Source organism: Massilia rubra (assembly GCF_011682065.1).
Classification (GTDB): domain Bacteria; phylum Pseudomonadota; class Gammaproteobacteria; order Burkholderiales; family Burkholderiaceae_D; genus Telluria_A; species Telluria_A rubra.
Genome location: NZ_VUYU01000001.1, coordinates 343,903 through 459,245, shown reverse-complemented (window position 1 = coordinate 459,245; position 115,343 = coordinate 343,903). Strand labels below are relative to the sequence as shown.

General features: G+C 64.0%; 96 protein-coding genes, 1 other RNA gene and 2 pseudogenes (2 of these 99 only partly in view). 48 read left to right on the top strand and 51 right to left on the bottom strand.

Annotated elements, in window-relative coordinates; all coding sequences use genetic code 11:
- Together F0185_RS01950 and F0185_RS01945 are read right to left on the bottom strand one after the other, a co-directional pair.
- A protein-coding gene (locus F0185_RS01950; RefSeq protein ID WP_370663961.1) for an alanine/glycine:cation symporter family protein crosses the window boundary here: on the bottom strand, nucleotides 1-318 show its 5' end (the start). It extends 1,089 nt beyond the left edge of the window; 318 of the gene's 1,407 nt are visible here — the first part of the coding sequence; its start codon is at nucleotides 316-318; its stop codon lies beyond the left edge, outside the window.
- A gap of 379 nt (nucleotides 319-697) precedes the next feature.
- On the bottom strand, nucleotides 698-1,642 hold the full coding sequence (locus tag F0185_RS01945) for an MBL fold metallo-hydrolase (RefSeq protein WP_502572706.1): 945 nt from the start codon (nucleotides 1,640-1,642) through the stop codon (nucleotides 698-700).
- Between the two features lie 22 nt (nucleotides 1,643-1,664).
- On the opposite strand from F0185_RS01945, the gene F0185_RS01940 reads away from it, so the two are divergent.
- On the top strand, nucleotides 1,665-2,552 hold the full coding sequence (locus tag F0185_RS01940) for a LysR family transcriptional regulator (protein WP_167221069.1): 888 nt from the start codon (nucleotides 1,665-1,667) through the stop codon (nucleotides 2,550-2,552).
- 118 nt (nucleotides 2,553-2,670) lie between these two features.
- Here the strand turns inward: F0185_RS01940 and F0185_RS01935 are convergent, their stop codons facing one another.
- Nucleotides 2,671-2,985: a hypothetical protein gene (locus tag F0185_RS01935; protein WP_167221067.1), complete on the bottom strand. Its 315-nt coding sequence runs from the start codon at nucleotides 2,983-2,985 to the stop codon at nucleotides 2,671-2,673.
- 203 nt (nucleotides 2,986-3,188) lie between these two features.
- Here F0185_RS01935 and F0185_RS01930 point away from each other — a divergent pair, with 203 nt between their 5' ends.
- The gene (locus F0185_RS01930) at nucleotides 3,189-5,504 is read left to right on the top strand and encodes a DUF1631 family protein (RefSeq protein ID WP_167221065.1); all 2,316 of its coding nucleotides are present in this window, start codon (nucleotides 3,189-3,191) and stop codon (nucleotides 5,502-5,504) included.
- A gap of 6 nt (nucleotides 5,505-5,510) precedes the next feature.
- Here F0185_RS01930 and ypfJ read toward each other — a convergent pair whose 3' ends face one another.
- Complete coding sequence (gene ypfJ / locus F0185_RS01925; protein ID WP_167221063.1) at nucleotides 5,511-6,401, bottom strand: KPN_02809 family neutral zinc metallopeptidase; 891 nt, start codon at nucleotides 6,399-6,401, stop codon at nucleotides 5,511-5,513.
- A gap of 72 nt (nucleotides 6,402-6,473) precedes the next feature.
- Between ypfJ and F0185_RS01920 the strand changes: the two genes are divergently transcribed.
- Both F0185_RS01920 and F0185_RS01915 read left to right on the top strand, forming a co-directional pair.
- Nucleotides 6,474-6,953, top strand: a complete 480-nt coding sequence (locus F0185_RS01920; protein WP_370663959.1) for a hypothetical protein — start codon at nucleotides 6,474-6,476, stop codon at nucleotides 6,951-6,953.
- Between the two features lie 40 nt (nucleotides 6,954-6,993).
- Complete coding sequence (locus F0185_RS01915; protein ID WP_167221061.1) at nucleotides 6,994-7,743, top strand: YdcF family protein; 750 nt, start codon at nucleotides 6,994-6,996, stop codon at nucleotides 7,741-7,743.
- A 76-nt stretch (nucleotides 7,744-7,819) separates the two neighbouring features.
- Here F0185_RS01915 and F0185_RS01910 read toward each other — a convergent pair.
- From F0185_RS01910 to F0185_RS01870, 9 genes and pseudogenes are all read right to left on the bottom strand, one after another.
- Nucleotides 7,820-8,164: pseudogene (locus F0185_RS01910) on the bottom strand (SPFH domain-containing protein); the annotation flags it as partial.
- Nucleotides 8,165-8,323: 159 nt separating this feature from the next.
- Nucleotides 8,324-8,890 (bottom strand): Clp protease/crotonase-like domain-containing protein, encoded by a 567-nt coding sequence (locus F0185_RS01905; RefSeq protein WP_370663958.1) that lies wholly within the window; start codon nucleotides 8,888-8,890, stop codon nucleotides 8,324-8,326.
- A gap of 102 nt (nucleotides 8,891-8,992) precedes the next feature.
- On the bottom strand, nucleotides 8,993-9,832 hold the full coding sequence (locus tag F0185_RS01900; protein WP_167221059.1) for an HDOD domain-containing protein: 840 nt from the start codon (nucleotides 9,830-9,832) through the stop codon (nucleotides 8,993-8,995).
- Between the two features lie 161 nt (nucleotides 9,833-9,993).
- Entirely contained in the window at nucleotides 9,994-10,992 is a 999-nt protein-coding gene (locus F0185_RS34600; protein ID WP_229476661.1) for a BON domain-containing protein, read from the bottom strand.
- A gap of 96 nt (nucleotides 10,993-11,088) precedes the next feature.
- Nucleotides 11,089-11,736 carry a hypothetical protein gene (locus F0185_RS01890; protein ID WP_167221057.1) on the bottom strand — a complete coding sequence of 216 codons (648 nt, stop codon included), beginning with the start codon at nucleotides 11,734-11,736 and terminating at the stop codon, nucleotides 11,089-11,091.
- Nucleotides 11,729-12,430, bottom strand: a complete 702-nt coding sequence (locus tag F0185_RS01885) for a hypothetical protein (RefSeq protein ID WP_167221055.1) — start codon at nucleotides 12,428-12,430, stop codon at nucleotides 11,729-11,731. Before F0185_RS01885 ends, F0185_RS01890 begins: the two co-directional genes overlap by 8 nt.
- 132 nt (nucleotides 12,431-12,562) lie before the next feature.
- Nucleotides 12,563-14,299, bottom strand: a complete 1,737-nt coding sequence (locus F0185_RS01880; protein ID WP_167221053.1) for a methyl-accepting chemotaxis protein — start codon at nucleotides 14,297-14,299, stop codon at nucleotides 12,563-12,565.
- Nucleotides 14,300-14,518: 219 nt separating this feature from the next.
- On the bottom strand, nucleotides 14,519-15,187 hold the full coding sequence (locus F0185_RS01875) for a hypothetical protein (RefSeq protein ID WP_167221051.1): 669 nt from the start codon (nucleotides 15,185-15,187) through the stop codon (nucleotides 14,519-14,521).
- A gap of 3 nt (nucleotides 15,188-15,190) precedes the next feature.
- Complete coding sequence (locus tag F0185_RS01870) at nucleotides 15,191-16,894, bottom strand: DUF8614 domain-containing protein (RefSeq protein WP_167221049.1); 1,704 nt, start codon at nucleotides 16,892-16,894, stop codon at nucleotides 15,191-15,193.
- Between the two features lie 277 nt (nucleotides 16,895-17,171).
- Between F0185_RS01870 and F0185_RS01865 the strand changes: the two genes are divergently transcribed.
- The 10 genes from F0185_RS01865 (at nucleotide 17,172) to F0185_RS01820 (ending at nucleotide 27,201) form a co-directional block, all read left to right on the top strand.
- Complete coding sequence (locus F0185_RS01865; protein WP_167221047.1) at nucleotides 17,172-17,414, top strand: DUF1427 family protein; 243 nt, start codon at nucleotides 17,172-17,174, stop codon at nucleotides 17,412-17,414.
- Nucleotides 17,411-19,258, top strand: coding sequence for an amidohydrolase (locus F0185_RS01860; protein WP_167221045.1), 1,848 nt, complete (start codon nucleotides 17,411-17,413; stop codon nucleotides 19,256-19,258). Before F0185_RS01865 ends, F0185_RS01860 begins: the two co-directional genes overlap by 4 nt.
- A 34-nt stretch (nucleotides 19,259-19,292) precedes the next feature.
- On the top strand, nucleotides 19,293-19,976 hold the full coding sequence (locus F0185_RS01855; RefSeq protein WP_167221043.1) for a hydrolase: 684 nt from the start codon (nucleotides 19,293-19,295) through the stop codon (nucleotides 19,974-19,976).
- A 140-nt stretch (nucleotides 19,977-20,116) separates the two neighbouring features.
- Nucleotides 20,117-21,079 (top strand): alpha/beta fold hydrolase, encoded by a 963-nt coding sequence (locus tag F0185_RS01850; protein WP_167221041.1) that lies wholly within the window; start codon nucleotides 20,117-20,119, stop codon nucleotides 21,077-21,079.
- The gene (locus F0185_RS01845; protein ID WP_167221039.1) at nucleotides 21,076-21,762 is read left to right on the top strand and encodes a YoaK family protein; all 687 of its coding nucleotides are present in this window, start codon (nucleotides 21,076-21,078) and stop codon (nucleotides 21,760-21,762) included. Before F0185_RS01850 ends, F0185_RS01845 begins: the two co-directional genes overlap by 4 nt.
- On the top strand, nucleotides 21,759-22,316 hold the full coding sequence (locus F0185_RS01840) for a TMEM175 family protein (protein ID WP_167221037.1): 558 nt from the start codon (nucleotides 21,759-21,761) through the stop codon (nucleotides 22,314-22,316). The genes F0185_RS01845 and F0185_RS01840 overlap by 4 nt, the downstream gene beginning before the upstream one ends.
- 85 nt (nucleotides 22,317-22,401) lie before the next feature.
- Nucleotides 22,402-25,494 (top strand): sensor histidine kinase, encoded by a 3,093-nt coding sequence (locus tag F0185_RS01835; protein ID WP_167221035.1) that lies wholly within the window; start codon nucleotides 22,402-22,404, stop codon nucleotides 25,492-25,494.
- Nucleotides 25,491-26,123 carry a response regulator gene (locus tag F0185_RS01830; protein ID WP_167221033.1) on the top strand — a complete coding sequence of 211 codons (633 nt, stop codon included), beginning with the start codon at nucleotides 25,491-25,493 and terminating at the stop codon, nucleotides 26,121-26,123. Before F0185_RS01835 ends, F0185_RS01830 begins: the two co-directional genes overlap by 4 nt.
- 130 nt (nucleotides 26,124-26,253) lie before the next feature.
- A complete protein-coding gene (locus F0185_RS01825) occupies nucleotides 26,254-26,649 on the top strand; it encodes a hypothetical protein (protein WP_167221031.1) in 396 nt (131 codons plus the stop codon).
- A gap of 117 nt (nucleotides 26,650-26,766) precedes the next feature.
- Nucleotides 26,767-27,201, top strand: coding sequence for a helix-turn-helix domain-containing protein (locus tag F0185_RS01820; RefSeq protein WP_167221028.1), 435 nt, complete (start codon nucleotides 26,767-26,769; stop codon nucleotides 27,199-27,201).
- A 6-nt stretch (nucleotides 27,202-27,207) separates the two neighbouring features.
- Here the strand turns inward: F0185_RS01820 and F0185_RS01815 are convergent, their stop codons facing one another.
- On the bottom strand, nucleotides 27,208-27,993 hold the full coding sequence (locus tag F0185_RS01815; protein WP_167221027.1) for an AraC family transcriptional regulator: 786 nt from the start codon (nucleotides 27,991-27,993) through the stop codon (nucleotides 27,208-27,210).
- 299 nt (nucleotides 27,994-28,292) lie between these two features.
- Between F0185_RS01815 and F0185_RS01810 the strand changes: the two genes are divergently transcribed.
- The 4 genes from F0185_RS01810 (at nucleotide 28,293) to F0185_RS01795 (ending at nucleotide 32,367) form a co-directional block, all read left to right on the top strand.
- Nucleotides 28,293-28,940 carry an MSMEG_1061 family FMN-dependent PPOX-type flavoprotein gene (locus F0185_RS01810; RefSeq protein WP_370663960.1) on the top strand — a complete coding sequence of 216 codons (648 nt, stop codon included), beginning with the start codon at nucleotides 28,293-28,295 and terminating at the stop codon, nucleotides 28,938-28,940.
- Nucleotides 28,941-29,191: 251 nt separating this feature from the next.
- Nucleotides 29,192-29,974: a CPBP family intramembrane glutamic endopeptidase gene (locus F0185_RS01805; protein ID WP_167221025.1), complete on the top strand. Its 783-nt coding sequence runs from the start codon at nucleotides 29,192-29,194 to the stop codon at nucleotides 29,972-29,974.
- A gap of 269 nt (nucleotides 29,975-30,243) precedes the next feature.
- The gene (locus F0185_RS01800; protein WP_167221023.1) at nucleotides 30,244-31,557 is read left to right on the top strand and encodes a carbohydrate-binding protein; all 1,314 of its coding nucleotides are present in this window, start codon (nucleotides 30,244-30,246) and stop codon (nucleotides 31,555-31,557) included.
- A 357-nt stretch (nucleotides 31,558-31,914) separates the two neighbouring features.
- Entirely contained in the window at nucleotides 31,915-32,367 is a 453-nt protein-coding gene (locus F0185_RS01795; RefSeq protein WP_167221021.1) for a hypothetical protein, read from the top strand.
- A gap of 21 nt (nucleotides 32,368-32,388) precedes the next feature.
- Here F0185_RS01795 and F0185_RS01790 read toward each other — a convergent pair whose 3' ends face one another.
- Together F0185_RS01790 and F0185_RS01785 are read right to left on the bottom strand one after the other, a co-directional pair.
- Nucleotides 32,389-33,063 (bottom strand): hypothetical protein, encoded by a 675-nt coding sequence (locus F0185_RS01790; RefSeq protein WP_167221019.1) that lies wholly within the window; start codon nucleotides 33,061-33,063, stop codon nucleotides 32,389-32,391.
- A 6-nt stretch (nucleotides 33,064-33,069) separates the two neighbouring features.
- Nucleotides 33,070-33,669 (bottom strand): short chain dehydrogenase, encoded by a 600-nt coding sequence (locus tag F0185_RS01785; RefSeq protein ID WP_167221017.1) that lies wholly within the window; start codon nucleotides 33,667-33,669, stop codon nucleotides 33,070-33,072.
- 103 nt (nucleotides 33,670-33,772) lie between these two features.
- Here F0185_RS01785 and F0185_RS01780 point away from each other — a divergent pair, with 103 nt between their 5' ends.
- On the top strand, nucleotides 33,773-34,657 hold the full coding sequence (locus F0185_RS01780; protein WP_167221015.1) for a LysR family transcriptional regulator: 885 nt from the start codon (nucleotides 33,773-33,775) through the stop codon (nucleotides 34,655-34,657).
- Nucleotides 34,658-34,860: 203 nt separating this feature from the next.
- Here F0185_RS01780 and F0185_RS01775 read toward each other — a convergent pair whose 3' ends face one another.
- Genes F0185_RS01775 through F0185_RS01765 form a run of 3 tightly spaced genes read right to left on the bottom strand, consistent with a single transcriptional unit; the run spans nucleotide 34,861 to nucleotide 39,095 of the window.
- Entirely contained in the window at nucleotides 34,861-36,300 is a 1,440-nt protein-coding gene (locus tag F0185_RS01775; RefSeq protein WP_187362410.1) for an efflux transporter outer membrane subunit, read from the bottom strand.
- Between the two features lie 17 nt (nucleotides 36,301-36,317).
- Nucleotides 36,318-37,925, bottom strand: a complete 1,608-nt coding sequence (locus F0185_RS01770) for a DHA2 family efflux MFS transporter permease subunit (RefSeq protein ID WP_167221013.1) — start codon at nucleotides 37,923-37,925, stop codon at nucleotides 36,318-36,320.
- Nucleotides 37,926-37,934: 9 nt separating this feature from the next.
- Nucleotides 37,935-39,095 (bottom strand): HlyD family secretion protein, encoded by a 1,161-nt coding sequence (locus F0185_RS01765; RefSeq protein WP_167221011.1) that lies wholly within the window; start codon nucleotides 39,093-39,095, stop codon nucleotides 37,935-37,937.
- 109 nt (nucleotides 39,096-39,204) lie between these two features.
- Here F0185_RS01765 and F0185_RS01760 point away from each other — a divergent pair, with 109 nt between their 5' ends.
- Nucleotides 39,205-39,876 carry a TetR/AcrR family transcriptional regulator gene (locus F0185_RS01760; RefSeq protein WP_167221009.1) on the top strand — a complete coding sequence of 224 codons (672 nt, stop codon included), beginning with the start codon at nucleotides 39,205-39,207 and terminating at the stop codon, nucleotides 39,874-39,876.
- 95 nt (nucleotides 39,877-39,971) lie between these two features.
- Complete coding sequence (locus tag F0185_RS01755) at nucleotides 39,972-40,157, top strand: hypothetical protein (protein WP_099875462.1); 186 nt, start codon at nucleotides 39,972-39,974, stop codon at nucleotides 40,155-40,157.
- A 221-nt stretch (nucleotides 40,158-40,378) separates the two neighbouring features.
- Here F0185_RS01755 and lpdA read toward each other — a convergent pair whose 3' ends face one another.
- The 3 genes from lpdA to aceE all read right to left on the bottom strand — a co-directional run bounded on the left by lpdA (nucleotide 40,379) and on the right by aceE (nucleotide 46,415).
- Nucleotides 40,379-42,199: a dihydrolipoyl dehydrogenase gene (lpdA, locus tag F0185_RS01750; RefSeq protein ID WP_167221007.1), complete on the bottom strand. Its 1,821-nt coding sequence runs from the start codon at nucleotides 42,197-42,199 to the stop codon at nucleotides 40,379-40,381.
- Between the two features lie 13 nt (nucleotides 42,200-42,212).
- Nucleotides 42,213-43,568: a dihydrolipoyllysine-residue acetyltransferase gene (gene aceF, locus F0185_RS01745; RefSeq protein ID WP_167221005.1), complete on the bottom strand. Its 1,356-nt coding sequence runs from the start codon at nucleotides 43,566-43,568 to the stop codon at nucleotides 42,213-42,215.
- 150 nt (nucleotides 43,569-43,718) lie between these two features.
- Nucleotides 43,719-46,415: a pyruvate dehydrogenase (acetyl-transferring), homodimeric type gene (gene aceE / locus F0185_RS01740; RefSeq protein WP_167221003.1), complete on the bottom strand. Its 2,697-nt coding sequence runs from the start codon at nucleotides 46,413-46,415 to the stop codon at nucleotides 43,719-43,721.
- 298 nt (nucleotides 46,416-46,713) lie between these two features.
- Here aceE and folD point away from each other — a divergent pair, with 298 nt between their 5' ends.
- The 6 genes from folD to F0185_RS01710 all read left to right on the top strand — a co-directional run bounded on the left by folD (nucleotide 46,714) and on the right by F0185_RS01710 (nucleotide 52,552).
- Nucleotides 46,714-47,559, top strand: a complete 846-nt coding sequence (gene folD, locus F0185_RS01735; protein ID WP_167221001.1) for a bifunctional methylenetetrahydrofolate dehydrogenase/methenyltetrahydrofolate cyclohydrolase FolD — start codon at nucleotides 46,714-46,716, stop codon at nucleotides 47,557-47,559.
- Between the two features lie 52 nt (nucleotides 47,560-47,611).
- Nucleotides 47,612-49,696 (top strand): M3 family metallopeptidase, encoded by a 2,085-nt coding sequence (locus tag F0185_RS01730; protein ID WP_167220999.1) that lies wholly within the window; start codon nucleotides 47,612-47,614, stop codon nucleotides 49,694-49,696.
- A gap of 26 nt (nucleotides 49,697-49,722) precedes the next feature.
- Nucleotides 49,723-50,355 (top strand): glutaredoxin family protein, encoded by a 633-nt coding sequence (locus F0185_RS01725; protein ID WP_167220997.1) that lies wholly within the window; start codon nucleotides 49,723-49,725, stop codon nucleotides 50,353-50,355.
- Between the two features lie 8 nt (nucleotides 50,356-50,363).
- The gene (locus F0185_RS01720; protein WP_167220996.1) at nucleotides 50,364-50,789 is read left to right on the top strand and encodes a DNA polymerase III subunit chi; all 426 of its coding nucleotides are present in this window, start codon (nucleotides 50,364-50,366) and stop codon (nucleotides 50,787-50,789) included.
- The gene (locus tag F0185_RS01715; RefSeq protein ID WP_167220994.1) at nucleotides 50,786-51,160 is read left to right on the top strand and encodes a DUF2486 family protein; all 375 of its coding nucleotides are present in this window, start codon (nucleotides 50,786-50,788) and stop codon (nucleotides 51,158-51,160) included. The genes F0185_RS01720 and F0185_RS01715 overlap by 4 nt, the downstream gene beginning before the upstream one ends.
- A gap of 246 nt (nucleotides 51,161-51,406) precedes the next feature.
- Nucleotides 51,407-52,552, top strand: a complete 1,146-nt coding sequence (locus F0185_RS01710; RefSeq protein ID WP_167220992.1) for a branched-chain amino acid ABC transporter substrate-binding protein — start codon at nucleotides 51,407-51,409, stop codon at nucleotides 52,550-52,552.
- Between the two features lie 82 nt (nucleotides 52,553-52,634).
- Here the strand turns inward: F0185_RS01710 and F0185_RS01705 are convergent, their stop codons facing one another.
- The gene (locus F0185_RS01705) at nucleotides 52,635-52,943 is read right to left on the bottom strand and encodes a c-type cytochrome (RefSeq protein ID WP_167220990.1); all 309 of its coding nucleotides are present in this window, start codon (nucleotides 52,941-52,943) and stop codon (nucleotides 52,635-52,637) included.
- 185 nt (nucleotides 52,944-53,128) lie between these two features.
- Here F0185_RS01705 and F0185_RS01700 point away from each other — a divergent pair, with 185 nt between their 5' ends.
- A complete protein-coding gene (locus tag F0185_RS01700; protein ID WP_167220988.1) occupies nucleotides 53,129-53,359 on the top strand; it encodes a TIGR04438 family Trp-rich protein in 231 nt (76 codons plus the stop codon).
- Between the two features lie 280 nt (nucleotides 53,360-53,639).
- On the opposite strand, the gene ilvD is transcribed toward F0185_RS01700, so the two are convergent.
- Nucleotides 53,640-55,325 carry a dihydroxy-acid dehydratase gene (ilvD, locus tag F0185_RS01695; RefSeq protein WP_167220986.1) on the bottom strand — a complete coding sequence of 562 codons (1,686 nt, stop codon included), beginning with the start codon at nucleotides 55,323-55,325 and terminating at the stop codon, nucleotides 53,640-53,642.
- 128 nt (nucleotides 55,326-55,453) lie between these two features.
- Between ilvD and F0185_RS01690 the strand changes: the two genes are divergently transcribed.
- Both F0185_RS01690 and lgt read left to right on the top strand, forming a co-directional pair.
- Nucleotides 55,454-56,371: a LysR substrate-binding domain-containing protein gene (locus tag F0185_RS01690; RefSeq protein WP_167220984.1), complete on the top strand. Its 918-nt coding sequence runs from the start codon at nucleotides 55,454-55,456 to the stop codon at nucleotides 56,369-56,371.
- On the top strand, nucleotides 56,349-57,188 hold the full coding sequence (gene lgt / locus F0185_RS01685; RefSeq protein WP_167220982.1) for a prolipoprotein diacylglyceryl transferase: 840 nt from the start codon (nucleotides 56,349-56,351) through the stop codon (nucleotides 57,186-57,188). The genes F0185_RS01690 and lgt overlap by 23 nt, the downstream gene beginning before the upstream one ends.
- On the opposite strand, the gene F0185_RS01680 is transcribed toward lgt, so the two are convergent.
- The 14 genes and pseudogenes from F0185_RS01680 to F0185_RS01610 form a co-directional block, all read right to left on the bottom strand.
- A complete protein-coding gene (locus F0185_RS01680) occupies nucleotides 57,139-57,942 on the bottom strand; it encodes a sulfite exporter TauE/SafE family protein (RefSeq protein WP_167220980.1) in 804 nt (267 codons plus the stop codon). The genes lgt and F0185_RS01680 overlap by 50 nt on opposite strands.
- A gap of 95 nt (nucleotides 57,943-58,037) precedes the next feature.
- On the bottom strand, nucleotides 58,038-59,264 hold the full coding sequence (locus F0185_RS01675) for an EAL domain-containing response regulator (protein ID WP_167220978.1): 1,227 nt from the start codon (nucleotides 59,262-59,264) through the stop codon (nucleotides 58,038-58,040).
- On the bottom strand, nucleotides 59,261-59,881 hold the full coding sequence (locus F0185_RS01670) for a hypothetical protein (protein WP_167220976.1): 621 nt from the start codon (nucleotides 59,879-59,881) through the stop codon (nucleotides 59,261-59,263). The genes F0185_RS01675 and F0185_RS01670 overlap by 4 nt, the downstream gene beginning before the upstream one ends.
- Nucleotides 59,881-60,096: a hypothetical protein gene (locus tag F0185_RS01665; protein WP_167220974.1), complete on the bottom strand. Its 216-nt coding sequence runs from the start codon at nucleotides 60,094-60,096 to the stop codon at nucleotides 59,881-59,883. Before F0185_RS01665 ends, F0185_RS01670 begins: the two co-directional genes overlap by 1 nt.
- A 550-nt stretch (nucleotides 60,097-60,646) precedes the next feature.
- Nucleotides 60,647-61,221, bottom strand: a pseudogene (locus F0185_RS34345) (methyl-accepting chemotaxis protein); the annotation flags it as partial.
- Between the two features lie 224 nt (nucleotides 61,222-61,445).
- Complete coding sequence (locus F0185_RS01650; RefSeq protein WP_167220970.1) at nucleotides 61,446-63,149, bottom strand: methyl-accepting chemotaxis protein; 1,704 nt, start codon at nucleotides 63,147-63,149, stop codon at nucleotides 61,446-61,448.
- Nucleotides 63,150-63,185: 36 nt separating this feature from the next.
- Nucleotides 63,186-63,680, bottom strand: a complete 495-nt coding sequence (locus F0185_RS01645; RefSeq protein WP_167220968.1) for a chemotaxis protein CheW — start codon at nucleotides 63,678-63,680, stop codon at nucleotides 63,186-63,188.
- A gap of 308 nt (nucleotides 63,681-63,988) precedes the next feature.
- On the bottom strand, nucleotides 63,989-64,630 hold the full coding sequence (locus F0185_RS01640; protein ID WP_167220967.1) for an ANTAR domain-containing response regulator: 642 nt from the start codon (nucleotides 64,628-64,630) through the stop codon (nucleotides 63,989-63,991).
- Nucleotides 64,627-65,052 carry a response regulator gene (locus F0185_RS01635; RefSeq protein ID WP_167220965.1) on the bottom strand — a complete coding sequence of 142 codons (426 nt, stop codon included), beginning with the start codon at nucleotides 65,050-65,052 and terminating at the stop codon, nucleotides 64,627-64,629. Before F0185_RS01635 ends, F0185_RS01640 begins: the two co-directional genes overlap by 4 nt.
- Nucleotides 65,049-67,586 carry an ATP-binding protein gene (locus F0185_RS01630; RefSeq protein WP_167220963.1) on the bottom strand — a complete coding sequence of 846 codons (2,538 nt, stop codon included), beginning with the start codon at nucleotides 67,584-67,586 and terminating at the stop codon, nucleotides 65,049-65,051. The genes F0185_RS01635 and F0185_RS01630 overlap by 4 nt, the downstream gene beginning before the upstream one ends.
- A gap of 57 nt (nucleotides 67,587-67,643) precedes the next feature.
- Nucleotides 67,644-68,120 carry an EVE domain-containing protein gene (locus F0185_RS01625; protein WP_167220961.1) on the bottom strand — a complete coding sequence of 159 codons (477 nt, stop codon included), beginning with the start codon at nucleotides 68,118-68,120 and terminating at the stop codon, nucleotides 67,644-67,646.
- A gap of 90 nt (nucleotides 68,121-68,210) precedes the next feature.
- Nucleotides 68,211-68,391: non-coding RNA, 6S RNA (gene ssrS / locus F0185_RS01620), on the bottom strand.
- A gap of 44 nt (nucleotides 68,392-68,435) precedes the next feature.
- Nucleotides 68,436-68,747, bottom strand: coding sequence for a cell division protein ZapA (locus F0185_RS01615; RefSeq protein WP_166882511.1), 312 nt, complete (start codon nucleotides 68,745-68,747; stop codon nucleotides 68,436-68,438).
- Nucleotides 68,744-69,010, bottom strand: coding sequence for a hypothetical protein (locus F0185_RS01610; protein ID WP_167220959.1), 267 nt, complete (start codon nucleotides 69,008-69,010; stop codon nucleotides 68,744-68,746). Before F0185_RS01610 ends, F0185_RS01615 begins: the two co-directional genes overlap by 4 nt.
- Nucleotides 69,011-69,445: 435 nt before the next feature.
- Here F0185_RS01610 and groES point away from each other — a divergent pair, with 435 nt between their 5' ends.
- Nucleotides 69,446-69,736 (top strand): co-chaperone GroES, encoded by a 291-nt coding sequence (groES, locus tag F0185_RS01605; protein ID WP_099916332.1) that lies wholly within the window; start codon nucleotides 69,446-69,448, stop codon nucleotides 69,734-69,736.
- Between the two features lie 94 nt (nucleotides 69,737-69,830).
- A complete protein-coding gene (groL, locus tag F0185_RS01600; RefSeq protein ID WP_166893810.1) occupies nucleotides 69,831-71,477 on the top strand; it encodes a chaperonin GroEL in 1,647 nt (548 codons plus the stop codon).
- Nucleotides 71,478-71,580: 103 nt separating this feature from the next.
- Here groL and F0185_RS01595 read toward each other — a convergent pair whose 3' ends face one another.
- Both F0185_RS01595 and F0185_RS01590 read right to left on the bottom strand, forming a co-directional pair.
- On the bottom strand, nucleotides 71,581-72,018 hold the full coding sequence (locus F0185_RS01595) for an OmpA family protein (protein ID WP_167220957.1): 438 nt from the start codon (nucleotides 72,016-72,018) through the stop codon (nucleotides 71,581-71,583).
- Between the two features lie 172 nt (nucleotides 72,019-72,190).
- On the bottom strand, nucleotides 72,191-74,011 hold the full coding sequence (locus tag F0185_RS01590) for a hypothetical protein (protein ID WP_167220955.1): 1,821 nt from the start codon (nucleotides 74,009-74,011) through the stop codon (nucleotides 72,191-72,193).
- A gap of 413 nt (nucleotides 74,012-74,424) precedes the next feature.
- Here F0185_RS01590 and F0185_RS01585 point away from each other — a divergent pair, with 413 nt between their 5' ends.
- Complete coding sequence (locus tag F0185_RS01585; protein ID WP_167220953.1) at nucleotides 74,425-75,054, top strand: 2-hydroxychromene-2-carboxylate isomerase; 630 nt, start codon at nucleotides 74,425-74,427, stop codon at nucleotides 75,052-75,054.
- Nucleotides 75,055-75,131: 77 nt separating this feature from the next.
- Nucleotides 75,132-75,602, top strand: a complete 471-nt coding sequence (locus F0185_RS01580) for a hypothetical protein (protein ID WP_229476684.1) — start codon at nucleotides 75,132-75,134, stop codon at nucleotides 75,600-75,602.
- Nucleotides 75,603-75,619: 17 nt separating this feature from the next.
- Here the strand turns inward: F0185_RS01580 and F0185_RS01575 are convergent, their stop codons facing one another.
- Nucleotides 75,620-77,464: a glucokinase gene (locus F0185_RS01575; RefSeq protein WP_167220951.1), complete on the bottom strand. Its 1,845-nt coding sequence runs from the start codon at nucleotides 77,462-77,464 to the stop codon at nucleotides 75,620-75,622.
- A complete protein-coding gene (locus F0185_RS01570; protein ID WP_167220949.1) occupies nucleotides 77,464-79,104 on the bottom strand; it encodes an alpha-amylase family glycosyl hydrolase in 1,641 nt (546 codons plus the stop codon). The genes F0185_RS01575 and F0185_RS01570 overlap by 1 nt, the downstream gene beginning before the upstream one ends.
- Nucleotides 79,105-79,450: 346 nt before the next feature.
- Between F0185_RS01570 and F0185_RS01565 the strand changes: the two genes are divergently transcribed.
- The 8 genes from F0185_RS01565 (at nucleotide 79,451) to F0185_RS01530 (ending at nucleotide 90,499) form a co-directional block, all read left to right on the top strand.
- Complete coding sequence (locus tag F0185_RS01565; RefSeq protein ID WP_167220947.1) at nucleotides 79,451-81,013, top strand: POT-type proton-dependent oligopeptide transporter; 1,563 nt, start codon at nucleotides 79,451-79,453, stop codon at nucleotides 81,011-81,013.
- Nucleotides 81,014-81,080: 67 nt separating this feature from the next.
- A complete protein-coding gene (locus F0185_RS01560) occupies nucleotides 81,081-81,545 on the top strand; it encodes a cache domain-containing protein (protein ID WP_167220945.1) in 465 nt (154 codons plus the stop codon).
- Between the two features lie 195 nt (nucleotides 81,546-81,740).
- On the top strand, nucleotides 81,741-82,709 hold the full coding sequence (locus tag F0185_RS01555) for an ABC transporter substrate-binding protein (RefSeq protein WP_167220943.1): 969 nt from the start codon (nucleotides 81,741-81,743) through the stop codon (nucleotides 82,707-82,709).
- Nucleotides 82,710-82,721: 12 nt separating this feature from the next.
- Entirely contained in the window at nucleotides 82,722-83,543 is an 822-nt protein-coding gene (locus tag F0185_RS01550) for an ABC transporter permease (RefSeq protein ID WP_167220941.1), read from the top strand.
- A 1-nt stretch (nucleotide 83,544) separates the two neighbouring features.
- Nucleotides 83,545-84,342 (top strand): ABC transporter ATP-binding protein, encoded by a 798-nt coding sequence (locus F0185_RS01545; RefSeq protein ID WP_167220939.1) that lies wholly within the window; start codon nucleotides 83,545-83,547, stop codon nucleotides 84,340-84,342.
- Nucleotides 84,343-84,561: 219 nt separating this feature from the next.
- A complete protein-coding gene (locus F0185_RS01540; RefSeq protein ID WP_167220937.1) occupies nucleotides 84,562-86,331 on the top strand; it encodes a sensor histidine kinase in 1,770 nt (589 codons plus the stop codon).
- Nucleotides 86,328-87,668: a sigma-54-dependent transcriptional regulator gene (locus F0185_RS01535; protein WP_370663957.1), complete on the top strand. Its 1,341-nt coding sequence runs from the start codon at nucleotides 86,328-86,330 to the stop codon at nucleotides 87,666-87,668. Before F0185_RS01540 ends, F0185_RS01535 begins: the two co-directional genes overlap by 4 nt.
- 113 nt (nucleotides 87,669-87,781) lie before the next feature.
- Entirely contained in the window at nucleotides 87,782-90,499 is a 2,718-nt protein-coding gene (locus F0185_RS01530) for an alpha-1,6-glucosidase domain-containing protein (protein ID WP_167220935.1), read from the top strand.
- Nucleotides 90,500-90,501: 2 nt separating this feature from the next.
- On the opposite strand, the gene F0185_RS01525 is transcribed toward F0185_RS01530, so the two are convergent.
- The 4 genes from F0185_RS01525 to F0185_RS01510 all read right to left on the bottom strand — a co-directional run bounded on the left by F0185_RS01525 (nucleotide 90,502) and on the right by F0185_RS01510 (nucleotide 97,242).
- Nucleotides 90,502-92,355 (bottom strand): glucokinase, encoded by a 1,854-nt coding sequence (locus F0185_RS01525; RefSeq protein WP_167220933.1) that lies wholly within the window; start codon nucleotides 92,353-92,355, stop codon nucleotides 90,502-90,504.
- 189 nt (nucleotides 92,356-92,544) lie between these two features.
- Nucleotides 92,545-94,197 carry an alpha-amylase family glycosyl hydrolase gene (locus F0185_RS01520; RefSeq protein ID WP_167220931.1) on the bottom strand — a complete coding sequence of 551 codons (1,653 nt, stop codon included), beginning with the start codon at nucleotides 94,195-94,197 and terminating at the stop codon, nucleotides 92,545-92,547.
- Between the two features lie 24 nt (nucleotides 94,198-94,221).
- On the bottom strand, nucleotides 94,222-95,853 hold the full coding sequence (locus F0185_RS01515; RefSeq protein WP_167220929.1) for an alpha-D-glucose phosphate-specific phosphoglucomutase: 1,632 nt from the start codon (nucleotides 95,851-95,853) through the stop codon (nucleotides 94,222-94,224).
- Between the two features lie 57 nt (nucleotides 95,854-95,910).
- Nucleotides 95,911-97,242, bottom strand: a complete 1,332-nt coding sequence (locus F0185_RS01510; RefSeq protein WP_208296716.1) for an MFS transporter — start codon at nucleotides 97,240-97,242, stop codon at nucleotides 95,911-95,913.
- 190 nt (nucleotides 97,243-97,432) lie between these two features.
- On the opposite strand from F0185_RS01510, the gene F0185_RS01505 reads away from it, so the two are divergent.
- Genes F0185_RS01505 through F0185_RS01495 form a run of 3 tightly spaced genes read left to right on the top strand, consistent with a single transcriptional unit; the run spans nucleotide 97,433 to nucleotide 99,891 of the window.
- The gene (locus tag F0185_RS01505; protein ID WP_229476660.1) at nucleotides 97,433-98,686 is read left to right on the top strand and encodes an MFS transporter; all 1,254 of its coding nucleotides are present in this window, start codon (nucleotides 97,433-97,435) and stop codon (nucleotides 98,684-98,686) included.
- Nucleotides 98,687-98,741: 55 nt separating this feature from the next.
- Entirely contained in the window at nucleotides 98,742-99,290 is a 549-nt protein-coding gene (locus F0185_RS01500; RefSeq protein WP_167220927.1) for a hypothetical protein, read from the top strand.
- On the top strand, nucleotides 99,241-99,891 hold the full coding sequence (locus F0185_RS01495; protein WP_167220925.1) for a hypothetical protein: 651 nt from the start codon (nucleotides 99,241-99,243) through the stop codon (nucleotides 99,889-99,891). The genes F0185_RS01500 and F0185_RS01495 overlap by 50 nt, the downstream gene beginning before the upstream one ends.
- Nucleotides 99,892-100,027: 136 nt before the next feature.
- On the opposite strand, the gene F0185_RS01490 is transcribed toward F0185_RS01495, so the two are convergent.
- A complete protein-coding gene (locus tag F0185_RS01490; RefSeq protein WP_167220923.1) occupies nucleotides 100,028-101,884 on the bottom strand; it encodes a DEAD/DEAH box helicase in 1,857 nt (618 codons plus the stop codon).
- A gap of 239 nt (nucleotides 101,885-102,123) precedes the next feature.
- Nucleotides 102,124-104,859 (bottom strand): TonB-dependent receptor, encoded by a 2,736-nt coding sequence (locus tag F0185_RS01485; protein WP_167220921.1) that lies wholly within the window; start codon nucleotides 104,857-104,859, stop codon nucleotides 102,124-102,126.
- 612 nt (nucleotides 104,860-105,471) lie between these two features.
- Here F0185_RS01485 and F0185_RS01480 point away from each other — a divergent pair.
- The 3 genes from F0185_RS01480 to F0185_RS01470 are packed head-to-tail and all read left to right on the top strand — an operon-like array spanning nucleotide 105,472 to nucleotide 111,696.
- Nucleotides 105,472-107,778: an amylo-alpha-1,6-glucosidase gene (locus tag F0185_RS01480; RefSeq protein ID WP_167220919.1), complete on the top strand. Its 2,307-nt coding sequence runs from the start codon at nucleotides 105,472-105,474 to the stop codon at nucleotides 107,776-107,778.
- On the top strand, nucleotides 107,778-110,624 hold the full coding sequence (locus tag F0185_RS01475) for an esterase (RefSeq protein ID WP_167220917.1): 2,847 nt from the start codon (nucleotides 107,778-107,780) through the stop codon (nucleotides 110,622-110,624). The genes F0185_RS01480 and F0185_RS01475 overlap by 1 nt, the downstream gene beginning before the upstream one ends.
- 13 nt (nucleotides 110,625-110,637) lie before the next feature.
- Nucleotides 110,638-111,696: an alpha/beta hydrolase gene (locus F0185_RS01470; protein ID WP_167220916.1), complete on the top strand. Its 1,059-nt coding sequence runs from the start codon at nucleotides 110,638-110,640 to the stop codon at nucleotides 111,694-111,696.
- A 5-nt stretch (nucleotides 111,697-111,701) separates the two neighbouring features.
- On the opposite strand, the gene F0185_RS01465 is transcribed toward F0185_RS01470, so the two are convergent.
- The 3 genes in view from F0185_RS01465 to F0185_RS01455 are tightly spaced (at most 8 nt apart) and all read right to left on the bottom strand, a layout consistent with a single transcriptional unit that may run on beyond the window.
- Nucleotides 111,702-113,219: an ATP-binding response regulator gene (locus F0185_RS01465; RefSeq protein ID WP_167220914.1), complete on the bottom strand. Its 1,518-nt coding sequence runs from the start codon at nucleotides 113,217-113,219 to the stop codon at nucleotides 111,702-111,704.
- An 8-nt stretch (nucleotides 113,220-113,227) separates the two neighbouring features.
- Nucleotides 113,228-114,619 (bottom strand): ATP-binding protein, encoded by a 1,392-nt coding sequence (locus tag F0185_RS01460; protein WP_167220912.1) that lies wholly within the window; start codon nucleotides 114,617-114,619, stop codon nucleotides 113,228-113,230.
- On the bottom strand, nucleotides 114,619-115,343 hold the 3' portion of the coding sequence (locus tag F0185_RS01455; protein ID WP_308622604.1) for an ATP-binding protein. Its footprint extends 292 nt past the window's final position; only the last 725 of its 1,017 coding nucleotides appear in the window; the start codon falls outside the window, past its right edge; its stop codon occupies nucleotides 114,619-114,621. The genes F0185_RS01460 and F0185_RS01455 overlap by 1 nt, the downstream gene beginning before the upstream one ends.

The window sequence follows — 115,343 nt, the reverse complement described above, 5'->3', positions numbered from 1 at the left end:
CAGGCAACGTTCGAAGAAATAGGCCGAGCCGCCGCGATACTGGCCGTCCTCTTCCACTTTATAGAGTTGGCCCAGGGTCGACTCGGCATAGGCCGTGCTGGCGCCCAGGAAGGCCACGACCCACATCCAGAACACCGCACCGGGGCCGCCGAAACCGATGGCCGCGGCGACACCGGCGATATTGCCCACGCCAACCCGGCCGGAAAGCGAGACCGCGAGGGCCTGGAATGAGGAGATGCCGGAATCGGTGTTCTTGCGTTTGAACAGCAGCCGCAACATCTCTTTGACTTGCCTGACCTGGACAAAGCGGGTCTGGATCTAGTAAAACAAACCTGCACCGAGGCAAAGGTAAATCAATCCCTTGCTCCAGATGATGCCATTCAGACCATCAATAAAACCTTCCATTCGAACCTCTTCTCGTATGTGTGAAGCTGGACTCCCGCGCATTTGGCAGGGAGCATCAATGACAACTGGAAGAAAAGCAATGTCTGCGCCAGCCTGGAGGGAACGTTTGATACAGGCGGCAACCAGGCATGCGGATTCGCATTTTAAGTGATTAGTTCCAAGAAAGACATGATTTGGCCTGTTTGTCGACGTCGGGATGGCATGTCTATACAGCCTTCATCAAGAGCAAGGATTCGCCGCTTTCGCGGCAAACCCTACCTAAAAACGTGCACGCCCTGCCCTGTTCAGGCGCTTACCACTTCATCTCGCCCTTGCTGACCTTGGCGCCGATATCGAGCGCCAGGCCCGGAGGCGCGTCGGGATAGGCGCTCTTCATGCGCGCAATCAGCTCGGCGCTGTTGGCCGTCGCCGCCAGCGTTGTCTCGTAACGCTTGAGGTAGCCTTGGGTGTAGGCGATGCTGCCCTGGTCGAGTTGCGTGCCCGCCTTCATGTGCCCCGGAATGACCACGGCCGGTTTCAGCGCGGCCATTTCCTCAAGCTGGGCGCTCCACGCGCTGCGCTGCGCCGCCGTTGGCGCATCGGCCATCCACAAGTGCAAGTTGCCGAACACGCCGATGGTGCCGGTGACGGTCTTGATCGATGGAATCCACACATACGGACGATGCGCCAGCGCGCCTTGCGTGCCGCGTACTTCGACCGCCTGGCCATCGACCGTGAGCGTCATGTTGTGCAGCGCGGTCGGCAGGCTGGTCGCGGCTGGGGCGTTGACACCCATCTTGGGGGTCCAGAAGGCTACCTTGGCCGCCATCTTTTCCTTGATTTTCTCGATCACTTGCGGCGTGGCGACCACTTGCGCCTTGGGGAAAATCTGCTTGAGCGTGTCCACGCCGAAGTAGTAATCCGGATCGGCCTGGCTGACCAGGATGGTGGTGAGCTGCTTGCCGCTGTCGAGCACGTTGGCGGCAATGCGCAGCGCGTCGGCGCGGGTGAAGCCGGCGTCGATCACCATCGCTTCGGTCTCGCCATAAATCAAGGTCGAATTGACGTTGAAGCTGGCGCCATCGGCGTTGTAGACCTTCGTTTGCAGGGCGGGCGCGGCCAGCGCATTGGTAAAGACCAGGGTCAGGGCGGCGGCAATGGCGGTGGTGCGGAACATAGTGACTCCAATAAAGTTGTTGTACGGAAGCGGCCAGTGTAATGATGTCTTTAGCGCCGATAAACGGGTTAAACTGCGCATGACTGTTTCATGGATCGAACAAATGGATCGAATCACAGCAATGCGTGTCTTCATCGAGGTGGCCACCAGCGGCAGCTTCAGCGCCAGCGCGGACAAGCTCGACATGTCGCGGGCCATGGTCACGCGCTATGTGTCGGAAATGGAAAAATGGCTGGGCACGCGCTTGCTGCAACGGACGACGCGGCGCGTCACGCTCACCGATGCCGGCGAGAACTGCTTGCGGCGCAGCCAGCAGATGCTGTCCTTAAGCGAAGAGATGGAAGAAGACACCGCCAGCGGCGGCGAGCTGCGCGGACAGTTGCGCGTCACCTGCAGCATGTCGTTCGGACACGCGCAGCTGGCGCAGGCGCTCACGCGCTTTTTGGAGCGCCATCCGCGCCTGCATATCGATCTCAACCTGAACGAAGGCGCGCTCAACCTGGTGGAAGCACGGATCGACCTGGCCATCCGCATCAGCAGCGAACCGTCGCCCCTGCTGATCGCGCGCCCGCTGGCGCAATGCGATTCCATGCTGGTGGCCGCCCCGGCCTACCTGGATACGCACGGCGCGCCGGCCGCGCCACGGGAACTGGAAAGCCACCGCTGCCTCAGCCATGCCAATGTGGGGCGCAACATCTGGTCGTTTGCGCGCGATGGGGAGTCGACCGAGGTCGATGTGCTCAGCTATTTCAGCGCGAATGACGCCACCGCCCTGCTGGCCTCGGCGCTGGCCGGCGGCGGCATCGCCATGCTGCCGACCTACCTCGTCAATCCGATGGTCGCCAGCGGCGCCTTGCGCCAGGTGTTGCCCGGGTGGCGCATGCCGGCCCTGACGATTTATGCGATTTATCCGTCGCGCCGGCAATTGTCGCCGTCGGTGCGCGCGCTACTGGATTTTTTGGTGGACCACTTCGCCGTCCTGCCGTGGTGAGGCCGGCACGCGTGCGTGTGGAGAAACCCGCACGCCGCTACTGGCGGCCCGGACACGCTGCCAAGCCAGGGATCAGTGAGCGCGACAGCCGCGTCGCTCACCGGGAAACAACGCTTGTCTATCCTTCGATATCGGTGGGAATCCCGAATTCGTCGTGATTGCCGCGCCGCAAGGCCGGTTTGGTCAGCACGCGCAAGGACACACTGATGTGGACCGAGTTGTCAGACAGATACTCCGCAGCGCCTCCGGTCCCCAGCATGGCTTGCAAAATGATGCCGACCTCGACTTTTTGCGCGGTGAGGGTATCGCCGCGCCCGATCACGCGCAAGGGGCGCACCGGGGCCGCCAGGGCCGTGGCGACGGCAATGGGATCGTTACTGGCCGGAACAGTTCTGTTCAGGACCGCATCATCGAGTTCAGCGAAAATTTTCATTCTGGGGATACTAAGGTTGATCTTACATGTGGTCGGTTCGCCAACACGCATAGACAGAGGTCGCGAACAAGCATTGTATCTTATACATCTTCATTAAATAAATGCAACTGAACAGTGCATACAAGCCAACTTTGTTGCTCTAATGCGCTATGATGGCTGACAGACATCCGGATCAGCTCATCCATTTGAGCACAAAAAACGCCATGCAAATACCAAAAAGAGTGTTCCAGCTTGCGAAACAACCCGCACTGTCGGGTTTTCGTGTCCTCGCCGCCAAAACCATCGCCGAGGCCGGCGCTACCCTGGACAAGGCCTTGCAGGGCAAAGGCGGGGCCGACGTGCGCCTGATGACCAATGCCCGCTACATCTTGCGCCAGAACGCCGTTCTGTTGCAGGAGCGCATGGAGCATCACTTCGCCAGCTACCTCGAGCGCGCCATGGACACCATGTACATGGACACCCGCGCCAGCATCGACGACATCAGCGCCGACAACCTGACCCTGATCGAGGACGATGTGGTCACGCGGCAAATCGAAATCGACCGCCTGGTGATGCGCCTGCGCGACGCCGACCAGCCCAGCCTCGGGCGCCTGAACCTGATGATTGCCCAGTTGCATGGCGATGGCGACGTGCGCGAGCGCGAAAACCCCTTCCGCCCGTACCTGCTGGCGCGCTCGCTGCACGAGGCGCTGCGCCAGTGCGTCATGGACGAGGCACAGTCGAAAGTGCTGTTCGACACCCTCTCGCTGGCGATGGTGCATTGCCTGCAAGGATACTACGTTGCAATAGAAGAAGTATTCGAATCGCGTGGCATTTCCACCAAACTGACCGCGCGTCCGACCGCGCTCACCCGTGCCCAGCGTGACCGGCTTGCCTGGCAAAAGGCGGCGGAGCAGCTGATCGCGCACGGTCCCGCCAGCGGGCGCGCTGTCGCGCCGGCGGCACACCCGTCCAATCCGCTCAAGCCGCCAGCCCAGCCGAAGCAAGCCCGCATGATGCCAGAATTGCAACGCCTGATGCAGCAGCAGCGGCAGGCGCCGGCCGCCCACGGCGCCCTGGCCCAGCGGCCCCTGCCCGACTTGCAAGAGATGGTCTGGAATGTGTTCAACCAGCCGAAAGCGGCGCGCCCGCCCCGTCACGCCCACGCGCCGGCCATGGCGGGCGATGCCAGCGGCGGGCACAGCGCCCTGGAAGCGCAACTGAAACAATTGCAGCAAGTGCGTCCGGCCCAGGCCGGCGGGATGCCCAGCCGCGAAGCGCCGGCCCCGCTCGACCTGCGCGCCAGGCTTGCCGATGCCGCCAGCAGCGAGCCGGAGCGCGTGACGATCGACCTGGTCAGCCTGCTGTTCGAATCCATCGTGCATGACGAGCAATTACCGGAAGGCGTGCGCGGCCAGCTTGGCCGCCTGCACGTCCCCTTCCTGCGCGCCGCCATGCAGGAACCGTCGATGCTGCACGACGCCCAGCATCCCGCGCGCCGCCTGCTCGACCGGATCGGCACGGTCGCGACCGGCATCACGCCCGAGATGGCTTGTTATCCCGCCCTGGAAAGCCAGATCGAAACAGTCATCGACGAGGTGCTGGACGGGTTCGACACCGACATGACAGCGTTTGCTGACGGCCAGCGCCAGCTCGACCAGTTCGTGTCGGCACTGCTGCCGCGCAGCGACCTGGGCCTGGCGCGCTGCATCGACACCCTCGGCACCCTCGAAGCGGCCAGTGCGCGCCACAGCGATGCCGCGACCGCCCTGGCGCCCTTGCTCGATCCGCTCGACCTCGATCCGCGCATCGGCAATTTCATTACCGATATCTGGAGCCGGGTGCTGGCGCATCCCGCCAGCGAGGCGAGCGCCAGCCGGGCGATGCTGGCCGAGCTGGTCTGGAGCTCCCAGGAAAAAACCACCCTGGAAGATCGCGCCGTGATGGTCAGCATGCTGCCCGGCATGGTTAAACGGGTGCGTGAAGGATTGGCCGCGGCCGGCATGGGCCAGGAAGCGGCCAAGGCCGCGCTCGATCAGTTGGTGATGGTGCACATGGATGTGCTGGGCCAACGCCAGCCGCCCTCGGCCCGCCCCGCCACCCTGGCCCAGTTGCGCGCCCATTTCGCCGCCTTCGACGGGGTGCCGCAAGCGGGCCGGGACGCGGTCAGCATCGGCCACGCCCAGCTTGAAGCGGCGCTGGCGCAGCGCGGCATCCGCGCCGACCTGTACACCGATCCGGGCAAGAGCGCGGCGCGCGCCGCCGACGAACAGGAATGGCTGGGCATGGCGCTGCCGGGCGCCGGCTTCGAAATCGCCCTCGATGGGCGCTACGTGCCGGCACGCCTGAATGCGGTGAGCCCGCGCGGCAGCCTGTACCTGTTTTCGGTCAAGGGCCAGGCCGCGCCCGCCACCTTCACCCGCGACGCCCTGCTGGCGGCGATGCAGGATGAAACCTTGCGCACGATGGAACACGCGCCCGTGTTCGAGCGCGCGGTCGAGTCGCTGATGGCTGGCGCCGAAGCGCTCAGCAACGCCTGAGCGGCCTTACAGCTGGCGCGCGGCGAAGGTATCGCATTGCGCGACCTGGCCGTTGTCGAGGCCGCGCTTGAACCAGCGCGCACGCTGTTCCGACGTGCCGTGGGTAAATGAATCCGGCACCACATGGCCTTGCGACTGGCGCTGCAAGGCATCGTCGCCGATCGCCGTTGCCGCTTTCAGCGCGGCATCCACATCGCCCTGCTCGAGGATCGCGCGCGACTGGTTGGCGTGAAACGCCCATACCCCGGCAAAACAGTCGGCCTGCAATTCCAGGCGCACCGACATCGCGTTCGCCTGTTTTTCGGTGCCGCGCTGACGCGCCTCGTCGACCTTGTCGGTCAGGCCCATCGCATGCTGCACATGATGGCCGATTTCATGGGCAATCACGTACGCCTGGGCAAACTCACCCTCGACCTTGAAGCGCTGTTCCATCAGCTGGAAAAAGCTCATGTCCAGATATACCTTGCGATCGGCCGGGCAATAGAAAGGCCCGGTCGCGCTACTGCCGGCGCCGCAGGCGGTCTGGGTGCGGCCGGAATACAGTTGCAGCGCGGGTTTCTGGTAGGTGCCGCCCTGCTCGCGGAACAATTTCGTCCACACATCCTCGGTATCGGCCAGCACCACGCGCACGAACTTCGAGCCGCGGTCGCTGGCTGGCTCGCCCGGCGCCTGGCTTTGCTGTTGCTGCACCGGCGCCTGTCCGCCTCCGCCCCCGCTCATGATGTTCAGGATGGTCATCGGGTTGACCCCGAAAATCCAGCCACCGACCAGGGCGATGACGATCGACCCGATGCCGATCGAGCGTCCGCCGAAGCCAAAACCGCCCCCGCCGCCGCCGCCGCCCGAACCGCGCACATCTTCCACGTTGTCGCTTTCGCGATTACCTTCCCATTTCATGTTCTGCTCCACAATGCATTTTGTTAATCTTATAATGACTTTACGCTGAAAGCCAATTTCCTGGCGCACACAGTGAGTTTCCAGTTCGCGTTGCGCGACAACCTGCCCCCGCCTGCCACCATGACCGAGACGTCCGCCCACTTTCTCCTTGCCGCCGCCGGCCTCAGTGCCGCTGCGGCCCTCCTCCACATTGCCTGCATCGCCGGCGGCCCCGACTGGTATCGCGCCCTCGGCGCGGGCGAGCCGATGGCCCGCATGGCCGCCTCCGGTTCCTGGTATCCCGCCATCGTCACCGCCGCCATCAGCGCCGTGCTGCTGGTCTGGGCCGCGTACGCGCTGGCCGGCGCCGGCGTGCTGCCGCGCTTGCCATGGATGCGCGTCATCCTGTGCGCCATCACCACCGTGTACGTGGTGCGCGGCCTGGCCTTTGTGCCGATGTTGATCCTGATGCCGGGTCGCAGCCTGGTGTTCTGGGGCTGGAGCTCGGCCATTTGCCTGGGCATCGGCATCGTGCACGTGCTCGGCCTGCGCCAGGCCTGGGCCTCGCTGTGAGCAAGCGAGGCCATGAGCCGGGCGGGCGCGCGCCGCGGCCATGATCGAGATCGTAGTGCGCGTGCTGCTCATGCCACCGATGAGCCTGATCGTGCTGATCCTGGCCGGCTACGCCCTGCGGCGACGCTGGCCACGCTGCGGGCGCGCCGTCAGCCGGCTGGGACTGGCCGCCCTGCTGGTGCTGTCGACCAATGCCGGCTCGCTGCTGCTGGTGTGGCCCCTGGAACAACGCACGGCGCCGCTGGCCGACGCCCTTCACAGCGGCGCCCAGGCCATCGTGGTGCTGGCTGCCGGCAACGTGCATGCCGCGCCCGAGTACGGCGGCGCCGATATTCCCGACGACATCGCCCTGCTGCGCCTGCGCTACGCCGCGCACCTGCAACACGCCACCAATCTGCCGCTGCTGGTCAGCGGCGGCAATGGCGAGCCGGACAAAGGTATTCCACCCAAGGCCGTCACCATGGCGCGCGCCCTGCGCGACGATTTCCGCACACCGGTCGCCTGGACCGAAGAACGCTCGGCCGACACCACCCAGAACGCCCTCTACAGCGCGGCCATTCTCAAGGCGGGCGGGGTGCGGCGCGTGCTGCTTGTTACGCACGCCATGCACATGCCGCGCGCCGAGCGCGCCTTCCGCGCCGCCGGCCTGGACGTCGTGCCGGCGCCGACCATGTTCTATTCGCGCAGCACGCTCTCGCCGCTGATGTTCGTGCCCGGCTGGAGCGGCATGTTCCGCTCGTACTACGCCACCCACGAATGGATCGGCCTGGCATGGCAGCGCCTTCACTGACCGGCCCGGTCCACGCACGGCCGCACTGAGCGGGCGGACGCACGCGAGCCCCTTCGATCGCCCTGGCGCGGCTGTCTTAGCCGGCCGGACTGTCGCGCACCCGGTCGAGCAGCCCGCCCAGCATGTCCAGCGGCAGCGGAAACACAATCGTCGTGCTCTTGTCGCTGGCCAGGGTGCCCAGGGTTTGCAGGTAGCGCAGCTGCATCGCACCCTGCTGCTTGGCCAGCACGTTGGCCGCCTGCATCAGCTTTTCGGACGCCTGCAATTCTCCTTCCGCGTGGATGACCTTGGCGCGCCGCTCGCGTTCCGCTTCCGCCTGGCGGGCGATGGCGCGCACCATCGATTCGTCCAGGTCGACGTGCTTGATTTCGACATTGGCCACCTTGATGCCCCAGGCGTCGGTCTGGGCGTCGAGCACCTGCTAAGTAAGTGTGCAGAAATTATTGTGATTTATAGCGAACAGAAGCGGATGCCTTGCAAGGCGCACGCCGCGACGCAGTGCGAGCACTGCTAGCGGTGGGCAACACAGCAAGGCGCCGCTTATGGAAGCTAGAAATCACAAGAATTTATGCGCACTTACTTAGATATCGATGTTGAGACGCTCGCGCGGATCGTTGGTGCGCTCGCGCTGTTTGCGCCCTGCCCTGCCCGGATCGGGAGCGCTGTCGGGCGGCGCATCGGGGTCGGCGTCCGCGCCCCCGGGCCCGCCCAGTTGCACCGGGGTGGCCGCGCCCAGGTTGGTGCCGGGCGCCATGGCGGCGATGTGGCTGGCCATCAGGATGAAGGTGCCGGCGCTGGCCGCGCGCGCGCCCGGCGGCGCCACGTACACCGCCACCGGCACGGGCGAGCCCAGGATGGCCTTGACGACGGTGCGCATCGACGTGTCCAGCCCGCCCGGCGTATCGAGTTCGATGATCACCAGCTGGTGGCCGTCTTGCGCGGCGCGCGCGATGCCGCGCGCGAGATAATCGGCGCTGGCCGGGCCGATGGCGCCATCGACCGTGAGCAGGGTTACCGGGGCCAGGGCGGCGGCGGACGGCGTCCACAGCAGGAGAAAGAGCAAGGTGGCGCACGCGATCATCGGGCGCAGCAGGGCCAGCGGCCCGGGACCGGCAACAGCCAACCACGCATGCGCAATGCGCCTCATCGCTCCCCCCGACATGGGACCCCTGTCCCTGCCTGGGGTTAGAAGCTGCGAACGCGCTTTGGTTCCGCCGATCGAAGAAGAAGAGAAAAAAGAAGGAGTGCCTTACACCAGCAGCGCGGCGCTCATCGACTTGACTTCGTCGGCCGACTCGTCAAGGATCGATTGCAGGGTATCGTTGTCGATGACGAAGTCGAGCACCGAATCGGCGTGCTCGGGCAAGGGCTCTTCCGGCACACCGAGCGGCGAGCGGACCGGTGCGAACTGATTGGCCAGCAACAAGGTGTCGAGCAAGGTGCTCGGCGGCATGGTCAGCCAGCCATCGCGCAGGGCCAGGATGGCCTGGGTGACGGTCTCGGGAATCGCCAGTTTTTTCAGCACTTCGCGGCTGACGACTTCCTCGCACAACTCGGCCCATTTTTCGGGATCGTCGTCGAGCAGGCCCGGAAATTCATCGGCGCGCGAGAGCAGGTAAAACCCGCCCACCTCGTGCACGATGGCGGCGAACATGGCCGTATCGGGATTGACGAACGTCACGCGGCGCGCCAGCACCTGGGCCAGCGCCGCCACATGGGCGGTGTGTTCCCACAGCTGCTCGGCCTTGGCGCGCAACCCCGGGTCGACGATGCGGCTGCCGAACTGGCGCACCACAAGGCTGGCCACCAGGGTCTGCAAGCTGCGGTAACCGACCCGCATGACGGCCGCGCGCACATTCGTGATCGGGGTGTCGCCATTGCGGTTGAAAGCGGCCGAGTTAGCCAGCGCGACGGTGCGCGCGGCCAGTTGCGGCTCGCCCAGCACCAGCTTGATGGCGTCTTCAATATGACAATCGGGATTGTCGAGTGCAAGTTGCAGGCGCAAGGCGGCGTTCACGCTGGTCGGGAGGGTAATCTCCCCGCGTGCGGCTTGCGCGGCAATATATCCAAAGGCTTCTAGTCTGTTCACAGGAAAATTATACAGTGGGGCGGGGGCGCCGCGATGGATTGCAGCAACAAAGCCCCGCACAGTGCAGCAATGCAACAGAATCGCATTGTCGCACCGCACGGGGCCGCTGTTTTCTGCCGGCCGGCCCGCTGTGCGCGGGTCCGGCCCCGGTAGCGCTCGGCTTACTTGACCTTGATCGCGCTCTTGACCGAGGTCACGCCATCGACGCTCTTGGCCAGGCGCACGGCTTTCTCGGCATCGGCCTTGGAATCGACGAAGCCGCTCAGCATGACCACGCCTTTTTCGGTTTCCACGTGGATGGCCATCGATTTCAGTTCCGGTTCCTTGAAGATGTCGGCTTTGACTTTGGTAGTGATCACGGAGTCGGCCACGACAGCACCGGTTTTTTCGGCGGCGCGGTCCATCTTGGGCGCCATGGCGTCGGCGGCGCGCTCGGTTTTGTCGGCCATGCTGTCGATCGCGCGTTCGGTTTTGGCAGCCATGGTGGCGCCGGCGGCACGGGTTTTTTTGGCGGCGTCGCCGACCGCGTCGGCGGTGCGCTGGCCGGCCGTGTCGGCAGCCATCTCGGTGCGGTTGGCAACAGCGCCGGCGGTGGTCGCGCTGCGGTTGTTGTTATCGACCAGGCAGCCGGTGTTCGGGCTGCCCGCTACCTGGGCGCATTTGTCCACGGCGGCCGCTTTGGTGGCGTCGGTGGTGGTGGTGCGGGTAACCGGGCTCATGGTGTCGGTGCTGGCGACCTGGATGTTGCGGTCCGCCTTGACGTCGGCCAGCGCCGCCGTGTGGACCGCGCGCGCATTGCTCATGCAGCTGTCTTTTTCGGCGCCGCTGGTGTCGGCGCATTTGACCTTGGCCAGCGAGTAATCGGCATTGGCCAGTTCGGTGCGGGCCTTGCTGCGGCCTTTGAGGGTGTTGTTGTAATCGGTCAGGGCGGCCAGGTCGGCGCGCGCGCGCGTGACCTTGGCTTCTTCCATGCACAGGTTGCGGGCGTTGCCGCTCATGTCCTTGCACTGGGCGGAGGCGAGCTTGTAGTCGGCGTCGGCCTTTTGCGTCATCGTGCGGTAAGTCGCGGTATCGGTCTTGGTGGTCGTCTCGGCGGCATAGGCGCTGGCGAAAGCGGCGCTGAGGGCGGTGGCAAGCAATGTGGCGACGATAGGTTTCATGGTGGTCCCTTTAAATGTATGGTTGTTGGTAGACGGATTTAACATCCTAACCACTCGCAACATCTGTGCGACAACGTACATACGGGCGTAAAAGGACTATCGATATCTGTTTAATCGCTCATCGACCTGGGCAAAAAGATTCTCGTTGGCATCTTGCGGCCCCTCGGCGATGGCGCGTTCGAGCAGGGCGACCGTGTCGTGCTTGGGCTCGCGGAAACGGGTGCGCACGCGCAGCATTTCATTGACCAGCGCGGTATACCGCTCGGGGTGATAGCGCGCGATCCAGGCCACGGCGGTCATGTCGGCGTAGGCTTCCTCGGTACGGATGCGGCGCGCGAACCAGTCGCGCACGGGTCCGATCCAGGCGACCACGGGCAGCAGTTTTTCGTTATGGGGAAAGCCGTTCAGGCGGCGGTGGCAGTGACCGACTTCATGCATCGCCGCGCCCGCCAGAAAGGTGTCGAGCAAGTCGGGGGCGATCATCGCGCTGAGCTTGTCGGCGGTTGGATTGTTGCTGGCCGAAACGATCAACGTGCAGCGGCCGTTTTCGCTGGCCAGCCCGACCGGCGTGTGGCCCGGCAAACCGTTGCCGTCAACTATTTCCAGCTCGATCGGCATGCCCTGCGCACGGCCGTAGGCGACCGCTTGCGTGGCGGCGGCGATCCACTGGGCTTCGGTGGCCGGCGCGGCCCACGCCGCCGGGCCGGCCAGCGCCAGCAACACGGCGGCGCAGAGCTTATTCATCGTTGAGCAATCCGGCTTGCCACATGGTCACGGCATCATCGAACGGGGTGGCGCCACGGCCGAAGCCGTCGGCATTCTTCGCCAGGCGCACCCAGGTGCGCGTATCGTGGCCGCTGCGTTCGGCCGGCACCGCGTCGCGCAGGGTCGACAGCCAGGCGTACACGCGGCCATACTCGGCCGGATGCTGGCGCTGGACCCACGACAGCGCGACCAGGTCGGCAAAACCTTCTTCACGCCGCATCTCGCGCATGGCTTTCGATTCGGCCAGCAAGCTCGTGTCCTGCGCCTGTTCGTCACCGGTTTCGACGAAGCCGGCCGGCAGGGCATGCCACACGCCCTGCACGTAACGCCAGCAATGGCCGATCTCGTGGGCCGCCATGGTTTCGATCAGCAACGCACGCTCGGCTTGCGGCACCGTGTTGAGAATGTTTTCGGCAGCCGGGTTGCCGCGCAGCGACAGCACCAGCTTGCAGCGGCCGTCGACAAAACCCATCGCCAGCGGCACATCGCCGGGACGGGCTTTCGGTTGCACGGTGATATCAATTGGCAAGTTGATACGTTGCGAATACGCCAACACGGGAGCGGCGGCATTCAGCCAGCGCGTTTCCAGCTCGGTCAGGGCGGCGCCGGAGGCGGCAGCAGCGGGAATCAGGGTGAGACCGGCGAGCAGTGCGGTCAAAAGGTGCTTGAACATGGCGTTTCCTCAGGAGGTCTATAAGTGCCTAAGAGCAATAATATAGACCTCTGGAACGCTTTGGGAAAAATATCTTTCCTTGTGGAAAATTCTCAACATGGCGCTATGTCAAGCTAGCGCTGGCGCAAACAATCAGAACGTTTCCCACTCGTCAGCAACAGTATTCTCAGTGGCAATCTTGCGTTGCGGCGCGGCTGGTACGCGCGCCAGCGCCCTGCCCTTGGCGGCCGCCTTGGAGGCGGCCGGCTTCGACGCGGCCGGCCTGGGCGCCACGCGCGCCGGCGCTACGGCGCGTTCGGCGCCGTCGGCCAGCACGAACACGCCCACCACCTCGGTCAGCGAGGCCGCCTCGTCATTGAGCGATGAGGCCGCCGCCGCCGCCTGCTCGACCAGCGCCGCGTTCTGCTGGGTCGCCTGGTCCATCTGCCCGATCGCCAGGTTCACCTGTTCGATGCCGGCCGTCTGTTCCTGGCTGGCCAGGCTGATTTCGGCCATGATGTCGGTCACCCGTTTCACGCTGGAGACGATCTCCTGCATCGTGCTGCCGGCCTGGTCCACCAGGCGCGCGCCGGCGTCGACCCGCTCGACCGAATTGCCGATCAGGGTCTTGATTTCTTGCGCCGCCGCCGCCGAGCGCTGGGCAAGGTTGCGCACTTCCGACGCCACCACCGCAAAACCGCGGCCCTGCTCGCCGGCACGGGCCGCTTCCACGGCCGCGTTCAAGGCCAGAATATTGGTCTGGAAAGCAATACTGTCGATGACGCCAATGATGTCGACGATCTTTTTCGACGATTCATTGATCGACGCCATCGTATCGACCACTTGCGAGACCACTGCGCCACCCTTGACCGCCACCTCCGAGGCCGACAGCGCCAGCACATTGGCCTGGCGCGCGTTGTCGGCATTCTGGCGCACGGTGCTGGTCAGCTCTTCCATCGACGAGGCGGTTTCTTCCAGCGTACCGGCCTGGCTTTCGGTGCGGGCCGACAAGTCCAGGTTGCCGGCCGCAATTTCAGACGAGGCGGTCGTGATGGTGGCCGTGCCGGCCCGCACTTGGGCCACGATGGCCACCAGGCTGTCGCGCATGCCTTTCATGGCGAACAGCAAGCTGCTGTTGTCGCCGTTGACGGTGTCGATCTGGACCGCCAGGTTACCGGCGGCAATGCTTGCCACCACATTGGCCGCGTAATCGGGCTGGCCGCCAAGCTGGCGCAGCAGGCCGCGGCTGATATACCAAGCCGCCATCGAGCCGACCGCCACCGCAATCGTGCATAGCACCGTCATCCACAGCAGGAAGGAACTGGCCAGGGTCGACGCGTTGTCGGCCTGCACCCCGGTCATTTTTTCTTCCAGGTCGATCAGGCGGTTGATGCTGGCCAGCCAGCCTACAAAAGCCGGGGCCGCCTGCTGCGCCAGCAGGGCGTGGGCCTCGGGCAGCTTGTCGGCCAGGCGCAGCGCGATCACATTGGCGATCAGCGGCATGGTCTTGCGTTCGCTGTCCTTGATGCCGGCCAGCGCGCTCTTTTCCTCGGCGGTCGCACTCGGGCTCTCGACCAGCGCGTCGAGCGGCGCGGCCGAGCGCGCATAGTTGTCGGCCAGTTGCTTGATCAGGTCCAGGTTCGGCTGGGCGCCAGCGGCGTCGGCGGCCAGCACCACGTCGCGCAGCGCAATGGCACGGTCGTGCACGCTGCCGCGAAAATTGATCGCATAGCGCTGCTTGACGTTATTGACCTTGTTAATTTGATTCAGGCTCGCTTCGATGCTGCCCACGCGCGAAATCGCCATTGCCGACAGCACCACGATCAGCAAAAAAACGCCGCCGAAGCCCACCGCCAGGCGGCGTCCGATGCTCATTCCAGAAGTATTCATGTCTCGCTCGCGAAAGTTATATAAGTGCCATATGGCAACATCAATAAACTCTAGCACGCGCGTGGGGGCGCACAGTGGCCTGCGGTAAAAACCGAGCGAATGTTCGGACAAATCATCGTCAGGACAAGGAAAACCCCGCGAATGCGTGGTTTTCCTGTCTGTACACAACACCATGATTGGCGTTTCATTCATGCACGGGTGAATTGAACAACCTCCCCGCTAGCGACCGTCCCACCAGAGAGCGGGATCGACCCCTACCGGCAAGCCCTCGACCCTGTAATTGTCGAGCCGGCCTCCCTCCATCAAACAGTAGCGGCAGTGCTGGCCGTCGGTGTCTTCGCGCGTGCAGAACCGCTCAAGGTCGTCGATGGCCGCGTTCAGCCGGGCGGCGTTGACCTCGTACGCCTCGGTCGGCGTTCTCGCGTCGAAAGAAAAGGGCAGCCATGCATCGCTATGCGGAAATATCTCAAAATCCCTGCAACTGAAATGCACGTGGATGCTGAGCAATCTGTCGTAGGTTGATAATTTCCCCTTGTCACCGACCAATCGCGTACGCCCGTTAATGATGATCATCGAGGGGAATAGGTCGTCCCGCAAATGCTGCTGGCGCTTGACTTCCTCCAGCACCAATTGATCGAAGCGCGTCCCCGGCGTGTAGGCAATATCGACGAATTCCTCATGATGCCGGCTCCCCGGCCCGCTGGCACCCCAGTTCAGGCACTGTATCTGCGACGGGATGAACAGTTCTCTCTCGCTCAACAAGGCGATGCACGAATCGAGCTGGCCAAGGAACTGCCGGAAATCGGCCACCCAGTCGCCACTCCGTGGAGAGTCAAACGGCACGAACTCGTAAGTCCAATATGCCATTGGATAGACTGACCTGTTCATGCCTTATCGTCCAAGCAGCGTCGCCGCCGTGGTGAAGGCGGGACGAATATCGTTCGGCACCGCTTTCATCTTGTCGAGCGCTTTCTGCACGTCCGGCCGGATGACCACGTACTTGCTCATCATCTCCTTGGCGCGGGCATAATCGCCGGTCGCCTCGATGGTCAAAAACTCGCGGTTCAAGTCGATCACCGCCTGCTTGATCTTCTTGAAATCGACCGAAAACGTGCCGTCGCCGTGCGACACGAAGCCGCCTTGATCGAGCAGGTAATTGAGCTGGATCGCCATGCCGCGCGCATGCGAATCGGTCAGCCCGAAATGCAGCGTGCGAAAGGCCGACGCCAGGAAGGTGTTATACAGCTTGCGCTCGGCCAGCGCGCCCTGCCCCAGCGTGTCTTTCAGCTGGCCCTTGTCCATCATGTACGCCAGCGCCCACAGGCCGGCCATGTCGGCCTTGGCTTCCTCGATGGTCGAATAGGCGTCTTTCAGATCCTGGCGCGGGGTCGATGGCTTGCCGTCTTGCGTGGTGGCGTGCGGTCCCAGCCCGTGCGTGATTTCGTGCGCCAGGATATGCGTGAAAAAGGAATCGAAATCGAGATCCTCTTGCGCCTCCGGGCGCAGTACCAGTTTGGTAATCGGCGTCAAGGTCGACTTGAACTTCGCTTCCTGGATATTTTTCAGCATCACGCGCTTGGAACCGCGCTCGCTGATGATGCGTTCGTCGTTCGGCAGGTTATACGCGGCCGTCTGCACACCCATATTGCCGTCGCCGGCGCCATACACCTGGTTCACCACCACCATCGGCGCCAGCGCACCGACCTTGGGATTGCGGTACTGCTTGTCGAGCGGGAGGTTGTCCTCCAGTTCCTGCATGTGCTTGCTGAAGAAATCGAGCTTGCGGGTTTCTTTCTCGTCGCGGATATTCACATACGCCTCGAACGCCGCCTTGTAGCCGAACAGTTCATCGTTATACGTTTCGTAGGGGCCGATGGTGATGTCGACCGGCGCATCGAGGTCCATCCACGCAAAATCGGACGCCAGGTAATCGTTCGATAAAAACGCATCGGCGCGCAGGGTCAGGAATTTCTTGAGCGAGGCGTTATCGGTGGATGCCGCCGCTTCGCGCAGCAAGGTCGCCAGCTTCCCGAGCTCGGCCTTGTACTCCTCGGCATACGGCACCGTCTTGAATGCCCCCTCGGCGCCGTTGCGGATGGTGGTGAAGAACCACTGCGCCTGTTCCTTGTCTTTCGGGGCGAGCGCGTTCATCCATGCTTCGAGCGCGGCCTTGGTGGCGCCTTCGGGGTAGAAATTGGCGCCTTCCGGTTTCTTGGACGGGATCGTGATGCCGGCATAGGTGGCGGGCATGAAGGACTGGTTACCGTCGAGGATGGACCACGGGCCTTTGTTCAGCCAAAAATAGTCCAGCCGGGCCTTGCCGAGGGCGGTTTTGTCTTTTTTGAGCGCGCTCCACAGGGCTTCGTTATGCGCCCAGCGCTGGCGCAGCTGCAAGGTATCGATGATTCTGGCCGCTTCGATCAGCTTGACGATGGCGGCCTTGTCGCCCTTGGACAGGGCCGACGTATCGGCGCGCAGCTCGACCGGCGCGTAGCGCTTGGCCATCTGCTTCAGTTGCGCCACATTGGCGGGTTGCTCGGCGGCGCTAGCAGCGCCGGCCAGCATCAGCAGGACGGGAAGGATAAGTTTTTTCATGGGCCTCAGAAAAGATAGGTGAAAGTACTCCCCCTACTACCCGTCGTTCCCGCGCAGGCGGGAACCCAAGTTCGTACCGCAGTCTCGGGCGGCGCGACACACTTGGGTTCCCGCCTGCGCGGGAACGACGCGGCGTGGGCGGCAGGACGGACGCGGCAGGCATCCGACGACGACAATGGCAAAAACAGCATCCTGATTCTATCCCGCCTGCGCCCGGCCTTCCATACTCGTTTCGACAGGACCACCATCAGGCCCTGCCAATCTGAAGGAGTAAGCAATGTATCTGATGTCGATCGGAGCCGGCGTGCTGGTAGGGATTATCTACGCGTTAATCAACGTGCGTTCGCCCGCGCCGCCGGCCATCGCACTGTTGGGCCTGCTTGGAATGCTGATCGGCGAACAGATGGTGCCCATCGCCAAGCGCGTCATCGCCGGCGAACCTTTGAGCATCGCCTGGTTCAAAACCGAATGCACCCCGAAAATCACCGGCCTCCCAGCCAAAGACAAGGATTCCGCATGAGCGCCTCCCTGATCCTCATCAACGGCCGTTTCCACACCACCGACCGCGCCAACCCGATCGCCAACGCGGTCGCCATCGCCGACGAGCGCTTCCTGGAAGTGGGCGACGCCAACGACGTGATGCGCCACCGCGGCGCCACCACCGACGTCATCGACCTGGCCGGGCGCACCGTCATCCCGGGCCTGAACGACTCGCACATGCACCTGATCCGCGGAGGCCTGAACTATAACCTCGAACTGCGCTGGGAAGGCGTGCCCTCGCTGGCCGACGCCATGCGCATGCTGCGCGAACAGGCCGAGCGCACGCCCTCGCCGCAATGGGTGCGCGTGGTGGGTGGCTGGACCGAATTCCAGTTCGCCGAAAAGCGCATGCCGACCATCGAGGAACTCAACGCCGCCGCCCCCGACACGCCGGTCTTCGTGCTGCACCTGTACGACCGCGCCCTGCTCAACCAGGCCGCGCTGCGGGCGGTCGGCTACACCCGCGACACCCCCAACCCGCCGGGCGGCGAGATCGTGCGCGACGCCGCCGGCAACCCGACCGGCATGCTGATCGCCCGTCCCAACGCGATGATCCTGTACGCCACCCTGGCCAAAGGCCCGGCCCTGCCGCTCGAACACCAGGTCAACTCCACGCGCCAGTTCATGCGCGAACTCAATCGCCTGGGCGTGACCAGCGTGATCGACGCCGGCGGCGGCTTCCAGAACTTCCCCGACGATTACGCCATCGTCGACCAGCTCGCGCGCGACAAGCAGCTCACCGTGCGCATCGCCTACAACCTGTTCACCCAGAACAAAGGCGCCGAACTGCAGGACTTCCAGGCCTGGACCAAGATGATCAAGCCGGGCGACGGCAGCGACTACTACCGCCACAACGGCGCCGGCGAAATGCTGGTGTTCTCGGCCGCCGACTTCGAAGACTTCCTCGAACCGCGTCCCGAACTGGCCGCCGGCATGGAAGACGAACTCGAAAAGGTCGTGCTCCACCTGGTCGAGCAGCGCTGGCCGTTCCGCCTGCACGCCACCTACGACGAATCGATCTCGCGCATGCTCGACGTGTTCGAAAAGGTCAACCGCGACATTCCCTTCGACGGCCTGCGCTGGATGTTCGACCACGCCGAAACCATCACCCCGCGCAATATCGACCGCGTGCGCGCGCTCGGCGGCGGCATCGCCATCCAGCACCGCATGGCCTTCCAGGGCGAGTATTTCGTCGAGCGCTACGGCGCCGAAGCGGCCCGCCAAACGCCGCCGATCGCCCGCATGCTGGAAGCCGGCGTGCCGGTCGGCGCCGGCACCGACGCCACGCGCGTGGCCAGCTACAACCCGTGGACGGCGCTCTACTGGCTGGTGTCCGGCCGCACCGTCGGCGGCTTGCGCCTGTACGGGGCCGACCAGCAGATGCCGCGCGCCACCGCGCTCGAACTGTGGACCTCGGGCAGCGCCTGGTTCTCCAGCGAGCAGCATCAAAAGGGGCGCATCAAGGCCGGCCAGCTGGCCGACCTGGCGGTGTTGTCGGGCGACTTTTTCAGCGTGGCGGAAGACGACATCAAGGCGCTCGAATCGGTGCTCACCGTTGTCGGCGGCAAGGTGGTGTACGGCGCGGGCGACTTCGCCCCATTGGCGCCGGCCCCGATTCCGGCGCTGCCCGACTGGTCGCCCGTGAACGCCTACGGCGGCCATTACCGGCCCGCAGCCAACACCCGCAGCGCGCTGCCGCACCTGTGCGCCGGATCGTGCGGCGTGCATGGCCACGCGCACGGCATCGCCCGCAAATCGACCATTCCGGTCACCAGCCACACCGGCTTCTGGGGCGCGCTCGGCTGCAGCTGCTTCGCGTTCTGACCAGCCCAATTTTTCAACCCAAGGAGTGCATTGCATGAATCCGAAACTCGACGTCCTGACCCCGCAAAATTCGCAACTGATCTTCATCGACCACCAGCCGCAGATGGCGTTCGGCGTGCAGTCGATCGACCGCCAGGTCCTCAAGAACAACACGGTGGCGCTGGCCAAGGCCGCCAAGGCCTTCAACATCCCGACCGTGATTACCACCGTCGAAACCCAGGCGTTTTCGGGCCACACCTATCCGGAACTGCTGGACGTGTTCCCGAACCAGAAAATCCTCGAGCGCAGCTCGATGAATTCGTGGGATGACCAGAAAGTGCGTGACGCGCTCAAAGCCAACGGCCGTAAAAAAGTCATCGTGGCCGGCCTGTGGACGGAAGTGTGCAACAACAGCTTCGCACTGTGCGCCATGGCCGAAGGCGATTACGAGATCTACATGGTGGCCGATGCATCGGGCGGCACCTCGAAGGAAGCGCACGACTACGCCATGCAACGCATGATCCAGGCCGGCGTGGTGCCGGTCACCTGGCAGCAAGTCATGCTCGAATGGCAGCGCGACTGGGCGCACCGCGAAACGTACGACGCCGTCATGGCGATCGTGCGCGAACACTCGGGCGCGTACGGCATGGGCGTCGACTACGCCTACACGATGGTGCACAAGGCGGCCGAACGCACCACGGGCGAACACGAAGTGCTGGCGCCGGTACCGGCCAAGTAATCCAGTTTCACCACTACCCGTCGTTCCCGCGCAGGCGGGAACCCAAGTTATTCGCCCAACCTACGGCAGGTACTTGGATTCCCGCCGAGGGCCGCCTTGGCGCGGGAATGACGGAGACTAACGACAATAAGAAAGCCATCATGTCCACAAACGACAACCCGAAAACCCTCTCGCGCCGCGCAGCCATCACCGCCGGCGCCTCCCTGGCCGCCGCCATTCCGCTGGCCGCCATCACCACCGGCGCCCAGGCCGCGCCCGCCGCCGCCATCAAACGCAGCGCCAGCACCATCACCACCAAAGACGGCGTCGAACTCTATTACAAGGACTGGGGCACTGGCCAACCGGTGGTGTTCTGCCACGGCTGGCCCCTGAACAGCGACAGCTGGGAATCGCAGATGTTCCACCTTGCGAACAACGGTTTCCGCGTCATCGCCCACGACCGCCGTGGTCACGGCCGCTCCAGCCAGCCGTGGACCGGCAACGACATGGACCACTACGCCGACGACCTGGCCCAGGTCATCGAAGCGCTGGACCTGAAAAACGCCATCCTGATCGGTTTTTCGACCGGTGGCGGCGAAGTGGCCCGCTACGTCGGCCGCCACGGCACCAAGCGCGTCGCCAAACTCGGCCTGATCTCCGCCGTGCCGCCGCTGATGCTCAAGACCGCCGACAATCCGGGCGGCCTGCCGATCGACGTCTTCGACGGCATCCGCGCAGCCTCGGTCAAGGACCGCTCGCAGTTCTACCTCGACCTGGCCTCCGGCCCGTTCTACGGCTTCAACCGCCCCGGCGCCAAAGCCTCGCAAGGCCTGATCAACGCCTGGTGGATGCAGGGCATGATGGCCGGTCACAAGAACACCTACGACTCGATCAAGGCGTTCTCCGAAACCGACTTCCGCGCCGACCTGAAAAAGTTCGACAAGCCGACCCTGGTCATCCACGGCGCCGACGACCAGATCGTGCCGATCGACGCCGCCGGCAAAGCCTCGGCCGCCATCGTCAAGCACGCCAAGCTGATTATCTACCCTGGCGCCCCGCACGGCCTGACCGACACCCATAAGGACCAGGTCAACGCCGACATTCTCGCCTTCGCCAAATCGTGACCCCCGACCAGCGCAACCGCCTTCGCAGCATCGACATGGGCTTCCTGGCGGGCTACGTGGACACCCTGGGCTTCGTGGCCCTGTTCGGATTGTTCACCGCCCATGTCACCGGTAACTTCGTGTTGATCGGGGTTGCGCTGGCCGACGCCTCCAAGGCCTCGATCCTGCTCAAGTTCCTGGCCTTCCCCGCTTTCATCGCGGGGATCGCCATGGCGCGCCTGCTGATCCTGGCCTGCGACAAGCGCCAGTGGCCGGCGTTGAAACTGGCCTTGCTGCTGCAAGTGGTCCTGCTGGCCGGCTTCATGCTGGCCGGGATGGCCGCCTCGCCCATCGGCGACGTGCCTTCCACGCTGGCCATGGCGGCCGGCCTCTTGGGCACCGCCGCCATGGGCGCGCACAGCGCCAGCAGCCGCCTGCTGCTGGCCCAACTGGCGCCCACGTCCATGATGACCGGGAACGTGACCCAGGTCGTCATCGACAGCATCGACGTGCTGCGCGGCGCCGGCGACGCCGCCACCAGCGCGCGCTGCGGCAAATTCTTCTGGCCCTTGCTCGCCTTCGGCATCGGCGCCATCGCCGCCGCCTTTGCGTTCATGGCCTTCGGCTTCATCGCCCTGATCGTCCCGATCGGCATCCTGTGCGCCGAAATGGCGCTGCCCGAGCCAGGCAAGGGGGCCGCATGAACAAGGTGCGCCTGGAAGCGTTCAGCGATGGCGTCATCGCCATCATCATCACCATCATGGTGCTGGAACTGAAAACCCCGCACGGCGCGGCGCCGCACGACCTGGCGCCGGTGCTGCCGGTCATGCTGCGCTACCTGCTCAGTTTTATCTATGTGGGCATCTACTGGATCAACCACCACTACCTGTTCGACAAGGTGCAGAAGGTCGACGGCGTGGCCATGTGGGCCAACCTGCACCTGCTGTTCTGGATTTCGCTGATCCCGTTCGTCACCGCGTGGGCCGGCGAGCATCCGTTCGATTCGGTTCCGGTGGCGATGTACGGCGCGGTGCTGCTGATGTGCTCCATCGGTTTCGTGGTGCTCGACGAAGTGCTGCGCACGAGAGGCGCACTGCATGCCGGATCCACGCGCCCGAGCTGGATGGAGCGCAAGAACCTGGCGTCGATGCTGCTGTATGCGCTCGCGATCCCGCTCGCGCTGTGGTACGCGCCGGCCGGCTCCATCGTGCACGTCGTCGTCGCCCTGCTCTGGCTGCGCCCCCGCGCGCACGCTTAGAACCGTGGCGCCGGTGGTATCATCGCGCGCCATGAACAGCGACTTTGCCGGCCGCTGCCCGCCCGGCGAACAGGACCCACATCGTATGACACCGCACAGCATGTCCAGCACACCGTGGCGGCCCAAGGCCGCCCTTGCGCTGGTGCTCGCGTTCAGCGCCGCCGCACAGGCGCAGGTGCGCTCGTTCGAGCAGCTCGAGCACCGGCGCTGGGTCGCGGCCGACGGCGGCCCGAGCCAGGTCGGCGCCATGGCCCAGACGCGAGACGGCTACCTGTGGCTCGGCACCAATGAATCGCTGTTCCGCTTCGACGGCGTGCGTTTCGTGCGCTACGAAGCGCCCGGCCTGAACACGCTCAATATCGTCGCCTCGCTGCTGGCCGTGGACGACCAACTGTGGGTCGGCCTGCGCTTCGGCGGCGTACGCGTGATCGGCCCGGGCGGCATGCGCGAACACCTGCCCGGTCCCAACCTGCCCGAAGGCGCCATCTACAGCCTCGCGCGCGACAGCGCCAGGGCGATCTGGGTCGCCGCCGACGATGGCCTGGCGCGTTACAACGGCGCCCACTGGGAACGGATCGGCTCCGACTGGGGCTTCCCCGGCAAAAAAGCGCGCGCGGTGTTCGTCGACGGCGGCGGCACGCTGTGGGCCGCCAACGAAAACCGCCTCCTGTACCTGCCCAAGGGCGAACGCCGTTTCGTCGACAGCGGCCTGGCGGTCGACTGGGTCAGCCAGATTACGCAGGCGCGCGACGGCGCGATCTGGCTCACGGAGCGCTACAGCGGCAAGATCCATCGGGTGCTGCTGTTCGATGGCCACCTGACGACCGGCACCCTCGCCATCGACACACCGGCCATCGGCCTGCTGTTCGACCGCAGCGGCGGCCTGTGGATCAGCACCACCGGCAACGGCGTGCAGTACGTCGACAATCCACGCAGCATTGGCGCCATCAACACGCGCACCACGTTTTCGGCGCGCGATGGCTTGAGTTCGGACTTCATCTGGAAGATGCTCGAAGATGGAGACGGCAACCTTTGGGTCGGCAGCAACGGGGGGCTGGACCGCTTTCGCCAGCGCGCGCTGACGCCCGCCGGTTTTCCGGCCGGCTCGCTCAACTTCGCCCTTGTCGCCGGCAACGACGGCAGCCTGTGGGCCGGTCCCAGCAACCGGCCCGCGATGCGCCTGGTGGATGGCGCCATGGACGTGCTGGACATGCCGGCGCCGGTGTCGTGCGCCATGCGCGACCTTGACGGCACCATCTGGATGGGCGGCCCGTCCGGCATCTGGCGCTCGCGCGGCGCGCGCCTCGACAAATTCGCCGACCTGCCGCCGGCCGCGCTGGCCGAATCGTCGGTGCGCGCGATGGCGCGCGACGCCGGCGGCGACCTGTGGGTCTCGTTCAACCGGCTTGGCCTGTTTCGCCTGCACGACGGCGTGTGGATCGCCACGCCGCCGCCATCGCCCTCGGCCAACCAGCGCATGCCCGTTTCCGCTTCGGCGGACGCCAGCGGGCGATTGTGGTTCGGCTACCGCGACAACCTCCTGGTCACGCGCGACGGTGGCGACGAAAAAAACGGCGGCGAAAAGCGCTGGGGCGAAGCGGACGGCATGGACATCGGCCACGTCACCGCCATCACCCATCACGGCCAGCGCACCTGGGTCGGCGGCCAGCGCGGCATCGGCTACATCGACGGCCAGCGCTACCACGCGCTGCGCCTGCCCGACAACGGCCTGTTCGCCAACATCTACGCCATCATCGTGGTGCCGGTCAAGGATGGCCGGGGTGACGACCTGTGGGTGCATTCGCGCTCGGGCATCTTCCAGCTGACCGCCGCCGAACTGGCGCGCGCGTATGCCGATGCGAGCTACCGCATCGGCTACCGCTCGTACGACCTGATGGGCGGGCTGGCGAACGACCCGTACCAGGTGCTGCCGCTGCCGACGGCGGTGCGCAGCCGCGACGGGCGCTTGTGGTTCTCGACCAGTAACGGCGTGGCCTGGATCGATCCGGACCGCCCCCGTCCGGAACAGGCCGCGCCGACGGTGCTGATCGAATCGGTGCAGGTCGATGGCGTGCGCGCGGTACCCGACGCGGCATCCGACGCGGCCTCCGGCGCAGCTTCCACGCTGGCTCCCGGCGCGCAGCGCATCGTGATCGACTACACGGCCCTGAGCCTGTCCGCGCCCGAACGCCTCAATTTCCGCTACCGGCTCGATGGCTACGACATGGGCTGGCAGGATGCGGGACGCCAGCGCCAGGCCGTCTACACGGGCCTGGGCGCCGGCAAGTACCGCTTCCGCGTGGTGGCGCACAACCAGGACGGCTTGCCCAGCACGCGCGAAGCCGTGTTCGACTTCGCCATTCCGCCGGTGCTGTACCGCCAGCCGCTGTTCCTGCTGCTGGCCGGGACGCTCGGCTTCGGCGCCTTGTGGATGCTGTACCGGATCAATATGCGGCGCGCCGCCGAGCGCCTGCGCGAACGCATCGAGGAGCGCCACAGCGAACGCGAACGCATCGCCCGCGACCTGCACGACACCTTGCTGCAGGGCGTGCATGGCTTGATCCTGCGCTTCCAGGCGATTGTCTACACCATCCCGGCCGGCAGTCCGGCGCGCCACAGCCTGGAAGATGCGCTCGACCGCGCCGACCAGGTGCTGATCGAGGGGCGCGACCGGGTGCGCGACCTGCGCATCGGCGCCATCGACCTGAGCGAACTGCACGACGCCTTGCACAAGCTGGGGGCGGAACTCGAACAAAAAGGCGGTGCGCGCTTTTCGCTGACGGTGCGCGGCACGCCGGCGCCATTGCGCCCGCTGGTGCGCGACGAGGTGTACCAGGTCGGGCACGAAGCCATCGTCAACGCCTTCCGCCACGCCCATGCGCTGCATGTGAAGGTCGATATCGACTACGGCGCGCGCCTGTTCCTGATGACGGTCGGCGACGACGGGCTGGGCATCGACGCGAGCTACACGACGCCGCAGGGACGCCCGGACCACTGGGGCTTGCGCGGCATGCACGAACGGGTCGCGCGCATCGGCGCGCAACTGCTCATCGACAGCGACCCGGCGCGCGGCAGCGAAATCCGGCTCGGCATCAAGGCGCAGCTGGCCTACCGGCGCCCGCAACGGCGCCTGTTCGCATGGCTGCGTACACAAAACGATAAAAGGGGAGAACCATGAATCCTGAGACGCCACCCATCCGGGTGCTGGTGTGCGACGACCATCCGATGATGCGCGAAGGGATCGCCGCCGTCATCGCCAGCCAGCCGGACATGTGCCTGGCCGGCGAAGCGGGCGACGGGCGCGAGGCGGTGGCGCAGTACCGCGCGCTGCGGCCGGATGTGGCGCTGATCGACATCCAGATGCCGGACATGAACGGGATCGAAGCGATCCAGGCGATCCGCGCCGAATTCGCGCAGGCGCGCATCGCGGTGCTGACCACCTACCGGGGCGACGCGCGCGCGTTGCAGGCCATCCGCTCGGGCGCGCAGGCTTACCTGCTCAAGAGCGCCCTGCGCAAGGAGCTGACCGAGGCGATCCGCGCGCTGGCGGCGGGCAATCGCTATTTTCCGGCGGAGATCGCGGCCGAACTGGCCAACCACCTGGGCCAGGAACGCCTGACCCCGCGCGAGGTGCAGGTGCTGCAACTGATCGCGCGGGGCCACAGCAACAAGCAGGTGGCGGGAGAGCTGGTGCTGTCGGAAGATACCGTCAAGGGGCACCTGCGCAACATCATGGACAAGCTGGGGGCGAACAACCGCACGCACGCGGTGACGATTGCGATCGAACGGGGGTTTATCGGTTTGTAGAGCGGTTGGCGTTTCGTGCCACTGGCGCCCAAAGTAAGGTAGGATAAGCCACCCGTTGATGAAACAGACATCATTAACAAGATGGAAACAAATCCGCGCCAACAGCGCAACTTGCTGACAGGGGGTCCCGATGAATTTCAGGCGCTTCACCAGATCGCGATGGGGTTCGGTTTTTTTGTCCATCGTCTTGTTTGCCGGCGGTTTTGTGATCGCCATGGCGCTGCTGGGCCTTGTTTCGTTCTCCTGGCCGGGCTGGAATACGGTCCTGAAATCGGGATGCCTGTTTGCCGTGCTTGGCGCCTATTATGGATCGATCGCGGCGCTTGACGGCAGATCGTCCATGGCTGCCGGCGACTATCCGCTTCTTCGCACCTTGTTGTGCAGCGCATTCGCCGCTGCCGCTGTTCTTGTCGCGCAGGCGTGGCCGCCGGCGGCGATCAGCCACGCGTGGCTCGCCGGCGGCGCTGCCATCGGCGGCGTGCTCGGATGGATCGGGTGGGCCTGGGCGAAATACATCAGTCCCTAGCAGAGCACCAACACTTTTGGGGGGGTGCGCACTCACCCGGGCGGCCCTGTTCGCCCAAGTTCGCTTCACGCATCATTCGTCGCTGACGCCAGATCGTCGGCCACCCTGGAGCGAAGCATGCAAGCGACCCTGATTTCCCCCCTTTCAAAGGCGCCGCCGGTGCGCCCCTGTTACCACGCGGCGGCGCTGCCAGTGCCGCTACCGGCTGCGGATGAGGGCAAAGGCGCCCTCGCCGCCTGGCAGGTGCGCCAGCTGACCGCGCATATCGACGCCAACCTGTGCGCGACCCTGCGCACCACCCACCTCGCCGCCACCGTGGGACTGAGCGTGAGCCATTTCTCGCGCGCCTTCAAGAATGCGGTCGGCGTGCCGGCCCGCGTGTACGTGCTGCGCCGGCGCGTGGCGGCCGCCTGCGAGGCCATGCTGGCCGGCGACGAGCCGCTGACGCACATCGCGCACGCGCATGGCTTTTGCGACCAGTCGCATTTTTCGCGCGCCTTCCAGATGCTGATCGGGATGGGGCCGCAGGCCTGGCGGCGCAGCCAGCGCTGAACGAGCTTAACTCGCCGGCAGCGCGCGCCGGTAAGCCGCCGGCGTGGCCCCGAATTCGCGCGCGAACAGCTTGATGAAGGCGCTCGCGCTGGCATAGCCCAGGTCCATGGCCACCGTGGTCACCGGCTTGCCGGCGGCGAGCATTTCGAGCGCCCGCATCAAGCGCGCGCGCTGGCGCCAGGCGACGAAGCCGAACCCGGTTTCGGCGCTGAAGCGGCGCGTGAGCGTGCGCGTACTCATGGCCGCCGCTTCGGCCCAGCGTTCGAGGTCGCGCTGGTCGGCCGGATCGTCGATCAACGCACGCGCCACGCGCTGCAAGCGCGGGTCGCGCGGCAGCGGCAGTCCGAACGGCGCCGGCGGCGCGTGCCGGATCTCGTCGAGGATCAGCTGCGCCACGCGCTCGCGCTGCGCGTCGAGCGGATCGAGCGCCCACGTGGCGGCGCGCAGCACCGCTTCGCGCAACAGGCTTGAGGTACGCAGCGTGCAAGGGCGCTGCGGCAGGTCGGCGCATGCCGGTTCCGCCACATACACGCTCCAGCCCGAAAACGGCCCGTGCGAACGTACCGAATGAAAGTGGTGCGGCGGCAGCCAGACCGCATGAATCGCCGGCACGATCCACTGGCCGTCTTCCACGCCGACCGACAACAGTCCGCGCATGGATCCCATCAGTTGGCCGCGCGCGTGCCGGTGACCGGCGGAAGTGCGCTCGCGCTCCTCGCTGCCGGCGGCCACGATCACGACGGGTCCTTCCGAGGTATTGATAAGGGCGGGATCGAGGGTCAGGTCGGACATGGCGGATTCGAGCAAAATGTTGGCCGATATAGTGTACAGCGGACAGGCGGCTTTGCTTATCCTGCATTTTTATCCTTCTGGAGACAAGCATGCGAGCACACGATATCCTTCCCGACGATACAAATGAAGCCAGTTTTGCCGGCCTGGCGATCCGAAAGGGCACGGTGGCGGCCTTTCTCGCCAATGCGCGCGCCTTTGCCGATCCGGCGCTCGCGGCCGATGCGCGCGCCGCCGTGCTGGCCGATATCGAAGCGGACCTGCCGGCGCTGCGCGCGCTCGGCCTGTTCGAGGTTCTCGAGATCAGGCACGCGCCGCTGCGCGCCCTGCTGCGCGGACAGCCAGCGGCCACGCAGCCGGACCTGGACGCGCTGTATGCGGCGCCGGCGGAGCGCATCCAGAAGGCGGTGCTCGAGCGCCTGGTGCCGATGCACGAAGACTATCTGAAAGCGGCGACCTTCTTCTCGTTTGCGAGCGGGCGCGCGCAAGGACTCGACGTGTCGCCGCGCGGCGGGCCGCCCGGATTCGTGCAGGTGCTCGATGCGTACACGGTCGCCTTTGCCGACTGGCCGGGCAACAACCGCATCGAGTCGATGCGCAACCTGGCCGACGACGAGCGCGCCGCGATGCTGTTCCTGTTCCCGGGGCTGGAAGTATTCATGCGCATCAACGGACGCGCGCGCGTGAGCACCGATGCGGCGCTGCTGGCGCGGCTGGCCGAGGGCGGCAAGGCGCCGAAAACGGCCATCGTGGTGGCGATCGACGAGGTGCTGATGCATTGCGGTAAAGCGATCAACCGCGCGCGCCTGTGGCGGGAAGAGTCGCGCCTGGAGCACGCCGGCCTGCCGACGGTGGGCCAGATGCTGGCGTCGATGGCGATGATCGGCGAGGCCGATGTGGCCCAGGCGAATGCGCACTACGAGCAGGCGGTGCGCAACGATCTGTATTAAGAGCCTATCTCAGTAGATCGGAGTCGCTGCTGGCGCGCCTGGCAAGCGAGTGCCGCGTTGCTTGTCGTTGCATGGCTAGCCATGCGGCCTCCTCGCGCCTTGCCCTCGCTTGCCATGCATCGCCATCAGCTTCCCCCGATCTACTGAGATAGGCTCTAAGGGCCTGTTCCGGCCGGCCAGGCCATCTGGGATAATGTGCGCCAGCGATACATGGCGACTTTTTAGGATCTCACTGGCCGGCGGAAAAACGAATGAAACGATTGCACCGATTGCACCTGACCGCGCCGCTGGCGTTGGCAGCATTGGCCGTGTGGCTGCTACTGACGCTGGGCGGACAGTGGCTACAGGCCGGCAGTGGCCAGCACGCGCTGGCCGATGCGGCCGGCGGCGGCATCGGTGTGGGGTGGCTGCTGGCGGCCGGTTTTGCCGCCATCGTCGCCCTGGCTTCGCGCGACCGCCGCGCCGCAGGCCTGTTTGCGCCTGCACCAATGAAATCGGCCCGGCTGGTGTGGTTGCCTTTGCTGTATGCGCTCCTGATGCTGCTGGTGGCCTGGGCCGACGGCTGGCCGGCGCGCGGCGTGCTGCTGCTGGTCGCCTGCAATACGGCGCTGGTGGCGCTGTCGGAGGAACTGATGTTCCGCGCCGTCTTGTTGCAGGGCTTCCTGGACCGCTTCGCGATCTGGCCGGCAGTGTTCCTGTCCTCCGTCGTATTCGGCGCGGTGCATGCGGCCAACGGCTTCGCCAGCGGCGACGCCGGCGCCGCGCTGGTGCAGTCGGTGTCCGCCTTCTTGCAGGGCCTGGCCTACAGCGCCATCCGCCTGCGCACGCGCTCGATCTGGCCGATGGTATTGGTGCATGGACTGTGGGACTTCTCGCTGATGTCGTCGATGCTGTCGGCTACCTCGGGCGGCGACGACTCGGTGCTGCCGTATGCCGCGCTGTTCGCCGTGCTGCCCATGTGCCTGTATGGCTTGTATCTGATGCGCGCCGTGCGTGGTCATGCCATGCCGGGGATGGCGGCGCCGGCGACGTGACGGTCATCTCCTGCTCGCCAGCCTCGCGCTTGCTGTGGCGTGTGATTTGGGGGTGGGCCGCTGCCCGAGGCGGCGAAACCTTGGCGTAAATACGACAGAACCGCTCCGAAAGTGACATTAACTTTGTGCAGGTTTTGACAATACCTCAAATGTGCAAGATACTCGATTCGGATGGAAGCGTTTCCATCAAGGTCGTCATTGCCGGTAGCATCGGCTGGAAGTGCTTGCAGCCCGCACGTAAACCAACTATCAATTCGGAGACTTTCAACATGAAAACAAAGACGATTAACGTCTTGCTGGCATCAGCATTGAGCGCCGGCGCCATCGCCGGTTGTGGCGATAACGCGGCGCGCGAGCGGGTCGACGGCGGGCAAGCCCCCGTTGCCCCGGTGCAGACAGCGACGCAAGCCGGTTCCAGCGCCAACATTGCCGCCATCTGCATACTCCAGGCTGAAAACTATTCCGACGCCTTCGACACCACGGCTGGCAACACAGGTAACCAATACCGCGCCGACAACGTCGATATTGAAGCCACTAGCGACGCCGGCGGAGGTTATGACGTTGGCTGGACTGCCAATGGCGAATGGCTGGCGCACAACAACATCACCTTCCCCACCAGCGGCGCGTATACCTTTGCGTACCGTGTCGCCGCCCCTTCGGCTGGCGGCGTGATTTCCACCGACCTGAATGGAGGCACGATCCCGCTGGGCAGCACCTCGGTTCCCGCAACGGGCGGCTGGCAGAACTGGGCCACCGTGCAGCGCACCATCAACGTCAATGCCGGCACTTACAACCTCGGCACCTTCATCAGCAGCGCGGGCTTTAACCTTAACTGGATCAGCATCGCCGGCGCGAGCTGCGGCACCACGCCACCACCTGACGGCTGGACGCTGGCCTGGGCGGACGAGTTCAACGGCACCTCACTGGACACCTCGAAGTGGAACATCGAGGTCAACGGGGATGGTGGCGGCAACAACGAGTTGCAGTACTACACCGCGCGTTCGGAGAACATCCGTGTCACCGGCGGCGAACTGGTGATCCAGGCGCGCAAGGAAGCCTACATGGGCAAGCAGTACACCTCGGGCCGCATTACCACCCAGAACAAGGCCAGCTGGCAGTATGGCCGGATAGAAGCGCGCATGAAAATCCCGACCGGCAAGGGTACCTGGCCGGCCTTCTGGATGCTGGGTAACTCCATCAACAGTGCGCGCTGGCCGGCAAGTGGTGAAATCGACATCATGGAGCACATCAATTCCGAAGCGGTCACCCACGGCACCATCCACTGGTCGGATCAGAACAACGCGTATGCCAATTACGGCGGCCCATCGGGCAACCTGGACTTCTCGCAGTACCATGTGTACGCCGTGGAGTGGGATACCTCGATGATCCGCTGGTATGTGGACGGAAACAAATTCCACGAAGTCAATATCGCCGGCGGCATCAACGGCACGTCGGAGTTCCATGCGCCGTTCTTCCTCCTGTTTAACCTGGCGGTCGGCGGCAACTGGCCTGGCAGCCCGGATGGATCGACCGCCTTCCCGAACCAGATGCAGGTTGACTACGTTCGCGTTTATCGCAGGTAATACTGAGCTGGAGAGAAAGCACTTTCTCTCCAGCTGTTTACCTTCAGCGCGTCCGCAATGCTGATGATGGGGACGACTACTGCAGCGCCCCTCTCTGCAATTCGAAGGCCCCCATTTACGCCTGCCGGATCTGGCCAGATCATCGCTCGCCGTGGTGCTGTTCGAGCGAGAGCGGACCAAGCCCATCTCCATGAGAATGACAGCGGCAGTACCATTGCATGAGCATGTGGATTCTGTAAAAACAATGAGAACGTTTAACGTGGCCGTATTATGATGACGCGCCGGTAATCATCGGGTCCCGGCACGCACGAAACGCCGCGCTTCCCGCCTGGCTTCAGCATCACCTTGGAATGCCACATGAAACACCGTTTGCCATGGCTGCTCGCGGTATTGACCGCCAGTTGTACATTTCCCCTTGCCGCCAACGCGAAGCTCGACGACCCGATTTTCCCCGAGCGCGGCGTACCGAAGTGCGAGCGCCATGTTGACGGTTTCGTCGGCGACCAGGGAGAACGTTTTTCCGCCACTGAGTATCAACATGGGTCGTACCTGGACGTCGATACAGTTCTCCGCTTTTATACGGAACGCTTCGGGCGCGCGCCCACGCAAGACAAGGGCGATCCATTTTCCTGGATATTCAGGGAGAACGGTGCGGAAATGAGCTATCTGGTGCGTCCGATGGAAGCGGGAGGTCTTTGGTACCACTGCAATAGCATCCCATCGGACGTTCGGACGGTCGTGTTCGTCTCGACGGTGTACTCGTCAGACATCCGCGCGACGCCCCGCAAACGGGCCAGGCGGGTCAAATAGAACGCATCCGCACCTGACGATCTAATTATCAGCGACAGGGAGCGGATACTGCAGCGGTTCGACAGCCCACATGCGCTGTTCGCGCTTGTTCCAGGTAAGCTGGCCAATCAAGTCACCTTCGGCGTCATATACACGCAGGTTGGCCGGGCTGCGTTCTCCGGGACCAGGTCCGCAATACGCTCCCACAAAACAGGACTTCGGTTCGACCACGCCAAAATCGCACTGCGCATGTTTGAGGAGAGGCTGCGCGACATTCATCAACTGATATCGCGCCCCTCCACAACAAAGCGCCCGGGGCGCTTGGCGCCGTCCCATGCGCCAGCGCAGTTGGTCTTCGATTTCCTTGAGCGCGCCTGCCGCATCCATGTATTCGGTATCGCCCGGATAATCCACTTTCCGGCCACCCCGCGCGGCGCCGTAGGCGTCTTCAAAAACCCGCACAGAAGCAATATCCTCCACCAGGCAAAGGCAATCGCAATCCTTGCACCACGCCGGGCGTATATTGACCGACAACAGATCGTCATAGGCCACCTGATTTCCCACCGGTTCCGTCCCCACGTAATACCACGCCTCGCGAAATGCAAACTCAAACTTTTCGTGGCAGCTGCTGCACGCATAATGACTGGGGAACATCGGGGTCTCGGGCGGATGGCGGAATGGCTCATTATCCGCCGGATTCTCACGACCAACAAGCATGCCGGCCTACCACACCCGGTACACCTGCCCCGTCTGCGCACCTTCCACGCTGCGGCTGTACGCCAGCGCCACGCGGCTGGCCGGCGCCGCCTCGAATCCATGAAAATACGGCCCATACGCATCGAGCGATTCTTCCAGCACCGTCGGGCTGATGGCATTGATGCGCAGTCCGCGCGGCAGTTCGATCGCCGCGCCGCGCACAAACCCTTCCACCGCGCTGTTGATCATGCTGGCCGACGCGCCAAAGCGGATCGGCTGCTCGCCCACGATGCCGCTGATCAGGGTGATCGATCCGCCGTCGCTCAAGTACTCGGCCGCCACCTGCGCCACATTCACCTGCCCCATTAACTTGCTGGTGATACCAACCTGGAACTGCTCCGGCCCCAGTTCGGCCAGCGGCCCGAAATGCACCGCGCCCGCCGCCACCACCACGGCATCGACCTTGCCGACTTGCCCGAACAGGGCGCGCACTTGGGCGATATCACGGATATCGGCGCGCACGTCGCCGCTGTTGGCGCCGACGCTCACGATCTCGTGGCGCACGGCCAGATGGGAAGAAACCGCCTTGCCGATGGTGCCGCTGGCACCGATAACGATGATTTTCATAGTGACTCCAAAAGGAAGAATGCGGAGTAACAGTATCTCGCCGTTAGCAATGAAGATAAATGGGCTACCATGACGGATATTACATCCTAAAAATTCGGAATCGATGGACAAGCTGCGCAGCATGGAGATTTTCACGGCGGTGGTCGACGAGGGCAGCTTCACGGCGGCCGCCACCCGTTTCGACATGTCGGCGGTCATGGTCGGCAAGCACGTGCGCTTTCTGGAAGAGCTCCTGGGCGCGCGCCTGCTGGCGCGCACCACGCGGCGCCAGAGCCTGACCGAAATCGGCGAACAGTTCGTGGAGCAGTGCCGCAGCATCCTGGAACAGGTACGGGCCGCCGAATCGGGCGCGGAAGCGATGCGCCTGGCGCCGCGCGGACGGTTGCGCATCAGCGCCCCGGTGACCTTCGGCAGCGAGTCGCTCTCGCCGCTGCTGCCCGCCTACCTCGCCCGTTATCCCGAAGTGAGCCTCGACCTGGAACTGAACGACCGCCTGGTCGACGTCGTCGACGATGGCTACGACGCGGCCATCCGCATCAGTGAACTAGACGACTCGGGCATGATCGCGCGCCGGCTGCGTCCCTACCGCATGCTGATCTGCGCTTCGCCGGAGTACCTTGCGCGGCATGGCACGCCGCGCGTGCCGGCCGATCTGGCGCGGCACGAATGCCTGGACTTCATGCATTGGAAAAAACTGGTGCGCTGGCGCCTGGGCGACGACGACGGCAGCGCGCCGGCGCGGGTCAGCCGCTTCCGCTCGAACAATGGCCAGGCGCTGAAACAGGCGGCGCTGGCCGGCTTCGGCATCGTGATGCAGGCGCAGGTCATGCTGGCCGACGAAGTGGCGGCGGGGCGGCTGGTGTCGCTGATGGAAGCGCACATTCCACCGCCGCGCACCATGCACGTGCTGTATCCGCGCGACCGCCAGGCCACGCCGAAACTGACAACGTTTATCGATTTTCTGCTGGAGCACTTCGGCCCGCTGTAGTACGCATTGCGCACGACAGCGGGAAGCGCTTAGAGCTTGTCTCGGTAGGCCGGGGGAAGCGGAGGGCGACATGCGCGTGGGCGATGCATGGCGGGCGCGGGCAAGGCGTGAGGAGGCCGCATGGCTAGCCATGCAACGACGAACAACGCTGCCCCCGCCCGCCAGGCGCGCCAACTGCGACTCCGGCCTACCGAGACAGGCTCTTAGCGCGCCGCCTGGGCGATGGTCGCTTCGGCCGCTGGCTGGGTCCAACCGCCGCCAAGCGAACGCGCCACGGCCACGCTGGCCAGCAGGCGCTGGGTGCGGATCTGGGCGGCGGCGCGGTCGGCCGTCAGGGAACTGCGCTGGGCGTCGGTCACGTCCAGATAGGTCGACAGGCCACGCTCGTAGCGTGCCTGCGCCACCAGGTAGGCGCGCGCCGCGGCCTGCTGCGACTGGGCCTGCACTTCACCCTGGCGCTGGCGCTGCTGCACGTCCGACAAGGCATCTTCCACTTCGCGCAGGGCCGTCAACAGCTTGGTTTCATGATTGGCGCGCGCTTCGGCGTAACGCGCCTGCGACATGGCCAGGTTGGCTTTGTTGCGGCCGCCATCGAAGATCGGCAGCGACAAGGCCAGCGGCCCCACCGAGAACTGGCGCGCACCGCTGTCGGCCAGGTTGCGCAGGCTCTCGGAAGCGAAACCAAAATTGCCGGTCAGGGTCAGCGACGGATAAAACGCGCCTTCCGATACCGCCACCTGCGCATTGGCCGCGCGCAGGCCGGCCACGCTCGAGGCCAGGTCGGGCCGCTGCGCCAGCAGGGTGGCCGGAAGGCCGACCGGAATGCTTGGTGGCGCCGGCAGCTCCGTCTTGTCCATGGCGGCGATCAGCGGCGACGACGGCGACACGCCAACCAGGGTGGCCAGGCTGTGTTCGAGCAGGTTGCGCTGGCGCTGCACTTCGTGCAAGTCCGCCTCGGCGTTGCCACGCTCGATGCGGGCGCGCGAGACATCGAGTTCGTTGGTCAGGCCGGCGCCAAAGCGCGCTTCGACCAGTTGCTGCGATTCGCCGCGGGTGGCCAGCGCATTTTTCAGGATCGCCAGTTCGGCATCCATGCCGCGCAACTGCCAGTAGGTGCTGGCCACCTGCGCCGAGAGCAGCAAAATCACGCCGTCACGGTCGTCCTGCGCCGCCAGCGCCTGGGCGTCGGCCGCTTCGACCACGCGCTTGACGCGGCCCCACAGGTCCAGCTCATACGAGAGCGAGCCGCCGACGAAGTAGTTATTCCCTTCGATCGAACGGTGCCCCAGGGCCAGGCCCTGCGAAGTCTCGGCCGAACTGCGGGAATTAGCAACCGAGGTGCTGACGTTCACGCTCGGCGAGAGCGCCGCGCGCAGGTTGCCCATCTGGGCCTGCGCCTGCAGCAGGCGTTGCGCGCTCGCTTTGACGCCAGGGTTGTCACGCACGGCGCGCTGCTCAAGGTCGTTCAGGGTGGCGTCGCCGAACACGCTCCACCAGCTTGCCGGCAGGCGCGCGCCAGCCTGGTTGTCGGCGCCGGCGTGGCGCCAGGCCGGGTTGGCAAGGGCGACAGGTTCGACGAAATCGGCGCCGATGGTGGCGCAGCCGGACAGCGCCAGCAGCGCGCACAGGATCAGTGGCTTCAAGATGATTCTCCCTACTTTTAATGAGCGCCCGCGCCGGGACCGGACGGGGCTTTGACGTTGTCGGCGAACAGCAGCGCGCCGACGCAAGCGAACAGGAATACGGCCATGATGACAAAGCCATCGTTGTAGGCCATGACATAGGCTTCGCGCCGCACCACGCCGCCGATCACGGCCAGCGCCTGGTTGGCGGCGGTGGCCGGGTCGATGCCGTTGGCCACAAAGGCGGCGGTCAGCTGGTCCAGGCGTTCCTGGACCGGGGCCGACATGGCGGTGACCGACTGGCCGATGATCGCCGAGTGAAAGTGCTCGCGGTTGGTCAAGCTGGTGGCCAGCATGGCGATGCCGATCGAGCCGCCCAGGTTACGCGTCATGTTGAACAGGCTCGATGCGGACGAGGTGTCGGCCGGTGCGATTTTATGCATCGCGAAGCTCGACAAGGTCAGCATGATGAAAGGCTGGCCCAGGGCGCGCACGACCTGAGACCAGAACAGCTGGTCGTACCCGGTGCTCGCATCCATGTGCGAATTCATCAGGCACGAAATTCCAAACAGGGTCAGGCCGATCGAGCACAGGATGCGGTTGTCGACCTTGGACGAGAGCGCGGCGGCGAACGGCATGATGAACAATTGCGGCAGGCCGGCCCACATGATGACTTCACCGATCTGCATCGGCGTGTAGCCGGCGATCTGGCCCAGGTACAGCGGCAGCAGGAAGGACGAGCCGTACAGGCCCATGCCGATCACCGCCGACAAAATCGTGGCCACGACGAAGTTGCGCTGCCCGTACAGGCGCAGGTTCACGAACGGATCGGGGCGCGTGAGGCTGGTAACGACCCAGCCCACCAGGCCAATGAGCGACAGGCTGGCAAAGGCCATGATGAAGTTCGATTCGAACCACTCCTTCGAATTGCCTTCTTCCAGGAAGATGGTCAGGCAACCGAGGCCCATGGCCATCAGGAAGATGCCGAGCCAGTCGGCCTTGAGCAGCAGGCGCAGGTTGCTCGGACCACGGTCCAGGCCCCACCAGATGCCGCCGATCAGCAACAGGCCTGGCACCCAGTTAATGTAGAAAATCGACGGCCAGCCGTAGATTTCGGACAGGTAGCCGCCCAGGGTCGGCCCCATGGCTGGGGCCAGGGTCGCGGTCAAGCCGAAAATGGCCATGCCGACCGAACGGCGCGAGGCCGGCAGCTTGGCCATGACCAGGGTCATCGCCATGGGAATCAAGGCGCCGCCGGTGAACCCTTGCAGCGCGCGGAACACGATCATGCTTTCCAGGTTCCAGGCGGAGCCGCACAGGGTCGAGAACACCAGGAACAGCGCGGTGGTGCCCATCATGTACATGCGCATGCCGAACACGCGCGCGAGCAGCGCGGTCATCGGGATGACCACGATTTCGGCGCACAGGTAGGCGGTGGAAATCCACGAGCCTTCTTCCTGCGTGGCCGACAGGGTGCCCAAAATGTCTTTGAGCGAGGAGTTGGTGATCTGGATATCCAGGATCGCCATGAACGCGCCCAGCATGCCGGCGGCGACGGCGATCCAGGTGCGCAGGTCGACCTTTTCGGCGATCGGCGGCGCTGCCGCCATTCTGCCGGCGGTCATGGTGTTGGTCGGGCTGCTCATGAAATGTGCTTAGTGGGCTGCGGGGGCGGCAACCGGGGCGGTCGCGGTCTTGGTGGCGGGAGCGGCCTGGCCGATGTCGATTTCGGCCAGTGCCGACATGCCCGGCACCAGGCGGCCTTGCAGGGCCTTGACGTCTTCGGCGCGCAAGACGATCTTGACCGGCACACGCTGGACGATCTTGGTGAAGTTACCGGTGGCGTTATCGGCCGGCAGCAGGGCGAACTGGTTGCCCGAGGCCGGCGAGAAGCTGTCGATGCGCCCGACCAGCGGATGCTTCGGCATGGCGTCGATCACCACGTGCACGGCCTGGCCCGGATGCAGGTCGGCCAACTGGGTTTCCTTGAAATTGGCGGTGATCCAGACATCGTCCTGCACGATGGCGGCAAGCTGCTGGCCCGGCTGGACGCGCGCGCCCACTTCCACGCTGCGGCGGCCAAGGCGCCCTTCGACCGGCGCCAGGATGCGGTTGTAGGCCAACTGCTGCTGGGCGTCTTTCAACTGGGTTTGCAGGACCTTGATCTGGGCCTTGACGACATCGCGCGCGGCGCCGGCGGCGGTGATCTGGGCCTGGGCCGCGACCACGGTGCCGCGCCGGGCGGAGACGTCGGCCACGGCACCGGCGCGGCCGGCGTTGGCGGCATCGAGTTCGGCTTTCGACACGGCCTTCATCTGCGAGGTATACAACTGGCCGAAACGCTCGGCGTCCTGCTTGGCGCGCAGCAGCAGCGCTTCCGATTGCACCACCTGGGCCGAGGCGGCAGCGGCCTGCGCGCGCACCTGTTCTACCTGGGCGTCGGCCTGCAGCACCTGCTGCTGCGCGCTGGCGATCTGCGCCTGGATCTGTTCGACCTTGACGCGCTGGTCGGCCGGATCGAGTTCGGCGATCACATCGCCGGCCTTGACGGTCTGGTTATCTTCCACCAGCACCTTGGTCACCACGCCGGCAATGCGGGCCGATACCGGGTGCACGTGGCCGGACACGAAGGCATTCTCGGTCTCGACGAAATGGGAGCTGCGGTACCACATGCGGCCACCGGTGCCGATCGCCACCACGGCGATCAGGGCCAATACGCCGCGCACGCGCCAGTTGGGCGGGGTCGCGGCGGGGGCGGCGACGGTTGGAACGGCGGCGAGTTCTTTTGGCTCGGCCTTGGCTTGTGCTTGCGACATGGTACTGCTCCGATAATGAAATGGGGTAGGGGCATTATTCCCTAAGCATTTCACCAAGTCAAGAAATGAAACGGTTGCATTTCATTTTAGATTGAATTAGAGTGATGGCATGACGACAGCCTTCCCTGCCCCACCAGTACCGGCCGCCCCAGCTACCAAGTCGGCGGGCCGGCCGCGCGCCTGCGAGCTCGAAGCGCGCCACAACAACCTGATCCAGACCGCTGGCGAACTGATGCTCAAGCACGGCTACAGCAAGGTCAGCCTGGAAACCATCGCCCGTGAAGCCCACGTGGCGGTGCGCACGATCTACGTCAAGTTCGGCGGCAAGGCGGGCTTGTTCCAGGCGGTGCTGCTGGCCAACCGCAGCCGCTTCTTCACGGCCAGCGCGGTGGAAAGCGATATGCGCCCGCTCAAGCAGGCCATTTCCGAATTCAGCCTGCAGTTCTTCGACATGATCAGCGCGCCCGAGGCCTTGAGCATGCAGCGCATGGTGGTTGCCGAAGCGGCGTCGAACCCGGAATTATCGACCTCGTTCTACGAAGCCGGGCCGCGCCAGACGCGCGAGATGCTGCTGCGGTATTTTGCGCGTGCCGACGTGCGGGCGCAGTTGCGCGAGGATCTGGCGCTGGAATTGATTCCCACGTTTTTGCTCAATTGCGTGCAGGGCGAATACTTCGGACGCTTCTTGTTCCAGCCGGTTGCGCAGGCGCGGGAAGATGTGGTGACGGCGCTGGAACAGCGGCTCGACCTGTTTTACCGCAGCGTGCTGCGGGCGCCCTGACCCTCGTCGGCGGCCGCGTGCCTGGAAGAATGTGCGTCATCGCACCGAAGTGGTGCGTTTTTTCTGGCACAGTTCACGTCTTTCAAGGAGGATGTATGAGCAAGTCTGCTCGCTACGAATGGCATGACCAGCAAGCGTCACTGAATGAACGGATGAAGGGATTTTTAGAGAACCCGAACATGGAACAACTCGAAGCGGTGGTCGCGGAGATGCACGCGTATGCGGCTGCGGCGAGGTCGGGGAATATCGAGATTCCTGCGCGGTGGGTGAGTTTTCACTGAATTTACAGACTATCCAAAACCGTGAAACCGTCGTTCCCGGCATTGCCGGAACCGACTTCCCGCGAAGGCGGGAACCCAAGTTCAAACTGCCGCAGCGGCTACTTGACCTTGGGTTCCCGCCTGCGCGGGAACGACGCTATTGAGATACTTGGCCATCGCAACCGCCGAAAAAAAGCCCCGTTGACGCATACACGTGAACGGGGCTTTTTGTATTCCTGCTCTTACTTCTTGCGCACCGGCGGCAAGTCCGTGCACACGCCTTCATACACTTCCGCCGCCATCCCGATCGACTCGCCCAGGGTCGGATGCGGGTGAATCGTCTTGGCGATATCGATGCCATCGGCGCCCATCTCGATCGCCAGCGCGATTTCACCGATCATGTCGCCCGCATGCGTGCCCACGATCCCGCCACCGACAATGCGGTGCGTTTCGGCGTCGAACAGCAGCTTGGTGAAGCCCTCGTCACGCCCATTGGCAACCGCGCGACCGCTGGCAGCCCAAGGGAAGTGCCCTTTTTCGAGCTTGATGCCCTTGGCTTTCGCCTCGTCTTCGGTAATGCCGACCCATGCCACTTCGGGATCGGTATACGCCACCGATGGAATCACCTTGACGTCGAAGAACGCCTTCTCGCCATGCGCCGCTTCGGCCGCGACGTGCGCTTCGTGCACCGCCTTGTGCGCCAGCATCGGCTGGCCGACCAGGTCGCCAATGGCGAAAATGTGCGGCACATTGGTGCGCATCTGCGCGTCGACCGGGATGAAACCGCGGTCGGTGACCGTCACACCGGCCTTGTCGGCGGCGATCTTGCCGCCGTTCGGGCTGCGGCCCACGGCGACCAGCACCATGTCGTAGATCTGCGGCTCGGGCGCGGTGGCGCCGGCTTCCGCCGCTTCGAAGCTCACTTTGATGCCCTCTTCCAGCGCTTCCACGGCGACCGTCTTGGTCTTGGTCATGACCTTGTCGAAGCGCTTCTCGTTGAACTTCTGCCAGACCTTGACCATGTCGCGGTCGGCGCCCTGCATCAGGCCATCGAGCATTTCGACGACGTCGATGCGGGAACCGAGGGTCGAGTACACGGTGGCCATTTCCAGGCCGATGATGCCGCCGCCAATGACCAGCATGCGTTTCGGGATCTGGCGCAGCTCCAGCGCGCCCGTCGAATCGACGATGCGCGGATCTTTTGGCACGAACGGCAGGTTGACCACGGCCGAACCGGCGGCGATGATCGCCTTTTGGAACTGCACGACCTTCTTGCTGCCGTCGGTGGCCGTCACTTCGATGTGATTGGCGCTGACGAACTGGCCGACACCCTGCACCACATTGACCTTGCGCATCTTGGCCATGCCCGACAGGCCGGTGGTCATCTTGGTGATGACCTTGTCCTTGTAGGCGCGCAGCTGGTCGATGTCGATGTCCGGCTTGGCGAAGCTGATGCCGTGCTTGGACATGGCTTGCGTTTCATCGATCACGGCCGCCACGTGCAGCAGCGCTTTCGATGGAATGCAGCCAACGTTCAGGCACACGCCGCCGAGCGAGGCGTAACGCTCGATCAGCACCGTGTTCATGCCCAGGTCGGCCGAACGGAATGCCGCCGAGTAGCCGCCGGGACCTGCGCCGAGCACCATCATCTCGCATTCGATGTCGACCTTGCCGTCGTACTTGGCCATGCTTGGCGCGGGCGTCGCTGCCACCGGCGCCGCTGGCGGCGTCGGATGCGCTGGCGCCTGCGATTCGGCACGGTCGGCCGCTGCCGGTGCGGCGGCGGCGGGAGCGGCGGCGGCAGGTGCGGCAGCAGCGGCGTCGCCGGCAGCGTCGAGCACCAGCAGCATCGAGCCTTCGGCGATCTTGTCGCCCACCTTGACTTTGATTTCCTTGACCACGCCGGCGTGACTGGCCGGGATTTCCATGCTGGCCTTGTCGGATTCGACGGTGATCAGGGATTGGTCGACCTTGATCGTGTCGCCCACCTTGATCATCACTTCAATGACTTCGACTTCCTTGAAGTCGCCGATATTCGGTACTTTTACCTCGATTGTGCTCATCGCTGTGTCGTCCTTATAACAAGGTCTTGCGCAGATCGGCCATGACTTCGGCCAGATATGCGGTGAAGCGCGCGGCCATGGCGCCGTCGATCACGCGGTGATCGTACGACAGCGACAGCGGCAGCATCAGGCGTGGCTGGAAGGCCGCGCCGTCCCACACCGGCTTCATCGACGACTTGGACAGGCCAAGGATCGCCACTTCCGGTGCGTTGATGATCGGCGTGAAGGCCGTGCCGCCGATGCCGCCGAGCGACGAGATGGTGAAGGTCGCGCCCTGCATGTTGGCTGGACTGAGCTTGCCGTCGCGCGCCTGGGCCGACAGCTCGCCCATTTCGACGGCGATCTGCGAGATCGATTTCTTGTCGGCGTCCTTGATGACCGGGACCATCAGGCCGTTCGGCGTATCGGCCGCGAAGCCGATGTTGTAGTACTGCTTGAGAATCAGGTTGGCGCCGGTGGCGTCGATCGATGCGTTGAACGCCGGGTACTTTTTCAGTGCGGCGACGCTGGCCTTGATCACGAAAGCGAGCATGGTCAGCTTGACGGTCGACTTGGACTTGGCCAGCGCGGCGTTCGAATCGACGCGGAACTGCTCCAGGTCGGTCACGTCGGACTCGTCGAACTGCGTCACGTGCGGGATCATCACCCAGTTGCGGTGCAGGTTCGGGCCACTGATTTTCTTGATGCGCGACAGCGGCAGCAGTTCGGTCGGACCGAATTTGCTGAAGTCGAGCGATGGCCATGGCAGCAGGTCGAGACCGACGCCGGTACCGCCGCCCGAGGCCTTGGCGCCGTTGCCAGGCGACGCGCTCGCGAGCACGCCCTTGACGAAGTTCTGCACGTCCTGCTGGGTGATGCGACCCTTCGGTCCGCTGCCGGGCACGCGCAGCAGGTCGACGCCGAGTTCGCGCGCGAACTTGCGGATCGATGGCGAGGCGTGGGCCTTGGCGTTCGATTGGGCTGGTTCGGCTGCGGCGGCGGGTGCTGGCGCAGCAGCTGGTGCTGGCGCTGCGGCTGCGGCTGGTGCAGGAGCTGCGGCGGCTGGCGCCGCAGCGGCGGCTGGCGCGGCTTCCGCTGGCGCCGGCGCGGCTGCGGCGGCAGGTGCCGCGGCTGCCGGTGCGGCAGCTGCGTCATCGCTTTCGAGGATCAGCAACAGTGCGCCTTCGGCGACCTTGTCACCGACTTTGATTTTGAGTTCCTTGACCACGCCGGCGTGGCTGGACGGGATCTCCATGCTGGCCTTGTCGGATTCGACCGTGATCAGCGACTGGTCGACCTTGATGGTGTCGCCCGGCTTGACCATCAGTTCGATGACTTCGACTTCCTTGAAGTCGCCGATGTCCGGGACTTTGACTTCCACAATGCTCATAGCGTTTACTCCGTTCTTATTCGTTTAGTCGCGCGTTTCGTCCACCCGGCACTTGGGTTCCCGCCTTCGCGGGAACGACGGAGTTACCGTCATTCCCGCGAAGGCGGGAATCCAAGTTTTACGCGTGCGGGAACAAAACGCCGGGCAAAGTTACTGGGTCACCGGATTCGGTTTTTCAGGATTGATGCCGTACTTGGCAATCGCATCGGCCACCACGGACGTTGCAATCACGCCTTCGTCGGCCAGCGATTTGAGCGCCGCCACGACGATATAGTAACGGTTCACTTCAAAGAACTCGCGCAGCTTGACGCGGCTGTCGGAGCGGCCAAAACCATCGGTACCGAGCACTTTGTAGGTGCGGCCCTTCGGCATGAACGCGCGGATCTGTTCGGCGAACAGGCGCATGTAGTCGGTCGTGGCGATGATCGGACCGGTGGTCTTTTCCATCAGCTGCGTCACGTACGGCAGGCGTGGGGCGTCGGTCGGATGCACCATGCTCCAGCGCTCGGCGTCCTGGCCGTCGCGGGCGATCAGGGTCAGCGACGGCGCCGACCACACGTCGGCCGCAATGCCGAAGTCCTTCTGCAGCAGTTCGGCCGCGAAGATCGATTCGCGCAGGATCGTGCCCGAACCAATCAGCTGCACGCGCTGCTTGGCAGCCGCGTCGCCGGCTTGCAAGAGGTACATGCCTTTCAGGATGCCTTCTTCCGTGCCGGGGGTCAGGCCTGGCTGCTCGTAGTTCTCGTTCATCAAGGTGATGTAGTAGAACACGTCTTCCTGTTCCGCCACCATGCGGCGCAGGCCGTCCTGGACGATGACCGCCACTTCGTGCGCGAAGGTCGGATCGTATGGCAGGCAGTTAGGAATGGTCGCCGCCATCACGTGGCTGTGGCCATCTTCGTGCTGCAAGCCTTCGCCGTTGAGGGTCGTACGGCCCGCCGTGCCGCCCATCAGGAAGCCGCGTGCGCGCATGTCGCCCGCCGCCCACGCCAGGTCGCCGATGCGCTGCATGCCGAACATCGAGTAGAAGGTGTAGAACGGGATCATGATCCGATTGTTGGTCGAGTACGAGGTCGCCGCGGCGATCCACGAGCTCATGCCGCCCGCTTCGTTGATGCCTTCCTGCAGAATCTGGCCGGCCTTGTCTTCGCGGTAGTACATGACCTGGTCTTTATCGACCGGCTCGTACAACTGGCCCTGTTGATTGAAGATGCCGATCTGGCGGAACAAGCCTTCCATCCCGAAGGTACGCGATTCGTCGACCAGGATCGGCACGATGCGCTGGCCCAGGTTCGGGTCGCGCAGCAGGGTCGAGATGATACGCACGAAGGACTGCGTGGTCGAGATTTCGCGGCCTTCGGCGGTCGCGTCGAGCACGTTCTGGAAGGCCGACAGCGCAGGCACCGGCAGCGATTCGGCAGCTTGCGGACGGCGCTGCGGCAGGTAGCCGCCCAGCAGTTCGCGGCGCTTGTGCAGGTAGACCATTTCGGGCGCGTCGTCGGCCGGCTTGAAGAACGGGATCTCGGCCAGCTTGTCGTCCGGGATAGGAATCGCAAAGCGGTCGCGCATTTCGCGGATCGCTTCGTCGTCGAGCTTCTTGGTCTGGTGCGCGGTGTTGCGCGCTTCGCCGGACTTGCCCATGCCGAAGCCCTTGACGGTTTTCACCAGCAGGACGGTCGGGGTGCCCTTGTTTTCCTGCGCGATCTTGAAGGCGGCGTAGATCTTGTGCGGATCGTGGCCGCCGCGCGTCAGGCGCCAGATGTCGTCGTCGGTCATGTTGGCGACCATTTCGAGCAGCTTCGGATGCTTGCCGAAGAAGTTCTTGCGCACGTAGGCGCCGTCCTTGGCCTTGTAGTTCTGGTACTCGCCGTCGACGGTTTCCATCATCACGCGCTGCAGGATGCCTTCTTTGTCCTTGGCCAGCAGGGCGTCCCAGCCCGGTCCCCAGATCACCTTGACCACGTTCCAGCCGGCGCCGCGGAAGTCCGCTTCGAGTTCCTGGATGATCTTGCCGTTGCCGCGCACAGGGCCGTCGAGGCGCTGCAGGTTGCAGTTGACGACCATGACCAGGTTGTCGAGGCGCTCGCGCGCGGCCATGCCGATCGCGCCCATCGATTCCGGCTCGTCCATCTCGCCGTCGCCGCAGAAGACCCAGACCTTGCGGTTGGAGGTGTCGGCGATCGAACGCGCGTGCAGGTACTTCAGGAAGCGCGCCTGGTAGATCGCCATCAGCGGGCCCAGGCCCATCGAGACGGTCGGGAACTGCCAGAAGGTCGGCATCAGTTTCGGGTGCGGGTACGACGACAGGCCCTTGCCGTCGACTTCGCGACGGAAATTGAGCATCTGGTCTTCCGACAGGCGGCCTTCGAGGAAGGCGCGCGCGTAGATACCGGGCGAGGAGTGCCCTTGCAGGTACAGCAGGTCGCCGCCATGGTCGGCGGTCGGCGCGCGCCAGAAATGGTTGAAGCCGATGCCGAGCATGTTCGCCAGCGAGGCGAAGCTCGAAATGTGGCCACCCAGGTCGCCGTCGGCGCGGTTGGCCTTGACCACCATCGCCATCGCGTTCCAGCGCATCCACGAGCGCAGGCGCTCTTCGTACTCCAGGTTGCCGGGGCAGTGTTCTTCGAGGTGGGTGGGAATGGTGTTAACGTAAGCGGTGTTGCTGGAAAACGGGATGTGGGCGCCGCGGCGGCGGGCCAGGTCGACCATGCGTTCCATCAGGTAGTGCGCGCGGTCGGTGCCTTCATTTTCAATGACGGCTTCGAGCGCGTCGAGCCACTCCTTGGTTTCGAGCGTGTCGGGATCGTTGGCGGCTGCTGCCGTCAACTGGTCGAGTTGAGCTGACATTGATGCGTCTCCTTTGTTAGTGCCCTACCCGATCGACATCGCGGCGGACGTTTTGCTGATTATTTACCAATACCCAAAATTAGTGCAGCAATTCTAACAGTAGTTTTCTGCTTTTTCAAATTGCGATATATCGTTTCATATCGTGGAAAATTGCTTTCCGTGAAGGTAAACTCCATATTTCTTTCAAGGCAAGAGTATCGTCGCTTACAGGGATTCGGGGCACGCGATAGCAGCAGTGGCTTTATAATCCCGCTTTTGTCCCGCTCTTTTCCTCCCACTCTTCCTCCGGCTAAAAATCATGTCCGCTCAACTGATCGATGGTGTTCTCCTCTCCCAACAATTACGCGCAGAAATCAAGCAGCGCGCCAGTGTCCTGACCGCCAAAGGCAAGCAGCCCGGCCTGGCGGTGATCCTGGTGGGGGAAGACCCGGCCAGTCACGTGTATGTGCGCAACAAGGTCAAGGCTTGCGCGGACGTGGGTTTTCATTCGATCCTGGAAAAGTATGATGCCGACCTGAGCGAAGCGGCTTTGCTCGAACGCATCGCCAGCCTGAACGCCGACCCGGCCATCCACGGCATCCTGGTGCAGATGCCGCTGCCGAAGCACATCAACCCGAACAAGGTGATCGAAGCGATCTCGACCACCAAAGACGTGGACGGCTACTCGGTCCTGAGCGCCGGCGAACTGATGACCGGCCTGCCGGGTTTCCGCCCGTGCACCCCGTACGGCTGCATGAAACTGATCGAAAGCACCGGCTATGACTTGCGCGGCAAGCACGCCGTCGTCATCGGGCGCAGCAACACGGTCGGCAAACCAATGGCGCTGTTGCTCTTGCAAGCGAACGCCACCGTGACCATATGCCATAGTGCGACGCCGGACCTGGCTTACCACACGCGCCAGGCCGATGTGGTGGTGGCCGCCGTGGGACGCCGCAATACGCTCACCGCAGACATGGTCAAACCCGGCGCGATCGTGATCGATGTGGGCATGAACCGCGACGATGACGGCAAACTGTGCGGCGATGTCGATACCGCGGCGGTGCGCGAGGTGGCCGCCCACATCACCCCGGTGCCGGGCGGCGTGGGGCCGATGACGATTACCATGCTGCTGATGAACACGGTCGAAGCGGCCGAACGCGGCTGAACACGCGCCGGCGCGACTGACGACTTATTGAAACCGACTTGAGGAAACCACCATGACTACCGATACCAGCAATCCCCTGCTCGATTTCAGCGACCTGCCACGTTTTAACGATATCAAGCCGGAGCACGTCACGCCGGCCATCGACCAGTTGATCGCGCAGGCGAGCGCGGTCGTGGCCGAGCTGGAAGCGCCGGCCGACGATGTGACATGGGACAACTTCGTCATTCCGCTGGAAGAAGCGACCGAACAGCTGGGCCGCGCCTGGGGCGTGGTCAGCCACCTGAACAATGTGGTGGACACGCCGGAACTGCGCGCCACCTACAACGACAACCAGCCGAAGGTGACCGAATTCTGGACCGCGCTGGCCCAGAACGAAGCGCTGTTCGCCAAGTACAAGGCGATTCGCGCCAGCGCCGCCTACGACACGCTGTCGGCGGCGCGCAAGCGCATCGTCGAAAACGCCCTGCGCGACTTCCGCCTGGGCGGGGCCGAACTGCCGGAGTCGAAAAAGGAGCGCTTTGCCGCCATCCAGGAGCAGCACGCCAGCATCTCGACGCGCTTTTCGGAAAACGTGCTCGACGCCACCAACGACTACAAGCTGACGGTGGAAGTGGAAGCCGACCTGGCCGGCCTGCCGGACGACGTCAAGCAAGCCGCGCGCGCCGCCGCCGAGAAAGACGGCAAGGCCGGCTGGCAGTTCACCCTGCACTTCCCATCCTACTTCCCGATCCTGCAATTTGCCGACAAGCGCGAACTGCGCGAAACGATCTACCGCGCCAGCGCCACCAAAGCGTCCGAAATGGGCACCGTGTTCAGCGAGCTGGAAAAATGGGATAACAGCAGCAACATCGCCAGTTTGCTGAAATTGCGCGACGAAGAAGCCAAATTGCTCGACTATCGCAATTTCGCCGAAGTCTCGCTGGTGCCGAAGATGGCCCAGAGCCCCGAACACGTGATCGAATTCCTGGAAGACCTGGCGCGCCGCGCGCGTCCGTTCGCCGAGCAGGACCTGGCCGAACTGCGCGCCTTTGCCAAGGATGAACTCGGCATCGACCAGGTCGAAGCCTGGGACCTGAGCTACGCGTCCGAAAAACTGCGCGAGCGCCGCTACGCCTTCTCGGCCCAGGAAGTGAAGGAATACTTCCCCGAGCCGAAAGTCGTCGACGGCCTGTTCCGCCTGGTGCAAAGCCTGTTCTCGGTACGGATCTTGCCCGACACGGCCGCCGTCTGGCATCCGGACGTGCGCTTTTTCCGCATCGAGAAGGGCGGCAAGCTGGTCGGCCAGTTCTACCTCGACCTGTACGCGCGCAGCGGCAAGGGCGGCGGCGCCTGGATGGACGACGCCCGCGGACGTCGCCTGCAAACCGGCGGCCTGCTGCAGACACCAGTGGCTTACCTGACCTGCAACTTCACGCCGCCGGCCAGCGTCGACGGCCAGTTGCAGCCATCGCTCTTCACGCACGACGAAGTAACGACCCTGTTCCACGAATTTGGCCACGGTTTGCACCATATGCTCACGCAAGTGGACGAAATCGCCGTCTCCGGCATTTCCGGCGTGGAGTGGGATGCGGTCGAACTGCCATCGCAATTCATGGAAAACTTTTGCTGGGAATGGGACGTGCTGCAGCACCTGACCGCCCACGTGAAGACCGGCGAGCCGCTGCCGCGCGCGCTGTACGACAAGATGCTGGCCGCCAAAAACTTCCAGTCCGGCCTGCAAACCCTGCGCCAGGTGGAGTTTTCGCTGGTCGACATGCACCTGCACTACGACTTCGACCCGGCCAGCAAGCAGACGGTGCAGGAACTGATCAACGACGTGCGCCAGAAGTTCTCGGTCATGATGCCGCCCGCATTTAACCGTTTCCAACATTCTTTCGGACATATTTTTGCCGGAGGGTACGCCGCCGGTTACTATAGCTACAAGTGGGCTGAAGTATTGTCCGCCGATGCGTACGCCGCCTTTGAAGAAGCGGTCGAGGCCGGCGGCGGAGCCCTTTCCGAAGAAACCGGCAAACGCTTCCAGCAAGAGATACTGGCCGTCGGCGGTTCGCGCCCCGCGCTCGAATCGTTCAAGGCTTTCCGTGGCCGCGAGCCCAGTATCGATGCGCTGTTGCGCCACAGCGGCATGCAGTCCTGAAAGACCGTGCCAGCAGGAGAATTGTAATGACAGTAGCAAAAAAGATGGCTGGCACGATGATGGCACTGCTGTTGTGCGCAGGCGGCGCCGGCGCGCAACAGATGTACAAGTGGGTCGATGCGTCGGGCAAGGTCACGTTCAGCGACAAACCGCCGCCGGCCAACGCCAAGCCGATCGAAATCAAGGCCGGCGCCGGCGGCGCGGCCACCGTGCCGCTGCCGTATGCGCTGGCGCAGGCGGTGCGCGCGCATCCGGTGGTGTTGTACACGCGCAATAAATGCGATTATTGCGACAAGGGCCGCACCTTCCTGAAAGAGCGCGGGATTCCGTTCGTCGAGAAAACCGTGCAAACGGCCGCCGATGAAGTCAAGCTGAAGGAAGCGGGCGGTGACGGCCGCATGCCCTTCATCAAGATCGGCCGCGCCAAGTCGACCGGTTTTGAACCGGCGGCCTGGAATTCGATGCTGACCGACGCTGCCTACCCGGAAAAGTCGATCCTGCCGGTGGCGTACCAGAATCCCAAGGCCAGTCCGGCTTCGCCACCGGAACCGGTGGTGCCAAAAGCGGACGAGAAGCCGAAGGCCGACCAGGTCGACCGCAAAGGCGCGCCGGCCCCGGCGCCGGGTGAAAAAACCGCCCCGCCCGGCTTCGTGTTCTGAGGTCGACGATGACGCGGATCGATTTCCATACAAACATCCCGGACAAGCTGAGCTACGCCTGCCGGCTGGCGCGCAAAGCCCTTGCCAGCCGCGCCCGCGTGGTGCTGCTGGCCGAGGATGCGGCGCAGGCGCAAGCGCTGGACGAGGCCCTGTGGACCTTGTCGGAAACCGATTTCCTGCCGCACGTGATGGCCGGCGACCCGCTGGCCGCGCACACCCCGATCATCATCGCCCACGATGCGGCGGCCGAGCTGCCGCATCATGACATGCTGGTCAACCTGACCCGGGCCACGCCAGCCCAGCTCGATTGCTTCGCGCGCCTGTTCGAAATCATCTCTACCGATGAAAGCGACGCCGCCGCCGGACGCAAGCGCTACGTGGCCTACAAGCAGCAATCCTATCCATTGACCCACTTCGTCGCAGGCCAGTCATGAGCCAGGCTCGTCCATTCGACCCGCATATTCCTGTATTGACGGAATTGTTTTCCGATAAGGGCGAGGCGTTGGCCGAGCCCGCCGCCGAGAGCGTGCCGGCAGACCAGGCAAGCGCGCCGGCCGGCGCCGATCCGGAATGGGCGGCGCTGGAGCGGCGCCTGTCCGACCGCATCGTCCAGCAACTCCAGGGAAGCGTCGACATCATGCTCGAACACCGCCTGCGCGAGAGCATGGAACAGGTGCTGCGCCAGGCCGTCGGCGATATCACGGCCGAGCTGCGGCGCGGCCTGCAAGATAGTCTCGACGCGATCGTCGCGCGCGCCGTCGCGCAAGAGCTGGGCGCGCTGCAACAGCGCCAGCCGCCGCCCTGATCGCCCCACCCCGCGCCCGCCTGGGGCCGGCGCCTTTCATTTGCTTACAAAACAGCGTCAATTGCGTGCGGCGCGCTGTGCACGCATGCCTGCCACGCACGTTTATGGTGAGCAGCGTCAAATTGTTGCGAAAATTTTGACAATCGGCTTTGCGTTGCATTTAAATTGTTGTACCTTTTGCCCTACACAAAATTTTCGAAACGGCGCCACGAGCGCTGTCTGTTTTCAATCCAATGGAGAATGCACATGCAGTTAACGACCAAACTCATTCCACTCGCAATCGCCATGGCCTTCGCCGGCAGCGCCAGCGCACAAGACATCGTCAAGATCGGCCACGTCGGTCCGATTTCGGGCGCCAGCGCGCACCTGGGCAAGGATAACGAGAACGGCGCCAAGATGGCCGTGGAAGAATTGAACGCCAAAGGCTTCATGATCAATGGCAAGAAGGTCAAGCTGGAACTGGTGCTGGAAGACGACGGCGCCGATCCCAAGCAGGGCACGGCCGTGGCGCAAAAACTGGTCGATGCCAAGGTCAACGGCGTGATCGGCCACCTCAATTCGGGCACCACCGTACCGGCTTCGCGGATTTACCACAACGCCGGGATTCCCCAGATTTCCCCGTCTTCCACGATCCCCGAATACACCAAGCAAGGCTTCAAGTCGGCCTTCCGCGTGGTCGCCAACGACAACAAGCTCGGCGGCACCCTGGGCCGCTACGCGGTCGACACCCTGAAGGCCACCAACATTGCCGTGATCGATGACCGCTCGGCCTACGGCCAGGGCGTGGCCACCGAATTCCTCAAGGGCGCCAAAGCCCAGAATCCGGCGGTCAAAATCGTCGGCAAGGAATTCACCAGCGCCACCGCGACCGATTTCACCGCCATCCTGACCTCGATCAAGAACAAGAAGCCGGACCTGGTCTTCTTCGGCGGCATGGATGCGGTCGGCGGCCCGATGCTCAAGCAAATGAAGGCGCTCGGCATCAACGCCAAGTTCATGGGCGGCGACGGCATTTGCACCGAATCGCTGGCGCGCCTGGCCGGTGACGGCGTGGGCGAAGGCAACGTCACCTGCGCCGAAGCGGGCGGCGTGAGCGGCGAGCAAGAAAAATCGTTCGCCGACTTCGTGGCGCGCTACAAGAAACGCTTCCCGAACGAAAGCGTGCAGCTGTATTCGCCGTATGTGTACGATGCGGTGATGGTGATGGCGACGGCGATGCAGAACGCCAAGTCGGCTGACCCGGTCAAGTACCTGCCGGAACTGCAAAAAATCAAGTATCAGGGCGTTACCGGCCTGATCCAGTTCGATGACAAGGGCGACATCAAGGATGGCGCGCTGACCATGTACACCTACAAGGGTGGCAAGAAGACCAAGATGTCCGTGGTCAAGTAAGCGCTGTCGGGCGTTGGCTGCGGCCAACGCTTGCGGCATAAAAAAACGCGCTCACAGCGCGTTTTTTGTTGGGTGCGGCGATTTACTTCTGGGCCAGGATCCATTTCACCAGGGTATGCGCTTCAGCGTCGCTCACCTGCGGATTGGCTGGCATCGGTACCGCGCCCCATGCGCCGGCGCCGCCCTTCAAGACTTTGGCCACCAGCTTGGCTTCGGCATCCTTCTGGCCGGCATACTTGGCCGCAACATCCTTGTAGGCAGGCCCGACTACCTTGTTCGCGACCGCGTGGCAAGCCATGCAATTTTTTGCTTTTGCCAGATCGGCGTTCGCCATGGCGCTCGACGAGGCCAGTGCCGACAATACCGTGAACAACATCAAGGACCGTTTCATGTATTTCTCCAGAGTGAACAACTGAGTGCAATTTTACCGTGTTTCGTCAATGCGAATGTGCGGCCACACGCTCTATAACGGGTCAAGCGTGTGTATGGTTGACCCAACTATTTGCCAGAGGACACGATTTTACTGCCCCTCCGGGACAATTGTTTGTAAGATACGCATATGAAAAGGAGTTTGTCATGCCAGTGATTCTATTAATTGCAGCGCTTGTGGGCCTGCGCTATTTCGAAGTCTGGCGTTTTGCCGAGTTGTCGTGGTGGTGGATCATCGGGCTGATGTTCGTGGCCTTCCTGTGGTTCGAGTTTGTCGAAAAGATTTTCGGACTGGACAAGAAAAAAGCCCACAACGTCGATGAGCAACGGCGCAAGGACCGCATCAAGGAAGCGTTTGACAAGGCCAACAAGCGCTAGGCTCTTGAGCGCCGGGCAAGCGCGAGCGCCGATGACCTGAAGACCGGCGCCTGCGCGCCAATCCGGCCTCTGACTCAAACACCGTCGCCCCCGCGCCAATCCGGCCTCTGACTTAAACACCGTCGCCGGTGCGCCAATCCGGCCGTTGACTTAAACACCGTCGCCCCCGCGCAGGCGGGGGTCCATGGCACCTGTGATCAAAGGTGGTATGGACCCCCGCCTGCGCGGGGGCGACGGTTTATGGGTCGACGGCCAGAAACGGCCAGAAGCGACGGTTTATTTACCCCGTCACCGCTCCCTTGCTGGCCGACGAGGCCAGTGCCGCGAACTTGGCCAGCACCCCGCGCGTATAGCGCGGCGCCGGCTTGACCCAGTTGGCGCGGCGGCGGGCAATTTCCTCATCGCTCACATTCAGCTGGATCAGTTGCTGATGCGCATCGATGGTCACCGAGTCGCCCTCTTCCACCAAGGCAATCGTACCGCCATCGAAGGCTTCCGGCGCCACGTGGCCGACCACCATGCCCCAGGTCCCGCCCGAAAAACGTCCGTCCGTAATCAAGCCCACCGATTCGCCCAGTCCCTTGCCGATCAGCGCCGCCGTCGGCGCCAGCATTTCCGGCATGCCGGGACCGCCCTTCGGCCCCAGGTAACGCATCACCAGCACGTCGCCCGCCTTGATGCCGTCGGCCAGGATCGCATCCATGGCCGTATATTCGTCGTTGAACACGCGCGCCGGACCGGTGATCACGGGATTTTTCAGCCCGGTGATCTTGGCCACGCAGCCTTCCGGCGACAGATTTCCCTTGAGGATAGCCAGGTGCCCCTGGCGGTACAGCGCCTTGTCGATCGTGCGGATAACATCCTGCTTCGGGTCTGGTACCGACGGGATCTCGGCCAGTTCCTCGGCGATCGTGCGGCCGGTAATGGTGATGCAGTCGCCGTGCAAGAGGCCGGCGTCGAGCAAGAGCTTGAGCACTTGCGGCACGCCGCCGGCCTTGTGCAGGTCGGTCGCCACGTACTGCCCGGACGGCTTGAGGTTACAGATGACCGGCACTTTCTGGCGCACGCGCTCGAAGTCGTCGATGGTCCACTCGACTTCGGCCGCGTGGGCAATCGCCAGGTAATGCAGCACGGCGTTGGTCGAGCCGCCCGTGGCCATGATCAGGGAAACGGCGTTCTCGATCGATTTGCGGGTGATGATGTCGCGCGGCTTGAGGTCCTTTTTAACGGCCTCGACCAGCACGCGCGCCGATTCGGCGGCCGAGCCGACCTTTTCATCGTCCGGATTGGCCATGGTCGACGAATACAGCAAACCCATTCCCAGCGCCTCGAACGAGGACGACATGGTGTTGGCCGTGTACATGCCGCCGCAGGAACCGGCCGAGGGGCAGGCGTTGCGCTCGATGCCGTCGAAGTCTTCCTTCGACATGCGCCCGGCCGTAAATTCCCCCACCGCCTCGAAGGCCGAGACGATGGTCAGGTCCTTGCCTTTCCAGTTGCCCGGCTTGATGGTGCCGCCGTACACATAAATGCCAGGCACATTGGTGCGCGCCAGGGCGATCATCCCGCCCGGCATGTTCTTGTCGCAGCCGCCGATCACGACCACGCCATCCATCCACTGGCCGTTGACGGCTGTTTCGATGCAGTCGGCGATCACTTCGCGCGAGATGAGCGAATATTTCATGCCTTCCGTGCCCATCGACATGCCGTCCGAAATGGTCGGCGTGCCGAACACCTGGGGATTGGCGCCGGCCGCCTTGATCGTGGTAATGGCAATGTCGGCCAGCTTTTGCAGGCCCGAGTTGCACGGGGTAATGGTGGAGTGGCCGTTGGCGATGCCGATCATCGGCTTGTCGAAGTCCTCGGTTTCATAGCCCATGGCGTAGTACATCGAGCGGTTCGGGCTGCGCGAGACGCCTTCGGTGATGTTGCGGGAACGACGGTTGTAGCGTGGCTGGTCTGACATGGCTTGCTCCGGATGATTTGATAGCGACAAGAATGCCTTGCAGGCAAGCGCGCGTCAAATATATCATTTGCATGCCTGTGAGTCGCGATTCATATCACAGCCCCCGATTGAGATGGAAAGCCATATCGATGCACCTTGAACTGCGCCAGTTGCGCTATTTTGTCGCCGTCGCCGAAGAACTTCACTTCGGCAAAGCCGCGCTACGCCTGCACATGACCCAGCCGCCGCTGTCGCAAACCATCCAGGGACTCGAAGAGTTGCTCGGCGCGCCGCTGTTCGCGCGCAGCCGCCGCGCCGTCGAGCTCACGCCGGCCGGCGCCGCCCTGCTGCCGGAAGCGCGCCGCATCCTGGCCGCCAGCGCCCTTCTTCCCGCACTGGTGCAACGCGCGGCCGGCGGCGCGGCCGGGCGCCTGTCGCTGGCGTTCGTGTCCTCGGCCGATTACAGCGTGCTGCCGCCCTTCCTGCGCCGCTACCGCGCGGCTTTTCCGCAAGTAAGTATCGCGCTGCAGGAAGCGACTTCCGACGTCCAGATCGACGACCTGCTGCACGGGCGCATCGATACCGGCCTCTTGATCGCGCCGCTGCCGGACAAGGCGCGCCTGGAGCTCGATTACCTGAAGGTGCTGACCGAGCCGCTGATCGTGGCCCTGCCGGCCGGCGTCGTCAGCGGCGCGCCCGGCCAGGCGGTGGCCCTGGCCGCGCTGCCGCCGCTGCCGCTGATCATCTTTCCGCGCCCGATCGCGCCGGCCCTGCACGACGCCATCCTGGCCTGCTTTCGCGCGGCCGGCATCACCCCCGAGATCGGGCAGGAAGCGATCCAGATGCAGACCATCGTCAGCCTCGTCTCGGCCGGCATGGGGATGGCACTTGTGCCACAATCGGTGTCCAACCTGATGCGGCCCGGCGTAGAATACCGGGCCCTGCGCGATCCGACGCCGCAGGTGGAAACCGGGCTGGCCTGGCGGCGCGACGCCGTCTCGCCGGTCCTGCAGGGCTTTTTGGATTTACTACGAAAGAATACCGATGCTGACCCACCCGATGCCTGACCCCGTCGCCTTTTCGCTCGGCCCGCTGCACGTGCACTGGTACGGCCTGATGTACGTGCTGGCGTTCGCCATGTTCCTCGCCCTCGGGCGCGTGCGCATCAGGCAGCCGCACATCGCCGCGCGCGGCTGGAAAAAGGAAGACCTGGACGACATGCTGTTCTACGGCATGCTCGGAGTGATCATCGGCGGGCGCCTGGGCGAAGTCTTCTTCTATCAACCGGCGCGCTTCATGGCCGATCCGGTGGCGATCTTCAAGGTGTGGCAGGGCGGCATGTCGTTCCACGGCGGCTTTCTCGGGGTGCTGCTGGCCATGGGATTGTGGGCGCGCAAGGCCAAGCGCAATCTGCTCGACGTCTACGATTTCATCGCCCCGCTGGTCCCGCTCGGCTATGCCGCCGGACGCATGGGCAACTTCATCAATGCCGAACTGCCGGGCCGCGTGGCCGACCCCAGCCTGCCGTGGGCCATGCTGTGGCCGGGCGTGCAGGGACCGCGCCATCCGTCGCCGCTGTACCAGTTGATCGTCGACGGCCTGGTGGTGTTCGTGCTGCTGTGGATCTATGCGCGCAAGGAGCGCCCGCGCCTGGCGGTGGGGGCGATGTTCACCCTGCTGTACGGCTGCGCGCGCTTTTTCACCGAATACTTCCGCGTGCCGGACTGGCAGGTCAGCGTGGCCGGCTTGCCGGTCACGTCGGGCCAGATGCTGTCGCTGCCGATGATCGCGGGCGGCATCGCCATGCTGGTGTGGGCCTACAGGAAAGGCGCTGTCAGTGAAACGCCTTCCACAGCATATAACCGGCCAGCGCATACAAAATGAACGCAAAGATGCGTTTTAACTGTTGCACCGGCATGCGGTGCGCGGCGCGCGCGCCCAGCGGCGCCGCCAGCACGCTGGCCGTGGCAATCACGGCCAGCGCCGGCAGGTAGATGTAGCCGAGCGAATACGGCGGCAGGCCGGGCTGGTCCCAGCCGAACCAGATGTTCGACAAGGTGCCCGAGAGCGCAATCGGAAAGCCCAGCGCGGCGCTGGTGGCGACCGCGTTGTGGATCTTGACGTTACACCAGGTCATGAACGGGATCGACATGAAGCCACCGCCCGCCCCCACCACGCCCGAGACCACGCCGAACACGCCGCCGGCGGCGAACATGCCGGGCGCGCCGGGCAGCTCGCGCGCGCCGGCGGGCTTCTTCCCACTCAACATCTGGGTGGCCGAAAACGCCACGAAGGCGGCGAACACCAGCGCCAGCGCGGTGGTGTTGAGCTGCTTGCCCAGCCACGGCCCGATCCAGGAACCGAGCACGATGCCGGGCGTGAGCATGCGCACGATTGGCCACAGCACGGCGCCATGGGCGTGATGCGCGCGCACCGACGACAGGGACGTAAACATGATGGTGGCGAGCGAGGTGGCGATTGCCATGTGCACCACCGCGTCGGGCGGAAAATGCTCGGCGGTGTAGATCATCGTAATGAAGGGCACCAGCACCATGCCGCCGCCGATGCCCAGCAACCCGGCCGCGAAGCCGCCGGCGGCGCCCATGGCCAGCAGTATCAGGATCAGGCTCCAGGCCATCGGGCCTCCTGCACAGTGCCCGCCGGCGGCACGACGCCGGCAGAGATCGATTGCATCATAAATTTCCAAAAGAGAACATTTTCGGTCGGGAGCGCCTACTTTACACCAAGCCCGGCCGCCTTGTGCAAGCCGGGGCGCTGGCGATACCACGGCGCCAGCGCCGGCCCGGCCATCGGCGGGGCCAGGAAGAATCCCTGGCCAATGGCGCAGCCGAGCGCGTGCAGCAACTCGGCATCGGCGGCGGTTTCGATGCCTTCGGCCACCGCCCGCAAACCCAGGTTGGCGGCCAGTTCGGTAATCGAGCACAAAATCAGCAAGCCTTTATCGCTGGCGCCGGCGGCCCTCACGAAGCTGCGGTCGATCTTGAGTTCGGTGACCGGCAGCGCAGCGATCCGTTGCAACGACGAATAGCCAACCCCGAAATCGTCGATGGCCAGCTCGAAACCGTGCATACGCAGACGTACCACCGAATCGAGCAGATCGGCGGCGCATCCGGCCAGCGCCGTTTCGGTCAGTTCCAGGGTAATGCGTTGCGTTGCGATGCCGTAGGTACGCGCCAGCGCCAGCATACGATCGGCAAAATCATGGTGCTGCGCGCTGCGCGGCGACACGTTCAGCGCCACCCTCAGTGCGATGCCGCCGGCCTGCCAGCGCGCCAGCCAGGCCAGCGCCTTGCCCAGCAGATGATCGGTCAGGCTGTCCAGCAAGTCATCCTCCTCCATGGCCGCGATGAAGTGCTCTGGACCGAGCATGCCCAGTTGCGGATGGCGCCAGCGCGCCAGCATTTCAACTTGCCGGCAGGCCCCGCCTAGCAGCGCGCACTGTGGCTGGAAATACGGTTCGAACTGACCGGCGCCCAGCGCCCGCGCCAGTTGCGGGCGGCTCCAGCGCACGCGTGGCGCCGCCGCCGGGGCCGCGCTCGCGCGCGCCATGTCGAGCAAGCTTGCCAGGCGCGCCGCCTCCACCGGTTTGGGCAACACGCCCGCCATTGCCAGGCCGTGTTCTTGCGCCGCCTCCATGGCGCACGCCAGCACCCCACTCCCGAAGGCCGACGACAGCGCAAAGCGGCAAGCCGAGAGCGCACTGGCGCGGCGCACAAAAGCCATGCCGTCCATGCCCGGCATGTTCAGGTCGGCGATCACCAGATCGAACGCTCGGGGATTGTCGGCCAACACGGCCAAGCCAGCCGCGCCGTCGCTGGCGGCGAGCGGCTGCGACACCCCGAGCCGGCGCAGCAAGGCCAGCATCAGGGCACAGTGCAGCGGATCGTCGTCGACCACCAGCACGCGCAGCTTGACCGTAGAAAACGCCGGCGTGCTCACGCGCCACCCCGCGCAAGGCCGGGGCCGCCGAACGCGCGCAGCACCGGCGCAAGTTGTCCGGCGGCGCCGGCGGCTGTGGCCTGAGCCCCGCAAAACAGCAGCACCGGCGCGGCACCGCCCCAGCCTGCGTAGGCGGCCAGCAGGGCTGCGACCCCGGTCACGCCACTGTCGGCGACCACCAGGCGAAAGCGCGCGCCGGCCAGCAAGGTGGCGGCGTCGCGCACACTGGCGGCCTGCACCATGCGGCAACCCGGTTCGAGCAGCGCGGCAACGCTGCGCCGCAACGTCTGGCCGGCATCGATGAGCAGCACGCGCGGCATGGCGGCGGCGGCGCCGCCATGGGCGGCCTGGGCGTCGAGCACGCAACGGATCTGAAACGCGAGCTGGGTGCGGTAACTGGCGGCCATCTCGAGCAAGGCTTTCAGGCCCGGATGGGCCCCGCCCAAGGTGGCCGCGGCCAGCCCATCCAGTCCGCCGGGCAAGTGTTCCGGCGCCCCATCCTGGAGCAAGCTCATCATGAATTCCCTGCGCATCTGCTCGATCAGCAGGGAGCTGCCCGCGTAGCCGGCGGGGACGCCGCCGGCCTGGTCATCCCATTCCCCCCAGGCGCCCGCCATCACGCATGCTCCACGGCGCGCACGATGCTGCCGCACGCATTGTCGAGCGCCTCGCCTGCGACCTTGGCCTGGGACCGGTGATTGCCGACCAGGATGGTGCTATCGTCCTGCAGGCGCTGCAGATCAAGGATGCCCGGTGCGGCGATCGGGGCCAGCAAGGCCAGCAGCGTGCCGAGGCCGAGGCGCTGGGCGATTTTCAGGCTGGATAATGTCATGATGGGGACCTCGGTTCATCGTTGCCGGACAAGCGGCAAGGACAGGCGCCCTTCGCCAAGGCGACGCCACGCGGCAGTGCGTTGCCGCGCGCAGAAGCGGCGGTGATGGGAAAATCGGTATGGGACATGCTGTTCCTTCGGTTCGGACACGACGTTTGCACGTGGGGAACCGGCCGTACGGCGGCAGCGGGCGATCCACAGGACGCTGACATGACGGTCGGTCATCAAGCGGCGGGGTGGGGCCGGGGGGGGAAACGGCGGCTGCCCGGATCGGGGCAGCCTTGCACAACGATTCCGGGGCGCTATCCCGGCAACGGGGAGGGGTTGCGGGATAGCCGCCAGGCACTGGCGGCGCGATCGGGACAAGCAGATGACAGCATAGCGCACTAATTTCCACATAGCAACTAGAGTATCCGAACATGCTGCGGCGCTGTCACCAGCCGCTTGCGCCGCTCAGACCGTTGGCTACCCGCAACGGTCGTGGTCTTACCGGGACGCCACTGGGCGCCGTACCGGAGCGAGCGTGACGATCCTGGCGCTGCGCGCCCGGGTTGCGCACTTCGGAGGCGACCACGGCAACGCCGCGTCCCTGCTCGCCGGCCCGCGCCGCCTCCACGGCGGCGTTCAGGGCCAGAATATTCGTCTGGAACGCACTGGCGTCGATCACCGAGATGATGTCGACAATCTCGCGCGAGGCGTCGTTGCTGCCACTCATGGTCTCGACCACCGGCGCGACCACCACGCCGCCCTTTTCCGCCACTGCCAAGGCCGATGCCACCAGCACGTTGGCCTGGCGCGCATTGTCCGCGTTCCGGCGCGTGCTCGAGGTCATTTCTTCCATCGACACGCGGTTTCTACGAGCGCACCGATCTGCCGCTCGGTAGGCGCCGACAGGTCCAGGTTGCCGCCGGCAAGGTCGCCCGAAGCCGCCGTGATGCTGGCGGCGTCCGCGCGTACCTGGCCGACGATATTGAACAAGCTGTCGTTCATGTGATGCGGCGCCAGCATCAGGCGCCCGGTTTCGTCGTCGTCGTGGCCGTCGATGGTGCTGGTCAGGTCGCCCGCCGCCACCTTTTGCGCTACGCGCACGGCGAAGTTGATAGGCATGGCGATGGAGCGCGTGACCGAGGCATTTCCCGCCAGCGCGGGGGGGGGACGGCGGGAGGGGCGGCATGCGACACGGCATCAGCCGTGTCGGGTCAAGCTTATCTACATTAATTGCCCATCGCAATTATTTTTCAGAAAACGCCGGGCGTCGGTGGGATGGCGGCAACGCTGTGCGGGTGCCGGCGCGGTGAACATCGGCCTGCGCCTGCCGCCGCGCCCGGGGGCGCAGCGGGCGGGCAGCCTCAGAACTTTTCCCAGCAGGCCTCATTGGTGCGTCCGTTGGCAACCCGCAGCGGGCGCACCGCAGCCTTGACCGGCGCCGCGCGGCGCGGCGGATGCAGTGTGACGACCGTGGCGCTGCGGGGGGCGCTACGGGGAGCAGCATGCGCGGCAGCCGGGGGGGCGGTCAGCGTGAACACCCCGACCACTGCGGCCAGGCCGGCCGTCTGTTCCTGCAGCGCTTCGGCGGCGGCGGCGGCCTCCTCGACCAGCGCGGCGTTCTGCTGGGTCACGGTATCCATTTCGCCGATGGCTTGGTTAATCTGTTCGATGCCGGCCTCCTGTTCCACGCTGGCGGCGCTGATCTCGGCCATGATATCGGTCACGCGCTGCACGCTGGCGACAATCTCGCTCATGGTCGCGCCGGCTTCGCCCACTAGTTTTGCGCCGAAATCGACCTTCTCGACCGAGGTTCCGATCAGCATCTTGATTTCCTTGGCCGCCGCCGCCGAGCGCTGCGCCAGGTTGCGCACTTCGGACGCGACCACGGCAAAGCCGCGTCCCTGTTCGCCGGCCCGGGCCGCTTCCACGGCGGCGTTCAGGGCCAGGATATTGGTCTGGAAGGCGATGCCGTCGATCACCGCGATGATGTCGACGATCTTGCGCGAGGCGTCATTAATGTCCTGCATGGTGTCGACCACCCGCGCCACCACCGCGCCGCCCTTGTGCGCCACCGCCGAGGCTGAAGCCGCCAGCACATTGGCCTGGCGCGCATTCTCGGCGTTCTGGCGCGTGGTCGACGTCATCTCTTCCATCGACGATGCGGTCTCTTCCAGCGAACTGGCTTGCTGCTCGGTGCGCGAAGACAGGTCCAGGTTGCCGCTGGCGATTTCGGCCGAGGCGGTGGCGATGCTGTCGGTGCCGCCGCGCACCTGGCCGACGATATTGGCCAGGCTGTCGTTCATGTCCTTGAGCGCCAGCATCAGGCGCCCGGTCTCGTCGCCCTCATGGCCAAGGATGGTACTGGTCAGGTCGCCAGCGGCCACCGTCTGCGCCACCAACACGGCGGCGTTGATCGGTACCGTAATGGACCGCGTCACGCGCCAGGCCAGCACGGCGCCGATGGCCAGCGCCAGTGCGCTCAGTCCCAGCATCAGCGTATGGGCGCGCTCATAGCTGGTCGTCGCTGCCGCTTGGTCGTCGTCAATCTGCTTGTGCTGCGCCTCGATTTCGACGCTCAACACATCCTGCCATTGCTGCGTGGCGGGCGCGGCGCGGTTAATCAGCAGCGTGGTCGCTTCGGACCGCTTGTGGGCACGCGCCAGCGTAAGAAACGCGGTGTTCAGCGGCCTGACGCTGCGCTGCAGTTCGCTCAACTGTGCCGCAAATGCCTTGTCCTCGGCAATGTCCACTTTGCCGACAAAGGCGGTAAAGGCGGCGTCGTAGCGTGTCCGCGCCTCCATGATCTTGGTCGATTCGCGCGCCATGCTGGCATCGTCGTCCAGCAATGCCACCGTGCGCGAAACGCGGGCCACGATATGCACCGCGTCGGCCATCTGGTGCAGCGACGCCATACGTAGCATGCTGCCCTGAACGGTGTGCTGCAGCCTGGCCTGCACACTGGCCAGGGAGTTCAAGCCGATCACGGCCAGCGCCAGGGTCATGGCGAGCAGCACTGCGAAGCAGAAGCCGAGGCGGGTACCGATATTGTATTTCGCGTTTTTCATGATGAATCCTTGTGTAGGGTGAGAAAGACGCCGCGCTCAGGCGGCGATGGCGTCGCGCAGGTGCGGCGCGTCGGCTGCCATCAGGCGTTCGATGTCGATCAGGATCAGCATGCGCGCGCCGATCACGCCCAGCCCGGCCACATAGCCGCTGCCGAAGTCCGGGCCGATCGCCGGCGCCGCCTTGATCTGGGCCGGGTCCAGGGTGCTGACGTCGGACACGCTGTCGACCACCAGCCCCATGACGCGCGCGCCGAGGTTGAGGATGATGACCACGGTGAACTGGTCGTAGCTCGGGAGCGCGTTGCCGAATTTGATGCGCAGGTCGACGATCGGCACGATGATCCCGCGCAGGTTGATGACGCCCTTGATGTACATCGGCGCGTTGGCGATGCAGGTAACCGCGTCGTAGCCGCGCAATTCCTGCACTTTCTGGATATCGACGCCGTATTCTTCGGCGCCGAGCGTAAAGGCGAGGTACTCGGGCGCGCGGACGGCGCCGGTGCTGGCGGTGCTGCTGGTAAAGTTGGACATGAGATCGCTTTCGTTCTGGTTACGCAAACCTTGCGTGAAAAAGAACCGGGCGTCGGGTGACAGGGAGGCGGAGACATGGCGCGCTGGCACGATAGACGAACGGTCGTCGAACGGCGGAGCTGGGCCGGGGATGCTGCGTCGGCTGCCGGAAGGGACAGCCTGGGAGGCCTCCGTTACGTTCCCTGCAACGGGGAGGGGTCGCGGGGAGATCAGCGCGGGCGCTGGCGTAACGGAGAGAACAGGATCAAGCTTAACCCTATTATTTCCACATGGCAATTATATTTTTCAAAAAAAATAGCCCCTGTTACTTATTTGCGCTCGCGTTCGCCGGCGCGCGCGCCGAACAGGTTGAGCGTCTCGGTCGCCTGCAGGATCTCGGCGGCGACATCGTTGAGCTTCCTCTGGTGCGAGCGGGCGTGTTCGCGCAGCGTGCGAAACGCGGTCTCGCGATCGGTCTTGTTGCGCTCCATCAGGATGCCGACCGCCATGCCGACTTCCCGGCCCTGCCCCAGGGCCTGCGTAAGCCGGCTTTCGCTGCCGCGCAACTGGCGCAGCTCGTCGGCGCGCGCCAGCGCCGCCTGCACGCTGGGGGCGATGCGCGCGGTATCGACCGGCTTGACCAAGTAGCCGACGGCGCCGCCGTCGATGGCCTGGCGCACGGTGGCCTGGTCGTCGGTGCCCGACAAGAACATGACCGGGATATCGCCATCGGCATGCAGCCGTTCGGCCAGCTCCAGGCCGGACATGCCCGGCATGGCCACATCGAGCAGCGCCAGGTCGGGCACCCGTCCGCTCTCGGCCAGCATGGCCAGCGCCATGGCGCCGCTGGTGGCGATGCGCACGTCGTAGCCGGCCAGTTGCAGGAATTTGCCAAGCAAGCCGAGGATCAACACATCGTCGTCGACCAGCAGGATCAGGCGCTTGGCCGGCGCCGCGCCGACGGCGCTCATGACTGCGCTCCGCGCGTATACTTGGCCAGCACGTCGGCGATCTTGCGGGGGGTGTAGGGCTTGACCACGAAGCCGGCCGCGCCGCCGCTGAGCGACGCCATCACATTCCCGACCGCGCTGTCGGCGCTGACGATGATGCAGTCGCAGGCCGGACAGCAGTGCTTCGCCAGGGCCAGCAGCTCGATGCCGGTAAAGCCGGGCATATTGATGTCCAGGAAGGCCAGGCCCAGCGCCGGCCCTTCCTGGCGCATCAGCTCGAGCGCCTGCTGGCCGTCGGCGGCATACAGGAAATGGCTGTATCCGCAACTCTTGAGGATGCTGGTGAGCAAGTCGCGCATCATGCGCTCGTCGTCGGCGACCAGGATAGTGCTGTCGTGCTTGCTTGATATCGCCGTGCCGCTCATGCTGCCAATACTGCTCATATCGCTTCTCCCGGTTGGTCCATCGTGCGCTCCGCGGCTGCGGCCTGGGCTGCCTTGGCCAGCACGCGCCGCACCTCGTCCAGTGCATTCAATTGCGCCAGCAGGGCGGCGGCGGCGGCGCCGTCGCCGCCGAGCAGCGCTTGCTCGATCGCGCCGGCCAGCTCGGTCACGCGTGGAAAGCCAAAGCTGGCCGCGCTGCCCTTGAGCATATGCGCCAGGCCCGCGGCATCGGCGCCGGCGCCGGCGCCCTGCCCGAGCAGCGCCCCCAGCTGCGCCAGGCGCGGCGGCAAACTCGCTTCGAAGGCGCGCATGATCTCGTCATAGCCGTCCAGGTCGGCGAAATCGAAGGGCGCCCTGGCTGCCGCCGGCGCCGGCGCCAGCAGGCGCGCCAGCAGCGCGTCCATGCGCGCCATGTCGAGCGGCTTGCCAAGGCAGTCGGAGCAGCCAGCGGCCAGGTAGCGCGCCACATCCTCGGGCATGATGTTGGCGGTCAGGGCCACGATCGGGCAGGCCAGGCCGGCCGCGCGCAGCACCCGGGTGGCCGCCACCCCATCCATGACCGGCATCTGGATATCCATCAGGATCAGGTCGAAATCGCCGGCCAGCGCCCGTTCCACCGCCTGCGCACCGTTTTCGGCCAGTTCGCAGGCCAGCCCGCGCCGGCCCAGGAAGGCGCTGACCAGGGTACGGTTGTCGGGACCGTCCTCGGCCAGCAGCACCCTGCCCTGCAACTGCGCCACGCCGCCTTCGGCCGGGGTCGCGCGGGCGTAGTCGGGCGCCGCGTCGAGCCAGCCGGCGCCCTGCGGCGCGCTGGCCGGGATCGCAATCTCGAAGTGCGATCCCTGGCCCGGGGTGCTGGCCGCCGTCACCGCCCCGCCCATCTTGGTGGCCAGCTCGCGCACCAGATACAAGCCCAGGCCGGTGCCGCCGAAGCGGCGCGTGGTGGTGCTGTCGGCTTGCGAAAACGGCTTGAACAATTGGGCCAACTGGGCCTCGGACATGCCAATCCCGGTGTCGGCCACAACGCAGGCCAGCGACGCGCGCGCGCGGTCGTAGCGCACGGTCATGCTCACCGCGCCCAGTTCGGTGAACTTGATGGCGTTGCCGCACAGGTTGAACAGGACCTGCTTCCAGCGGGTCGGGTCGCCCAGCACCTGGGCCGGCAGCGGATACTCGATGACCAGGATGAAATCGATGCCCTTGCTGCGGGCCTGGGCGCTCATCACCGATTCGACGCCCCAGGCCGCTTCGGCGGGCGAGAACGGCACGTGTTCGAGGCCGAGGCGTCCGGCTTCGATCTTGGCCAGGTCGAGGATATCGTTGATCACGTTCAGCAGATGCTGGCCGTTGCGCAAAATCACCTGACCAGCCTGGCCGCGCAGGGCCGGTTCGGCCGCGCTGCCGAGCAGTTCGGCAAAGCCGATGATCGAGGTCAGCGGGGTGCGGATTTCGTGGCTCATCATGGTCAAAAAATCGGATTTGGCGCGGTTGGCGGCATCGGCCTTGAGCATCAGCGAACGGGTCAGTTCCAGGTCCTGCTCGCGCCGCCGCAGCACGCGGTACAGCACCAGCGAAGCGAACAGCACCGCCGCGCCGGCCACCACCGCCAGCAGCAGGCGCACCATGCTGAACTCGCGCCAGCGCGCCAGCAGCAAGTCTTCGGAAATGGTCAGGTTGACGATCAGCGGATAATTGCCCACCACGCGCGGCGCGCCCATGCGCAGCACCGGGGCCCCGCCCTCGGCGAAGCGCGGCGCCGAGGTCAGGATCACGTCGTCGCGCTTGCCCATCTGCTCGATAACCTGAAAGGTCGAGCCGCTGCGGTTGACCTTGCCCATGAGCGCGTCGACATGGGGCCAGCGCGCCAGCAGGGTAAAGTCGCGCCGGTACAGCGAGATGCTGGCGCCTTCCCCGAGCGTGATCTTCTTGTAGAACTCGGCCAGCGAGGCCGACGAAAAACCGACCAGCACGATGCCCAGCAGTTCACCCTTCGGACCGCTCAGGCGCCGGCTCAGGTAAAACGTCCATTGACCATTGCCCTTGTTGCGCACCGGCTGGCTGATGAACAGCGCGCGCCCGGCATTGCCCTGGTGGGCGCGGAAATAATCGCGGTCGGCCAGGTTGATCGGCGGCGCCGGCCAGGCGCGCGTGAAGTTGACCACGTCGCCGTTGGCGGCCACGATGGTCACCACATCGACCTGGGGCAAGCCGCGCGTCTTGTCGCGCATGCTCTCGAACATGGCGTGCCCGCCCATCTGCGCACGCAGGGCGGCGTCGCTGTCGATCCCGGCCGCCTGCACCGAGTCGGCCACGCTGTCGAGCACCAGCGAGGCCGAGGTCACTTGCTGGCCGATGTGCTCGGCCAGCACCAGCGACAGGTTGCTGAGCTGCTTGCGCCATTCGGCAACGGTCTGGTTCCTGGCTGTCCAGCTCGCTATGCCAAGCACCGACACGATCGCCACGAACAGGAAGCCGCCAAACAGCAAGGCGATCTGGCTGGAACGAAGTTGGTAGCGCGGGCGGGAAGACGGCATGCTGACACGATAGCACGCGGGTATGCCGCCGGTGCAGCGTGTTGCCTAACCGATACGTTATTTTTGGGCGCCGAGGGCCGGGAGCAGGGCCGCGATGGCGGCCCACTCGTGCGCTTCGACCGGCATGACCGACAGGCGGCTGCCCTTGGCCAGCAGGCGCATGTCGGCCAGGGCGGGGATGGTGCGCAATTGCTTCAGGCTCAACAGAGGTGTCTTGCGCACGGCGCGCACGTCGACGCTGATCCAGCGCGGCTGTTCCAGCGTAGCCTTCGGATCGTAATAATGGCTGGCCTGGTCGAACTGGCTGGCGTCCGGATAGGCGGCGCTGCACACTTCGACAATCCCGGCGACGCCCGGCTCGGCGCAGCTGGAATGATAAAACAGGGCCAGGTCGCCGACCCGCATGCCGTCGCGCATGAAATTACGCGCCTGGTAATTGCGCACGCCGAACCACGCCACCGTTTGCCCGGGCGCGGCCAGCACATCGTCGATACTTACTTCGTCCGGTTCGGACTTCATCAGCCAATAAGCCATGCAATTGCTCCGCTTTGCGCCTCGCACAGCAAAGCGCGCGCCCATAAAAAAACGGTTGCGCACCGAATGCTTGCAACCGCTTAGTAAAATCAGTGCCCCGCATGTGCCGTCTTTACCGGCATCCTGAACCTAATGGTTCAAGGCGGTCGCAGTTAGTTCAATTTCGGGTTCGTCGAACGAGCGACGCTCACTCCCATCAAACAAGATTCCGCAACCTGTGCACATAAATGGTTCAAGGAATATATGGCAATCGCGAACACCGCAGGGTGAGACGGAGTTTACTCCGATGTGCCGTCATGTCAAACAAAATTAAACTCAGAACAGATTTTCCTGGGGAGTCAGGGCGTTGTCGAGCACCGTGTGCATCTCGCCGAGTTTTTGCTTGACTTCCAACATCGTCATTTCGGCAAGCGGCCCTTGCGGCGTTTTCACCGACAGGAATTCAGCCGCCATATTGAGCGCGGCCATGACGGCGATGCGGTCATTTCCCTTGACCTTGCCCGAATCGCGCAAGGTGCACATTTTGCCGTCGAGATAACTGACCGCTTCCTGCAAGGTGCGCTCTTCGCCCTCCTTGCACACCAGGCGATAGGAACTGCCCATGATCGTGACATTGAGCTGGATCATTGCACGCCCTCGGCCTGTGGGGCCGGCACGGTCGCCACGGTCACGCCGTTCGGATCGGGCATCTGGGCCAGCAACGCTTCGACGCGGCGCTGCACTTCGTTCAGGCGCACCAGGCAAGCCTCCTTTTCGGCGAACAGCTGCGCATTCGACTGGCGCACCTGTGTATTCCATTGCCGCAACTGAGTATTCTCGGCGCGCAGTGAGAGGGTCAACTCGGCAAGCCGGTCGATTTTTTCGGATAGTTCGATGAATTCAGAAATCATCCCGTAACTATAGGGGTGCGAACGAAAGTCCGTCAACCGAATCAGCAACAGGGGTAGACGATTGATGTAAGGGGATGTAAGAAGGCTGCCGCGAAAGCGCCGGGCGCCGCTCCTGCACAACCGCCAGTCGCGCCCGGGTACGAACCAACAGTCGAGGGCGGCGCAAAGCTGGCCCGGCGCCTCTTGAGATAGCGCCAGTTTCGGCCTCGCCGGCGCCTCCGCACTTTGCGCCAGATCAAGCTCATCTGTTAAATAGTCAACAGGACGCCTTGAAAAACCCTTGGACCGTCCCTATAATTAGCACTCGTTAGTAGAGAGTGCTAACAACTCTTTCTAGTCTCGGCGGCAACACCGCGAGACATGTTGAAACACCGGGAACGCCCAGGGCGGTCCTGACCAATAGCTACTAAACCACTGAATATTAAGGAGTTTTGCATGAACCTTCGCCCATTGCACGATCGCGTCATCGTCAAGCGTCTCGACCAGGAAACCAAAACCGCATCCGGCCTCATCATTCCTGACGCAGCTGCTGAAAAACCGGATCAAGGCGAAATCTTGGCTGTCGGCAACGGCAAAGTCCAGGATGACGGCAAAGTACGCGCGCTGGAAGTCAAAGTCGGCGACCGTGTCCTGTTCGGCAAATACTCCGGCCAAACCGTCAAAGTCGACGGCGACGAGCTGCTGGTGATGCGCGAAGAAGACATCATGGCCGTTCTGGTCAAGTGATCGACTCGGTCGGGAACATGGTTTCCCGGCCGGCGCACCACCTTTCATTAAGCATTCCACGCGATAGACATCTACGCACAACGGAGAAAAAAACATGGCAGCTAAAGAAGTAGTATTCGGCGACGCAGCGCGCGCCAAAATGGTTGAAGGCGTCAACATCCTGGCCAACGCAGTCAAAGTCACCCTGGGCCCGAAAGGCCGCAACGTGGTGCTCGAGCGCTCGTTCGGCGCGCCGACCGTCACCAAGGACGGTGTTTCGGTCGCTAAAGAAATCGAACTCAAAGACAAGCTCATGAACATGGGCGCGCAAATGGTCAAGGAAGTTGCTTCCCGCACCAGCGACAACGCCGGCGACGGCACCACCACCGCGACCGTGCTGGCACAAGCCATCGTGCGCGAAGGCATGAAGTTCGTTGCCGCCGGCATGAACCCAATGGATCTGAAGCGCGGCATCGACAAGGCGGTTGCCGCCACCGTCGAAGAGCTGGCCAAGATCGCCAAGCCATGCACCACCACCAAAGAAATCGCCCAGGTTGGCGCGATCTCGGCCAACTCGGACTACTCGATCGGCGAGCGTATCGCTGAAGCGATGGAAAAAGTCGGCAAAGAAGGCGTGATCACCGTGGAAGACGGCAAATCGCTGAACGACGAACTCGACATCGTCGAAGGCATGCAGTTCGACCGCGGCTACCTGTCGCCGTACTTCATCAACAACCCGGACAAGCAAGTTTCCATCCAGGACAGCCCGTTCGTCCTGCTGTGCGACAAAAAGATCTCGAACATCCGCGATCTGCTGCCGATCCTGGAACAAGTCGCCAAAGCCGGCCGTCCACTGCTGATCATCGCGGAAGACATCGAAGGCGAAGCACTGGCTACCCTGGTTGTGAACAACATCCGCGGCATCCTGAAAACCTGCGCAGTCAAAGCCCCTGGCTTCGGCGACCGCCGCAAGGCCATGCTGGAAGACATCGCTGTCCTGACCGGCGGCCAGGTCATCGCTGAAGAAGTCGGCCTGACGCTCGAAAAAGTCACCCTGGCGGAACTCGGCCAAGCCAAGCGCGTTGAAGTGGGTAAAGAAAACACCATCATCATCGATGGCGCCGGCCAGGCTGAAGCGATCGAAGCGCGCGTCAAGCAAGTGCGCGTGCAGATCGAAGAAGCGACCTCGGACTACGACCGTGAAAAACTGCAAGAGCGCGTTGCCAAACTGGCAGGCGGCGTTGCAGTGATCAAGGTTGGCGCAGCCACCGAAGTCGAAATGAAAGAAAAGAAAGCCCGCGTTGAAGATGCACTGCACGCAACCCGCGCTGCCGTGGAAGAAGGCATTGTTCCTGGCGGCGGCGTAGCCCTGCTGCGCGCACGTGCCAACATCACGGTCAAGGGCGACAATCCTGACCAGGACGCCGGTATCAAGATCGTCCTGCGCGCCATGGAAGAGCCACTGCGCATGATCGTTCAAAATGCTGGCGAAGAATCGTCGGTCGTGGTTGCAGCAGTGTTGGCCGGCACCGGCAACTACGGCTACAACGCAGCGAACGGCACCTACGGCGACATGGTCGAAATGGGTGTTCTGGATCCAGCAAAAGTGACCCGTTCGGCACTGCAAAACGCAGCCTCGATCGCCGGCCTGATGCTGACCACCGACGCCATGGTATGCGAACTGGCGGAAGACAAGCCAGCTGGCGGCATGGGCGGCATGGGTGGCATGGGCGGCATGGGTGGCATGGACGGCATGATGTAATGCCGCCGCGCGCCGCAAGCGACTCGCTTGCGGCACCGCCGCGACACATAAAAAGCCTGCAAGGTTTGCGCCTTGCAGGCTTTTTTACGTCTGGCGATCCTGTTTACGGTTCGCTCGGGGCCGTTGTTGGCGCCACCAGCTGGACCTCGACCCGGTTGTTGCGGGCGCGCCCTTCCCGCGTATCGCTCTCGGCAACGGGCATGCGCTTGCCCTTGCCTTCGGTATAGATGCGGATGCGTTCGACGCCCTTGTCGGCCAAATAGGTCTTGACCGCTTCCGCGCGCCGCACCGACAGCCTCTGGGCCAGGACGTCGCCGGGCAGCGCATCGGTATGGCCGATGGCCATGATCAGCTCGGGACTGAGCTCGCGGCTCTTGCCGGCGACCTGGTCCAGGATCGACACCGCGTCGGTCGACAAGCGCGCGCTGCCGCTGTCGAAAAACACTTCGGTCGCGAACAGGATCCGGGCCGGGTCGGCGCGCACCACGGCCGGCAGCGCGCACGCCAGGCAAACCGAGAGCGCGGTGAGAATGTGTCGCATGGCGGGATTCTTCCGTTGTGGGGGTTAGAACGCCGAATATAGTGCAATCTTGCATTACTAACAAGTAGCGCGGTCCGGCCCGGTCGGAATGCCACATCTCGCACCGGTCGGGCCATCGCCAGTCTAATGTGGAGCGGCTCCGATTCCCTGGTTCTACCCATCGGAACCGGAACTACGATACCCCATCTGGACTCTCACAATGCGAAAGAATGCTAATAAGCAGACTGCTATCACTCTTGACCAGTTGGGCTGACACTCGGTCGAACAAGTGCCGTTGGCGATCAAAAAATTCGCGGGGGGTGCGGAGGGTACTATGTCGGTGTAAGGCGTCAAGAAAGCTGTCGAGTAAAATCTTAAGATACGCCTCCAAGTTGGCGCACAACAGCGTTGCCTGCACTACGCGTCCGGCACTGTGTACGATATCGCAGCGGGCTCTATAAATTCGCTGAATTTGCCACCGCACCGAGCGATCATGGTGTTTTAGGGTCTCGACCAATGCCTTCGGTGACGCCACTTCCGAGAAGAATGCTGAGATATGAAGTACCGCATACGGATGCGCCGAGACAGCGGTTAGGATCTGGGTCTGAAATTTGCTTTCTAGACACAAGGCATAAAAATCAGTTAGTGATATCTTCTCCATGTCCAGTTGTACCCCGCTCACTGGATGTGTAGCCTGGACGCGCTTGGCATGCAAGGCTGTGCGAATCGCCTGTAAATGCTTCGCCAGGTAAGCGAGCGTTACTGTAGGAGCTAAAGCATTTTCTACAGCATCTCCAATACCTCCACTGCCGCCCGCTTTCACAAGAAATTCCAGTGCAGTCCACCAATTGACGAGCTTGTTTTCGAGATTTCCAGTTTCTGCGCCAGTACGGTAGAGGCGAAAAGCCGAGTAGATCCGGTCCTTTGAATCATCTTCGAGCGTACCGCTCGACACGAGATCTCCGAGACGCTGCATGAACTTATGTAGGGCCTCTTGCGTTAGATGGCGCTTGTGGTTTGGGACCGAACGCGACACATCCAAGATCGCGTGTTTGTCGGGCTTCGCAACAAGAAACCGCTCAGATAAGCTGAAATTGCGGCGCTCGAAATCATACCGAATAACATCCAGCACCTGCTCAATGTGTGAAGCTGCTCTCATACCCGCGATGCGAGCGTCTTTTGCGTCGATTGTCATCGTGGCAAATACCCTCGACCCTCCCCTAGTCGCCAGCCGTTTGGCGTAGAGTGACGACTCTTCTGTAAGTATTGGCGGCTCTGTAGTGAAGTTAATATCACCAACGTGGGGAGGAAACGCTCTAACGTCGGTAATTTGGTTTATAGCAAACGTGACAACGTACGCCTTCGGCGCCCTAACCAAGCGTTCGAACATCCATCGCATCGCGCGGAGAAAATCGTACGGTTGTCCTACCTCAGTGTGGGTCGTATCATTTGCGAATGCGCGGCGATATAGGGTGAAAAGCGATTCCAAACTCCAGCCGTCGCCAACTAGGCAGCTCAGAAGCTGCCCGGTGATCGAGTTGATCGCTGGCATTTCCGGATCGGCGCCAGTGCCGTGTCCTTGTTCGGTGAGGAGCACAGTAAGCCTCAAAATACACTTCTTGATAAAACAGTTATCTAGAGCAACCTCGAGCTCTCTGGCGTAAGCGTCAATCAAAGGGAATAGGGCTTGTTGTTGCTTTTCTTTCGCCAGGTATTCCTTGACTAAAAAACATAGCTCATCTGCAGCTGGCTGAAAACAAGATTCCTTCAATATAGGTGTTGCCTCCAATACTGCAAGCATCTCGGCCCAAATTCGCTTGCGGTCGTTGTCCTTGACGGGGGATTCAGGAACCAGTCCGCGTAAGAGTTCCTTTACCGCATTGACTGGGTTCATCGTCCTTACGCGAAATGCATCCAAGGAATATTCATGCACCTGATTGAACCAAATTTCTGCAAAAAGGCGCTGTCGTGGCAAAAGGTGAAGGTCGTCGACGATCTTTGGGTCAAATCGCATGAGAGAGCTTGATGATCATGGTGAAAACATGTATTATATAGACTTGCTTTGTTTTTCATGGCAAAAGATCAAAGGGGTTTGGGCTTATATGGCCTGGGTACGTCCCGCAATATTCTCCTCCCCATCTACGAGAACGGCCCGCAAATTTTGCGGGCCGTTTGCTTTGCTGCCATCGAAGCGGCAAGAAGACCCGGAACGGAAGTTGTGCGGGTCAAGTCTGTTAAAAAATGAACGTTTATCGCATACGCAGCGGCTGCGTCGAAGACCGCGTGTACCATAAGCCGACTGCTCGCGCTGAAGTCAGCGCTCGGCGTGGCGCTGCCTAATCTAGGCCCAAGTCCAACGCCGGCGTGTCGCAGCCCTACGCTACTCCCTTATCTGGGCGAGGAAGATGAACCGTACACGGAGATATCATGACGAGCCATGATCCGCAGATCGCATTCTGGTTTGATTTCGGCAGCAATTACAGCTACCTCGCCACCATGCGCATCGAGGCGCTCGCTGCCGCCCGCGGCGTGCGCGTGCTGTGGAAACCGTTTTTGCTGGGACCGATCTTCAAGGCCTCGGGCTGGTCCTCGTCGCCCTTCGTGCTGCAAAAGGAAAAAGGCGCCTACGTGTGGCGCGACATGCAGCGCCAATGCGACAAATACGGCTTGCCGTGGACCCAGCCGAGCGCCTTTCCCCGGCGCGCGCTGCTGCCCCTGCGCGTGGCCCTGCTCGGCGCCGGCGAGCCATGGATCGGCGCCTTCTGCCGGCACATCATGCACGCCAATTTCGCCCTCGACCGCGAGATCGACGACCCGGCCCTGGTGGGCGAGGTCCTCGCCGCGCTCGGCCTCGACGCAAGCGCCCTGCTGGCCGCCGCCAACACGGAACAGAACAAGCTGGCGCTGCGCGCCCAGGGCGAGCAAGCCGTGCGGCGCGGCATTTTTGGCGCGCCGATGTTCTTCGCCGGCGACGATATGTTCTGGGGCAATGACCGGCTCGAGGATGCCATCGACTGGGCCGTTGACCATGTTGCCGCACGTATAGATTTGGCGTAGTATGGCCGCTCCATCAACGTGTTTTGCCGCCCACAACTATGCCCGGATTGTCGAAAAAAACAGTACTGTTGTTTGCCATGATTGCCTTTGTCGCCGCCGGGGCAGCGCTGTACCACAATCATCACGAAGAGAACCTGGCGCCGGCCGCGTCCAGGGCCCCGGTCACGCCCAAGCCCACGGCGGCGCGCACCAAGGCACAGGCGATCGACGCCCTGATGGCGCTGCCGGAACTCAAAGCCTGGTCGGCCCACATCGAGAAGGCCTCGGGCGGCAAAGCCCACGGCGCGGTGCTCGACGATGAGGAGGAAGGCACGAAGCTCATCGGCGGTAAAAGCTACTGGAGCCTCTCGTTCATCGAAAACGGTGACGAGGCGGCGCACCGCTGGGAGACCTTCCTGGTCGCCACCAGCGGCGACGATATCCTGGTCGACGACACCAACGACGACCGCCAGCTGACCTTGACCGAATGGCGCACCGAAAAGCGCCCGCTCGAGCGCATCGTCAAGCAAGCCGACAGCGCGCCAGGCGGGACCGCCCCGCCACCGTAAGGATACGGGCCGGGTGATTAACCTCCCAGGTGCGAAATCTGCGTGTGCGCGCTGGCGCCGTCGCCCTGGCCATCGGCGCCCAGCGAAATCCCGACCGACAGAATATCGATCAGCAGCAGTTGCATGATGCGCGAGATCATCGACAGGAAGCTGGTGCTGTCCTCGGCATGGTCGACCGCCAGGCACACCGTGGCCTTCTTGGCCAGCGGCGTGCCGCTGCCGGTCATCGCAATCACGTCCGCCCCGGCCGCGCGCGCCGCGTCCACGGCCGCCAGCAACTCGGGCAAGCGCCCCGAGTTCGAAATCGCAATCACCACGTCGCCCGGCTTGAGCAATTCGGCCGCCAGGGTAAACAGGTGCGAGTCGCCGTACGAGGCGGTCGGAATGCGGAAGCGGAAAAACTTGTGCTGGCCATCCAGGGCCACCACCCGCGAATTGCCCATCGCGTAAAACTCGACCCGGTGCGCGTGGGTCAGCAATGCGATGGCCCGGTCGAGCGCACGCACATCGAGCTGGTCGCGAAATTTCAGGATCGCCGAGACGGTATTGTCGATCACCTTGGCCGACACATCGTGCGTGCTGTCGCCGCCGCGCACCTGGCTGTGACGCACGGGGATGGCGCCGGTCAGGCTGCTGGCAAAGCGCAGCTTGAAGTCGGCCAGTCCCAAAAACCCGAGCGAGCGGCAGAAGCGGATCACGGTCGGCTGGCTCACTTCGGCCAGGCGCGCGATGTCGGCAATCGGCTCGCCCAGCACCAGGCGCGGCTGCTCCAGCACCAGGCTGGCCACGCGCTGCTCGGCGGGCGTCAGTTCGTGCTGCAGGTGCTGGACCCGCTCCATCAGCGTGTTGGCGCCGCTGCGTCCGCGCAGGTGCTCCGACAAGATCGTCGCCACGCCGTGGAAGGCCGGATTCGGTGTCGTGATGACGTAGGTGGGAATGTCGGCCAGGTAGGTGGAAAAGCGCCCCTTGGCTTCGAAGCGGCTGCGAAAGGGCGAACCGGCAAACAACGCGCCGATGCGCGGCACGATGCCGCCACCGATGAAAATGCCGCCGAACGCGCCCAGGGTCACCGCCAAGTTGGCCGCGGCCCCGCCCAGCATGCCGCAGAAGCACTCGATCACCTCCAGGCACAGCGGGTCCTTGTCGTCCAGCGCGCCGGCGATGATCTCGGGCGAGGTGCGCGGCGCGCCGGCGACGCCGTTACGCAGCGCCAGCGCGCGGTAGATGATTTCCATGCCGGGGCCGGAGATCAGGCGTTCGTTCGATACGTGCGACCACTCCTTCCAGGCGAACTGCAGGATCGCAAATTCGCGCTCGTCGGCCGGCGCGAAATTGACGTGCCCTCCTTCGCTGCCGAGCGTGACAAAGCCATCAAGCGTGGGAATCACGCCCGACACACCCAGGCCGGTGCCGGGACCGAGCACCCCGATCACCGCGTTGGCGGCGGCCTTGCCGGGGCCGACCTGCATCAGGTCCTCGGGCATGAGGCCCGGCAGCGCCATCGCCAGCGCGGTAAAGTCGTTGACGATCAGGAGCGTGTGCAGTCCCAGTTCGCGCCGCACCGCATCGGTGGAAAATTCCCAGTCGCGGTTGGTCATGCGCACCTGGTCGCCGTTGACCGGATTGGCGACCGCCAGCGCGGCGTGGTTGAGGGTCATGCCGGCATGGTCGGCCAGGTAGAAACGCAGCAGCGGAACGATGCCTTCGAAGTCGTCGCACTTGAGCACCCGCACCGAACGGAATACGCCCGGCGCGGTTTGCAGCGCGAAGCGCGCATGCGTGGCGCCGATATCGGCCAGCAGGCGCGGGCCGTCGGCAAACGCTGTGCGGCCCGGTTTTTCGGCGTCGGGCTGGTCGTTCATCAGTTCTTGGTGCCGAACCAGGCGCCGTAGGCAGGCAGGGTCACGCTGCCTTCTTCGGCATTGCCATGCAAGCCATGGCCGATCATCGATACCGCTTCAACCGCGTCGGCGAATTGGTAGGTGACCGGCTCGGGGCCGAGATTGAACACGGCCAGCACGCTGGGGTGGCCGGCCAGGTCGCGGCGCAGCGCCAGCAGCGGTTCGGGCGCATCGAAAAAGACGATGTCGCCGCGCGTGAGCTGCGGTTGCTGGCGGCGCCAGGCGACGATGCGGCGCGCAAAATTGAGCGGCGAGTCGGTGTCGGTTTCTTGCGCGCTGACGGCCGAGGCGATGTGTTCTTCGGCCACCGGCAGCCATGGGGTACCGGTGGTAAAGCCGGCGTTGGGCAGTTCGGCGGTCCAGGGAATCGGCGTGCGGCAGCCGTCGCGGCCCTTGAACTCGGGCCAGAAGGTGATGCCGTACGGGTCCTGCAGCAGTTCGAACGGCACGTTCGCTTCGGTCAGCGCCAGTTCATCGCCCTGGTACAGGCACGGCGTGCCCTTGAGCGAGAGCTGCATCGCCAGCACCAGCTTGGCCAGGGCATGGGTCGGCGCGGCGCCGCCCCAGCGCGTCATGACGCGGATGCTGTCGTGGTTACCGACCGACCAGGAAGCCCAGCCACCCTTGACGCGCGCTTCGAACTCTTCGACCTGGCGGCGCACGTGGCCCGCCGAAAACTCGGGCGTGAGCAGGTTGAAGCTGTACGCCATGTGCAGCTTGTCGCCGTCGGCGGTGTAGTCGGCCATGACGCCGAGCGCGTCGTCCGCGCCCACTTCGCCGATGGCGACCGCGCCGAATTCGTCGAGCAGCACGCGGATCTTCTGCAGGAAGGCGATGTTCTCGGGCCGCGTCTTGTCGTACACGTGCGCCTGCATGCCGTACGGGTTCACGTCGGTGACGGTGGAGGTGTCGCGGTTGGTGGCGGCCGGATTACTGCGCAGTTCAGGATCGTGGAAGTGGAAATTGCAGGCGTCCATGCGCACGCCGTCGACGCCGCGCGCCAGCCAGAAACGCAGGTTGTCCAGGTGCGCCTGCTGCACCTGCGGATGGTGGAAGTTCATGTCCGGCTGGCTGACCAGGAAGTTATGCAGGTAGTACTGTTTGCGCCGGCTGTCCCACTGCCACGACGAGCCGCCGAACACCGACAGCCAGTTATTCGGCGGATTGCCGTCGGCCAGCGGGTCGGCCCACACGTACCAGTCGGCCTTGGGATTGTCGCGGCTCGTGCGGCTCAGGGCGAACCACGGATGGATGTCGGCCGTGTGCGAGAGCACCTGGTCGATCATGATCTTCAATCCCAGGCCGTGCGCTTTGGCGACCAGCGCGTCGAAGTCGTCCAGGGTGCCGAACATGGGGTCGACGTCGCAGTAATCGGCCACGTCGTAGCCGAAGTCCTTCATCGGCGACGTGAAGAAAGGCGAGATCCAGACAATGTCGGCCCCGAGCTGCGCGATATAGTCGAGTTTTTCGGTAATGCCGGGCAGGTCGCCAATTCCGTCGCCGTTCGTATCACGGAAACTGCGGGGATAAACCTGATAAATGATGGCCTCGCGCCACCATGGCGTATTTTGTTCGGAGTGCAGCGAAATATCGTTGTTCATGATGGGCGCCCAGGTTAGATTTTGTACATAATATACATCACTTTAATCGATTTTACAATTTGGCGGACGGCGCTGTAAACAGCTGAAAATCGTCTATTTTTCAATCACTTACATACCCACCAGGGATATCCAAAGAACCGTAACGGTAGTCAAACTACATACGAAATCGCAGACATACCTGGCTGTACATACGGCCGCGCGCACCCGCGCAGCGTGCCGGCGCCCCTGGCGGCGTCGATCCTGAATATACCTATTGCCAGCCCCCGGCCGTGGGCTTAGCATCCCATCTGTTTAAATAGCAGGAGTACCCATGTCGCAGTTGGATAAAGAAAGCGGAAACGGGCCGATGCCCCGGCAGATTCCGTACATCGTGGGCACCGAAGGATGCGAGCGATTCAGTTTTTACGGGATGCGCAACATCCTCACCCCTTTTTTGATCAGCACCCTGCTGCTGTTCATGCCGCTCGCCGAGCGCGCCGGCGAAGCCAAGCACGTGTTCCACACCTTCGTCATCGGTGTCTACTTTTTCCCTTTACTGGGCGGCTGGCTGGCCGACCGCTTCTTCGGTAAATACGACACCATCTTCTGGCTCAGTCTTGTGTACTGCGCGGGGCACGCCTGCCTGGCGTTCTTCGAAGATAGCCTCAAGGGCTTTTACTTCGGCCTGTTCCTGATCGCGTTCGGTTCGGGCGGCATCAAGCCATTGATCTCCTCGTTCGTGGGCGACCAGTTCGACCAGACCAACAAGAACAAGGCGAAAGTCGTCTACGACGTGTTCTACTGGATGATCAACTTCGGCTCCTTCTTCGCCTCGCTGCTGATGCCCTACTTCCTGTCCAGGCACGGAGCGGCGGTCGCTTTCGGCATTCCGGGCGCGTTGATGTTCGTGGCCACCATCGTGTTCTGGCTCGGGCGCAAAAAGTACATCCATGTTCCGCCCGCCCCGCCGGACCCGGACTCGTTTACCCGCGTGGCGCGCACCGCCCTGCTGGCGCACAAACCGGGCCAGGCCCGCACCGGCCTCGCGGTCGCCCTGTTCGGCGTGGCCGGCGCGGTCGCCTCGCTGGCCATGGCGCCGCAATGGGGGTTTGTTATCGCCGCCTGCACCGCGCTGGTCCTGCTGCTCGCTTTTGGGGGCATCGGCACCTCGATGCAGCTCGAACGCGCGCGCGGCCTGCATCCGGATGTGGCGGTGGACGGGGTGCGCGCCGTACTGCGCATCCTGATCGTGTTCGCGCTGGTGACGCCATTCCACTCGCTGTTCGACCAGAAGGCGTCGACCTGGATCGTGCAGGCCAATTCGATGATCCCGCCGACCATCAATATCTTCGGCAGCGAATTTTCCTTCGTGGCGGCGCAGATGCAGGCCCTCAACCCGCTGCTGGTGATGATCCTGATCCCGTTTAACAACCTGGTGCTGTACCCGGCCCTGCGCAAGATGGGCGTGGAGCCGACGCCGCTGCGCCGCATGACGACCGGGATCGTGTTCTCGGCGCTGTCGTGGATCGTGATCGGCACCCTGCAAGTGCAGATGGACGGCGGCACTCCGACCTCGATGCTGTGGCAGGTCCTGCCGTACGCGCTGCTGACCTTTGGCGAAGTGCTGGTCGCGGCCACCGGGCTCGAATTTGCCTACAGCCAGTCGCCACCGTCGATGAAGGGCGTGATCATGGCCTTCTGGTTCCTCTCCATCACCGTGGGCAGCCTGTGGGTCCTGATCGTCAACGCCAGCATCAAGAACGATGCGGTGCTCTCGAATATCGGCGCCAGCGGCTTTAGCGTTATCGCCTTCCAGATGTACTTCTTCGCCGGCTTCGCGTTCGTGGCCGCCGCGGTCTTCGGCTGGTACGCCACGCGCTACAAGATGATGGATAACTACCGTTCCGACGCCGCACCGGCCAAGGCGTAAAACAGGCCGTAGCAAAGGCGGGCAGGCTGCCAGCTTGCCCGCCCCCACAACGAAAAAGGGGATCGTCATGCGTAAATTGTTCCAGATAGCGTTAATCTGCTGCGCCGCCGTGTTTTGCACCAGCGCTTTCGCCGCCGCCAGCGACCATGGCAGCGCCGAGGAAGCCAAGGCACTGGTGCAGAAAGTAATCGCCTACATGAAAGCGAACGGGCGCGAGAAGACCATCGCCGAGATCAACGACATGCAAAGCACCCGCTTTCGCGACCGCGACCTGTACGTGACCATCAACGACATGTCCATGAAGAACCTGGCCCATGGCGCCAACGCCAAGATGCAGGGCAAGGACCTGATCGACCTGAAGGACGCCGACGGCAAACCGTTCATGCGCGAGCGCCTCGACCTGGTCAAGACCAAGGGCAAAGGGTGGCAGGATTACAAGTTCGTCAACCCGGTCACCAAGCAGATCGAACCGAAGTCGATGTACTTCGAAAAATACGAAGACCTGATCATCAACTGCGGCATCTACAAGTAAGCGCCGTGCGGGCGCCGCAGCCGTGGCGCCCTTCTCCCTCGCGCGGTTTTCCGCACGCCGCAGCGCTTCCATTGCGGATTTCCGCCAGTTTTCACGCCGCCCCGCGCCTGCGCGCCCGTGTGCGCACCGTGCGCAAGCGTGGCACGAAAAATGCAACAAGCGTTGATGCACATAAACCATAACGGAGACTCAAGCATGAAAACCATCCATCACCTCGTCCTGGCGGCTGCCGCCCTGTCCGCGTCCGCCCAGGCGGCCGATAATGTCGTCAGGCTCGGCAACCTCAAATTCGCCCACTACGGCGCCGTCTCGTACATCAAGGAGATCGCGCCCAAGTGCGGCATCAAGGTCGAAGAAAACATGTTCGCCAAAGGCCCGGACGTGATGCAGGCGATCCTGTCGGGCGACCTCGATGTGGGCGCCACCGCCTCGGAAGCGGCCATCTCGGGCCGCGCCAACGGAGCGCCGATCTACATCGTGGCCGGTTTCGCTAAAGGTGGCGCGCGCCTGGTCGCGCGCCCCGACGGCGGCATCAAGTCGGTCAAGGACCTCAAGGGCAAGAAGGTCGGCGTGACACGCGGCGGCATCCATGAAGTACTGCTGTACGCGCAACTGGCCAAGCATGGCCTGTCCTGGTCCGACTCCGCCGGCAAGGACGTGCATGTCATCTACCTCGCCTTTGCGGACCTGAACCAGGCGCTGCTCGGCAAGAACCTGGACGCGATCATGCAAAGCGAGCCGCAATCGTCGCAGGCGATCAACAAGGGCTTCGGCATGGAAGTGATGAAGCCCTACGACACCCCGATCGGCGAGCCAGTACGCACGCTCGTCATGAGCGAAAAATTCTACAAGGAGAACCGCGCAACCGCCGCCAAATTCATGAACTGCTTCGTCCAGGCCACCAAGCTGTTCATCGATAACAAGGCCGCCGGCGAAAAATACGTGCGCGAGACGATGTTCAAGAACCAGATCACCAAGGACGATTTCGAGGATGCGATCGCCAACTCGCCCTACACCTACGACATCAGCATCGAGCATATCCAGACCACCACCGACGTGATGGCCAAGACCGGCACCGGCAAGATGCGCGTGCCGCCGGTGGCCAAGGACTGGGTCAAGACCGACCTGCTGGAGCAGGCCAAGAAGTCGCTCTCCGTCCAATAAGCCGGGGTTCCCATGACTCACACTAAGTGGCGCGAAAGCGCCGTTGGATTCGTCGTTCCGGTCGTCATTGTCGCCTTGTGGCAGGCTGGCGCGATGCTCGGCTTGATCAATCCGCAGGTACTGCCTTCGCCTTGGGCTGTGCTCAAGAAGTGGATCGAATACGCCCTGCCGCTGACCGCGTTCGACCCGGCCGCCGGTTCGCGCCTGGCCTGGATGTTCTCCGGCGAACTGCTGATCGACACCGCCGGCAGCATGTACCGCGTGGTGGTCGGTTTTGTCATCGGCGCCGGCCTGGCGCTGCCGCTTGGCCTGGCCATGGGATCGAGCCGCACCATGTACAACTGGCTCAATCCCCTGATGCAGGTGCTGCGCCCGATTCCGCCGATCGCCTACATTCCGCTGGCGATCCTGTGGTTCGGCCTTGGCAATGCGCCGGCCGTGTTCCTGATCGCCATCGGCGCGTTCTTCCCGGTGCTGATGAACACCATCGCCGGCGTGCGCCAGGTCGACAGCATCTACATCCGCGCCGCCCGCAACCTGGGCGCAAGCCAAAGCACCATGTTCCTGCGCGTGATGCTGCCGGCCGCCGTGCCGTACATCCTGTCCGGCGTGCGGATCGGGATCGGCACCGCCTTCATCGTCGTCATCGTCTCCGAGATGATCGCCGTGAACAACGGGCTCGGTTTCCGCATCCTGGAAGCGCGCGAATACTTCTGGTCCGACAAAATCGTCGCCGGCATGATCAGCATCGGCATGCTGGGCCTGGGCATCGACATCGCCATGAATAAACTGAACAACCATCTGCTGCGCTGGCACCGCGGCCTGGAGACCTGACATGACTTCCTCCCACATCGACGTTACGAACGTCAGCAAGATCTTCAACGCCGGCGAGCGCGAAGTGACCGCCCTGCGCGACATCAACCTGCACATCCCGGACGGCCAGTTCGTCTGCCTGCTGGGGCCTTCCGGCTGCGGCAAGTCGACCCTGCTCAATGCGATTGCCGGCTTCTCGCTGCCGTCCACCGGCGACATCCACGCCAACGGCAAGCTGGTGACCGCGCCCGGACCGGATCGCGGCATGGTATTCCAGGAGTACGCGCTGTTCCCCTGGATGACGGTCGAGAAGAACATCGGCTTCGGCCTCGGAATCAAGGGCATGGCCCCGGCGGAAATCGACAAGCGCGTCGGCGCCCTGCTCGAGATGCTGTCGCTGTCGGACTTCCGCCACCGCTTTCCGAAGGATCTGTCGGGCGGCATGCGCCAGCGCGTGGCGATTGCGCGCGTGCTGGCGCTCGACTCGCCCATCATGCTGATGGACGAACCGTTCGGCGCGCTCGACGCGCTCACCCGGCGCAACCTGCAGGACGAGCTGCTGCGCATCTGGGCCGAGCTGAAAAAGACCATCGTGTTCGTCACCCACAGCATCGAAGAGGCGATCTACCTGGCCGACCGCATCATCGTGATGACGTACCGCCCCGGCACCGTCAAGCGCGACATCATCGTCGAACTGCCGCGCCTGCGCGATCCGTCGTCGGCCGCCTTCAATGAGCTCAAGCGCGAGCTGGGGGCGCTGGTGATGGAAGAGCAGCAGCGCCATCACAACGACGAAATCCGGATGGCGGCTGTCGATTGAGAGCCTATGTCGGTACGCCGGGGGAAGCAGGGGGCGACATGCGCGTAGGCGATGCATGGCAGGCGCGGGCAAGGCGCGAGGAGGCCGCATGGCTAGCCATGCAACGACGAACAACGCTGCCCCCGTCTGCCAGGCGCGCCAACTGCGACTCCGGCCTACCGAGATAGGCTCCAAGGGTGTACGTGCAGTAGAATCGACGCCACTCACCGTGGACCGCTCATGCACGTAAAAAAACAACTCGCCTGGCTCCTCGCACCGCTCGCCAGCGCCGCCCTGATTGCGGCCGTCTATCAGGGGGCGCTGCGTCAGGGCGGGGCCGACGAACTCGAACGCGGCGCGCGCCAGCTGCAGCTGATGGCGCCCGAACTGGAGTCGGCGCTCGACAAGTTCGAAACCCTGCCCTACGTCGTCGGCCTGCAGGAGAACGTGGCCGCGCTGCTGATGCAACCGGGCGAGCGCGCGCGCATCGACCAGGTCAACCGCAGCTTGCAGGCGATCGCGCGCCAGTCGAGAGTCGGCGCGATCTACCTGATGGACCGCGACGGCAACACGCTCGCCGCCAGCAACTGGGACCTGCCGCTCACCTTCGTGGGCCGCAACTTCGGCTACCGCCCGTATTTTCACGAAGCGCTGGCCGGGCGCGCCGGCCGCTTCTACGGCATCGGCAGCACCACCAGCGAACCCGGTTACTTCATCGCCCAGCCGGTGATGCAAGGCGCGCGCGTGCTGGGCGTGGTCGCGGTCAAGATCAGCCTCGACGAATTCGCCCACAATTGGGCCGGCCTTGACGACGCGATCGTGCTGGCCGACAGCGCCGACGTGGTGTTCCTGTCCAACCGTCCCGAATGGAAGTACCGCAGCCTGCAAGCGCTCTCCGCCATCACCCAACGCAAGCTGGCGAGCACCGATCAATACGCGCGTCGTCCGATCACGCGCATCGACGGGCAGTTACCGCCGCATGCGGCGCGCCGGACCGGCCCCCTGGGCTGGCAACTGATGCTGTTCCCGGCGCAGGACCGGGTGCGCCGCGTGGCCGCCTTATGGGCGCTGGCCGCCGCGCTGGTGACGGCCAGCGCCATCGTCGCGGCCTGGGCCCTGTACCAGCGCCGCCGCCGGCTGGAAGAGCGCCAGGCCGCCAACGCCGCGTTGCAGCGCGCCGCCGGCGAACTCGATCTGCGGCTGGCCGAGCGCACCGCGCTGCTGCGCCAGGCCAACGACGACCTGGAAGCGCGCTACGCCACCCTGAAACAAACCGAGCAGGTACTGCGCACGACCCAGGACCAGCTGGTCCAGGCGGGCAAGCTGGCGATGCTGGGCCAGATGGCGGCCGGCGTCACGCATGAACTGAACCAGCCGCTGGCCGCGATCCGCGCGTTTGCCGACAACGCCCGCACCTTCCTGGAACGCGGCCAGCAGGAGCAGGCCAGCGCCAACCTGACCCACATCAGCGACGCCAGCGCGCGCATGGGCGCCATCATCGGTCAGTTGAAAGGCTTTGCGCGGCGCAGCGACGCTGTGGCGACGGTCGACATCGCCCAGTCCCTCGCCGCCTCGGCGTTTTTGCTGCAGGGCGAATTCAAGCGCCTCGGGGTAGCGCTGGCGCTGCCGCCGCTGTCGTCGCCCATGCAGCTGCTGATCACCGGCGACGCCGTGCGCATCGAACAGGTGTTCATCAACCTGCTGCGCAATGCGCTCGACGCCGTCGACGAGGCCCAGGTACGCGCAGTGTCGGTCACGCTGGCGTCGATTGACGGTTACGCCGTGGTGCGCATCAGCGACAGCGGCCCGGGCATGTCCGACAGCGTCGCCGCGCACCTGTTCGAACCGTTTTTTACCACCAAGCCATCGGGCAAGGGCCTCGGGCTCGGGCTCGCGATATCATCATCGATCGTGCAAGCCATGAACGGACAGCTCGAAGGCAGCAATCGCCCTGGCGGTGGCGCCGTGTTCGAAGTCCGCCTGCCGCTGCCGGAGAAAAGGAACGAATGAAGACCATGCAGGCTATCCTGGTGGAAGACGAAGCGCCGCTGCGCCTGGCCACGACCCAGACCCTGGAACTGGGGGGCTTTACCGTGCATGCCTACGCCAGCGCCGAACAAGCGCAAGGCGCGCTGGATGCGGCTTTTGACGGCGTCATCGTCAGCGACGTACGCCTGCCCGGGCGCTCCGGCTTGGACCTGCTGGCGCAAGTGGTGGCGCTGGACGCGGAACTGCCCATGATCATGGTGACCGGCCATGGCGACGTGGCGATGGCGGTCGGCGCGATGCGCGCCGGCGCCTACGACTTCATCGAAAAACCGTTCGGCGCCGAACGCCTGATGGATGCCGTCCGGCGCGCCCAGGAGCGCCGTTCGCTGGTGCTGGAAAACCGCCGCCTCAAGACCGCGTGGGCGCTGCATCCCGATACGCCGCAACTGGTGGGGCGGTCCGACGCCATTGAACGGCTCAAGGTGTTGGTGCGTAATATCGCGCCGGCCGGTGTCGACATTTTGATCCACGGCCAGACCGGCACCGGCAAGGAAGTCGTGGCCCGCCTGATCCACGCGGCCAGCGCGCGCAAGGGCAATTTTGTCGCGATCAATTGCGGCGCCCTGCCCGAGTCGGTGTTCGAGAGCGAGATGTTCGGGCACGAGGCGGGAGCGTTCACGGGCGCGCACAAGCGCCGCATCGGCAAGCTGGAATACGCCAACGGCGGCACCCTGTTCCTCGACGAGATCGAGAGCATGCCGATGGCGCTGCAGGTCAAGCTGCTGCGCGTGCTGCAAGAGCGCCAGCTTGAGCGCCTGGGCGGGAACGAGGCGATCGCCGTGAACTTTCGCATCATCGCGGCCAGCAAGGCCGACTTGCTGGAACTGAGTAACGAGGGGCGCTTTCGCGAAGACCTGTACTACCGCATCGGCGTGGCCACCATCGATTTGCCGCGCCTGAACGAACGGCGCGACGACATCGCCCTGCTGATGGCGCACTTTACGCAGGATGCGGCGCAGCGCTACGGACGTGCGGCGCCGCAATGGAGCAGTGAGCAAATGAGTCAGTGGCAGGCGGCGGAGTGGCCGGGCAATGTGCGCGAACTGCGCAACTTCGCCGAGCGGCTGGTGCTCGGCATTGTCGCCACGCCGGCGCCGGCATCGGTCGCCGCTCCCCTCGCCGGCTCCGCCCTGAGCCTGCCGCAGCAGCTCGACGCGTACGAGCGTGAACTGATCTCACGAAAGCTTGACGCAGTCGATGGCAACGTCGCCACCGCCGCCGACCAACTCGGCGTGCCGCGCAAAACCCTGTACGACAAGCTCAAAAAATATCAGCTCGCCCCGGGAAGAAAGATGTAATTTCACTACAAAGTCGTCGATAATATGCAAAAATCGGGGGCTTGGGCGAAATCGAAGTGTAGCAAACATACTCGCTGTCCCGGCGCTTCTATAACGACGACACCGGACGCCAGATGACTTTTTCACTTTTGAGTGCCGCAGTTCTCGCCGGCGCGAGCGCGTCGGCATCGGCCGCGCAGACGACAGCGGTCTGCGACAGCGGCGCTTTTCAAACGATCGTGCGGCCGGCGCGCAGCGGCATCGAGGCGCGCGCCGTCTGGCTGGACCGACGACTTGCGCAGTGGCCTGGAGTGGAGAACTCGGGGCGATTCAGGCTGTACTACTCGCCCGACGGGCGCATCGTCGCGCCGACCGGCGGCATCGTCGGCGGCGCTGCCGGCGCACTGTCGCTCGCCGCTTTCAGCGGCGCGCTGGCGCCCGAGGTGGCGCAGCGCTTCAAGTACGTCGGCAAAGGCGTGGTGCTCGCCGTGGCGGCGTCCGACCTGGCGCGCCTGCCCGGCCTGCATCGCCAGCAGATGGTGCTGGTGCAGGAAGACGCCAACGGAAAAGTACGCGCGGCGGCAAGGCTGGAGGCGGCGGGCGCGCTCGACGATCTTTACGCGGCTGCGGAATCGGCGGACGATCTCGGCGCCACGCCATCGCGCCGCAGCACCACCTTCAAGTTGTGGGCGCCGACCGCGCAACGCGTGTCCGTCTGCACCTACGACAGCGGCGGCGGGCGCGCAAAGGCGCTTGATGCGATGCGCTTCGACCCCGCGACCGGCATTTGGAGCGCCACGCGAAAAGGCGACATATCCGGGAAATACTATACCTATGCCGTCGACGTGGTGGCCGATGGCGCGGGCCTGGTACGCAACATGGTGACCGACCCGTACTCGGTCAGCCTGACAACCGATTCGAAACGCAGCTATATCGCCAACCTTGCGTCGGCGCGACTCAAGCCGGCCGGCTGGGACAAATCGACGCCGCCCGCGACCGTGAAGGCGCAGACCGACATGGTGGTCTACGAGCTGCACGTGCGCGACTTTTCGATCAACGACGCCACCGTGCCGGCGGCCAGTCGCGGCAAGTACACCGCCTTTTCCCAAGCCGGTTCGAACGGCATGAAGCACCTTGCCGCCCTGGCCCGCGCCGGTATGACCGACATCCACCTGCTGCCGGTGTACGACATCGCCAGCATTCCGGAGCGCGGCTGCGCGCAGCCTGCTCCCACAGGCGCGGCCGATGGCGAAACGCAGCAGGCGCTGGTCAGGCGGACGGCGGCGACCGACTGCTTCAACTGGGGCTACGATCCGTATCATTACAACGCGCCGGAGGGCAGCTACGCGAGCAATGCGGCTGACGGCGCGCGCCGCATCGTCGAGCTGCGCCAGATGGTGATGAACCTGCACCGGGCCGGCCTGCGGGTCGGCATGGATGTGGTCTACAACCACACCTTCGCCTCCGGCCAGAAGGAGAAATCGGTCCTCGACCGCATCGTGCCCGGCTACTACCACCGCTTGAATGCGGCCGGCGGCGTCGAACAATCGACCTGCTGCGACAACACCGCCACCGAAAACCGCATGATGGGCAAACTGATGATCGACTCGGCCGCCTTGTGGGCGCGTGAGTACAAGATCGACTCGTTCCGCTTCGACCTGATGGGGCACCAGCCGCGCGCGGTGATGGAGCAGTTGCAGGCGCGCGTAAACGGCGCCGCCGGACGTCACGTGCAGTTGATCGGCGAAGGCTGGAACTTCGGCGAAGTGGCCGACGGCGCGCGCTTCGTGCAGGCGTCGCAACTGTCGTTGAACGGCAGCGGCATCGGCACCTTCAGCGACCGCGCACGCGACCATGTGCGCGGCGGCTCGGCGGCCGATACGGGAGAAGACATGATCCGGCGCCAGGGCTACATCAACGGCCTTGTGTACGACCCGAATGCGGTCGCTGGCGAGCGAGCGCCGGCGGACCTGATGCAGGCGGCCGACATGGTGCGCGTGGGGCTGGCCGGTTCGGTGCGCAGCTACGTCATGCAGACCTGGAAGGACAGCACGCTGCCACTGGCCGCCATCGACTACAACGGCCAGCCGGCGGGGTACGCCAGCGAACCGGGCGAGGCGGTCAACTACGTCGAGAACCACGACAACCAGACCCTGTACGACATGAACGTGTACAAGCTGCCACTGGCAACCACCGGCGCCGAACGCGCGCGGGTACAGGTGCTGGGGGCGGCGATCAACGCGTTCAGCCAGGGGGTAGCCTACTTCCACGCGGGGATCGACACCTTGCGTTCGAAGTCGCTGGACCGCAACAGCTTCAATTCCGGCGACTGGTTCAACCGCATCGACTGGACCTACCAGGATAACTACTTCGGCGCCGGCGCGCCGCCAGCCGACGACAACGGCAAAGACTATGCGCTGATCAAACCCTTGCTGGCGAACGCCGCGCTCAAGCCCACGCCGGCCGATATCGCCTTTACGCGCGATGCCTTTCGGGACCTGTTGTCAATCCGCGCCAGTTCCACGTTGTTCCGCATGCGCAGCGCGCAGGACATCGGGCAGCGCCTGCGCTTCTACAATACCGGGTCGACGCAGGTTCCCACCGTGATCGCGGCCCATATCGACGGCAAGGGTTACGCCGGCGCCGGTTTCGCCGGCGTGGCGTACTTCATCAATGTGGACAAGGTGGCGCACACCCTGGATGTGGCGGAACTACGCGGCAAGCGCCTGCGCCTGCATCCGGTGCATGCGGCGCCCACAGCGGCAGACCAACGCGCCGCGACCAGCACCTTCGACAGCGCGGCGGGACGTTTTACCATTCCCGCCCGCAGCGCCGTGGTGTTCGTGGAGTAGAGTTAAATATCGAGGTGCGAGATCAGCGAGCGTTTCTTATCGTGATCGGCCGAGTCAATGCCCTGTGCGCCGAGCGAAATCCCGACCGACAGAATATCGATCAGCAGCAGCTGGAGCACGCGCGAGATCATCGACAGGAAGCTGGTGCTGTCTTCGCTGTGATCGACCGCCAGGCAAATAGTCGCCCGCTTCGCCAGCGCCGATTTACTGCTGGTGATCGCAATGACATCGGCGCCGGTGGCGCGCGCCGCATCCACGGCGGCCAGCAATTCCGGCAACTGGCCCGAGGTGGAAATGGCGATCACCACGTCGCCCGGCTTGAGCAGTTCGGCGGCCAGGGTAAACAAGTGCGAGTCGCCATACGACGAGGTGGGAATGCGGAAGCGGAAGAACTTGTGCTGGCCATCGAGCGCCACCACGCGCGAGTTACCCATGGCGTAGAACTCGACCCGGTTGGCCTTGCGCAGCAGCGCAATGGCGCGGTCGATGGAGACCACATCGAGCTGGTCGCGGAATTTCAGGATCGCCGACACCGTATTGTCGATCACCTTGGCCGACAGGTCGTGCGTGCTGTCGGACACGCGCACCTGGCTGTGGCGCACGGGGATGGTGCCGGTCAGGCTGCTCGCGAACTTGAGCTTGAAGTCGGCCAGGCCCAAAAATCCCAGCGAGCGGCAGAAGCGGATCACGGTCGGCTGGCTGACGTCGGCCAGGCGCGCGATTTCGGCGATCGGCTCGCCCAGCACCTTGCGCGGGTGTTCCAGCACCAGCGTGGCCACGCGCTGTTCGGCGGGCGACAGTTCGTGCTGCAAATGCTGCACGCGCTCCATCAGCGTATTTGCGCCGCTGCGACCGCGCAGATGTTCCGACAAGATCGTCGCCACGCCGATGAAGGCCGGGTTAGGAATCATGATCACGTACGTCGGGATCTGGCCCAGGTAGGACGAAAAGCGGCCCTTTGCTTCGAAGCGTGCGCGGAACGGCGATGTGAGGAACCACTCGCCCATGCGCGGCACGATGCCGCCGCCGATGAAGATGCCGCCAAAGGCGCCGAGCGTGACCGCCAGGTTGGCGGCGGCGCCGCCGAGCATGCCGCAAAAGCACTCGAGCACTTCGAGGCAGAGCGCGTCGTTCTCGTCCAGCGCGCCGGTGATGATTTCGGGCGAGGTGCGTGGCGCGGCCTGCACGCCGTTGCGCTGGGCCAGCGCGCGGTAGATCAGTTCCATGCCGGGGCCGGAGATCAGGCGCTCGTTCGACACGTGCGTCCATTCCTTCCATGCGTATTGGAGGATCGCGAATTCGCGTTCATCGGCCGGGGCGAAATTGACGTGGCCCCCTTCGCTGCCAAGGGTGACGAAACCGTCGACGGTCGGGATCATGCCGGACACGCCAAGGCCGGTGCCCGGTCCCACCACGCCGATGACGGCGTTGGCGGCCGGCGTGCCGCCGCCGACCTGCATCAAGTCGGCGCCGGACAGGCCGGGCAGCGACATCGCCAGGGCGGTGAAGTCGTTCACGATCAGCAGGGTGTTCAGGCCCAGTTCGCGGCGCACTTCATCGGTGGAGAATTGCCAGTCGCGGTTGGTCATGCGGATCATGTCGCCGCTGATCGGATTGGCCAGGGCGAAGGCGGCGTGATTGATGCGGATGCCGGCGTGGTCGGCCAGGTAGGTATGCAGCAGCGGGACGATGCCGGGGAAGTCGTCGCACTTGAGCACACGCACCGAGCGCAGGACGCCGGGCGCGGTTTCGAGGGCAAAGCGCGCGTGGGTCGCGCCAATGTCGGCCAGCAGCCGGGGGCCGTCGGCATAGGCGGTACGGCTGTACTTTTGTTCTGAATCGTTTTCTTTGGTCATCGCGGTCACTTCGGACAGTTCGGGAAGTCGCGCGTAGCATACCCTATTGCATGAAATGTATGAAATGCCACTACCGTCGTTCCCGGCCTCGGCGGCCCCCTTGGCGGGAATCCATGGCACCTCGGCTCATAGGTGCTATGGATCCCCGCCTGCGCGGGGACGACGGCTCCTACGTTAGTGGCTTGGGAGTCAGTTCGCGATCAGCACAATGCCGTTTTTGGTGTGGAAATCAACCTTCCCACCCGCCACCACGGCCTTCTTGCCCGAGTAGTAATCGGTTACCGACTCGCCATCCCGAAAAATCGGCGCCACCACAATCGGCGTCGACTTGTCGGTCGACAGATCGAGCCCCACCACGACCCGATCCTTCTCGTAGGTGCGCGCAAACACATACGGCGTCGCCTGCAGCTTGCGGTGCTCGCCCGCGCCCACCGCCGGATGCATCTGGCGGAAGCGGCCGATGATTCCCCAATGCTTGCGCACCTCCGCGATACGATACCCGTCGCGCTGCGCGTTGCTGGCCAGTTCATCCCAGTTCATGAATGAGCGCAGCATGGCGTCGCCCTTCGCACCCGGGTAGGTGAGCAGGCGCGCGGTCTCGTCGCCGTAATAGATCTGCGCCGCGCCCGGCGAGAGCAGCAGCTTGACCGCCGAGTCGTAAGGACGCGTGCGCGCCGGATCGAACGGCGCCGCGTCATCGTGCGAGCTCAGATAATTCATCACCGAATAGCCCCGCAGCGGCCCGGCCAGCAGCGCTGCATAGCGGCCGAACATGGCGTCGTAGCCGCCCCTGGCGTCCGACGTCATGCTGAAATTGATCACGCTGTCGAAGCCATTGTCGTAGAAGTCGACAAAGGTTTCGCCGCCCATGTCGAACTGGTGCGCGTGGCGCAGCGAGTAGTTATAGACTTCGGCTGTCATGTAGAACTTGCCGTCGCCGAGGCGCTTGGACGGGTTGTCGCGCTTCCAGTCATCGAAGGCCTTGCTGGCGACCTTTTTCAGCTCCTTCCACACGCGCGGCTCGACATGCTTGGCCGTGTCGGCGCGGAAGCCGTCGAAGCCGTACTTGCGCACCCAGTCCGCGTGCCATTTCATCAGGTAGTAGCGCGGCGCGCGCGGGTAGCCGGTCTCCTTGAAGAAGGCATCCAGGCTCGCCACTTCGCGCTCGTAGCGCCCTTCGTCCTTCCACTTGGCCACCAACGCCGGCGGCAGTGCGACCGGGCGGTCGGCGTCGGTGCGAAAATCCGGCAGGTTCTTTACCAAGGTGCAGTCGATGGTGGTGCGCGCATCCTTGAAGGCGCACACCGGTGCGGTGCGCACCCAGTCCTTCGGCCATACCGGGTCCGATGCCGTGACCGGCCCGGTATGGTTCATCACCACATCGAGCAGCACGCGGATGCCGTTGGCGTGCGCGGTGTCGACCAGTTCCTGCAGGTCCGCTTCGTTGCCCAGGTTGGCGTCGATGCTGGTGAAGTCGCGCGCCCAGTAGCCGTGAAAGCCGTAGGATTTACCGGTGCCTTCATCGGTGCCGGCATGAATCTGCTCGACCGGCGGCGTGATCCAGATCGCATCGACGCCCAACTCCTTGAAATAGCCTTCCTTGATCTTGGCGGTCACGCCAGCAAGGTCGCCGCCCATGTAGCCGCGCAGCGGTGCGGCGTCGGCCTTGCGGCCGTAGGCCAGGTCGTTGGCCTTGTTGCCGTTGTTGAAGCGGTCCGTCAACAGGAAATACACAGTCGCGTTTTCCCACACAAACGGGGTGCGCGCCACGGGCGGAGCGGCGCTGACGTGGGCAGCGCCGAAAGTGAGCGCCAGTGAGACTGCAAGTGCGGAAAATTTCATGTATTCCCTGTTGGTTGTGGTGAATCAGGTGGTGACTGTCGGCCGGTCGCGCCCCGTACGCTGGTGCAGGCCGGCCAGCCGGTCGGCGAGCGCCGCCAGACCGGCCAGCGCTTCCTGCGCCGGCATGTCGTGCATGGCCACGTCGCGCTCGTAGCGTTCGAGGTAAAGACGAATGGTGGCGCCTTCGGTCCCGGTGCCGGACAGGCGGAACACGATGCGCGAGCCATCGGTCATCACGATGCGCACGCCCTGCTTGCTGGCGATGCTGCCGTCGACCGGGTCCTTGTAAACAAAATCGTCGGCAAGATCGACAGTGTAGCCGTCGATGACCTGGCCGGCCAGTGTGGGCAACTGCTCGCGCAGGTGCGTCATCAGTTCTTCAGCCGCCACGGACTCGACCGCCTCGTAGTCGTGGCGCGAGTAGTAATTACGGCCGAAGCGCGCCCAGTGCTCGCGCACCAGCGTCGCCACAGGCTTGCCGCTCGCGGCCAGCAGGTTAAGCCAGAACAGCACCGCCCACAAGCCATCCTTTTCGCGGATATGGCTTGAACCCGTGCCGTAGCTCTCTTCGCCGCACAGGGTCACCATGCCGGCGTCCATCAGGTTGCCGAAGTACTTCCAGCCGGTCGGCGTTTCGTAGCACGGCACCTTGAGCGCTTGCGCCACCCGGTCAGGCGCGGTGGAGGTGGGCATGGAGCGGGCGATGCCCTTGATGCCGCCGCGGTAGCCGGGTGCGACGCCCGCATTGGCGGCGATGATGGCCAGGCTGTCGGAGGGCGTGACGGCGATGCCGCGCCCGACGATCATGTTGCGGTCGGCGTCGCCGTCCGACGCCGCCCCGAAGTCCGGCGCGTCTTGCACCGACATCAGCGCCACCAGTTCGGCCGCATTGACGGGATTGGGGTCGGGATGGTGGCCGCCGAAGTCTTCCAGGGGCGTGCCGTTGATGACCGTGCCGGTGGGTGCGCCGAGCAAGCCTTCGAGAATCGCGTGCGCATACGGACCGGAGACGGCGTGCATGCCGTCGAAGCGCATCGTGAAGCCGCCCGCGAAAAGGGCCTTGATGGCCGCAAAATCGAACAGCTCGCCCATCAGGGCTGCGTAGTCGGCAACCGGGTCGATCACTTCGACGTCCATCTGTTCGATGCGCGCGCCGCCGATGACATCGAGATCGAGCTCGCCGGCGTCGCTGGTGCGGTATTCGGTGATCACCTTGGTCTGCCCGTAAATGGCATCGGTGATTTTTTCGGGCGCGGGGCCGCCGTTGGCGATGTTGTACTTGATGCCGAAGTCGCCATCTGGTCCGCCGGGATTGTGGCTGGCCGAAAGCACAATGCCGCCGGACGCGCCGCGCTTCCTGACGACGCAGCTCAGGGCCGGCGTCGACAGAATGCCTCCCTGCCCCACCAGCACTTTGGCAAAGCCATGTGCCGCCGCCATGCGCAGGATGACCTGGATCGCGTGGCGGTTGAAATAGCGCCCGTCGCCGCCGACAACCAGCGTCTGGCCGGCGCAGTCGCCAAGCGTGTTGAAGATCGACTGCACGAAGTTTTCGAGGTAAGCGGATTGCTGGAACTCGCTGACCTTCTTGCGCAAGCCGGACGTACCGGGGCGTTGTCCGGAAAATGCTGTGGTGTTTACTGTGTGGATGGTCATTTTTACTCCTGTCTGTTAACAATACGATACGACAGGTAGGAAAATTTCGACGCCACCTTAGGTTTTCTGCTCGCCTTTATCGGTCACGAACACGGTCAGCAAGCCGCCGATGGCCATGCACGCCCCGGCCAGCAGCAAGGTCGCCACCGGACGCCCGCCCAGCAAGGCCTTGCTGATCGGCCCAAGAATCACCCCGCCGATAATCTGCGGGATCACGACGAAGAAATTGAAGACGCCCATGTAAAAGCCCATGCGCTGCGCCGGCAACGCGCCGGCCAGGATGGCATACGGCACGGTGAGAATGCTGGCCCACGCGATGCCGACGCCGACCATCGGAATGAGCAGCATCTCTTTTTGCGTGATGAAGAAAATGCTGGCCAGGCTGATGCCGCCGATGACCAGGCAGGCCAGGTGCGTCATCTTGCGGTTGGTGCGGCGCGCGATCACCGGCAGGATAAAGGCGGCAATGGCCGACACGCCGTTATACACCGCGAACATCACGCCGACCCAGTTGCCGGCGCTCTGGAAGGCGGCCGACTGCGCGTCGACCGTGCCGAAGACGTTTTCGGCCACGGCCGGGGTGGTGTTGACCCACATCGTAAACAGCGCCAGCCACGAAAAGAAGCTCACGCTCGCCAGTTGCACCATCGTGCGCGGCATGGTGGTGAAGCCGCCAAGGATCTCGCGCAGCGCGGTCAAGGTGCCCTTGCGCTTTTCGACCTCGGCGCGGAACGCCTGCATGTCTTCCGGCGGCGCCTCGCGGGTGGTGATAACGGTCCACGACACCGCGCCGATAAAGGCCAGGCCGCCGGCATAGAACGAGTAGCGCACCGTGTCCGGGATGCCGCCGGCGACCGGGATATTACTGACGTTGAACCACTCGGTGAAGATGGTCGGCAGCAGCGAGGCGATCACCGAGCCGCAGCCGATGAAGAAGGTTTGCATCGCAAAGCCCGAGGTTTGCTGGACCGGGTGCAGCTTGTCGCCCACAAAGGCGCGGAACGGCTCCATCGACACATTGATCGAAGCGTCCATCATCCACAGCACGAACACCGCCATCCACAGCGACGAGGAATTTGGCATCAGGAACATGGCGACGGTGGCGAGGAAGGCGCCGAGGAAGAAGAAGGGACGGCGGCGGCCCCAGAACGGGTGCCAGGTATTGTCGCTCAGGTAGCCGATCACCGGTTGCACCAGCAGGCCGGTCACCGGCGCGGCGAGCCAGAACAGCGGCAGGTCGTCGGCATTCGCGCCCAGGGTCGAGAAAATGCGGCTGGTATTGGCGTTTTGCAGGGCAAACCCGAACTGGATGCCAAAGAAGCCGAAGCTCATGTTCCACAACTGCCAGAAGCTCAGGCGCGGTTTGATCGGCGGGAATTGCATCTGCATCGGGAGTCTCCAGGCGTTTGGCTACGCATTATATTTGTAGGAAAATAACATGGCGATTTCTAAGTGTCAATCTAAACAGTTCCATAGTAGAATCGCCGCAGGAAGCCGGGTAAATCACACAACAAATTCACGGTTTTGTAGTCAAATAACAGAACAAGATGGGGACATGATGCTGGACATGCAGAAGCGCTTGAATAACCTTTTTTATGCGACCCTGAGCCTGCCGTCGACGGCCATGGGATTCGCGCTCTGCATCCAGATTTCGGCCCTGAGCTGGATTTTGAGCACGCGCTTCAACCTCCAGATCCATGAAATCGGCATTGTCTGGGCGGCGGGACCAATGGCCGGGATTTTCGGCCAGGTGATCATCGGCTTGATCAGCGACGATGCCTGGTTCTGGGGCGGACGGCGCCGGCCCTTCATCCTGATCGGCGGCACCCTGGCCGCACTGATGGTGTTCCTGCTGCCGCGCATCGACGTGGTTGGCGACTTCTTGGGCATCAAGAATATTCTCATCGTGGCGGTGATTGTCGCGCTGACGCTGGACCTGTCGATCAATATCAGCTTCAACCCGACCCGCTCGATCATTGCCGACGTGACGCCGGAAGGCGAAGCGCGCACGCTCGGCTACACCTGGATGCAAACCATCTCGGGCTTCTTTGGCGTGATGGCCTACCTGATCGGCGCGACCGTGGGCAACGACATGCTCATTTCGGTCGGCGCGGGCATCGTGCTCGTATTCTCGGTGGTGCCGATGTTCTTCATCAAGGAAGAACGCGAGATGGTCAAGAAGACCGAGACGGCAGCGGCCACCAAGGCCGACTGGGGCCAGCTGTGGCGCATCTATATTGCGCATGGCTTCGCGTGGCTTGGCGTGCAGTCGATGTTCGTCTACACCTATGGCTTCATTCAGCAGCATCTGGTGCCGGCGGGCCTGGCAACCAAGGCGGCCAACGACATGAGCGGGCAGATTATCGGCTTCGCCTTCGCGATCATGAATACGGTCGGCTTCCTGCTGCCGGCGCTGGTGCTCGCGCCCCTGGCGCGCAAGATCGGGCGCGTGCACACGCAGGCCGGCTGCGTCGCCATCATGGCGGTCGGGTACTTCTTGATTGCGGCCACGGCGCGCACGCCAATGATGCTGTACGCGCTGATGGCGGTGGTCGGCATCGGCTGGAGCGCCATTGTCAGCCTGCCGTTTGCTATCATGAGCGACAAGGTGGACAAGAGCCGCATGGGCTTTTTCATGGGCGTGTTCAACCTGTCGGTGGTGCTGCCGCAGTTGATGTCCACCGGCGTCGGCTTCGTTTTGAAACGGGTGCCGGACCAGAGCACCTTGTACATCATTTGCGGCGCCTCGCTGGCGATGTCGGCGGCCTTGTGGTGCCTGGTGAAGGACGAGGCGCCGGCCACCCAGGCCGCGATACCCGCTTCCGCGCACTGATCTCAACCCGCCGCTTGCCGGCAATGTGATTGCAAGAATTCATGAGCAAGAAACCATGACGATATCGTTTTTAGAAGAACACGATGTATCCTTGTTTACCAGATCCCTTCTGGTAGGAGCTGATCGCCCTGGGGCTGCGATCGCCGCGAGCGTTGCCGTGGGCTGGGATTGCGACGCTCGCCTGCGAATCGATGTGGCTTCTGCTGTCGAATGCATCTGCTTCCAGGCAGTCCGGATGGACGGTACCAAAGCGTATATCGGCTACGGAGGGCGCATCTTCATTGTCGATTGCGTGACAGAAGACGTGGTGATACACCAGATGGACGGGTATTTTTCCAAATTCTACGATGCTGCGCAATTACAAACGTCCGGCGAGGATTTCCGCATCCTGGCAAGCTCCGAGTCCGAGCTGTTCGCCTTCGGGCCGGACGGCGAGCTACGATGGAAAACCGCCGATCTCGGCATTGACGGCGTGCTGGTACACTGCGTCACCCCGACGCATATCGAAGGCTGCGGCGAGTGGGATCCGCCAGGCGGATGGCAGCCGTTTATCCTTGCAACGCACACTGGTGAACGCATCGGCGGTGGTTTCGCTTCGCAGTAACAGAGCGGGCGGCCACCTATTGAATCCGCAAGCAACAGCGGCGATTCGGCAAATTGCCGGCAGCGCAGCACCATGGAAAAAACCAGTCATGAAATCAGCCTCAAGGAATTTGAAAGCCTGTGCGATCCTTATCACGATCACCCTCGCTTGCGTCTCCGGAGCGCATGCGGCGGACAGGGTGAAAATGGGCGGCTTTTCAATAGCGCCACAGCCTGGGTGGTATAACAAGATAGATAGAGCAGGGCGCTTCTTTTCAAAAAAGACAAAGGAGAAGGGGCTTCCAATGCTGGTCCTTGAGGCATGCAAAGTGGGACGTGAGCTTTCCTGCCCACCAACGTGCGACTATGCAGATCTCAAACGGCTGCACATCTTTACCGCAACGCCGCTGGACGCGCGTATACCGGTCAAGCGCACGGATGCTTACGTCGAGTATGAGTCATCGGACGAGATGAGCACATCTGAAGGAAAATTTTACGCATCCACTCGCGTGATTTGCGGGCCTGCCGCGTTCATTTATGCGGTGCAACTAGACCCGGGTTCCACGCAACAGGCACGTCGGGACCTGGAAGCGGTCATCAGCACAATCAAATGGCGTAAATAGGAGCCCCATTCGATGGCGGATGCGCAGCAAGCCGTCGCTGGCAGTGCGCTTGCGCGCCAGTCGCCCGGACCGCTGCGAAGTGCCCCCCAAGCAAAATGGGCAGCCGAAGCTGCCCATTTTTTACCCGCCTGCCGCTTTACTCCGGCTTGGCCAGCTTGCGTGCTTCCTTCTTGGCCTTGGTGGCCGCGTCGTACGGCTTTTTAGGTCCGAGCTTTTTCTCTTCAAAACGACGGTCGCCCGCTTTTTTCGGAGCAGCCGCCTTCTTGACCGCCGGCGCTTCGCCATCACGCGTGATGTTCAACTGCTGGCCCGCGACCCAGACACCCTTGAGGTGATCGATCAGGTCGGCCGGCATGTCAACCGGCAGGTCGAGCGTACTGTAGTCGTCGTAGATCTCGATGCGGCCGATGAACTTGGACTCGATGTTCGCTTCGTTGGCAATCGCGCCGACGATGTTGCCCGGCTTGACGCCGTGCGCATGACCGACTTCGATACGGAAGGTGCCCATGCCCTCTTCCGACGGACGCGAAACGCGTTCGCGCTTGAAGGCCGGAGCGTCACCACGATCGCCACGGTCGCCACGATCGCTGCGCATTGGCGCGTCCGAACGCGGTGCGCGTGCGGCAGGCGAGTTCTCTTGCCACGATGGCGCGCTCTTGGCATCGCGGTTCGGTTTTTCCAGCAGCAGCGGAATGTCGCCGCGCGCCAGCTTGGCCAGGGCCGCTGCGATTTCGACGGCGGGCACGTTCTGCTCGCGCTCATACTCTTCGATCAGCGAACGGAATACATCGAGTCCGCCGGCGGCCAGCACTTCGGTGATCTGGTCCTTGAATTTGGCGATCCGCACGTCGTTGACGGCTTTCACGGTCGGCAAGGTCAATGGCGCCACCGGCTGGCGCGTGGCGCGTTCGATCGCCTTGAGCAAACCCTGCTCGCGCGGGGTGATGAACAGAATCGCTTCGCCGCTGCGGCCCGCGCGGCCGGTACGGCCGATGCGGTGGGTATAGCTTTCCGGGTCCGACGGCACGTCGTAGTTGATCACGTGGCTGATGCGTTCCACGTCCAGGCCGCGCGCGGCGACGTCGGTGGCGACCAGGATGTCGATCTTGCCGTTCTTGAGTTGTTCGATGGTGCGCTCGCGCTGCGTTTGCTGCATGTCGCCATTGATCGCGGTGGCCGCGAAGCCGCGCGCCAGCAATTTGGTCGCCAGTTCTTCGGTACCGAGCTTGGTGCGGGCAAAAATGATCATGCCGTCGAACGGTTCTGCTTCGAGGATGCGGGTCAGCGCTTCGAGCTTTTGCATGCCGCTCACCATCCAGTAACGCTGGCGGATATTGTCGGCGGTGCCGGTTTTGGCGGCGACCGTCACTTCAGCCGGATCGCGCAGGTAGGTCTTGGCGATGCGTTTGATCGCGGACGGCATGGTGGCCGAGAACAGCGCGGTCTGGCGCGATTCAGGGGTTTTTTGCAGGATCTGTTCGACGTCGTCGATAAAGCCCATGCGCAGCATCTCGTCGGCTTCGTCGAGCACCAGCGTCTTGAGCTTGGACAGGTCGAGCGAACCCTTTTCGAGGTGGTCGATGACGCGGCCCGGAGTGCCGACGATCACGTGCACGCCGCGGCGCAAGGCCTGCAGCTGCGGACCGTAGCTCTGGCCGCCGTAGATCGGCAGGACGTGGAAATCTTTAATGTGCGTTGCATACTTCTGGAACGCTTCGGCGACCTGGATCGCCAGTTCGCGGGTAGGAGCGAGCACCAGCGCCTGCGGCGTCTGCTGCTTGATGTCGATGCGCGACAAAATCGGCAGCGCGAAGGCCGCAGTCTTGCCGGTTCCGGTCTGGGCCTGCCCCAGCACGTCGCGATTGGCCAGGAGCAGCGGGATGGTGGCAGCCTGGATCGGCGACGGCGTTTCGTAACCGACCTCTTTCATGACCTTCAGCACTTGGGCGCTCAGGTTGAGTTCGGAAAACAGTAGTACAGGGGTTTCAGACATAGGACACTCACAATTTGACTAGCTAGCCCGACGGGAAAGCATCCTGCAGTTTACTCTTTTGTAGTCAAGAATGCGATTTTTTGTAACGGAGTTGCGTGCAAGTGGGGTGTAATTGAGGCTATTCGGGCAATCTGATCGTCGTTAACGCACACTCGCCATTACGAAAATGAAACAACCCCGCCACACTTGCATGCGCCGGGGTTGTGCTCAGTGCCGGGATCGCCCCGGCAGGGAAGGCATCAGAACTTGTAGTTGGCGCCCATCAGGAAGGTGCGGCCATATTTCTGGTATTCCAGCGGCTTGTTGCGGTCGCCGCCGTAGGTTTCGTACGCGGTGTCGCCAACGTTATTAACCTGCAACACCACTCCCAAGCCTTTCAGGCTGCCTTCGGTAAAGTTGTAACCGATCTGGAAGTCGACCACGTCTTCGCCCACCACGTAGCGCAAGGTGCGGTCATTGGCAAAGTTGCCGATTTCACCAACGAAATCCGAGCGCTTGCGCTGGCTGACGCGCGTCTCGAAACCATTCTTTTCATAGTACAAAGTCAGGTTGGTCACGCGCTTCGACAAGCCCGGCAGCGGAATATTCTTGCCGATGCTGCTATCCGGATCTTCGATCGCGATCGAGCTCTTGCTGTGCGTGGCGCTGGCCGACAAGCCAAAACCATCGAGCACCGGCGTGATCAGGCTCAGCGGCAGCGATGCCGACAGTTCCAGGCCCTTCAGCTTGCCGCCATTGCCGTTGTACGGCGCTTTGTAGTTACCGATCGCGGTAATCGCGTTGGTGCCGGGAATGTATTTCGAGAAATCGTAGTCCAGGGTCTGCGTGAAGATATAGGTGTCGAGCTTCTTGTGGAAAGCTGCGACCGCAAAATACGCCTTGTTGCCGAAATATTTCTCGTAGGACAAGTCGAGTGCCTTGGCGCGCCATGGATCGAGGCGCGCGTTGCCGCCGTTGGCGCTTGGCTTGAAGTCGGTGGTGCCGACGTTGAAGTCGAGCGCCGAGCGCAGCTGGTCGATACGCGGACGGGCCAGTTGCTTGGCGGCTGCAAAACGGACGGTCTGCTGGTTGCTCAGGCCGAACGAGAGATTCAGGCTCGGCAGGTAATCGGTATACGTCATGCCATCATGGACCGGCTTGACCTGGCTGCCGACCGGCGCGGTGCCGTCAAAATAGTTCGCTCGCGACGACTGCTCGGTGCGCTGCACCTGCACGCCCACATTGCCCTTGACCGTGACCGAACCGATTTCGCTGTCGATATTGGCCTTGATGAAGCTGGTCGTGATCTTCTCGTTCACTTCCCAGGCCTTCGAAATCAGGAACGACTCGGTCGAGCTCGGCTTGAAGTTCATGTACTGGCTTACTACCCCAGGCACATTCCACGACGGAATCATGCCGGTGCCGGCAAAACCCAGGTCGACCTGGCCGTACAGAAACTCGTTCGGCACCGGACCCGGCGCGCCGCGCAGGGTGATCGCGCCTTCCGGCTGCACCTTGTTCTTGCTGCGGTCGGCGTAATTCACGCCCACGTCCACACCCGAGAAATAGCTTTCCAGCACGGTCGGCACCGGCATCGAGACGACCAGCTTGAAACCCTTGAGTTCGTCTTCGATTTGCGGCGTCTTGCCATAGCCCGAACCGTAAATTGTGTTGCGCAGATACAAATTCTTCGCGTCGGTGTAGTTCAGGCGGCCGGCGATGTGCGAAAAGGTGCCGGTAGCGAACTTCAGGTCGACGGTATCGAGGAAAGGATCGGCGGCGGCATTGCTCAGTTGCAGGTTGTTTTCCAGGCTGACTTCATCGCGCGTCGCCTTCGAGAAACTGGCGTCGGCAAACACCGACCAGCCGCCATCGAAGCGCAGGGTATTGCTCCAGCCAATCGCCTTGATCTCATCCTTGCGGTCGTTGTACATGCCGCGCACCAATGGATACACGCCGCTGGCCGAGCCACCGGTCAGCACGCCATTGGCCGTGGTGGCCGGCGAATACAGCAAGCCCGGCTTGTAGCCGCCGTTGTAATCGTTCAGGGCCACTTCGAACTGGTTGGCGGTTTCTTCACGCTTGAACTTCGAAGCGTACACATCGATCATGCTGGTCCAGCTCTTGTTGGGACGGTATTGCAGCACGCCCATGACGCCGTCGCGCTTGTTGGTGCCGCTGCGCGCCACCGATTTCAAGCCATCCATCAAATAGGTGCCGCCCGGTACCCCAGGACGCGCATCGGTTTTCCACGGCTCGTACAGGCCGGTCTCGTTCGACAACACCGGCGAGGCCAAATGGGCGTAGCCGATGGCGATACCGATCGTGCGGTCGGCGAACTGGTCGATATAGCTGACGCTGAAGCGGTTGCCCGTGTCTTTCGCATTGGCGATGCCGCCGAGCGAGTTTTTCTCGCCGCGCACGTTCATGGCGATGGTGCGCTTGCCGAACGACAGCGGACGCACGGTCTGCATATCGATCGTGCCGGACAAGCCCTGCCCGACCAGGCCGGCGTCCGGCGTCTTGTAAATGGTAACGCCGCTGAGCAGCTCGGACGGATACTGGTCGAATTCGACGCTGCGGTTGTCGCCCGTGCTGACCTGTTCGCGGCCGTTGAGCAAGGTGGTGGAGAAGTCCGGCGACAGGCCGCGCACGCTGATGACCTGGGCACGGCCGCCGACGCGCTGCGCCGCCAGGCCGGGAAGGCGCGCGATCGATTCCGCGATACTAACGTCCGGCAACTTGCCGATATCTTCCGCGGAGATAGCCTCGACGATGGAAGACGAATCCTTTTTCACCGAAATCGCATCCTCGATACCGCGGCGAATGCCCGACACCTTGACCGTGGCAATCGGTTGCTCGCTCGCTTGCGGAGCGGCGCTTGCTTGCGCATACACATTGCCCGACATGGCGGAAACGAACAAGGCGCAACCGGCGGCGACCGGGCTCAGTGGAAATGCGGCACTCCTGGTACGGGTATTGGCGAAAAATTTCATTCTGTCCCCTCATCTCATCATTACTACACAATTCCCGTATATTCAGTATGGCGGCGACTGCACGGGTTCCAAAGGCAACGTTCTAAGGACGTCTGAGCCCGATTCTGTACTAAAACTAGATCTACTGTCAACGAGAGTTGCGTACGACTACGGAAAAGTGCGCTTATTACATTCAATGCCCAGCGCAAGGGGCTAGCTCGTTGTATTTCGGCTACAGAATCGTGCCTGGGTAGCTGTAGTACGACTACAAATGCAGTGAATTTCTTTCATCCGGACAAGCTCGGTGCCATTTCAGCGAGAATTTACTTTCTATAAATTTATCGCTACTACATTTTTGTAGGAATTTCGTAGTAAAACCAACAGACGTGACCGGCACTCGGATCCCTGCAAGCACAAAAAGTCACCGATCATTGGCGGCAGCGGCCGCAGCGTCGCGGACAGACAGCGTATTGACTCTTTGTGTAGCAAAACTAGCGATCAAACAGGCAGCACGCTAGTGCCGCAGCGGCCGGTTTGATAGGCATCGTCATCTGTAGTATCCTTTATCGATAACAAGGCAATGTAGCCATACTACGAGATGCCGGCCCGCTCGGTACAGATCCTGGAGATTGAATGAAGTACCTGATCACCCTGGCGGCGGCCATGACCATGCCGCTCGCCGCCGTCGCCGGCAAACCTGGCGTGGACGCCTTTTTCGACGCGATGGCGATCAGCGTGCCGCCTGGCCAGCAATCGCAGTTCGTCGTCGGCGACAACCTGGCCGGCTACTTCGAGGGCTACACGCAGAGCCATGACAGGGGCGCCGGCTACACCATCAAGAACGCGTCGGTGTACGAAGGCTACGCCACGTTCGTGGACGGCGCGGCCAACGAACGCACGCGCTCGAACGAACAGGTCCTGCCCTACGGCCACCGCGTGCGCCACGCCGGCGGCGCCCTTGAAGAAATGGCGCTGCTGTCGAAAAAGCACGCGCTCGCGATCCGCCTGACCAATCCGGCCGACGCCATATTGACTGTGCAAACCCTGTTCAAGGATCCGGGCGCCGTGCGCCGCGACGGCGACGTGGTGCTGATTGCGCCATCCGGCGGCGCCAAGCTGTTTACCGCCATCGCCGCCGACCAGCCCTTCATGCTGGGCGACGCGCTCACGCTGCGCAGCGCGCACGCCGTGCGCAGCATGACCGTGGTGGTCGCCTTTGGCGACAGCGCCGCCCAGGCCGGCGAGCGCGCGCAGGCGCTGGCCAAGGCCGACCCCATCGGCGCCGAACGCAAAGCGCTGTACGACGCCCTGACCAAAAGCTATCTCGCCACCAGCGACCTTGAGTACAACAAGGCGCTGAACTGGGCCAAGGCCGCCAGCCGCATGTTCGTGGTGGAGGAATTCGGCACCGGCATCTGGGCTGGCCTGCCCTGGTTCCGCGACAACTGGGGCCGCGACACCTTCATCGCCCTGCCCGGCACCCTGCTGGTATCGGGCCAGTTCGACGACGCCAAAGCCGTGCTGTCGAATTTTGCGCGCTACCAGAACCTGCGCGAACCGCGCGACAAGGAATACGGCCGCATTCCCAACCGCGTGTCGGCCAGCGACAAGACCATTTACAACACCGTCGACGGCACGCCGTGGATGCTGCGCGAAGCCTTCGAATATATCCAGTACACCGGCGACAAAGCCTTTGCGCGCCAGATGTACCAGCTGGCCCTGCCCTACTTCGACGGCGCCATCGCCAACTACGCCGACCAGGATGGCCTGCTGGCGCACGATTCGGCCGACACCTGGATGGACGCGCGCATCGACAACCAGGACCCATGGTCGGCCCGTGGCCCGCGCGCCGTCGAAATCCAGGCCCTGTGGCACACGGCGCTCAAGACCGGCGCTTACCTCGCAAGCGACGCCGGCGACGCCGCCCGGGCGCGCCAGTGGAACGCGCTGGCCGACAAGGCGCGCCGCAGCTTCCTCGCGCTGTACTGGGACGGCAGTGTCATGGCCGACCGCTTGCGCGACGACGCCAGCCGCGACACCAAGGTCCGTCCCAACCAGCTGATGCTGGTGTCGATTCCGTTCGACGACTTCATTCCACCCAAGGTGCAGGCGCGCGTGACGCGCAATGCGGTGTCCGAGCTGCTCTACCCCTACGGTATCGCCTCGCTGAGCCAGAACGATCCCTACTTCCATCCGCGCCACCAAAACCCGGACTTCCACCACAAGGACGCCGCTTACCACCAGGGCACCATCTGGGGCTGGAACGCCGGCTTCACCGTCACGGCCCTGAACAAGTTCGGCTACCAGGACCTGGCATGGACGTTAAGCCAGAACCTGGGCCGGCAAATCCTCGGCCTGGGAACGCTGGGAAACATGAGCGAACTGCTCGACGCCCTGCCCGGCGACGACGGCAAGCTCACCCCATCGGGCACCTACGCGCAGTCGTGGAGCGTGGCCGAATACGCGCGCAACGGCTACCAGGACTACGTGGGCTTCCGGCCACGCCTGCTCGACAACACACTTGCATTCACGCCCGCCATTCCCGCCGCATGGAGCGCGTTTTACGCGGTCCTGCCGTTCGGCGCGGGCGAGAACATCGAGGTCGATTTCCGCCGCGCGGGCAAACAGCAGCAGTGGCAGCTGCGGCTGGCCGGCGCCACCAGGCGCAAGGTCGTCTTCAGCATGCTAAGCGCCGACAAGAGCCGTTCGCAGCTTGCGTTCGAACTCGCACCCGGCAAACCCGCAACGTTGGTAACCGGCGGAGGCAAGGCCAGCATCGATGGCAAGCCGCTTGCGCTGCGTGCGCACCAGGCCAGCTACGCCGCCGACATCGGCGAACTGGTTTTCCAGACGCCCAGGCGGTACCGCGCCGGAGACTTCCCCATGCTCCGATCGAAGGACGCCTTGAAAGGCATCGTCGAGCGCAAGGAATACCGCTGATGTTCGCCGCCTCCCACCTGCTGGCCGCAGCGGCCCTGTTCCCGGCCAGCGCCGCCGGCATCGCCGACAGCGGCCCGCTGGCCGCGCCGATGTACCTGCGCGGCGGCTTCAATGGCTGGGGCATCGACCACCCGCTGGCCTACAAAGGCAAAGGCGTGTACGAAGCCGACATCCTGGTCAGCCCCGGCTACCACGGCTTCAAAGTCGGCAGCAAGGACTGGTCGGCCGAATGGGTGATCGACCCGGCCGCCAGCGTCACCGTGGCCGCCGGCGCCAGCTACCGGATGCGGACCCAGTCCGGTCCCGAGGACTACCTGTTCGTCAAACAGACCTCCACCTGGCGCTTTTCTGTCGACGCCTCCAACCCAGCAGCGCCGTTGCTGCGGGTGGCGCAAATGAGCATCCCGTCCGCCAGCAGGCAAGACCCGCACCAGGGCCACGCGGTCAGCGTCAGCCGGGAGTACGGCAGCCACACGGTGCGCTGGTCGACGCCTGATGCCGGGGCAAAGCTGCGCAGCTATACCCAATCGAGCACCATGCCGCTGCGCGACCCCGGCCCGCAATCGACAACGTACCAGGAAGCCGCGAACACGCCGACGGTGCGCAGCGGCAGCCTGGCGTTCGACGCGCTGTTTGCGCTGACGGCGGGCGAAATGAAACAGAATGCCGTCGCGCAGATCAAGGACGGCAACTACAACGGCGCGGCCGCCATCGACTGCGACTGTTTCGAAACCGGCGAGAAGTGGCATTACGTCTGGACGCGCGACCTGTCGTACGCCGCCGACCTGGGGCTGGCGATGCTCGACCCGGAACGGGTGCGCAATTCGCTCGACTTCAAATTGTCCGGCTACCGCGCCGGCATCGAGCGCGCCCCGCAGGTGGCGGGCAGCGCCGACGGCCTGCAGATCGTCCAGGATACCGGCAGCGGCGGCAGTTGGCCGGTCAGTACCGACCGCGTGGCCTGGGTGCTGGGCGCGCAAGCGGCCCTGAACAACCTGGCGCCGGCCGAGCGCGCGCCGTTCGCCGCACGCGCCTTGCGGGCGCTGGTCAACACGCTCGACAACGACCGGCTGGCCGCCTTCGATGCCGCTTCCGGCCTGTACATGGGCGAGCAATCCTTTCTCGACTGGCGCGACCAGAGCTACGCCGCCTGGATCGTGGGCGACCTGGCGTCGCTCGCCAGTTCCAAGGCACTGTCCACCAACGTGCTGCACTACCAAGCCTTGACCCTGGCCGCGTCGCTCGCGCATGACAGCGGCGACGCCATGCGCTCGACCAAATACGCCGGCTGGGCCGCCGCGCTCAAACGCAGCATCAACCAGCGCTTCTGGCTGGAAGACGCCGGCATGTACAGCAGCTTGACCGCGCCCCACTTCGACGGGGCGCCGCTGCATAAATTCGACTGGCTCGGGCAAGCGCTGGCGATCGTCACCGGCGTGGCCGACGGCGAACGCGCGCACCGCATCCTGGCCAGCTATCCGCACGGCCCGATGGGCGCGCCGGTCATCTACCCGCAGCAGCAGGGCATGCCGGTGTATCACAACCGCGCGATCTGGCCCTTCGTGACCGCGTACGGCCTCAGGGCGGCCGCCATGCACGCCAACGTCAGCGTGGCCGACGCCGCGTACGACACCTTGATGCGCGGCGCCGCGCTGAACCTGTCGAACATGGAGAACCTGGAATGGATTACCGGCCAGCCGCTCCTGCTCGACGAACAACGGCCGGCCCTGATCGGCCCTGTCATCAACTCCAGGCGCCAGCTGTGGTCCGTCGGCGGCTACCTCGGCATGGTGATCGGGAACGTGTTCGGCATCGAGGTGACAGACAGCGGCATCGACGTTCGCCCTTTCATCACCAGCAAACTGCGGCGCGAGGTGTTCGGCGCGAGCAGGACCATCACCCTCGACAACCTGGCTGTGCGCGGAAAGCGCATCAACGTGCGCATCGCGCTGCCCGATGCGACGAACGACAGCGGCTGGTTCCCGGTCGAATCGATCGCCGTCGGTGGCCAGCGCATGGCACAGTCGATCGCCTGGCGCCAGTTGCCGGACAACGCAAGCATCGATATCACGCTCGGCGCACTGCAAAGAGGCGAGCGGCAAATACGCCGCGTCGATGCCGCCCAATACGCCGAGGGGCCGGACGTATTCGGTCCGCGTGAACCGGCCATTGCCGGCATCACGAAACCGGGGACGCTGCGGATCGACGCCGGCGGCAATGGCGCCGGCGTCGTGTACAACGTCTACCGCGATGGCAAGCTGATTGCCGCCAGGGTCGCCGCCGGCGCCTGGACCGACCGCGCCGCGCCCACGGCCGCGTGCTACGCCATCGAAGCGCAGTTTTCCGCATCGGGCAACCGCAGCCACCACAGCGTGCCGCGCTGCACCGGCACGGCGATCGACATCGCGCCGGCGCTCGACGGCGTGGCGCAGCCGCACATCAAGGACTGGGGCAAGCCGGGCGAGCGCCTGCGCTTCGGCGCCGTGAACGTGGTGCAGGGCGGCGAGTACGGCGTGCAGGTGCGCTACCATAACCGCGCCAACCAGATTAACCTCGGTATCAGCGGCGGCGTAAAATGGCTGGCCCTGAAAGACGCATCCGGCCGCATCGCGGCGCAGGGCGTGGTGCAGCTGCCGCACGCGCGCATCGACCAGGCCGGCGCGCCGCTGGTGATGTCGACCCCGTTGATCGCCCGCCTCAAGCCCGGCCGCTACGCGCTGGAGATGAGCGACTTCTATAATATGAGCTACCTGCAAAGTAACAGCACCTTCAGCGCGGCCGGCGGCGCCGACGGTCCGTCCAACAAGTTCGATGTGCATGGCGCGCGCCTGCTGCGCCTGAAGTAAAAGGGAAGATGCAATGACACTGGCACGACTCACGCTTGCCGCGGCAAGCATGCTGCCGCTGGCCGCCAACGCCACCACGGTGCGCGTCCATTACGACAGCCCCAAAGGCGGTCTCGCCATCCGTGGCGACAAGGGGCCGATGTCATGGTCCAAAGGCGCCGACGCCAACAGCGGCGATGGCAAGGTCTGGACCTACACCTGGCCGGACGAACTGGGCGAGGTGCTCATGAAACCGGCCCTCGGCGACGACAAGGTGGCCATCGGGGGCGCCTACAGGCTCGCCGCCGGCAGCACGCGCGACATCTATCCCTTCTTCGGCGCGCCCTTCGGCAAAGTGAAGATCATCCCCGACTTCGCCTCGCCGCAGCTCAAGAACAGCCGCAAGCTGCGCATCTACCTGCCGCCGAGCTACGACGAGAACCGCGCCAAGCGTTATCCGGTGCTGTACATGCACGACGGCCAGAACCTGTTCGACGCCAGGACGGCCGCCTTCGGCGTCGAATGGGGCATCGATGAAACGGTCAACCGGCTGGTGGCCACCGGCGTGATGGAAGAGATCATCGTGGTCGGCATCGACAACACGCCCGCGCGCGTGGACGAATACACGCCCTGCTGCGACCCGCAGTACGGCGGCGGCCAGCTCGACACCTACCAGCGCTTCGTGCTCGACACGGTCAAGCCGTACATCGACAGCACGCTGCGCACCCTGTCCGGCAAGGAATCGACCGCCATCATGGGCTCGTCGCTGGGCGGCATCGCCTCGGTCTCGATTGCGCAGAAAAATGCGGCGGTGTTCTCGAAAGCGGCGTCGCTATCGGGCTCGTTCTGGTGGAACAAAGAGGCGCTGGTGACAACGCTGCCGCCACGCCTGCCGGTGAAGTTTTATCTCGACGCCGGAACGGTGAAGGATGGCCTGGAAGAGACCATCAAGATGCGCGACGCCCTGCAAAAGCAAGGCTACCGGCAAGATGCCGACCTGTTTTACCACGTCGCCGAAGGCGCCACCCACAACGAAAAGTCGTGGGCCGCGCGCGTCGACAAACCGCTGGCGTGGTTCTTCCCCTGGCAGTAACCGAGTTAGCGCTTGCGGCGCTGCAGGTCGAGCGACGTGACCTTGGCAAAATCGATCGGCTTGACGATATGGTCGTCGAAGCCGGCCTCCATGGCCTGCTCGCGGTCGCGCGCCTGGCCGTAGCCGGTCAGCGCAACGAGCACCGCATCGTCCATGGTGGGCAGCTCGCGCATTTTGGCCGCCACTTCGTAGCCGCTCATGTCGGGCAGGCCGATATCGAGGAACACGTACGTCGGCTTGAACTCCGCCGCGCGATCGAGCGCCTGCTGTCCGTTGTAAGCGACCTTCACATCGTGGCCGCCGATGCCGAGCAGCTCGGCCAGCATGTCGGCCGCATCGACATTATCGTCCACCACCAGGATGCGCGTGGCGGCGGCATCGGCGCCCGCCACGTTTGCGCCAGCGGCGCCGCTGCCGATGGCGTCGATCGGCAGGCGCACCTCGAATACGCTGCCCTGGTCCACGCCGGGGCTCGACGCGCTCACTGTCCCGTGATGCAGGGTCACCAGCGTGCGCACCAGCGACAGGCCGATGCCCAGGCCGTCCTGCACCCGGTCGGGCGTAAAGCCATCTTGCGCGAACAGGTCGAAAATGTAATCGAGCTTGCCGGCGGCGATGCCGATGCCGTTGTCCGCCACGCGAATCAGGATCTCCTGCCCCGTCACTTCAGCCGTGAGCGTGACGACCCCGCCCGGCGGCGTGAACTTGAACGCGTTATGCAGCAGGTTGCCGACGATTTGCGCCAGCCGCACATGGTCGCCGCTGAGCCACACTTCATGCGCCGGCAGCGCCACTTCCAGGCGCTGGTTGCGGCTCTCGGCGATGTGCGCCACCGACTCGCGCGCGCTGCCGATGAACGTTTTCAGCTCCACCCGCTCTTCGTGCAGCGTGATCTTGCCTTTTGAAATACGGGCCACGTCGAGCAGGTCTTCGACCAGCCGCACCAGGTGGCCGGTGTGGCGCAGGATGGTCTGGCGCGCCTTGTCCTGGCGTTCCGGCACGTTCGGGTCGAGACGGCACAAAAGCTCGACCGCGTTGCGGATCGGTCCCAGGGGATTGCGCAGTTCATGCGCCAGCGTGGCCAGGAATTCATCCTTGCGACGGTCCACGTCGCGCAACTCGCGCTCGACCTGGCCCAGGCGCAGCAGCGCCTTGACGTTGGCGACCAGTTCTTCCGGTTCGATCGGCTCGAACAGGTAGTTGTCGGCGCCGCCTTCGAGCGCGCGGATCTTGTCGGCCACGCCGATGTACGACGCCGACGTTTGCAGCACCAGCACGGGGCGGGTGTCGGGATCGTCCTTGAGCAGGCGGCACACTTCGAAGCCGTTAATGTCGGGCAGCTTGACGTCGAGCAGGACCAGGTCCGGCTTGTCTTCGCGCGTGCGCAGCAGGGCCGAGGTGCCGTCGGTGGCCTCGATCACCCGGAAACCGGCACGCGTGAGAATGCGCGACTTGGCGTAGCGTGCCCCTTCGCTGTCGTCGACGTTGAGGATCAATGAACCGGCAAATGGAATGGACTGCATGGTGGACCTCAATCCGGATTATGTAAATATGACGTTACCGGGGCGTCGTCCCGGTCCGCCATGGGCGTGAGCGGGACCGACACCCAGAATACCGAACCGGCGCCCGCCACGCTGTCGACGCCCACCGCCCCGCCCAGCAGGTCGGCCAGCTTGCGGCACAGCGGCAAGCCGAGACCGGTGCCCTTGACGCGCGTCTGCAAGCGGTTTTCGATCTGGCTGAATTCCTCGAAGATGAACGCCTGGTCGCAGGCGGCGATTCCCAGGCCGGTATCGGCCACGCTGAAGTGCATCATACCCTGCTCCGGCAGCAAGGCCGCACGGACCGCGATGTCGCCCTGCTCGGTGTACTTGATCGCATTCGAAATGAAGTTGCGCAGTATTTGCGCCAGCTTGCTCTGGTCGCTGCACAGCGCCAGCCCGGCCGGGGGTTCATGAAAGGTCAGCGCCACGGCCGAACCGCCCAACAAGGGCCGCAGCAGGCCGCGCAAGGTGCTGAACATGTCGGCCACCATGAAGCGCTCGGGCCGCACATCGACCTTGCCCGCTTCGATCTTGGCCAGGTCGAGCAGGTCGTCGACCATCTCGTTGAGGGCGATCGTCCCTTGCAGGATGAACCGGACCTGCTTTTCCTGCTCTTCCGACAGCTCGCCGTCGGCGCGCGCCAGCAGCAGCTTGGACAGCGCCCGGATGGAGCTGAGCGGCGTGCGGAATTCGTGGCTCATGTTCGACAGGAAGCGCGACTTGGCCTGGTCGGCGCGGCGCAGGTGCTCGGCCTTCTCGTCGAGCTCCGCGTACAGCACCTTGACGGCGCGGTTGTTCTCTTCGAGCTCGCGCGTGAGGGCCAGCAGTTCTTCCTGGCGCGCCTTGAGCTCATCGAGAGTGCCGAGCAGTTCCTGGTTCTGCTGCTGCACTTCGCCCAGCATCGAATCGGGCGCCAGCGCGTTGAGGTGGGCGCACATGTCGCCCACCATGCGCGCCGTCATGCGCGGCGCATCGGCGGCAAAGCGCTTTTGCAGCACGATCCTGGTGCCGCTGCCGGGCGCGGAGCGGATCTCGCACAGGTCCATCAGGCGGCGCGCGCCCAGGATGCCCAGGCCCATGCCGGTGGCCGACTGGTAGCCCCCGGACAGCACCAAATCCAGGTCGGCGATGCCGGGACCCTGGTCGTCGATGCGGATCTGCAGCGCCTGGGCGCCGTCGGTATCTTCGATCGAAAACTCGACCCTGCCGCCGTGCGCATAATTGAAGACGTTACGGGCCAGTTCCGACACCGACGTCGCAATGCGCACCTGATCCTGCATGGCGAAGCCGCACAGCACCGCGATCTCGCGCGCGCGCTGGCGCGCCCCGACCACATCGAGCTCGGTGCCGATGGCGATCTTGAGAATCCGCAGCGACATTACGCCAGCTCCCGCTCACGCACTACCAGCACGCTGGCGTCATCGCGCTGGCGCGCAAAATCGCGGTACAGCACCGCCGCGATCAGGCCCGGATGGCGGAATACCAGGCCGGGATAGGCATCGAGGTCCCAGCGCGTTCCCAGGCCGTCCGAATGCATGATCAGCATGGCGCCGGGCGCCCAGGGATGGCTGAACTTCTGTACCTTGCGCAGGTTGCTGCCGACGATGCCGTTGTGCGACATCAGGTGGCGGCGCGCCGCGCCGTCGAAAATGCAGCCGGCGATATTGCCGATGCCCGCAAACGTCAGCTCGCCGGCATCGCAATCGATGGCCGCAATCGCCACCGCCGCGCCACGGGTGCCGCGCAGCGCGCCGTGCGCCAGCTGCATCAGTTCCGACACGCCCACGGCGGGACGGTCGGCCACCAGCGCGACCGCCGCTTCCGAAGCGGCGGCCGCCTCCGGACCGTGGCCCAGGCCATCGGCCATGCCGACCGTCAGGCCCCAGCTGGCGAGGCCCACGTCCCAGGCGTCGCCGCAGACTTCCTCGCTGGGGATCGGCAGGCAGACCGCGCCCACTTCCCAGTCCGACACCGGCGCACCGGCCGCGCCGCTCCATACGGTCATGAACAGCACCGTGCCCTGGCCTTCGAGCGAATAGATATCGAATTCCGGCGCCAGGCGGCCAATGGCGCCCAGGCCCACGCCGTAGGTGCCGGTGGTGG

Bases quoted from the DNA above. Each gene is read 5' to 3' on its own strand.
- F0185_RS01945 (WP_502572706.1), bottom strand. From the start codon at position 1,642: ATGCGCAGTTTAACCCGTTTATCGGCGCTAAAGACATCATTACACTGG.
- F0185_RS01940 (WP_167221069.1), top strand. From the start codon at position 1,665: ATGGATCGAATCACAGCAATGCGTGTCTTCATCGAGGTGGCCACCAGC.
- F0185_RS01935 (WP_167221067.1), bottom strand. From the start codon at position 2,985: ATGAAAATTTTCGCTGAACTCGATGATGCGGTCCTGAACAGAACTGTT.
- F0185_RS01930 (WP_167221065.1), top strand. From the start codon at position 3,189: ATGCAAATACCAAAAAGAGTGTTCCAGCTTGCGAAACAACCCGCACTG.
- ypfJ (WP_167221063.1), bottom strand. From the start codon at position 6,401: ATGAAATGGGAAGGTAATCGCGAAAGCGACAACGTGGAAGATGTGCGC.
- F0185_RS01915 (WP_167221061.1), top strand. From the start codon at position 6,994: ATGATCGAGATCGTAGTGCGCGTGCTGCTCATGCCACCGATGAGCCTG.
- F0185_RS01905 (WP_370663958.1), bottom strand. From the start codon at position 8,890: ATGAGGCGCATTGCGCATGCGTGGTTGGCTGTTGCCGGTCCCGGGCCG.
- F0185_RS34600 (WP_229476661.1), bottom strand. From the start codon at position 10,992: ATGAAACCTATCGTCGCCACATTGCTTGCCACCGCCCTCAGCGCCGCT.
- F0185_RS01890 (WP_167221057.1), bottom strand. From the start codon at position 11,736: ATGAATAAGCTCTGCGCCGCCGTGTTGCTGGCGCTGGCCGGCCCGGCG.
- F0185_RS01885 (WP_167221055.1), bottom strand. From the start codon at position 12,430: ATGTTCAAGCACCTTTTGACCGCACTGCTCGCCGGTCTCACCCTGATT.
- F0185_RS01880 (WP_167221053.1), bottom strand. From the start codon at position 14,299: ATGAATACTTCTGGAATGAGCATCGGACGCCGCCTGGCGGTGGGCTTC.
- F0185_RS01875 (WP_167221051.1), bottom strand. From the start codon at position 15,187: ATGAACAGGTCAGTCTATCCAATGGCATATTGGACTTACGAGTTCGTG.
- F0185_RS01870 (WP_167221049.1), bottom strand. From the start codon at position 16,894: ATGAAAAAACTTATCCTTCCCGTCCTGCTGATGCTGGCCGGCGCTGCT.
- F0185_RS01865 (WP_167221047.1), top strand. From the start codon at position 17,172: ATGTATCTGATGTCGATCGGAGCCGGCGTGCTGGTAGGGATTATCTAC.
- F0185_RS01860 (WP_167221045.1), top strand. From the start codon at position 17,411: ATGAGCGCCTCCCTGATCCTCATCAACGGCCGTTTCCACACCACCGAC.
- F0185_RS01855 (WP_167221043.1), top strand. From the start codon at position 19,293: ATGAATCCGAAACTCGACGTCCTGACCCCGCAAAATTCGCAACTGATC.
- F0185_RS01850 (WP_167221041.1), top strand. From the start codon at position 20,117: ATGTCCACAAACGACAACCCGAAAACCCTCTCGCGCCGCGCAGCCATC.
- F0185_RS01840 (WP_167221037.1), top strand. From the start codon at position 21,759: ATGAACAAGGTGCGCCTGGAAGCGTTCAGCGATGGCGTCATCGCCATC.
- F0185_RS01835 (WP_167221035.1), top strand. From the start codon at position 22,402: ATGACACCGCACAGCATGTCCAGCACACCGTGGCGGCCCAAGGCCGCC.
- F0185_RS01830 (WP_167221033.1), top strand. From the start codon at position 25,491: ATGAATCCTGAGACGCCACCCATCCGGGTGCTGGTGTGCGACGACCAT.
- F0185_RS01825 (WP_167221031.1), top strand. From the start codon at position 26,254: ATGAATTTCAGGCGCTTCACCAGATCGCGATGGGGTTCGGTTTTTTTG.
- F0185_RS01820 (WP_167221028.1), top strand. From the start codon at position 26,767: ATGCAAGCGACCCTGATTTCCCCCCTTTCAAAGGCGCCGCCGGTGCGC.
- F0185_RS01815 (WP_167221027.1), bottom strand. From the start codon at position 27,993: ATGTCCGACCTGACCCTCGATCCCGCCCTTATCAATACCTCGGAAGGA.
- F0185_RS01805 (WP_167221025.1), top strand. From the start codon at position 29,192: ATGAAACGATTGCACCGATTGCACCTGACCGCGCCGCTGGCGTTGGCA.
- F0185_RS01800 (WP_167221023.1), top strand. From the start codon at position 30,244: ATGAAAACAAAGACGATTAACGTCTTGCTGGCATCAGCATTGAGCGCC.
- F0185_RS01795 (WP_167221021.1), top strand. From the start codon at position 31,915: ATGAAACACCGTTTGCCATGGCTGCTCGCGGTATTGACCGCCAGTTGT.
- F0185_RS01790 (WP_167221019.1), bottom strand. From the start codon at position 33,063: ATGCTTGTTGGTCGTGAGAATCCGGCGGATAATGAGCCATTCCGCCAT.
- F0185_RS01785 (WP_167221017.1), bottom strand. From the start codon at position 33,669: ATGAAAATCATCGTTATCGGTGCCAGCGGCACCATCGGCAAGGCGGTT.
- F0185_RS01780 (WP_167221015.1), top strand. From the start codon at position 33,773: ATGGACAAGCTGCGCAGCATGGAGATTTTCACGGCGGTGGTCGACGAG.
- F0185_RS01770 (WP_167221013.1), bottom strand. From the start codon at position 37,925: ATGAGCAGCCCGACCAACACCATGACCGCCGGCAGAATGGCGGCAGCG.
- F0185_RS01765 (WP_167221011.1), bottom strand. From the start codon at position 39,095: ATGTCGCAAGCACAAGCCAAGGCCGAGCCAAAAGAACTCGCCGCCGTT.
- F0185_RS01760 (WP_167221009.1), top strand. From the start codon at position 39,205: ATGACGACAGCCTTCCCTGCCCCACCAGTACCGGCCGCCCCAGCTACC.
- F0185_RS01755 (WP_099875462.1), top strand. From the start codon at position 39,972: ATGAGCAAGTCTGCTCGCTACGAATGGCATGACCAGCAAGCGTCACTG.
- lpdA (WP_167221007.1), bottom strand. From the start codon at position 42,199: ATGAGCACAATCGAGGTAAAAGTACCGAATATCGGCGACTTCAAGGAA.
- aceF (WP_167221005.1), bottom strand. From the start codon at position 43,568: ATGAGCATTGTGGAAGTCAAAGTCCCGGACATCGGCGACTTCAAGGAA.
- aceE (WP_167221003.1), bottom strand. From the start codon at position 46,415: ATGTCAGCTCAACTCGACCAGTTGACGGCAGCAGCCGCCAACGATCCC.
- folD (WP_167221001.1), top strand. From the start codon at position 46,714: ATGTCCGCTCAACTGATCGATGGTGTTCTCCTCTCCCAACAATTACGC.
- F0185_RS01730 (WP_167220999.1), top strand. From the start codon at position 47,612: ATGACTACCGATACCAGCAATCCCCTGCTCGATTTCAGCGACCTGCCA.
- F0185_RS01725 (WP_167220997.1), top strand. From the start codon at position 49,723: ATGACAGTAGCAAAAAAGATGGCTGGCACGATGATGGCACTGCTGTTG.
- F0185_RS01720 (WP_167220996.1), top strand. From the start codon at position 50,364: ATGACGCGGATCGATTTCCATACAAACATCCCGGACAAGCTGAGCTAC.
- F0185_RS01715 (WP_167220994.1), top strand. From the start codon at position 50,786: ATGAGCCAGGCTCGTCCATTCGACCCGCATATTCCTGTATTGACGGAA.
- F0185_RS01710 (WP_167220992.1), top strand. From the start codon at position 51,407: ATGCAGTTAACGACCAAACTCATTCCACTCGCAATCGCCATGGCCTTC.
- F0185_RS01705 (WP_167220990.1), bottom strand. From the start codon at position 52,943: ATGAAACGGTCCTTGATGTTGTTCACGGTATTGTCGGCACTGGCCTCG.
- F0185_RS01700 (WP_167220988.1), top strand. From the start codon at position 53,129: ATGCCAGTGATTCTATTAATTGCAGCGCTTGTGGGCCTGCGCTATTTC.
- ilvD (WP_167220986.1), bottom strand. From the start codon at position 55,325: ATGTCAGACCAGCCACGCTACAACCGTCGTTCCCGCAACATCACCGAA.
- F0185_RS01690 (WP_167220984.1), top strand. From the start codon at position 55,454: ATGCACCTTGAACTGCGCCAGTTGCGCTATTTTGTCGCCGTCGCCGAA.
- lgt (WP_167220982.1), top strand. From the start codon at position 56,349: ATGCTGACCCACCCGATGCCTGACCCCGTCGCCTTTTCGCTCGGCCCG.
- F0185_RS01680 (WP_167220980.1), bottom strand. From the start codon at position 57,942: ATGGCCTGGAGCCTGATCCTGATACTGCTGGCCATGGGCGCCGCCGGC.
- F0185_RS01670 (WP_167220976.1), bottom strand. From the start codon at position 59,881: ATGGCGGGCGCCTGGGGGGAATGGGATGACCAGGCCGGCGGCGTCCCC.
- F0185_RS01665 (WP_167220974.1), bottom strand. From the start codon at position 60,096: ATGACATTATCCAGCCTGAAAATCGCCCAGCGCCTCGGCCTCGGCACG.
- F0185_RS01650 (WP_167220970.1), bottom strand. From the start codon at position 63,149: ATGAAAAACGCGAAATACAATATCGGTACCCGCCTCGGCTTCTGCTTC.
- F0185_RS01645 (WP_167220968.1), bottom strand. From the start codon at position 63,680: ATGTCCAACTTTACCAGCAGCACCGCCAGCACCGGCGCCGTCCGCGCG.
- F0185_RS01640 (WP_167220967.1), bottom strand. From the start codon at position 64,630: ATGAGCGCCGTCGGCGCGGCGCCGGCCAAGCGCCTGATCCTGCTGGTC.
- F0185_RS01635 (WP_167220965.1), bottom strand. From the start codon at position 65,052: ATGAGCAGTATTGGCAGCATGAGCGGCACGGCGATATCAAGCAAGCAC.
- F0185_RS01630 (WP_167220963.1), bottom strand. From the start codon at position 67,586: ATGCCGTCTTCCCGCCCGCGCTACCAACTTCGTTCCAGCCAGATCGCC.
- F0185_RS01625 (WP_167220961.1), bottom strand. From the start codon at position 68,120: ATGGCTTATTGGCTGATGAAGTCCGAACCGGACGAAGTAAGTATCGAC.
- F0185_RS01615 (WP_166882511.1), bottom strand. From the start codon at position 68,747: ATGATCCAGCTCAATGTCACGATCATGGGCAGTTCCTATCGCCTGGTG.
- F0185_RS01610 (WP_167220959.1), bottom strand. From the start codon at position 69,010: ATGATTTCTGAATTCATCGAACTATCCGAAAAAATCGACCGGCTTGCC.
- groES (WP_099916332.1), top strand. From the start codon at position 69,446: ATGAACCTTCGCCCATTGCACGATCGCGTCATCGTCAAGCGTCTCGAC.
- groL (WP_166893810.1), top strand. From the start codon at position 69,831: ATGGCAGCTAAAGAAGTAGTATTCGGCGACGCAGCGCGCGCCAAAATG.
- F0185_RS01595 (WP_167220957.1), bottom strand. From the start codon at position 72,018: ATGCGACACATTCTCACCGCGCTCTCGGTTTGCCTGGCGTGCGCGCTG.
- F0185_RS01590 (WP_167220955.1), bottom strand. From the start codon at position 74,011: ATGCGATTTGACCCAAAGATCGTCGACGACCTTCACCTTTTGCCACGA.
- F0185_RS01585 (WP_167220953.1), top strand. From the start codon at position 74,425: ATGACGAGCCATGATCCGCAGATCGCATTCTGGTTTGATTTCGGCAGC.
- F0185_RS01580 (WP_229476684.1), top strand. From the start codon at position 75,132: ATGATTGCCTTTGTCGCCGCCGGGGCAGCGCTGTACCACAATCATCAC.
- F0185_RS01575 (WP_167220951.1), bottom strand. From the start codon at position 77,464: ATGAACGACCAGCCCGACGCCGAAAAACCGGGCCGCACAGCGTTTGCC.
- F0185_RS01570 (WP_167220949.1), bottom strand. From the start codon at position 79,104: ATGAACAACGATATTTCGCTGCACTCCGAACAAAATACGCCATGGTGG.
- F0185_RS01565 (WP_167220947.1), top strand. From the start codon at position 79,451: ATGCCCCGGCAGATTCCGTACATCGTGGGCACCGAAGGATGCGAGCGA.
- F0185_RS01560 (WP_167220945.1), top strand. From the start codon at position 81,081: ATGCGTAAATTGTTCCAGATAGCGTTAATCTGCTGCGCCGCCGTGTTT.
- F0185_RS01555 (WP_167220943.1), top strand. From the start codon at position 81,741: ATGAAAACCATCCATCACCTCGTCCTGGCGGCTGCCGCCCTGTCCGCG.
- F0185_RS01550 (WP_167220941.1), top strand. From the start codon at position 82,722: ATGACTCACACTAAGTGGCGCGAAAGCGCCGTTGGATTCGTCGTTCCG.
- F0185_RS01545 (WP_167220939.1), top strand. From the start codon at position 83,545: ATGACTTCCTCCCACATCGACGTTACGAACGTCAGCAAGATCTTCAAC.
- F0185_RS01540 (WP_167220937.1), top strand. From the start codon at position 84,562: ATGCACGTAAAAAAACAACTCGCCTGGCTCCTCGCACCGCTCGCCAGC.
- F0185_RS01535 (WP_370663957.1), top strand. From the start codon at position 86,328: ATGAAGACCATGCAGGCTATCCTGGTGGAAGACGAAGCGCCGCTGCGC.
- F0185_RS01530 (WP_167220935.1), top strand. From the start codon at position 87,782: ATGACTTTTTCACTTTTGAGTGCCGCAGTTCTCGCCGGCGCGAGCGCG.
- F0185_RS01525 (WP_167220933.1), bottom strand. From the start codon at position 92,355: ATGACCAAAGAAAACGATTCAGAACAAAAGTACAGCCGTACCGCCTAT.
- F0185_RS01520 (WP_167220931.1), bottom strand. From the start codon at position 94,197: ATGAAATTTTCCGCACTTGCAGTCTCACTGGCGCTCACTTTCGGCGCT.
- F0185_RS01515 (WP_167220929.1), bottom strand. From the start codon at position 95,853: ATGACCATCCACACAGTAAACACCACAGCATTTTCCGGACAACGCCCC.
- F0185_RS01510 (WP_208296716.1), bottom strand. From the start codon at position 97,242: ATGCAGATGCAATTCCCGCCGATCAAACCGCGCCTGAGCTTCTGGCAG.
- F0185_RS01500 (WP_167220927.1), top strand. From the start codon at position 98,742: ATGACGATATCGTTTTTAGAAGAACACGATGTATCCTTGTTTACCAGA.
- F0185_RS01490 (WP_167220923.1), bottom strand. From the start codon at position 101,884: ATGTCTGAAACCCCTGTACTACTGTTTTCCGAACTCAACCTGAGCGCC.
- F0185_RS01485 (WP_167220921.1), bottom strand. From the start codon at position 104,859: ATGAAATTTTTCGCCAATACCCGTACCAGGAGTGCCGCATTTCCACTG.
- F0185_RS01480 (WP_167220919.1), top strand. From the start codon at position 105,472: ATGAAGTACCTGATCACCCTGGCGGCGGCCATGACCATGCCGCTCGCC.
- F0185_RS01475 (WP_167220917.1), top strand. From the start codon at position 107,778: ATGTTCGCCGCCTCCCACCTGCTGGCCGCAGCGGCCCTGTTCCCGGCC.
- F0185_RS01470 (WP_167220916.1), top strand. From the start codon at position 110,638: ATGACACTGGCACGACTCACGCTTGCCGCGGCAAGCATGCTGCCGCTG.
- F0185_RS01465 (WP_167220914.1), bottom strand. From the start codon at position 113,219: ATGCAGTCCATTCCATTTGCCGGTTCATTGATCCTCAACGTCGACGAC.
- F0185_RS01460 (WP_167220912.1), bottom strand. From the start codon at position 114,619: ATGTCGCTGCGGATTCTCAAGATCGCCATCGGCACCGAGCTCGATGTG.